Annotated in this window: 111 protein-coding genes, 1 tRNA gene, 1 rRNA gene, 3 pseudogenes, 1 riboswitch and 1 other annotated feature (1 of these 118 running past the window's edge); of the genes and pseudogenes, 32 read left to right on the forward strand and 84 right to left on the reverse strand. The window is 57.5% G+C overall.

From position 1 onward, the window contains the following. Window positions 1–118, reverse strand: a 16S ribosomal RNA gene (locus ETC00_RS07085); the annotation flags it as partial. 267 nt (window positions 119–385) lie between these two features. On the opposite strand from ETC00_RS07085, the gene ETC00_RS07090 reads away from it, so the two are divergent. Next, window positions 386–1,063, forward strand: a complete 678-nt coding sequence (locus ETC00_RS07090; RefSeq protein WP_216369343.1) for an endonuclease/exonuclease/phosphatase family protein — start codon at window positions 386–388, stop codon at window positions 1,061–1,063. On the opposite strand, the gene ETC00_RS07095 is transcribed toward ETC00_RS07090, so the two are convergent. From ETC00_RS07095 to rpsU, 29 genes are all read right to left on the reverse strand, one after another. Beyond that, window positions 1,020–2,501 (reverse strand): alkaline phosphatase family protein, encoded by a 1,482-nt coding sequence (locus ETC00_RS07095; RefSeq protein WP_171565299.1) that lies wholly within the window; start codon window positions 2,499–2,501, stop codon window positions 1,020–1,022. The two genes, ETC00_RS07090 and ETC00_RS07095, sit on opposite strands and share 44 nt — an antisense overlap. A 110-nt stretch (window positions 2,502–2,611) precedes the next feature. Beyond that, the gene (locus ETC00_RS07100) at window positions 2,612–4,123 is read right to left on the reverse strand and encodes a S41 family peptidase (protein WP_171565300.1); all 1,512 of its coding nucleotides are present in this window, start codon (window positions 4,121–4,123) and stop codon (window positions 2,612–2,614) included. Then, the gene (locus ETC00_RS07105) at window positions 4,120–6,114 is read right to left on the reverse strand and encodes an S-layer homology domain-containing protein (protein WP_171565301.1); all 1,995 of its coding nucleotides are present in this window, start codon (window positions 6,112–6,114) and stop codon (window positions 4,120–4,122) included. Before ETC00_RS07105 ends, ETC00_RS07100 begins: the two co-directional genes overlap by 4 nt. 110 nt (window positions 6,115–6,224) lie before the next feature. After that, a complete protein-coding gene (locus ETC00_RS07110) occupies window positions 6,225–7,340 on the reverse strand; it encodes a Nif3-like dinuclear metal center hexameric protein (protein WP_171565302.1) in 1,116 nt (371 codons plus the stop codon). Then, on the reverse strand, window positions 7,316–8,053 hold the full coding sequence (locus tag ETC00_RS07115) for a tRNA (adenine(22)-N(1))-methyltransferase (protein WP_171565303.1): 738 nt from the start codon (window positions 8,051–8,053) through the stop codon (window positions 7,316–7,318). The genes ETC00_RS07110 and ETC00_RS07115 overlap by 25 nt, the downstream gene beginning before the upstream one ends. Window positions 8,054–8,171: 118 nt before the next feature. Next, entirely contained in the window at window positions 8,172–9,311 is a 1,140-nt protein-coding gene (locus tag ETC00_RS07120; RefSeq protein ID WP_171565304.1) for an acyl-CoA dehydrogenase, read from the reverse strand. Between the two features lie 161 nt (window positions 9,312–9,472). After that, window positions 9,473–9,637, reverse strand: a complete 165-nt coding sequence (locus ETC00_RS07125) for a hypothetical protein (RefSeq protein ID WP_171565305.1) — start codon at window positions 9,635–9,637, stop codon at window positions 9,473–9,475. A 67-nt stretch (window positions 9,638–9,704) separates the two neighbouring features. Continuing rightward, complete coding sequence (locus ETC00_RS07130) at window positions 9,705–10,610, reverse strand: hypothetical protein (RefSeq protein WP_171565306.1); 906 nt, start codon at window positions 10,608–10,610, stop codon at window positions 9,705–9,707. A 131-nt stretch (window positions 10,611–10,741) separates the two neighbouring features. Beyond that, complete coding sequence (gene rpoD, locus ETC00_RS07135; protein ID WP_171565307.1) at window positions 10,742–11,866, reverse strand: RNA polymerase sigma factor RpoD; 1,125 nt, start codon at window positions 11,864–11,866, stop codon at window positions 10,742–10,744. A 34-nt stretch (window positions 11,867–11,900) separates the two neighbouring features. Next, complete coding sequence (gene dnaG / locus ETC00_RS07140) at window positions 11,901–13,781, reverse strand: DNA primase (protein ID WP_171565308.1); 1,881 nt, start codon at window positions 13,779–13,781, stop codon at window positions 11,901–11,903. A gap of 193 nt (window positions 13,782–13,974) precedes the next feature. Next, window positions 13,975–14,805 carry a pyruvate, water dikinase regulatory protein gene (locus ETC00_RS07145; RefSeq protein WP_216369345.1) on the reverse strand — a complete coding sequence of 277 codons (831 nt, stop codon included), beginning with the start codon at window positions 14,803–14,805 and terminating at the stop codon, window positions 13,975–13,977. Window positions 14,806–14,822: 17 nt separating this feature from the next. After that, window positions 14,823–15,470, reverse strand: coding sequence for a transcriptional regulator CcpN (gene ccpN / locus ETC00_RS07150; RefSeq protein WP_029097288.1), 648 nt, complete (start codon window positions 15,468–15,470; stop codon window positions 14,823–14,825). 120 nt (window positions 15,471–15,590) lie between these two features. Next, entirely contained in the window at window positions 15,591–17,663 is a 2,073-nt protein-coding gene (gene glyS / locus ETC00_RS07155) for a glycine--tRNA ligase subunit beta (protein WP_171565309.1), read from the reverse strand. Then, window positions 17,656–18,603, reverse strand: coding sequence for a glycine--tRNA ligase subunit alpha (glyQ, locus tag ETC00_RS07160; RefSeq protein ID WP_171565310.1), 948 nt, complete (start codon window positions 18,601–18,603; stop codon window positions 17,656–17,658). The genes glyS and glyQ overlap by 8 nt, the downstream gene beginning before the upstream one ends. A gap of 483 nt (window positions 18,604–19,086) precedes the next feature. Further along, window positions 19,087–19,839, reverse strand: a complete 753-nt coding sequence (gene recO / locus ETC00_RS07165; RefSeq protein ID WP_171565311.1) for a DNA repair protein RecO — start codon at window positions 19,837–19,839, stop codon at window positions 19,087–19,089. Further along, on the reverse strand, window positions 19,830–19,982 hold the full coding sequence (locus ETC00_RS07170; RefSeq protein ID WP_171565312.1) for a YqzL family protein: 153 nt from the start codon (window positions 19,980–19,982) through the stop codon (window positions 19,830–19,832). Before ETC00_RS07170 ends, recO begins: the two co-directional genes overlap by 10 nt. Window positions 19,983–20,073: 91 nt before the next feature. Further along, window positions 20,074–20,988 carry a GTPase Era gene (gene era, locus ETC00_RS07175; RefSeq protein ID WP_171565313.1) on the reverse strand — a complete coding sequence of 305 codons (915 nt, stop codon included), beginning with the start codon at window positions 20,986–20,988 and terminating at the stop codon, window positions 20,074–20,076. Continuing rightward, complete coding sequence (locus ETC00_RS07180) at window positions 20,981–21,379, reverse strand: cytidine deaminase (protein ID WP_171565314.1); 399 nt, start codon at window positions 21,377–21,379, stop codon at window positions 20,981–20,983. Before ETC00_RS07180 ends, era begins: the two co-directional genes overlap by 8 nt. A 124-nt stretch (window positions 21,380–21,503) precedes the next feature. After that, window positions 21,504–21,887 (reverse strand): diacylglycerol kinase, encoded by a 384-nt coding sequence (locus ETC00_RS07185; RefSeq protein ID WP_171565315.1) that lies wholly within the window; start codon window positions 21,885–21,887, stop codon window positions 21,504–21,506. 10 nt (window positions 21,888–21,897) lie between these two features. Next, window positions 21,898–22,377 (reverse strand): rRNA maturation RNase YbeY, encoded by a 480-nt coding sequence (gene ybeY, locus ETC00_RS07190; protein ID WP_171565316.1) that lies wholly within the window; start codon window positions 22,375–22,377, stop codon window positions 21,898–21,900. A 16-nt stretch (window positions 22,378–22,393) separates the two neighbouring features. Further along, window positions 22,394–23,368: a PhoH family protein gene (locus ETC00_RS07195; protein WP_171565317.1), complete on the reverse strand. Its 975-nt coding sequence runs from the start codon at window positions 23,366–23,368 to the stop codon at window positions 22,394–22,396. A gap of 38 nt (window positions 23,369–23,406) precedes the next feature. Next, entirely contained in the window at window positions 23,407–24,621 is a 1,215-nt protein-coding gene (gene yqfD / locus ETC00_RS07200; RefSeq protein ID WP_171565318.1) for a sporulation protein YqfD, read from the reverse strand. 42 nt (window positions 24,622–24,663) lie between these two features. Then, the gene (yqfC, locus tag ETC00_RS07205; protein ID WP_171565319.1) at window positions 24,664–24,948 is read right to left on the reverse strand and encodes a sporulation protein YqfC; all 285 of its coding nucleotides are present in this window, start codon (window positions 24,946–24,948) and stop codon (window positions 24,664–24,666) included. A gap of 165 nt (window positions 24,949–25,113) precedes the next feature. Then, complete coding sequence (locus ETC00_RS07210) at window positions 25,114–25,311, reverse strand: sigma-70 family RNA polymerase sigma factor (RefSeq protein ID WP_171565320.1); 198 nt, start codon at window positions 25,309–25,311, stop codon at window positions 25,114–25,116. Window positions 25,312–25,477: 166 nt separating this feature from the next. Continuing rightward, window positions 25,478–25,990 carry a hypothetical protein gene (locus ETC00_RS07215; protein WP_171565321.1) on the reverse strand — a complete coding sequence of 171 codons (513 nt, stop codon included), beginning with the start codon at window positions 25,988–25,990 and terminating at the stop codon, window positions 25,478–25,480. Between the two features lie 13 nt (window positions 25,991–26,003). Next, complete coding sequence (gene floA, locus ETC00_RS07220; RefSeq protein WP_171565322.1) at window positions 26,004–27,011, reverse strand: flotillin-like protein FloA; 1,008 nt, start codon at window positions 27,009–27,011, stop codon at window positions 26,004–26,006. A 7-nt stretch (window positions 27,012–27,018) separates the two neighbouring features. Continuing rightward, the gene (locus ETC00_RS07225; protein WP_171565323.1) at window positions 27,019–28,362 is read right to left on the reverse strand and encodes an NfeD family protein; all 1,344 of its coding nucleotides are present in this window, start codon (window positions 28,360–28,362) and stop codon (window positions 27,019–27,021) included. 171 nt (window positions 28,363–28,533) lie between these two features. Then, complete coding sequence (locus ETC00_RS07230; RefSeq protein ID WP_171565324.1) at window positions 28,534–28,980, reverse strand: GatB/YqeY domain-containing protein; 447 nt, start codon at window positions 28,978–28,980, stop codon at window positions 28,534–28,536. 17 nt (window positions 28,981–28,997) lie between these two features. Then, entirely contained in the window at window positions 28,998–29,171 is a 174-nt protein-coding gene (rpsU, locus tag ETC00_RS07235; protein ID WP_029097302.1) for a 30S ribosomal protein S21, read from the reverse strand. Window positions 29,172–29,821: 650 nt separating this feature from the next. Between rpsU and ETC00_RS07240 the strand changes: the two genes are divergently transcribed. After that, the gene (locus ETC00_RS07240; RefSeq protein ID WP_171565325.1) at window positions 29,822–31,201 is read left to right on the forward strand and encodes a UDP-N-acetylmuramoyl-tripeptide--D-alanyl-D-alanine ligase; all 1,380 of its coding nucleotides are present in this window, start codon (window positions 29,822–29,824) and stop codon (window positions 31,199–31,201) included. Window positions 31,202–31,302: 101 nt separating this feature from the next. On the opposite strand, the gene ETC00_RS07245 is transcribed toward ETC00_RS07240, so the two are convergent. Further along, window positions 31,303–32,421 (reverse strand): D-alanine--D-alanine ligase, encoded by a 1,119-nt coding sequence (locus tag ETC00_RS07245; protein ID WP_171565326.1) that lies wholly within the window; start codon window positions 32,419–32,421, stop codon window positions 31,303–31,305. Between the two features lie 232 nt (window positions 32,422–32,653). On the opposite strand from ETC00_RS07245, the gene ETC00_RS07250 reads away from it, so the two are divergent. Then, window positions 32,654–33,145 carry a hypothetical protein gene (locus tag ETC00_RS07250; RefSeq protein ID WP_171565327.1) on the forward strand — a complete coding sequence of 164 codons (492 nt, stop codon included), beginning with the start codon at window positions 32,654–32,656 and terminating at the stop codon, window positions 33,143–33,145. Window positions 33,146–33,231: 86 nt separating this feature from the next. Here ETC00_RS07250 and ETC00_RS07255 read toward each other — a convergent pair whose 3' ends face one another. Together ETC00_RS07255 and ETC00_RS07260 are read right to left on the reverse strand one after the other, a co-directional pair. Further along, window positions 33,232–34,689 carry an alpha/beta hydrolase gene (locus tag ETC00_RS07255; protein WP_171565508.1) on the reverse strand — a complete coding sequence of 486 codons (1,458 nt, stop codon included), beginning with the start codon at window positions 34,687–34,689 and terminating at the stop codon, window positions 33,232–33,234. 274 nt (window positions 34,690–34,963) lie between these two features. Further along, on the reverse strand, window positions 34,964–36,259 hold the full coding sequence (locus tag ETC00_RS07260) for a class I SAM-dependent rRNA methyltransferase (RefSeq protein ID WP_171565328.1): 1,296 nt from the start codon (window positions 36,257–36,259) through the stop codon (window positions 34,964–34,966). Between the two features lie 150 nt (window positions 36,260–36,409). Here ETC00_RS07260 and ETC00_RS07265 point away from each other — a divergent pair, with 150 nt between their 5' ends. Further along, window positions 36,410–37,351, forward strand: coding sequence for a Na/Pi cotransporter family protein (locus ETC00_RS07265; RefSeq protein WP_304414449.1), 942 nt, complete (start codon window positions 36,410–36,412; stop codon window positions 37,349–37,351). A gap of 6 nt (window positions 37,352–37,357) precedes the next feature. Here ETC00_RS07265 and ETC00_RS07270 read toward each other — a convergent pair whose 3' ends face one another. The 22 genes from ETC00_RS07270 to gpr form a co-directional block, all read right to left on the reverse strand. Further along, on the reverse strand, window positions 37,358–38,023 hold the full coding sequence (locus ETC00_RS07270) for an LrgB family protein (protein ID WP_171565330.1): 666 nt from the start codon (window positions 38,021–38,023) through the stop codon (window positions 37,358–37,360). After that, window positions 38,016–38,408, reverse strand: coding sequence for a CidA/LrgA family protein (locus tag ETC00_RS07275; RefSeq protein ID WP_171565331.1), 393 nt, complete (start codon window positions 38,406–38,408; stop codon window positions 38,016–38,018). Before ETC00_RS07275 ends, ETC00_RS07270 begins: the two co-directional genes overlap by 8 nt. 174 nt (window positions 38,409–38,582) lie before the next feature. Then, window positions 38,583–39,248 carry a deoxyribose-phosphate aldolase gene (deoC, locus tag ETC00_RS07280; RefSeq protein WP_171565332.1) on the reverse strand — a complete coding sequence of 222 codons (666 nt, stop codon included), beginning with the start codon at window positions 39,246–39,248 and terminating at the stop codon, window positions 38,583–38,585. A 5-nt stretch (window positions 39,249–39,253) separates the two neighbouring features. After that, the gene (locus tag ETC00_RS07285; RefSeq protein WP_171565333.1) at window positions 39,254–39,682 is read right to left on the reverse strand and encodes an NUDIX hydrolase; all 429 of its coding nucleotides are present in this window, start codon (window positions 39,680–39,682) and stop codon (window positions 39,254–39,256) included. Continuing rightward, a complete protein-coding gene (gene mtaB / locus ETC00_RS07290) occupies window positions 39,679–41,037 on the reverse strand; it encodes a tRNA (N(6)-L-threonylcarbamoyladenosine(37)-C(2))-methylthiotransferase MtaB (RefSeq protein WP_171565334.1) in 1,359 nt (452 codons plus the stop codon). The genes ETC00_RS07285 and mtaB overlap by 4 nt, the downstream gene beginning before the upstream one ends. A gap of 46 nt (window positions 41,038–41,083) precedes the next feature. Further along, on the reverse strand, window positions 41,084–41,827 hold the full coding sequence (locus tag ETC00_RS07295; protein ID WP_171565335.1) for a 16S rRNA (uracil(1498)-N(3))-methyltransferase: 744 nt from the start codon (window positions 41,825–41,827) through the stop codon (window positions 41,084–41,086). A gap of 18 nt (window positions 41,828–41,845) precedes the next feature. After that, window positions 41,846–42,787, reverse strand: coding sequence for a 50S ribosomal protein L11 methyltransferase (prmA, locus tag ETC00_RS07300; RefSeq protein ID WP_171565336.1), 942 nt, complete (start codon window positions 42,785–42,787; stop codon window positions 41,846–41,848). Window positions 42,788–42,852: 65 nt separating this feature from the next. Continuing rightward, complete coding sequence (dnaJ, locus tag ETC00_RS07305; RefSeq protein ID WP_171565337.1) at window positions 42,853–43,983, reverse strand: molecular chaperone DnaJ; 1,131 nt, start codon at window positions 43,981–43,983, stop codon at window positions 42,853–42,855. Between the two features lie 109 nt (window positions 43,984–44,092). Next, on the reverse strand, window positions 44,093–45,931 hold the full coding sequence (dnaK, locus tag ETC00_RS07310) for a molecular chaperone DnaK (RefSeq protein WP_171565338.1): 1,839 nt from the start codon (window positions 45,929–45,931) through the stop codon (window positions 44,093–44,095). Between the two features lie 51 nt (window positions 45,932–45,982). After that, window positions 45,983–46,567, reverse strand: a complete 585-nt coding sequence (gene grpE / locus ETC00_RS07315; RefSeq protein WP_230076757.1) for a nucleotide exchange factor GrpE — start codon at window positions 46,565–46,567, stop codon at window positions 45,983–45,985. 71 nt (window positions 46,568–46,638) lie between these two features. Next, window positions 46,639–47,667, reverse strand: a complete 1,029-nt coding sequence (hrcA, locus tag ETC00_RS07320; RefSeq protein WP_171565339.1) for a heat-inducible transcriptional repressor HrcA — start codon at window positions 47,665–47,667, stop codon at window positions 46,639–46,641. 122 nt (window positions 47,668–47,789) lie between these two features. Then, window positions 47,790–48,932 carry a radical SAM family heme chaperone HemW gene (gene hemW, locus ETC00_RS07325; protein WP_171565340.1) on the reverse strand — a complete coding sequence of 381 codons (1,143 nt, stop codon included), beginning with the start codon at window positions 48,930–48,932 and terminating at the stop codon, window positions 47,790–47,792. A gap of 58 nt (window positions 48,933–48,990) precedes the next feature. Beyond that, on the reverse strand, window positions 48,991–50,808 hold the full coding sequence (gene lepA, locus ETC00_RS07330) for a translation elongation factor 4 (protein ID WP_171565341.1): 1,818 nt from the start codon (window positions 50,806–50,808) through the stop codon (window positions 48,991–48,993). Between the two features lie 145 nt (window positions 50,809–50,953). Next, window positions 50,954–51,103: riboswitch (cobalamin riboswitch) on the reverse strand. 14 nt (window positions 51,104–51,117) lie between these two features. Beyond that, a complete protein-coding gene (locus ETC00_RS07335) occupies window positions 51,118–52,212 on the reverse strand; it encodes a M24 family metallopeptidase (RefSeq protein ID WP_230077883.1) in 1,095 nt (364 codons plus the stop codon). A 156-nt stretch (window positions 52,213–52,368) separates the two neighbouring features. Further along, window positions 52,369–53,262: a nickel transporter permease gene (gene nikC / locus ETC00_RS07340; protein ID WP_171565342.1), complete on the reverse strand. Its 894-nt coding sequence runs from the start codon at window positions 53,260–53,262 to the stop codon at window positions 52,369–52,371. Between the two features lie 12 nt (window positions 53,263–53,274). Further along, a complete protein-coding gene (locus tag ETC00_RS07345; RefSeq protein ID WP_171565343.1) occupies window positions 53,275–54,285 on the reverse strand; it encodes an ABC transporter permease in 1,011 nt (336 codons plus the stop codon). 78 nt (window positions 54,286–54,363) lie between these two features. Continuing rightward, window positions 54,364–56,013 carry an ABC transporter substrate-binding protein gene (locus tag ETC00_RS07350; protein ID WP_171565344.1) on the reverse strand — a complete coding sequence of 550 codons (1,650 nt, stop codon included), beginning with the start codon at window positions 56,011–56,013 and terminating at the stop codon, window positions 54,364–54,366. Window positions 56,014–56,168: 155 nt separating this feature from the next. Beyond that, window positions 56,169–57,140 carry an ABC transporter ATP-binding protein gene (locus ETC00_RS07355; protein WP_304414454.1) on the reverse strand — a complete coding sequence of 324 codons (972 nt, stop codon included), beginning with the start codon at window positions 57,138–57,140 and terminating at the stop codon, window positions 56,169–56,171. Window positions 57,141–57,158: 18 nt separating this feature from the next. Further along, complete coding sequence (locus ETC00_RS07360; protein WP_171565346.1) at window positions 57,159–58,127, reverse strand: ABC transporter ATP-binding protein; 969 nt, start codon at window positions 58,125–58,127, stop codon at window positions 57,159–57,161. 236 nt (window positions 58,128–58,363) lie between these two features. Further along, window positions 58,364–58,672: a DUF3679 domain-containing protein gene (locus tag ETC00_RS07370; RefSeq protein WP_171565347.1), complete on the reverse strand. Its 309-nt coding sequence runs from the start codon at window positions 58,670–58,672 to the stop codon at window positions 58,364–58,366. 6 nt (window positions 58,673–58,678) lie between these two features. Beyond that, window positions 58,679–59,860: a stage II sporulation protein P gene (gene spoIIP, locus ETC00_RS07375; protein ID WP_171565348.1), complete on the reverse strand. Its 1,182-nt coding sequence runs from the start codon at window positions 59,858–59,860 to the stop codon at window positions 58,679–58,681. A gap of 187 nt (window positions 59,861–60,047) precedes the next feature. Continuing rightward, entirely contained in the window at window positions 60,048–61,148 is a 1,101-nt protein-coding gene (gene gpr / locus ETC00_RS07380) for a GPR endopeptidase (protein WP_171565349.1), read from the reverse strand. A 157-nt stretch (window positions 61,149–61,305) separates the two neighbouring features. On the opposite strand from gpr, the gene rpsT reads away from it, so the two are divergent. Further along, the gene (rpsT, locus tag ETC00_RS07385; protein WP_171565350.1) at window positions 61,306–61,581 is read left to right on the forward strand and encodes a 30S ribosomal protein S20; all 276 of its coding nucleotides are present in this window, start codon (window positions 61,306–61,308) and stop codon (window positions 61,579–61,581) included. A 39-nt stretch (window positions 61,582–61,620) separates the two neighbouring features. Here the strand turns inward: rpsT and holA are convergent, their stop codons facing one another. The 4 genes from holA to ETC00_RS07405 form a co-directional block, all read right to left on the reverse strand. Further along, window positions 61,621–62,667 carry a DNA polymerase III subunit delta gene (holA, locus tag ETC00_RS07390; protein WP_171565351.1) on the reverse strand — a complete coding sequence of 349 codons (1,047 nt, stop codon included), beginning with the start codon at window positions 62,665–62,667 and terminating at the stop codon, window positions 61,621–61,623. A gap of 349 nt (window positions 62,668–63,016) precedes the next feature. Then, window positions 63,017–63,871, reverse strand: coding sequence for a hypothetical protein (locus ETC00_RS07395; protein ID WP_171565352.1), 855 nt, complete (start codon window positions 63,869–63,871; stop codon window positions 63,017–63,019). Further along, on the reverse strand, window positions 63,868–64,416 hold the full coding sequence (locus ETC00_RS07400; protein WP_171565353.1) for an RNA polymerase sigma factor: 549 nt from the start codon (window positions 64,414–64,416) through the stop codon (window positions 63,868–63,870). Before ETC00_RS07400 ends, ETC00_RS07395 begins: the two co-directional genes overlap by 4 nt. A gap of 52 nt (window positions 64,417–64,468) precedes the next feature. After that, window positions 64,469–66,853: a DNA internalization-related competence protein ComEC/Rec2 gene (locus ETC00_RS07405; RefSeq protein WP_371808877.1), complete on the reverse strand. Its 2,385-nt coding sequence runs from the start codon at window positions 66,851–66,853 to the stop codon at window positions 64,469–64,471. 128 nt (window positions 66,854–66,981) lie between these two features. Between ETC00_RS07405 and ETC00_RS07410 the strand changes: the two genes are divergently transcribed. The 4 genes from ETC00_RS07410 to comER all read left to right on the forward strand — a co-directional run bounded on the left by ETC00_RS07410 (window position 66,982) and on the right by comER (window position 71,453). Beyond that, window positions 66,982–67,413, forward strand: coding sequence for a deoxycytidylate deaminase (locus ETC00_RS07410; RefSeq protein ID WP_171565355.1), 432 nt, complete (start codon window positions 66,982–66,984; stop codon window positions 67,411–67,413). A 224-nt stretch (window positions 67,414–67,637) separates the two neighbouring features. Beyond that, complete coding sequence (asnB, locus tag ETC00_RS07415) at window positions 67,638–69,563, forward strand: asparagine synthase (glutamine-hydrolyzing) (RefSeq protein ID WP_171565356.1); 1,926 nt, start codon at window positions 67,638–67,640, stop codon at window positions 69,561–69,563. A 166-nt stretch (window positions 69,564–69,729) separates the two neighbouring features. Beyond that, the gene (locus tag ETC00_RS07420) at window positions 69,730–70,554 is read left to right on the forward strand and encodes a helix-hairpin-helix domain-containing protein (protein WP_171565357.1); all 825 of its coding nucleotides are present in this window, start codon (window positions 69,730–69,732) and stop codon (window positions 70,552–70,554) included. A gap of 65 nt (window positions 70,555–70,619) precedes the next feature. Then, a complete protein-coding gene (gene comER, locus ETC00_RS07425) occupies window positions 70,620–71,453 on the forward strand; it encodes a late competence protein ComER (protein ID WP_171565358.1) in 834 nt (277 codons plus the stop codon). 109 nt (window positions 71,454–71,562) lie between these two features. Here the strand turns inward: comER and leuS are convergent, their stop codons facing one another. The 12 genes from leuS to ETC00_RS07485 form a co-directional block, all read right to left on the reverse strand. After that, window positions 71,563–73,980, reverse strand: coding sequence for a leucine--tRNA ligase (gene leuS / locus ETC00_RS07430; RefSeq protein ID WP_171565359.1), 2,418 nt, complete (start codon window positions 73,978–73,980; stop codon window positions 71,563–71,565). Between the two features lie 66 nt (window positions 73,981–74,046). Continuing rightward, window positions 74,047–74,286, reverse strand: a binding site (T-box leader). A gap of 46 nt (window positions 74,287–74,332) precedes the next feature. Then, the gene (locus ETC00_RS07435; protein WP_171565360.1) at window positions 74,333–75,076 is read right to left on the reverse strand and encodes a class I SAM-dependent DNA methyltransferase; all 744 of its coding nucleotides are present in this window, start codon (window positions 75,074–75,076) and stop codon (window positions 74,333–74,335) included. Window positions 75,077–75,081: 5 nt separating this feature from the next. Then, the gene (gene rsfS, locus ETC00_RS07440) at window positions 75,082–75,438 is read right to left on the reverse strand and encodes a ribosome silencing factor (protein WP_171565361.1); all 357 of its coding nucleotides are present in this window, start codon (window positions 75,436–75,438) and stop codon (window positions 75,082–75,084) included. Continuing rightward, window positions 75,438–76,028, reverse strand: a complete 591-nt coding sequence (yqeK, locus tag ETC00_RS07445) for a bis(5'-nucleosyl)-tetraphosphatase (symmetrical) YqeK (RefSeq protein WP_171565362.1) — start codon at window positions 76,026–76,028, stop codon at window positions 75,438–75,440. The genes rsfS and yqeK overlap by 1 nt, the downstream gene beginning before the upstream one ends. Then, the gene (locus ETC00_RS07450; protein ID WP_171565363.1) at window positions 76,012–76,608 is read right to left on the reverse strand and encodes a nicotinate-nucleotide adenylyltransferase; all 597 of its coding nucleotides are present in this window, start codon (window positions 76,606–76,608) and stop codon (window positions 76,012–76,014) included. Before ETC00_RS07450 ends, yqeK begins: the two co-directional genes overlap by 17 nt. A gap of 3 nt (window positions 76,609–76,611) precedes the next feature. Then, window positions 76,612–76,902: a ribosome assembly RNA-binding protein YhbY gene (gene yhbY, locus ETC00_RS07455; protein WP_171565512.1), complete on the reverse strand. Its 291-nt coding sequence runs from the start codon at window positions 76,900–76,902 to the stop codon at window positions 76,612–76,614. A 29-nt stretch (window positions 76,903–76,931) separates the two neighbouring features. Beyond that, on the reverse strand, window positions 76,932–77,786 hold the full coding sequence (locus ETC00_RS07460) for a shikimate dehydrogenase (RefSeq protein ID WP_171565364.1): 855 nt from the start codon (window positions 77,784–77,786) through the stop codon (window positions 76,932–76,934). A gap of 76 nt (window positions 77,787–77,862) precedes the next feature. Next, entirely contained in the window at window positions 77,863–78,981 is a 1,119-nt protein-coding gene (gene yqeH, locus ETC00_RS07465) for a ribosome biogenesis GTPase YqeH (protein WP_171565365.1), read from the reverse strand. Further along, window positions 78,978–79,502, reverse strand: coding sequence for a YqeG family HAD IIIA-type phosphatase (locus tag ETC00_RS07470; RefSeq protein WP_171565366.1), 525 nt, complete (start codon window positions 79,500–79,502; stop codon window positions 78,978–78,980). Before ETC00_RS07470 ends, yqeH begins: the two co-directional genes overlap by 4 nt. Window positions 79,503–79,623: 121 nt before the next feature. Then, complete coding sequence (locus ETC00_RS07475; protein WP_171565367.1) at window positions 79,624–80,706, reverse strand: DNA polymerase IV; 1,083 nt, start codon at window positions 80,704–80,706, stop codon at window positions 79,624–79,626. Window positions 80,707–81,279: 573 nt separating this feature from the next. Next, window positions 81,280–82,014 (reverse strand): gamma-glutamyl-gamma-aminobutyrate hydrolase family protein, encoded by a 735-nt coding sequence (locus ETC00_RS07480; RefSeq protein ID WP_171565368.1) that lies wholly within the window; start codon window positions 82,012–82,014, stop codon window positions 81,280–81,282. A gap of 26 nt (window positions 82,015–82,040) precedes the next feature. Continuing rightward, complete coding sequence (locus tag ETC00_RS07485) at window positions 82,041–83,672, reverse strand: peptide ABC transporter substrate-binding protein (RefSeq protein WP_171565369.1); 1,632 nt, start codon at window positions 83,670–83,672, stop codon at window positions 82,041–82,043. Window positions 83,673–83,796: 124 nt separating this feature from the next. On the opposite strand from ETC00_RS07485, the gene ETC00_RS07490 reads away from it, so the two are divergent. Continuing rightward, a complete protein-coding gene (locus ETC00_RS07490; protein WP_171565370.1) occupies window positions 83,797–84,609 on the forward strand; it encodes a serine hydrolase in 813 nt (270 codons plus the stop codon). Between the two features lie 80 nt (window positions 84,610–84,689). Here ETC00_RS07490 and ETC00_RS07495 read toward each other — a convergent pair whose 3' ends face one another. Together ETC00_RS07495 and ETC00_RS07500 are read right to left on the reverse strand one after the other, a co-directional pair. Then, a complete protein-coding gene (locus ETC00_RS07495) occupies window positions 84,690–85,982 on the reverse strand; it encodes a phytoene desaturase family protein (RefSeq protein ID WP_171565371.1) in 1,293 nt (430 codons plus the stop codon). 268 nt (window positions 85,983–86,250) lie between these two features. Further along, window positions 86,251–87,393, reverse strand: coding sequence for a virulence factor (locus ETC00_RS07500; RefSeq protein WP_171565372.1), 1,143 nt, complete (start codon window positions 87,391–87,393; stop codon window positions 86,251–86,253). Window positions 87,394–87,706: 313 nt separating this feature from the next. Here ETC00_RS07500 and ETC00_RS07505 point away from each other — a divergent pair, with 313 nt between their 5' ends. Both ETC00_RS07505 and ETC00_RS07510 read left to right on the forward strand, forming a co-directional pair. Next, window positions 87,707–87,931, forward strand: a complete 225-nt coding sequence (locus ETC00_RS07505; protein WP_171565373.1) for a hypothetical protein — start codon at window positions 87,707–87,709, stop codon at window positions 87,929–87,931. 175 nt (window positions 87,932–88,106) lie between these two features. Then, window positions 88,107–89,093 (forward strand): P1 family peptidase, encoded by a 987-nt coding sequence (locus ETC00_RS07510; RefSeq protein ID WP_171565374.1) that lies wholly within the window; start codon window positions 88,107–88,109, stop codon window positions 89,091–89,093. 155 nt (window positions 89,094–89,248) lie between these two features. Here the strand turns inward: ETC00_RS07510 and ETC00_RS07515 are convergent, their stop codons facing one another. From ETC00_RS07515 to ETC00_RS07530, 4 genes are all read right to left on the reverse strand, one after another. Continuing rightward, window positions 89,249–90,319: a branched-chain amino acid aminotransferase gene (locus tag ETC00_RS07515; RefSeq protein WP_171565375.1), complete on the reverse strand. Its 1,071-nt coding sequence runs from the start codon at window positions 90,317–90,319 to the stop codon at window positions 89,249–89,251. Between the two features lie 245 nt (window positions 90,320–90,564). Next, on the reverse strand, window positions 90,565–92,499 hold the full coding sequence (locus ETC00_RS07520; RefSeq protein WP_171565376.1) for an ABC-F family ATP-binding cassette domain-containing protein: 1,935 nt from the start codon (window positions 92,497–92,499) through the stop codon (window positions 90,565–90,567). 271 nt (window positions 92,500–92,770) lie between these two features. Beyond that, on the reverse strand, window positions 92,771–93,253 hold the full coding sequence (locus tag ETC00_RS07525; protein WP_171565377.1) for a hypothetical protein: 483 nt from the start codon (window positions 93,251–93,253) through the stop codon (window positions 92,771–92,773). Between the two features lie 271 nt (window positions 93,254–93,524). Next, on the reverse strand, window positions 93,525–94,277 hold the full coding sequence (locus ETC00_RS07530) for an arginase family protein (protein WP_311837204.1): 753 nt from the start codon (window positions 94,275–94,277) through the stop codon (window positions 93,525–93,527). 63 nt (window positions 94,278–94,340) lie between these two features. Here ETC00_RS07530 and ETC00_RS07535 point away from each other — a divergent pair, with 63 nt between their 5' ends. After that, on the forward strand, window positions 94,341–94,478 hold the full coding sequence (locus tag ETC00_RS07535; protein WP_171565378.1) for a hypothetical protein: 138 nt from the start codon (window positions 94,341–94,343) through the stop codon (window positions 94,476–94,478). Between the two features lie 71 nt (window positions 94,479–94,549). Here the strand turns inward: ETC00_RS07535 and ETC00_RS07540 are convergent. Beyond that, window positions 94,550–94,624, reverse strand: a tRNA-Thr gene (locus ETC00_RS07540). A 127-nt stretch (window positions 94,625–94,751) separates the two neighbouring features. Then, window positions 94,752–95,480 carry an NAD-dependent deacylase gene (locus ETC00_RS07545; protein WP_230076747.1) on the reverse strand — a complete coding sequence of 243 codons (729 nt, stop codon included), beginning with the start codon at window positions 95,478–95,480 and terminating at the stop codon, window positions 94,752–94,754. Between the two features lie 85 nt (window positions 95,481–95,565). Here ETC00_RS07545 and ETC00_RS07550 point away from each other — a divergent pair, with 85 nt between their 5' ends. From ETC00_RS07550 to ETC00_RS07570, 5 genes are all read left to right on the forward strand, one after another. After that, window positions 95,566–96,354 carry a metallophosphoesterase family protein gene (locus ETC00_RS07550; RefSeq protein WP_171565379.1) on the forward strand — a complete coding sequence of 263 codons (789 nt, stop codon included), beginning with the start codon at window positions 95,566–95,568 and terminating at the stop codon, window positions 96,352–96,354. Window positions 96,355–96,559: 205 nt separating this feature from the next. Continuing rightward, complete coding sequence (locus ETC00_RS07555) at window positions 96,560–96,988, forward strand: disulfide oxidoreductase (RefSeq protein ID WP_171565380.1); 429 nt, start codon at window positions 96,560–96,562, stop codon at window positions 96,986–96,988. Between the two features lie 3 nt (window positions 96,989–96,991). Beyond that, window positions 96,992–97,459, forward strand: coding sequence for a thioredoxin family protein (locus ETC00_RS07560; protein WP_171565381.1), 468 nt, complete (start codon window positions 96,992–96,994; stop codon window positions 97,457–97,459). A gap of 239 nt (window positions 97,460–97,698) precedes the next feature. Further along, a complete protein-coding gene (locus ETC00_RS07565) occupies window positions 97,699–98,502 on the forward strand; it encodes a FixH family protein (RefSeq protein WP_171565382.1) in 804 nt (267 codons plus the stop codon). Window positions 98,503–98,749: 247 nt separating this feature from the next. Continuing rightward, window positions 98,750–99,187: a GreA/GreB family elongation factor gene (locus ETC00_RS07570; protein ID WP_171565383.1), complete on the forward strand. Its 438-nt coding sequence runs from the start codon at window positions 98,750–98,752 to the stop codon at window positions 99,185–99,187. Window positions 99,188–99,284: 97 nt separating this feature from the next. Here the strand turns inward: ETC00_RS07570 and ETC00_RS07575 are convergent, their stop codons facing one another. Both ETC00_RS07575 and ETC00_RS07580 read right to left on the reverse strand, forming a co-directional pair. Continuing rightward, a complete protein-coding gene (locus ETC00_RS07575; protein ID WP_171565384.1) occupies window positions 99,285–100,907 on the reverse strand; it encodes an alkaline phosphatase family protein in 1,623 nt (540 codons plus the stop codon). Window positions 100,908–101,094: 187 nt separating this feature from the next. Further along, window positions 101,095–101,279, reverse strand: a pseudogene (locus tag ETC00_RS07580) (MazG nucleotide pyrophosphohydrolase domain-containing protein); the annotation flags it as partial. 87 nt (window positions 101,280–101,366) lie between these two features. Between ETC00_RS07580 and ETC00_RS07585 the strand changes: the two are divergent. Beyond that, entirely contained in the window at window positions 101,367–101,948 is a 582-nt protein-coding gene (locus ETC00_RS07585; protein ID WP_171565385.1) for an LOG family protein, read from the forward strand. Between the two features lie 116 nt (window positions 101,949–102,064). Here ETC00_RS07585 and ETC00_RS07590 read toward each other — a convergent pair whose 3' ends face one another. After that, on the reverse strand, window positions 102,065–102,739 hold the full coding sequence (locus ETC00_RS07590; RefSeq protein WP_171565386.1) for an NUDIX hydrolase: 675 nt from the start codon (window positions 102,737–102,739) through the stop codon (window positions 102,065–102,067). Window positions 102,740–102,938: 199 nt separating this feature from the next. Between ETC00_RS07590 and ETC00_RS07595 the strand changes: the two genes are divergently transcribed. The 10 genes and pseudogenes from ETC00_RS07595 to ETC00_RS07635 all read left to right on the forward strand — a co-directional run. Beyond that, window positions 102,939–103,121: a hypothetical protein gene (locus ETC00_RS07595; protein ID WP_171565387.1), complete on the forward strand. Its 183-nt coding sequence runs from the start codon at window positions 102,939–102,941 to the stop codon at window positions 103,119–103,121. A 193-nt stretch (window positions 103,122–103,314) separates the two neighbouring features. Then, window positions 103,315–103,524 carry a hypothetical protein gene (locus ETC00_RS07600; protein WP_230076744.1) on the forward strand — a complete coding sequence of 70 codons (210 nt, stop codon included), beginning with the start codon at window positions 103,315–103,317 and terminating at the stop codon, window positions 103,522–103,524. Between the two features lie 435 nt (window positions 103,525–103,959). Further along, window positions 103,960–104,358 (forward strand): GntR family transcriptional regulator, encoded by a 399-nt coding sequence (locus ETC00_RS07605; RefSeq protein ID WP_171565388.1) that lies wholly within the window; start codon window positions 103,960–103,962, stop codon window positions 104,356–104,358. Further along, the gene (locus ETC00_RS07610; protein WP_230076743.1) at window positions 104,348–105,049 is read left to right on the forward strand and encodes an ABC transporter ATP-binding protein; all 702 of its coding nucleotides are present in this window, start codon (window positions 104,348–104,350) and stop codon (window positions 105,047–105,049) included. The genes ETC00_RS07605 and ETC00_RS07610 overlap by 11 nt, the downstream gene beginning before the upstream one ends. 13 nt (window positions 105,050–105,062) lie before the next feature. Beyond that, complete coding sequence (locus tag ETC00_RS07615) at window positions 105,063–105,797, forward strand: ABC transporter permease subunit (protein WP_171565390.1); 735 nt, start codon at window positions 105,063–105,065, stop codon at window positions 105,795–105,797. Between the two features lie 12 nt (window positions 105,798–105,809). Next, window positions 105,810–106,733, forward strand: a complete 924-nt coding sequence (locus ETC00_RS07620) for an ABC transporter ATP-binding protein (RefSeq protein WP_171565391.1) — start codon at window positions 105,810–105,812, stop codon at window positions 106,731–106,733. Window positions 106,734–106,758: 25 nt separating this feature from the next. Further along, window positions 106,759–107,910 carry an ABC transporter permease gene (locus ETC00_RS07625; protein ID WP_171565392.1) on the forward strand — a complete coding sequence of 384 codons (1,152 nt, stop codon included), beginning with the start codon at window positions 106,759–106,761 and terminating at the stop codon, window positions 107,908–107,910. A 416-nt stretch (window positions 107,911–108,326) separates the two neighbouring features. Then, on the forward strand, window positions 108,327–108,461 hold the full coding sequence (locus ETC00_RS20840; protein WP_256379863.1) for a hypothetical protein: 135 nt from the start codon (window positions 108,327–108,329) through the stop codon (window positions 108,459–108,461). 72 nt (window positions 108,462–108,533) lie between these two features. After that, window positions 108,534–110,174 (forward strand): recombinase family protein, encoded by a 1,641-nt coding sequence (locus ETC00_RS07630; RefSeq protein ID WP_171565393.1) that lies wholly within the window; start codon window positions 108,534–108,536, stop codon window positions 110,172–110,174. Further along, window positions 110,155–110,319: pseudogene (locus ETC00_RS07635) on the forward strand (sigma factor); the annotation flags it as partial. The gene ETC00_RS07630 and the pseudogene ETC00_RS07635, both read left to right, overlap by 20 nt. A gap of 14 nt (window positions 110,320–110,333) precedes the next feature. On the opposite strand, the gene ETC00_RS07640 reads toward ETC00_RS07635, so the two are convergent. Next, on the reverse strand, window positions 110,334–111,833 hold the full coding sequence (locus ETC00_RS07640) for a recombinase family protein (protein ID WP_171565395.1): 1,500 nt from the start codon (window positions 111,831–111,833) through the stop codon (window positions 110,334–110,336). Between the two features lie 367 nt (window positions 111,834–112,200). Here ETC00_RS07640 and ETC00_RS07645 point away from each other — a divergent pair, with 367 nt between their 5' ends. The 3 genes and pseudogenes from ETC00_RS07645 to ETC00_RS07655 all read left to right on the forward strand — a co-directional run bounded on the left by ETC00_RS07645 (window position 112,201) and on the right by ETC00_RS07655 (window position 113,789). Then, window positions 112,201–112,977 carry an IclR family transcriptional regulator gene (locus ETC00_RS07645; RefSeq protein WP_171565396.1) on the forward strand — a complete coding sequence of 259 codons (777 nt, stop codon included), beginning with the start codon at window positions 112,201–112,203 and terminating at the stop codon, window positions 112,975–112,977. Between the two features lie 95 nt (window positions 112,978–113,072). Then, window positions 113,073–113,447: pseudogene (locus ETC00_RS07650) on the forward strand (sigma-70 family RNA polymerase sigma factor); the annotation flags it as partial. Between the two features lie 12 nt (window positions 113,448–113,459). Further along, entirely contained in the window at window positions 113,460–113,789 is a 330-nt protein-coding gene (locus ETC00_RS07655) for an adenine nucleotide alpha hydrolase family protein (protein ID WP_171565397.1), read from the forward strand. 313 nt (window positions 113,790–114,102) lie between these two features. Here ETC00_RS07655 and ETC00_RS07660 read toward each other — a convergent pair whose 3' ends face one another. Next, on the reverse strand, window positions 114,103–114,824 hold the 3' portion of the coding sequence (locus ETC00_RS07660) for an autoinducer 2 ABC transporter substrate-binding protein (protein ID WP_171565398.1). It continues 322 nt past the right edge of the window; the window shows 722 of its 1,044 coding nt (coding positions 323–1,044); the start codon falls outside the window, past its right edge — the gene reads right to left on this strand; its stop codon occupies window positions 114,103–114,105.

The raw sequence follows: 114,824 nt of genomic DNA on the forward strand, positions 1-114,824 counted from the left end.
TTACTCACCCGTCCGCCGCTAACCTGTCTGGAGCAAGCTCCATACAGGTCCGCTCGACTTGCATGTATTAGGCACGCCGCCAGCGTTCGTCCTGAGCCAGGATCAAACTCTCCAATAAAGTTGAGTTAAAAATTACTGGCTGCTGCATCAACAGCGATTGTACAGGCTGATTCTATCCGGTTTTCAAGGAACATCATGTCGCAAGTAGTTTCTTCCTTTACGCTTCAAGCGACGCTTTTTAATATAGCATAGGCTAAAAATAAATGCAACAGGAAATTCTAAGTAAGTTGGGTCGCATTTTTCGAGGTTCGACAAAGACAAACAATTGGGCAATATGACCATACTACAAGCAGAGATGTCCATTACAAAGAAAAGGAGAACAGACATGATACGGGTCGTCAGTTATAACATTCACAGCGGACGGGACTTGTTTTGGCGCAAACGGCTGAACGAAATGGCTGCGACGCTGCGCGAAATGCAGGCAGACGTGATCGGCCTGCAGGAAGTCCATCAGAACGGCAAATACGGCTTTCAAGCTGCCTATCTGGCGGACGCGCTGGAGTACGAATTCGCCTTTGCCCCGTCAATCACCATCGCGGACGGCCATTACGGAAACGCCTTGTTGACGCGTTTGCCCGTCGAGCATGTCGGACGGTTGGATTTGCCGGCCAAAAAGGAGAAACGCTGCGCCCTGCAAGCAACCCTCTCCTGCGCTGGCATCCACATATCGTGCTGGGTGACCCACTGCAGCCTCAATCAAGCAAGCCGACTGGCGCAGATAAAGCTGCTCACGGACAAGGCCGCGAAAATGAACACTCCCCTGCTGCTGATGGGGGATTTCAACGCTGTTAACGTCTCGTTTGCCCCGATGCTTACTGACTGCGCACTTGCCACCGGACAGGACCGCCTCGCGACGCTGCCGACTTTTCGCCGCCGCATTGACTATCTGTTTGCATCCAGCCATTGGCGAATCATACACTACGACGTTGCGCCCGTAAAATGGTCCGATCACCTCCCAATCATCGCCGATCTCGAACTGCAACCCCAAGTTCCTGCAAAATGAAGTCCTTTACGTCGACCAACCGGGCGGGGACCGGAAACGGCCGGGACGCTCCCGCCACCAAAAGCGGGATCAGGGAGTCCTGCTTGTGCAGGGAACCGTGACTGCCGCCGCCCAGGTGCGTCGGCGACGCTTCTGACAAGAATTCAAAACCCTCGGCCGCCGTCAGCACAAGTACTGGCCCCCGCTGCGAAAACAAGGAACCGTACAGGCGGGAAAACGCATCCGGATACGTCCCGAAACAGATGTCCCGCCCCTCCTGTTCCACTTCCAGCACACCGCTATCTCCTTCCATCCCCCATTCGTTGCCGTACGGATCGCGAAGCGGCCCGCCCTTCCAAAACTGCAGAAATCGGTCGGACCCGCCGCGCCGCACCACCACGCGCTCCCCTTCCCGCCAGGCGATCAAATCAATCCGCGGGTCTTGCGAAACGGCAGCGCTCAAGGGAAGCAGATTCTCTTCCTTCAGCGGATAGAGGTACGTCATCCGCTCGTTGTTGCAGATGACGACGTCATACTCATCGGTCACGTCCGTCCCCAACCGGTGAATGGAAAAGCCGGCAAGCATCGCTTCCAGGTCGATGTTGTGCTCGTCGCTTTCACCGATCAGCGTCTGGCCGTGATCGCTGATAAAGATGCAGACGTTACGCTCCAGCACCTGTTCCCAGGAACTGTAGCTGTCCAAAAAACGCACCAACTGCTCATCCACTTCGGCCAGGTGCTCAACCGCCTCATGCGGCGAGACGTGCAGCTTGTGGTCGTTCTCCGGGAGATAGATCAGGGTAAAATCCGGCTGTTGGCCGCTGTTGATCACTTCGATCAGGACGTCAATGGCGTACGTATCGTTGATGCCGTACCCCTTGGCGGCAGACTGGGCCCAATTCCACACAATCGGGCGAAACAGGGCAGGGCGGACCAGCGTGCCCAGGCTCATGATCGTGGGGCCGCTAGCTTTTTCGCGCAGGTTGAAGCGGGTAACGGCATCCAGCACGGGCGGCATGTGCACCTTGTGGCGTTTGTGCCCGCGGTGGGCAATCACGTTGATCGAGCCAGAGACAAGCCCGTTTTCCTCCAGCACCTCGTGTATCGTCTTTACGTCCCGACTGAGGTGGCGTTCGTTCAAGTCGAACAGCACGTTTTTTGCGCAGTGTTCAAAGCCGAGTTTTCCAACCGAAGCGGTTCCGTTTATGTAGTTGATCATCTCGTTCGTCTCGGGATCGTACCAGACCAGTCCCGGCACCTTGTGCTGATCGGGGTATACACCCGTGATAAGCGAACAGTCGACGGAAGCGGTCATGGTCGGAAACACGGTCACGCAGTCCGAAATGTACTGCCCCCGCTCCATGAAAAACTGCAAACCGGGCGCTTTCCCCATCGCCACGCATCGCTCCAGCACATCCGACATCATGGAGTCGATGAGGAAGAGGAGAACTTTTTTCATCCGTCTGTCTTCCTTGTCCGTTAGTAGTTGTCGCACATGTTAGTGTTTGTCTTTTCATGTGCTCTATACAAAAAGGAAAAGCCCTGCCGAAGAAGGCAGGGGCTTCAAATTCATCGGGACGCGGCCGGTATTGGCGCCGTGTAGACGAGCACCGGCTCGTCGTTGATTTGTTGCAGTTTAAGCGTTTGGTGCCGCTGCAGGTACGGAGCGATCGGCACGTACTCCTGCTCCCCGACAGCGGCCTCGCCGAGCAGCGTGGAGAGAACGGCCGTCCTCACCAGCCACTGGCCGTTTTCCCGTTTGAACAAGGGATCGACCGCAGGAAACGCGATGCCGTTTATCACCGTGTCGCCGTTTTCTTCCGTCAGGCGATACGTCTGTACATGAAGCGATCGCAGGGCTTCCACAACCTGTGCCGCGTAGTCCTCCACCGCAAGGTCCGGCTCCAGACCGACGTGATTGACCACGGTGTGCTTGGGAGTAAAGTACTCGTGCAGCGTCAGCTTCAGCGCATCCCCGTTGGACAGCGGAATGATCTGTTGTGCGCTGCCTTTCCCGTAGGTTTTGCTGCCCACCAGCACGGCAATGCCGTGTTCGCGCAGGGCCCCCGCCACCAGTTCGGATGCAGAGGCAGTCCCTTCATTGACGAGTATGCGGACAGGATACCCGACGTTTCGGCCGTTGCGAACCCAGGTCTCTACTTCCACGCCGTTGCGGTTGGTCGTGTACATCAACAGACCTTCTTCCATGAACAAGCTGGCCACGTCACGAGCAGTGGACAGGTAACCGCCGCTGTTGTCGCGCAAATCCAGGATCAGCCCTTTCAAGGGGCGAACGCGGGAAAGCTGCTCCAGCTTGTCACGAAGCTGTACGGCCGCTGCCGATCCGAAGGTGGACAGGCTGACGTAGCCAATCGCGCTGCCTTCAAACAGGTCTCCTTCCACCTCGGGCATCGTCACGGCAGCCCGTTTCAGGCGGACCTGTTTTTCCCGTTTTTCCGAAGGGCGGTAGATGGTCAAAACGGCTTCGCTGTCTTCTTCTCCTTGCAGCAAGGCGAATGCTTCCTCAAAACTTTTGCCCTTGAGGGACTTGCCGTCTACTGCCAGCAATTGATCTCCTTTCCGCAGTTCGGAAGCGGCAGCCGGCGATCCCGGCACGATGTCACGGATCACCAGCAGTCCATCCAGCATCCGCAGACGGAAACCAAAGCCGACAAACTGGTTTTCGACGTCCGCCGCAAACACCCGTAACTCGTCCCGGGTGAAATACATCGTGTGCGGGTCGTCCAGCGTGGCAAGCATCCCGTCAATCGCCCAGCGGTTCAGCAGCGATTGATCCAGTCGTGCGGTACGCTGCCATTCCGCCAACCGCTGCACCATCTCCGGCAGCGTGTCGTCATCCTCCGAAGGTTTCAGCGTCAGGTGGGCTTGTTTGCCTGCCTCCTCGCTGACGTGACTGAGCGCTCCCTGTACCAACTGCTTGGCAGTGGGCTTGGTCAAATGATTGTCCAGTACATATTGAAATACTTCTGCTGTCACCGCAAACGGCTGTTCCTCCGCCTGCACGGGGACGGAAACGGCCGTCAGAACTGCGGCGAGCAGGCCCATGATCAAGCGCTTCATCGTGTCGCCCCCTTCACCGCTTCGTCCGGAATGCGCACATGCACCTCATAGGGGAAGGAATACGTTTCCTTGCCCGCAAAAGCCACGTACTCCTCGGTATCGTAAATCTCTTCATAGCGCCAGACCCGCTGCACCAGCAAATCCGTGTCGCGGTCGATGTAGTACTTGTTCATAAACACCGGGATCTGCTTCACCTTGCCGGCCTTAAACGAGCGGTTCTTCACCTGCTCCACCAAAGCGGGCCCGGGAATCCACTCGGTGATGACGTCGTAACGGCCGAGTGACTGCTTGAAATAGCGGGCGTGCAGGAGTTTCGCCCGTTCCGCGACGCTGAGTTCGGGTACCCATTCGTAGAGGAAATCAGCCTCGCCAATGCTGCTTTTTTCCCAAACTCCGCGTTCAACGTCTCGTTCGTAATGCAGTTTCTTACGGAGGTCCGTATAGCTCTCCCACTTGTCCAGCACGAGCTGCTGCGGGGACTGGAAGATACCGGACGTGTGGCCGATCCGTTCGCGTTGGTCCACTTCCTGTGTGTACTTCAACAAAAAGCCGCGCAGAACGGCCTCCCCGCGAGCGATGTAGCCGTCCTTGTTGTCCATCCGTTTGAATGTATGCGCAAGGTCCGTAATCAGCGAAGGCTGCTGCCGCAGCACAGCCAACTCCTGGGACAGCAGCTGCGCCAACTGCTGGACTGCGTCTGCCGCATCGGAGATGTCCGGACTGGCCAGCAACTTCTCCGCTTCATCCAGTCGGTTGGTTTCCACCAGATAGTACACCGCGTTGAGCAGTGCCTCCGTCTTTTTGTCGGCAAACGAGCGGTAGCGGGCCAGGGCTGCTTCCGTTTTGCCGCTTTTCACTTCCAACGCGGCCAGGTAAACGGCCAGCGATTGCCATTCTTCGGAACCTTGCCGCACTTTCGGTTCGTAGCTGCCCAGACGCTCCAGGATCTGCCCGTACACCGCAGGGTCTTCTGCCCCCATTTGCACCGCGATGTCGTAGACGTTGGCACAGAGCAGGCGAAGCGTGTCGGGCAGAATGATCTTGTCGGCGAAATACGCGTCGATGGCCAAAAATGCCTGGTCCAGATTGTCCGCAAGCGTGGTCCCCGAATTCCAGCTCAGGTAGTAGTGCACACCGACCTGGTTGTCAAACGTGGACCCGGCCAGACGCTCCAGGTCTGCAAACGTCTCCTCGCTGTCTTCGTGGTTGCGGATCGCTTCCACCGCTTGGACAAATGTCTCTTCGTCCTTGGTCAGCTGATTGGTGTAAGCCGCGAACATCGGAAACAGTTCCTGAATCTCCGGAATCGCAGGAAACTTTTGGCCGTTGTAATCAAGCAACGGCAGCAGCAAGTCCCCCTGCATGGAGGCGAGCAGCCGGTCGGCCACGACGGCAGCCTCACCCCGCTTCAGCTTCTGCTCCGGCCGACCGTCCATCCAACCAGTTTTGGAAATATTCTGCCAGGCCTGCTCCCCGTCTGTGCCCATCGTGTACATCTGCAGCAGTTTGGCCGCTTCCTCGCGGGTGATAGGCTGGTTGGGATGCAGTTCCTTGCCGGGAAACACCTGTTGAATCGCCCCGGGGCCGTACAGGCGCTCCAGCAAAACAGAGACGCGCAGGATCGGATCGTACATCCAGGTCAGCCGGTCCACATCCGCGTATGGCAGATACGGCTCGTCAAACCCTTCTCCAAAGCCGTACGCCTCGTGTTCGGACAAAAAGGTGAGCGGGTACAGATGAAGCTGTCCCAGTTCGTACAACCGATCCATCAAAGCGAGAAACTCGGCCCGGCTCATCTCCCGTTCCGGATAGAAGCGGTCAATGCCGGCGCCTGCCGCAAACAGGCCGGCCTTCACCCCGCGAACAATCGCTGCTTTGGCCCAGTGCTTCCCAATGTCCTCGTACGGGACTTCGCTGGCACGGGCGGTCACTGGGGCAAACAGCACCGAGGCGAGCAGCCCGCACGCCATGATTTGGATAGTTTTTCGCACAAAAATCCCCCTATCGTTTTACTCACACGCACCTTCCGCAAGCCGTATCGGCGCTCCGCCTGCGGTCAAACAGCCGGCTTTCCGCCTGTCGGCGGGCGCGCGCGGCCTGCCTATACAAATTGGAACGGATCCGTGTGTACGGAGGAAGGAAATACTTCCGTCTGGTAGCCGTTTGCTTTTAATTTTTCCGCCAGATAGGAAGCCAGCTTCTCTTTCATGATTTTTTCAATGTTGTGGCCGGCGTCGATGATAAACAGCCCCTCCGCCTGCGCGTCGTGAGCAGTATGATAGCCGATATCGCCCGTCACGAACACGTCGGCTCCGCGAAAAATGGCTTTGGACACAAACGAGCTGCCATCCCCGCCAACCACGGCCACTTTGCGCACAGGGGCGTCCAGATCGCCGACGACACGAACGCCGGTAAGCGAGAAACGCTCCTTGATCTGCTCCGCCAGCTCACGCAGTGTCACGGGCTGCGTCAGCTTGCCGATTCGGCCAATACCCAACCGGGTGCCGGACGCCTCCAGCGGAATTACGTCGTAGGCAACCTCTTCGTACGGATGGGCGGCCAGCATCGCCTTGATCACGGCGGCCTGACGGGAAGCCGGCATTACTGTCTCCAGCCGGACTTCTTCCACCCGCTCCAGCGTACCCTGCTGGCCGATGTGGGGATTGGTTCCCTCCCGAGGCAAAAACGTTCCCGTTCCTTCCACCTGAAACGAACAGTGACTGTAGTTGCCGACCCAACCGGCTCCTGCCACGGATACGGCTTGAAACACCGCGTCCCGATGGGAAAGCGGGACGTAGACGACCAGCTTTTTCAACGGCTCCTGATAGCTGACGTCCAGCACCTCCACATCGCTCAGACCGATCGCTTCGGCCAGCCAGTCGTTCAATCCGCCGGCGGCAGCGTCCAGGTTGGTGTGTGCCGTATAGACGGCGATGTCGTGTTTCAAGAGTTTTTCAAAGACCCGCCCGGCGGCCAGATCCGTGCGCAAGTGCTTGAGCGGCCGGTAAATCACCGCGTGGTGGGCAACGATCAGATCCACTTTTTCGGAGATGGCTTCGTCGACGACCTCCTCCAGCACGTCAAGGGCCACCATCACTTTTTTTACCTGCTTGTTCAACGTCCCGACGTGCAGGCCAATCTTGTCCCCTTCCAGCGCCAGCGCTTTGGGGGCCAACTGCTCCACGTATTGGATTACGGTTTGTCCGTGTGCAAACATGCGATCACCTCGTCTAACCATTCCAGTTCTGCTTCGATCTGCCGGGTCCGTTCCGCCGCCTCCGGCTTGCGCGACCGCTGCAGTTGGGACAGCACCCGCTGCCACTTGTCCCGCTCCTGCTGCCACTTTTTCAGGAGGATCGGCGACTTTTCCTCCCACAGGAACGGACCGATGCGCAGCAGTTCGTCCCGGCTGCGCTCCTTCCCTTCGTACGGCTTGACCGGCTCGCCCCGCTCCGCCACAAGGATTTCGTAGATGATGCCGTCTTCTTCCAAAATGGATTCCGCCACCAGCTGCCAACCGTTTTCCAGCAGCCAGCGGCGGACGAGTTCTTCTCCCACATTGGGCTGCAGGATCAGGCGCTGGACTCCCTCCAGCTTGTCAGTCCCGGCTGTGAGTATCGAGACAATCAATTGACCGCCCATGCCGGCGATGCAGACTGCGTCCACTTCGCCCGGGCGAAGGACCGACAGCCCGTCACCCTTGCGCACCGACGCACGGTCCCGCAACGCCAGCGTCTGGATTTGCCGGAGAGCCGCTTGATACGGACCTTCGTTCAGCTCTCCGGCGATCACGAACGAAGCGATGCCCCGCACAAGCAAATAAGAAGCCAGTAACGCGTGGTCCGAACCGATGTCGGCAACGCGGGCTCCCTGCGGACAATAGCGGGCAATCGTCTCAAGCCGCTTGGAAATGATTAATGATGATGTCATACCTGTTCTTCACCTTCCATGTCCTTTATTCTACCCTATTTCTCCAAGATTGCCCAATGCAAAAAAGCACGAAAAAACCCCGCCTTTTGACAAGGCAGGGAACACGTTCGCCACTCCATTAACAGCCGATTTCTCGGGCGATCACATTTCGCAGGATTTCCGAAGTGCCTTCGCCGATTTCCAGCAGACGGGCGTCGCGGAAGAAACGCTCCACCTGGTATTCCCGCATATACCCGTAGCCGCCGTGGATCTGGATTGCCTGATGGGTGACGGCCATCGCCACTTCCGACGCGTACAGCTTTGCCATCGCCGCTTCCTTGGTGAACTTTCGGCCGCTGTCTTTCAGCCAGGCAGCCTTGTACACCATATTGCGGGCCAATTCGATCTGCATCGCCATGTCCGCCAGCTTGTGCTGGATGGCTTGGAACTTGGAAATGGACTGACCGAATGCCGTCCGCTGCCGGGCGTACTCCAACGCCTTGTCGTACGCCGCCTGGGCGATACCGACAGCCATCGCGCCGATCCCGATGCGCCCGCCGTCCAGCGTGATCAGGAACTGCTTGAAGCCCTCGCCCTGCTTGCCGAGGATGTTTTCGTCCGGCACGCGAACGTTTTCCAAAATCAGCTCCGTCGTGTTGGAGCTATGCAGACCCAGTTTTTCGTAGTTGGCCAGCACCGTGAAGCCGGGCGAACCCGTCGGTACAATAAACGCGGTGATACCCCGCGAGCCTTTTTCTTTGTCTGTGACGGCCGTCAGCGCGACAAATTGGGCGTACGAGGCATTGGTAATGAAGCACTTCGACCCGTTGATCAGCCACCCGTCGCCGTCCCGCACGGCAGTCGTTTTCGTGCCGCCCGCGTCCGAACCGGCGTTCGGCTCCGTCAGGCCAAAGGCGCCCAAGCTCTCGCCGGAGCAGATTTTCGTCAGGTACTTCTGCTTTTGCGCTTCCGTGCCAAACAGGGCGAGCGGCGCCCCGCCCAGCGAGATGTGGGCCGAATAGGTGATCCCGGTCGAACCGCACGCACGGCTCAGTTCTTCGACGACAATGGCAAAGCTGACCGTATCCGCCCCCGCACCGCCGTACTCCTCTGGAAGCGGCAGCCCGAGCAGATTCAGCTCGGCCAGCTGCTTGAAAATCTCAACGGGAAACGTCTTGGTGCGATCCCGCTCATCCGCTCCCGGTGCCACTACTTCATCGGCGAACGAACGGATCATGCTTTTTAGCATCCGCTGTTCTTCCGTCAGGTCAAAGTGCATGGTTGTCCGCCTCCTTGCAAGCGATTTTTACTCGATCATCAAGATGTCACCCATTCTGACTGAGCGTTTGTTCAGATGGTATCTCCATTATACATCAGCAAACTGTCGGATGTGTATGTTTTTTCTGAAAAGTATTGATCGAGAAAACAAAAAAAGCGCGCTCACCGCCTGCGCGCCCCGATAACAATTCCCGCCATGAACGAGAGAATGCCCAGAATGTATCCAATATTATAGGTCGGAACGTTGACCACTTTGGCAAACGTCTCGACGCCGAAGAACACAGCGGCCAACACGATGAATAGCAATACCCGCCATTTGGTATCCACACACTTCACCTCGCACGTTGCATGTAGCCCAATCGTACACCTTTTTTGTCCACCGGCCAAGCAGGCTCTACAGTCTGAGCCACTGAAACCAGTAGGACCGCGTCAGAAAAAACAGCACGGAACTTGCGAATACTTTGACAAACAGCAGGAGCTGGATGACGTCCTGCCGAGCCTGTGGGATGTAGAGGGACTGAATCTCCGCGCCAAACCAGATGATCATGCCGCAGACGGCGAGAACGCCTGCCCACTTCGGATGACGGCCGTGCAGCAAAAATCCGAACCCGGTCATCAGGCAGGCAATCGGCACCCAGTACAGTTCCGCCCGCCACCAGGCATACCCTGTCCCCACCCGCTCAAGCGTGGCCACTCCATACACCAGGCTAAGTCCGATCAGCCCGCAGTACAGCAGATACTCATAACCGAACAGAAACGCGCTGGCGCACCACAGCAGACAGACGACGGCGAGGTACGCGAGCAGGAGCGAAAGTGACCCTTCCCACTGATTCAGGATGTAGACCCCGCCGAAAATCAGCAACAGGGACGACAGCCCCAGCAACAGATGGGGCAAAGGTGTGGCAGACCGGCGGAAAATGAATGCCAGTATATAGAAGAGAACCACAAAAAAGGTAAAGATGGCAATTTGCATTAAGGGGGTGAAACGGTTAAAATGGAAAGCAAGTAAGATCATTCCTGCAAGCAGGCAGGCGCCCAACAGCCAGGCCAGGATCATCTTCCCCGATACGGGATGGTTGCTCCCGGACACGTACGGCCGCGTTGTTTTCGTCCCTCCCGCAGACGCCGAAGCAGATCCTGTTCCCTTCTCTCCTTCTTTGCCAACGGCAGCAGGAGTTGGCGGACAATCTCCTTCGGTGTACAGATTCAACAAGAAGATGCAGTAATGTTCAGGCAGCAGGTTGTTGCGCCGCCAGTTTTCGATCTCGGCGATGATGATGCGTTTGCGCCGATCGTCCAACGCGAGCCCCTCCTCACGACAGGTACTATGGTGGAGGGCAAACTGCAGCAGCCGTGGGCGCGTATCGTTTGCCCGTTGGAAAAAGAAAAGCCTACGCCGGCTTCACGTAGGCCACTTACTACCTATATCGGTTATTCGAGGAAATCTTTTAAGCGTTTGCTGCGGCTCGGATGGCGAAGTTTGCGCAGGGCTTTCGCTTCGATCTGGCGAATCCGCTCACGGGTCACGCCAAACACCTTTCCTACTTCTTCCAGCGTGCGGGTGCGACCGTCATCCAAGCCAAAACGCAGACGAAGCACGTTTTCTTCGCGATCGGTCAGCGTATCCAGCACGTCTTCCAATTGCTCTTTCAAGAGTTCGTAAGCGGCTGCGTCAGACGGTTCCAGCGCATCCTGGTCTTCGATAAAGTCGCCCAGATGGGAGTCGTCTTCCTCGCCGATCGGCGTTTCCAGCGACACCGGTTCTTGTGCGATCTTCATGATCTCCCGCACTTTTTCCGGCGTCAGATCCATTTTTTCCGCGATCTCTTCCGGCAGCGGCTCTCGTCCCAGTTCCTGCAGCAGTTGGCGGGATACGCGAATCAGCTTGTTGATGGTCTCCACCATGTGAACCGGAATGCGGATCGTGCGCGCCTGGTCGGCAATGGCGCGGGTGATGGCTTGGCGAATCCACCAGGTCGCGTAGGTGCTGAACTTGTATCCCTTGCGGTAGTCGAATTTCTCAACGGCTTTGATCAAGCCCATGTTACCTTCCTGGATCAGGTCGAGGAACAACATGCCGCGACCGACGTAACGCTTGGCGATGGATACCACCAGGCGCAGGTTGGCTTCCGCCAGACGCCGCTTGGCCTCCTCATCCCCCTGCTCGATTCGCTGTGCCAGTTTGATCTCCTCTTCGGCGGAAAGCAGAGGAACACGACCGATTTCCTTCAGATACATGCGTACAGGGTCGTTGATCTTAATTCCGGGTGGTACGGAGAGATCGTCGAAGTCGAACTCTTCGGTGTCCTCGTCTTTCATGATCAAATCGTCCACATCGTCGTCGTCATCGCTGTCGTTGTTCAGCTCGATTCCCTGATCGCTCAGATATTCAAAGAACTCATCCATTTGGTCCGAGTCCTGCTCAAATCCGGAGAGGCGTTCCATGATTTCCTTGTATGACAGCGCACCGCGTTTTTTACCCAACTCGACCAACTGTTCCTTCACTTGTTCAATGGACGCTGCTTCCAAGTCTGACGTGATGTTTTGTTTGTTCATCTACTATCCCTCCTTCCCCGGGAATGATCGGATGCTACCCTTCCTTTAAAGCATTTTCCAATTCAAGAATCTTCATCCCTATGACGGCTGCTTGAATTTCCAGTTCTCTGCGCGCTTCCTCGCTGTCTGCGGAGGAGGCTTGGAGGTGCAGGCTGCGTTGTTCTTCCCGCAGTCGCTCCAGCTCGGCGCGCTTCGGGTAGTGATTCACTTGCTTGATGTAGTCCCCGATCTCTTGATCAGATACCTCTTCTTTACACTCCATCATCGCCAATCCCGAGGCTAATTGCTTTAACGATTCATCTTGCAGGTAATGGATAAACTGTCCAGGGTCTTCCGGATGTCCTTCTGCGAAGTAAGCGTACAGATAGGCAGCCAGCGCGTCGTGTTCATCCACCTGAAAAGAGGCATTGCACTCTGTCTGGACGCGTTCTGCAATGTGCCGGTTTCGCATCATGTAGTACAGCAGCATGCGCTCGGCCGTATGGTAAGCGGGCGGCAGTGTTTTTGCGCGCGTAACTTTTCCATTATTTATACTATTATTCCATGCTGGCGATACTTTATCCCTGTGGCTGTTATTTTTTTGCTGTTTGTACAGCCGACGGGCCTCCCACTTGAGCGTGTCAAGCGAGATTGAGTATTCTTCCGCCAACTGCCGCAAATACAAGTCCCGCTCTACCGGGCTGTTCAGTTCGATGACGATGGCAAGCGCCTTTTCGATGAACCGCGCCTGGTCTGTCTCATCCTGTATTACGTGGCTGGCGCGCAAATGTTTCAAGCGAAACGCGGTCACCGGCATCGCCTGCAGCAGCACCTGCTGCGAAAACGCCTCCGGGCCGTGCTGGCGGATGTAATCGTCGGGGTCTGTTCCCTGCGGCAGCGGTGCCACCCGCACGATCAGTCCGGCCTCCTGCAGGATGTGAATCGCCTTGGCCGTCGCCTCCTGGCCGGCAGCGTCTCCATCGTAGCAGAGGACGACCTGTTCCACGTTGCGGCGGATGATCCGCGCCTGCTGCTCGGTCAGTGCGGTCCCCAGTGTGGCAATGCCCTGGTGAAAACCGGCCTGCCATGCCGAGACGACATCGACGTAGCCCTCAAACAGCAGCGCCTGCTTTCGCTTTCGCATGAAAGGACGGGCCCGGTGCAGATTGAACAAGTTGGCGCTCTTGTTGAACAGCGGACTTTCCGGGCTGTTTAGGTACTTGGGCTGTTTGGCCTGCTGCCTGGATGCAGAAGCGGTTTCCAGCAGCCGGCCGCCAAAACCGATGATGTTTCCCTGCGAATCGTGGATGGGGAACATGATCCGTCCGCGAAAGCGGTCAAAGATGTTGCCTGTTTCACTCTTGACCAAGAGCCCCGCTTCCACCATCTGGTCCAGGGAAAAGCCGCGCTTTTGCAGAAACTGCGTGACGAAATCCCACGAATCGGGCGCGAATCCGATCTGAAAATCCGCAATGGTCTGCGGCGAAAGGCCGCGCTTCGACAGATAGGTCATCGCTTCCTTTCCGTAGGGCGTTTCCGTCAGGACGTAATGGTACAGTTTGCCGACCAATTGGTGGGCCGAAAGCATCGCCTGCTTGGCCCGATTCTCCGGCGGATCGTCATCCTCCTTGGCGTGCGTCATGGGCAGTTCAATCCCTGCGCGTTCCGCCAGCTTGTGCAGCGCTTCGGGGAAGGTCAACTGCTCCATCTTCATTAAAAAGGAAAAGACATCTCCGCCTGCCCCACAGCCAAAGCAATGAAAAAACTGTCGCTCCGCGTTGACGTTGAAGGAGGGTGTCTTTTCCGAGTGGAACGGACACAGACCGACGAACGACCGCCCACTTTTCCGGAGCTGAACGTATTCTCCCACCACGTCCACGATATCCACAGCGGCACGGACTCGGTTCACAAAATCAGCTGAATAGGGACCAGCCATGTCTTTCCACCTTTTTAGAGAATCGCACAATGAGGATATTTAGTTCGTCAAAATTCGTCATTTTCCTGCTGGGAAATGCACTCTTTTCTACTTTTCCACATTTCCGCAGACAATAAACGCCGCGCAGCCGCATTCAAAAAGGAAGGACGGCTATCTATTCTTCTACAAGAAACGCCAAAACCCTTTTTTTCTTCTACTTCTTTTCGCCACGCAGCTTGTTTTTGCGAATGATTTCCAGGATGATGTTGGCCGTCTCCTCCACAGCCTTGTTGGAGACGTCAATCACCGGGCAGCCAATCCGCTTCATGATCCGCTCCGAATACGCCAGTTCTTCGTTGATCCGTTCCAGATTGGCGTAGTTGGCCTGTGCGGTCAGGCCCAAGGCTTTCAGGCGCTCGGTGCGGATGCTGTTCAGCTGCTCGGGGTTGATCGTCAGCCCGACACAGCGCTCCGGCGGGAGTTGGAACAGTTCCTCCGGCGGTTCCACTTCCGGCACGAGCGGTACGTTGGCCACCTTCAGCCGTTTGTTGGCCAGGTACATCGAGAGCGGCGTCTTCGACGTGCGGGAAACGCCGATCAGCACCACGTCAGCGCGCAAAAGTCCGCGCGGGTCACGGCCGTCGTCGTACTTGACGGCAAACTCAATGGCGTCCACCTTGCGAAAATACTCCTCGTCCAGGCGGCGAACCAGACCCGGTTTGCCAATCGGCGGCTCGTTGAGCATCACCTGCAGGGAGTTCATCAGCGGCCCCATTACATCGACGATAGGAATGGCGTGCAAGGCGGCCTGTTCCAAAATGTACGCCTTCAGTTCGGGCACCACCAACGTAAAAACGATCATCGCTTTCGATTCCTTGGCCGAAGCGATGATTTCGTCGATGGATTCCTTGTCTTCTATATAGGGGTACTTGTACACGTCGATCGCGAAACGGTCGAACTGGCTGGCCGCTGCACGGACGACCAGCTCGGCGGTTTCGCCTATGGAATCAGAGACGACATAGATGAGCTGTGCTTGTTGAACCATGTGTATCGCTTCTCCTCCTAGACTTTCGATTCGCTGCCCAATTCCACAAACGCCTTGGCGATCGTCGTCTTCGTCACCCTGCCCACCAGCTCGTAATTTCGGCTGTCCTCTCCCTCGGCGGGACGGACAACGGGCAGCGAGTCGATCTGAAAGTCGATCAACTTTTTGGCGGCCGAATACAGGGTGTCCTCCGGCTGACAGGTAACAATGTTCGGCATGCGGGTCATGATGATCCCGACCGGCACGTCTTCCAGCGATTTGTTGCCGAGCGAAGCGCGCAGCAGGTCCTTGCGGGAGAGAACACCAGCCAGATAGCCTTTCTGGTTGACGACGAACAGCGTGCCTACGTCTTCCAGAAACAGTGTGACGATCGCGTCGTAGGCGGAAGCCGATTCGGAAACAACGATGGGCATCGCCTTGTAGTCATTGACGAGAAGCTTGTGAAGCCGTTCACTTATGACCGAGCCGGCAGGTCTGCCTGCATAAAAATAACCGACACGAGGTCTGGCTTCTAAATAACCGGACATCGTAAGGATTGACAGGTCGGGACGCAGCGTGGCCCTGGTCAGGTTGAGCCGCTCTGCGATCTGTTCGCCGGTAATCGGTCCTTCATCCTTAACGATCTGTAAGATCTGCTCTTGGCGTTTGGTAAGCTCGATGACCAATCCCCCCGGTTCATGTCTGGTACCTATCCCTAGTATTACTCTATTCGCACAGATTTTCCTTCTTTCCGCGGGAAAAAAGCTCGCCCCCGCCGGGCAGGCGGAGGCGTGTGCAGCCAGTCATCAGGCAAAAACCAGTTTGGAAAAATCGGCATATGCGCCAATCAGGCGGGAGATGTTGAGCAGGAGCGCCAGTCGGTTGCGGCGGACGGCTTGATCGTCAGCCATGACCATGACGGCGTCGAAGAACGATTGGATGGGCTCGCGCAGCTGGGACAGTGTCGCCAGCACCTGAGCCTGATCGTCGAGGCCCGTCACCTGCTCACGCACGGACAGATACGCCTTGTACAGGGTGCGTTCTGCGTCCTCGGTGAAGACGGCTTCGTCGATCGCGTCCCCCTCCGCTTTTTGTGCCAGATTGCCGGCCCGGTTGAACTGTTCCACGGTCAGCTTGAAGTCGTCCGATTGTACCGCTGCCATCAGCGCTTTCGCTTTGGCCAGCACGTCCGGCACCAGCGCGATGTCCGCCGACAGCACGGCGTCGATTACATCGTAACGAATCTGGTCTTCCTGCAGCGCATTTTTCAGTCGCAGCGCGAAGAAATCAGCCAGGTCTTTCTTCACCTCATCCCGGCCGCGCTTGGTTACGCCCTGAGCGGCATAGATGTCCAATGCGGCATCCCACAAGCGGTCCAGCGGCATATTCCAGCCGCGATCGAGCAGGATTGCCACGATTCCCGCCGCCATCCGGCGCAGTCCGTACGGGTCCTGCGAGCCGGTGGGGACGATGCCGATGGAGAAGCAGCCGACGATCGTGTCCAGCTTGTCCGCGATGCTGACAGCTGCACCTTCGGCAGACTGCGGCAGTTGGTCGCCGGCAAAACGGGGCAGGTAGTGTTCGAAGACACCTCGCGCCACCTCGTCGCTTTCACCTGCCTTGCGGGCGTAATCCTCGCCCATGATGCCCTGCAGTTCGGGAAATTCGCCCACCATGTTGGTCACCAGGTCAAACTTGGCAATCTCCGCGATGCGGTCCACGCGGGCGGCCTCCGCATTGCCCAGCTCCAGCTGACCGGCGATACGGCCTGCCAGATCGCGAATCCGGCGCACCTTGTCGCCGATCGTCCCCAGTTCTTCGTGGAAGACGATCGTCTCCAGCCGCTTCAGGCAGCTGTCGATCGACAGCTTTTGATCCTCCTCATAGAAGAAGCGGGCGTCGGACAGGCGAGCGCGCAGCACTTTTTCGTTTCCTTTGGCCACGTTGTCCAGCGCGCGGCTGTCGCCGTTGCGGACTGTGATAAAGTGGTTGAGCAGGTTGCCAGCCCCATCCTCTACCGGGAAGTAGCGCTGGTGCTCGCGCATCGAGGTGACCAGCACCTCGCGCGGAATGGAGAGAAATGCTTCGTCAAACGTGCCGTACAGCGCCGTCGGATACTCGACCAGATGAACCACTTCGTCCAGCAGGCCTTCATCCATCGGCACGCGCCAGCCGTTTTCCCGCTCCAATCGGTGAATCTGCTCAAGGATGGAACGGCGCCGTTCGTCCGGGTCGACGATGACGTGCTGTTCCGACAGCTTGGCCGCGTACTCGCCCGGATGGGTCAGCGCCACGTCCTGACTGCCGAGGAAGCGGTGGCCGCGCGTCACGCGTCCCGATTTAACACCGGCGATCTCCATCTCGATCACGTCTTCACCGAAGAGGGCCACCAGCCAGCGGATCGGGCGCACGTACTTCAGCTCATACGCGCCCCAGCGCATGTTTTTCGGGAACGTCATGCCGGCGATCACATCAGCCAGTGCGGGCAGCAGTTCCTTGGTTGCTTTCCCGGCTTCCGACTTGCGGGCAAACACGTACTCGACGCCGTTCACGTCCTTGAAGTAGAGCCGATCGACGTCTACGCCGTTGCTGCGGGCAAAACCCTGCGCCGCCTTGGTCCAGTTGCCGGACTCGTCCATGGCGATTTTGCGGGCCGGTCCTTTCGCTTCGTCGTTGCGGTCCGGCTGTTTCTCCGCCACTCCGCTCACCAGAACGGCAAAGCGGCGCGGTGTCTCGTAGGAAAAGACCGCGTCGTAGGGAAGGCGTTCCGCCGCCAGCCATTTTTCCACCTTTTCCTTCAACTGCGCGGCCGCTCCGGCGACGAAGCGGGCCGGCATTTCTTCCGTACCGATCTCCAGCAACAAGTCGCGCTTACTCATCTGCGTTCACTCCTTCCTCACGGCTGGACGCGCTGTTGTGCGCAGCCGCCTCCTCGCTCGATTGTCCTTTTTTCAGCAAGGGGAAGCCGAGCCGTTCGCGCTCTGCCAGATAGGTGTGAGCCACTTCGCGGGACAGGTTGCGGACGCGGGCGATGTAGCCGGTCCTCTCCGTCACGCTGATCGCCCCCCGCGCATCCAGCAGGTTGAACGTGTGGGAGCACTTTAGCACGTAGTCATAGGCCGGAAACACCAGCCGCTCTTTCATCAGGCGCTTTGCTTCCGCCTCGTAGGTGTTGTACAGATTGAACAGCATGTCCACGTCGGACAGCTCAAACGTGTATTTGGAATGCTCGTACTCCGGCTGCAGGAAGACGTCGCCATAGGTGTAGCCGTTGACCCACTCCAGCTCGAAGACATTTTCCTTTTCCTGGATGTAGGACGCGAGGCGCTCCAAGCCGTAGGTGATCTCCACCGCCACCGGCTTGCATTCCAGTCCGCCCACCTGTTGGAAATAGGTGAACTGGGTGATTTCCATGCCGTCCAGCCACACTTCCCAGCCCAGGCCCCAGGCGCCAAGCCCCGGGTGCTCCCAGTTGTCCTCGACAAAGCGGATGTCGTGTTCCAGCGGTTCAATGCCCAGTTCGCGCAGACTGTCCAGGTAGATGTCCTGAATGTTGTCCGGCGACGGTTTCATGATCACTTGGAACTGATGGTGCTGGTACAAGCGGTTGGGGTTTTCCCCGTAACGGCCGTCGGCAGGCCGGCGGGACGGCTCCACGTAAGCCACATTCCACGGCTCCGGCCCGATCGCGCGGAGAAACGTCATCGGGTTGAGCGTGCCGGCCCCTTTTTCCACGTCGTACGGCTGCACAATCAAGCAATTTTGTTTTGCCCAAAAGTTTTGCAGCGTCAAGATGATGTCTTGAAAGGTCTTTTTCATGGTTCGTTCCACCTCCTGAAGGTAACAAAAACTCCAAGCGAAGCCTGCACAGCACGATCAGGCGTGAAAGCGCCCGTGTGCCATGGCCCCTGTTGGAAAGGACGCTGGTCTGCCGAATCAGGCCGCAGCTTAAAAAAAGCCGCTCCCCCCTGATTCAGCAAAAAACCTCCCGCCGCCTACACCGTGTCTTCCACAGTGTAGGGACGAGAGGTTATCCCGCGGTTCCACCCTACTTGACGAATCGGCATACCGGCCTCATCGTCCGCTTTTGCTGTTCACCTTGCTCCGGAACGCCGTTCATCGACATGACTACCAGGCTTCCACCCTCCCCGGTTCGCTACGTGAGAAGACGCGACGCCTTCTCGATCAGCCAGCGGTCGACTACTCCTTTCCTTCACAGCAACGGTCGATATCACATTTGGTACTTATCATAGCGAAAAGCAAAACGGATGTCAATGCAGATCCACATGACATTCCGGCCGGCTACAAGCCGATGTTTTCGATCTGATCCAGAAACGCCCGACTTTTCAGCCGCAAATCGAGATGTTGGTCCAAAAAGCTGCGCAGCACGTGTTTGAGCTGGCTGCGCGTCGCAGGTTTCACTTCAATCTCGCCCAGCCGCTCCAGATCAAACACCTGAAACAGGCGAAGCAGCTTCCAGACCGACGGGGTGACGGCGATTGCATACGGGTCCTGCGGAAGGCAGACGGGACAGATGAGTCCTCCCTGCGACACGCTGATCGCATATGGCTCCCGCTCCGCCCCGCAGCTGGCACATCCCGACAGGTGCGGGGCAATGCCCGCCACCCGCAGCATTTTTGTCTCGAAGATCCGGCAGAGAATTTCCGCATCCCTGCCTTCATCCAGATATCGAAACAGCAGCAATACCATGTGAAACAAAAAAGGATTGGCTTCCCGTTCATCCGTCAACCGGTCCAACAGCTCCGCTATGTACGCGGCATAAGCCGTGGCAGCCAGGTTTTGCCGCAAGTCCCGAAACGACTCCACGATCTCTCCCTGGGACAGGTCAGGCATGCCGCTTCCAGGCCCTGCCTTGCACAGATAGTATCCATGGGTAAACAGTTGGGAGACGGCCCCCAGGCGGCTTTTCGGCTTTTTCGCGCCGCGGGCCATGATGCCCACTTTGCCGTGCTCCCGCGTAAACAACGTCACCACTTTGCTGGACTCGCCATAGTCCACGCTGCGGATGACAATGCCTTCCCACTTTACAAGCATGCGTGTGTTTCACCCGGCTCCTTTTGGGCGAATTCAAACGTGTCCTCCTCGTCGGCAGTCGTTTGAAGGTGTTCTCTGTAGAGAAGGTAAGCATGGATGTCACCGGTCGAAGCGAAATATTTCCAAGAAAAGTCACGAAGCATGAAGCATCATCCTTTCTTGTTTCGGCTGAATCCACTTCCTTCTTAGATTCACCTGCGCCCGTTTTTCTATGCCATGGAAAAATTGACACCGCTATTCTTCATCGTAAAAACCAAAATTGCGCAGCATTCGCTCCTGATTGCGCCAGTCTTTTTTCACCTTGACCCACAGTTCCAGAAACACCTTGTCCCCCATCAGCCGCTCGATGTCCAGACGGGCGCGGCGGCCGATTTCCTTGAGCATCTGCCCTCTCTCGCCGATCAGGATGCCTTTCTGCGAATCCCGCTCGACGTAAATGGCCGCGTAGATGTACAGGGTCTTTCCGTTTTCGCCCCGCTTCATTTCTTCAACCGTCACGGCGATCGAATGGGGCACCTCTTCGCGGGTCAGATGCAGCACCTTTTCCCTGATCAATTCGGCCACGATGAAGCGCTCGGGGTGGTCGGTCACCTGGTCGGGCGGGTAGTACATCGGCCCTTCTTCCATCTCGTCAAAGATGGCCTGGATCAGCGGCCCGGTGTTGTTCCCCTCCAGAGCGGAAATCGGGATGATCTGTTTGAACTCGTACAGCTTCCGGTATTCGTCGATGATCGGCAGCAGTTCCTCCGGGTGAACCTTATCAATTTTGTTGATCACCAGAAAGACGGGAGTTTTTACCTGCTTGAGCCGCTCAATGATGTAATCGTCACCCGGCCCCCGTTTTTCCGTTGCGTCGATGACAAACAGCACCAGGTCCACTTCGTTGAGCGTGTTTTCCGCGACGGCGACCATGTAGTCGCCCAGCTTGGACTTGGGCTTGTGAATCCCCGGCGTGTCCAGGAAGATGACTTGTCCCTGCTCTGTCGTGTAGACGGCGGTAATCTTGTTGCGCGTCGTCTGCGGTTTGTTGGACATGATCGCAATCTTCTGGCCGACGATGTGGTTTAACAGCGTGGATTTCCCCACGTTGGGCCTGCCCACAATGGAGACAAACCCGGATTTGAAACCTTTTTTCGTGCGATTATCCACGTAAATCCTCCTTGGCAAACGCCCCGGGAAGCAGGGCGGATACTGTTGTTTCTGTCACGTCACCGTTCATGTTGGCAAGGATGACCGGCATGTCGGGCGGGCACAGCTCCGCCATCACCTGCCGGCACGCGCCGCAGGGAGAGACCGGATTCGGCGTGTCAGCCACCACGGCGATCGCCTTGTAACGGGTATCCCCTTCGGAATACGCCTTAAACAGCGCGGTCCGCTCCGCGCAGTTGCACAGCGGGAAGGAGGCGTTCTCGATATTGCAGCCGAGATACACCTTGCCGCTGTCGGTCAAGAGTGCCGCTCCCACAGGAAAGTTGGAATACGGCACATACGCCAGCTTTCTCGCTTCTTTCGCTTGCTCCAGCAGGGCTTGTTTATCCATGTTCATCATCACCGTTCCCTCGCCAATCAATACATTTCAATACATATGTAGTGGGTAAAGCAAACGCGAGGCACCCGCCGGCCTGCAGGCGGTGCCGCAGAGCCGCACCAGGCCAGTCCTCCTGTTACACGGCCAGCCATACCGTGAGTTTCCCCCAGAGCGGTGGGCCGAAAACAGCGACGCCGATTACGACGGACAGGACAGCCGCCACCAGGACGGCACCGGCACAAGCGTCCTTGGCCGTTTTGGCCTTCGCGTGCCACTCGGGGGAGGACAAATCGACTGCTGCCTCCAGGGCGGTATTGACCAACTCGAGCGCCCACACCAGCGCGATAGAAAAAAAGACCAGCAAAACATCGCCGCGAGGAATGCGCAGCCACCACGCCGCCGCCAGCGCCAGCACGGCAAATGCGACGTGGATTTGCATGTTTCGCTGTGTCTTCACGGTTTGGACTATGCCTTGCAGGGCATAGGAAAAGCTGCTGACCAAACGGCGCCACTCTTTCAAACGCTATCGCCTACCTCGTCAAACCAATCTGCTGCAGCACTGCCTCCTGACGGGAAAACATCTCTTTCTCCTCTTCCTCCGTGCCGTGGTCGTACCCGAGCAGATGGAGAAAACCGTGAACAGCGAGAAAACCCAGTTCCCGTTCGAGCGAGTGTCCATACTCTGCCGCCTGCTCCTCCGCCTTGGGAACGGAAATGACAATGTCCCCCAGCATGTTGGGGAGCGCGTCCAACGCTTCCTCGTCCAAATAAATGTCCATTTCTCCCTCTCCCGACTCGTTCATCGCAAACGACAGCACGTCGGTGGGACGGTCAACGCCACGGTATTGGCGGTTCAGCTCATGGATGCGCTCGTTGTTCACCAGCGTCACCACCACTTCGCCGTCCACGCCTTCCCGCTCAGCAGCCGCTTCCAGGCAGCGGACGATCAGGTCCTGCAGGGATTCGTCAATCGGTTGGATTTCGTCGTGAAGAATTTCTACGGATAGCACGGGTACCCAATCTCCTTTACCGGTAGCTGTGTTCGTGTTCGTCTTTGGCGTACGCTTCGATGATCTTCTGCACCAGGCTGTGGCGCACCACGTCCGCTTCCTGGAAGCGGATAAATGCCACTTCGGGGATCGGGGCCAGAATGCGCTCTGCTTCCCGCAAACCCGATTTTTTCCCTTTGGGCAGGTCGATCTGGGTCACGTCGCCGGTAATCACCATTTTGGAACCGAAGCCCAGACGGGTGAGAAACATTTTCATTTGTTCAGGCGTGGTGTTCTGCGCTTCGTCCAGGATGACAAAGCAGTCTTCCAGCGTTCGCCCGCGCATGTATGCCAGCGGAGCCACTTCAATCAGCCCGCGCTCCATCATCTTGGCCACCTGTTCCGTGCCCAGCATGTCGTACAAGGCGTCGTAGAGCGGACGCAGATAGGGGTCCACTTTTTCCTGCAAGTCGCCGGGCAAAAAGCCGAGGCTCTCTCCTGCCTCCACGGCCGGGCGCGTCAGCACGATGCGCTTGACTCGTCCGTTTTTCAACGCGTTGACCGCCATTACCACAGCCAGGTACGTTTTGCCGGTACCGGCCGGCCCGATGCCAAACACGATGTCGTGCCGCTTGATGGCGGACAGGTAGTGGCGCTGTCCCAGCGTCTTGGCGCGAATCAGCTTGCCCTTTTGGGTGCGAGCCACTTCCTCGTCGTAGACGTCCAGCAATTGTTCCGCTTCTCCCCGTTCCACCAATTGCAGCGCGTACGAGACGTCGCGCTCGGACAGGGCGATGTCCCGCCGAATCAGCTGGAGCAGGACGGCAAACAAGCGGGAGAGCTTATCCACTTCGGCCTTTTCGCCGCTGATGACCAGCTCGCCGCTGCGTGTCATGATTTTTGCTGTGGTCGTTTCCTCGATCAATTTGAGATATGCATCGTGGGGACCGAACAGCAACAACGCTTCCGATGCGTCAACAAACGGAATTTTTACCTCTTCTTGTACGTGCAACAGGCTTCCATCTCCTTGCAGCGGTTGTCCGCAATCCATTACGAATTGCCGTTTGCCTGGGGAGCCGGCGGCAGGCCCAGAATCGGCTGCTCGACGGCAATGTCCTCAATAACGGAAAAATGAATACTCAAATAAACTTTACCATTCTCTCTCTTCACGTGCAAAACTTTTTCGTCCTGAATTACCGCATCTTTGCCCGCCTGCCGCAGCACGTCCTCGCGGGCCGCCTGCTTGGCAGCCTGCAGCGCTTCTTCCATGCTCAATTCCCGCCGTACTGGCTGCACCTCCGCCTGCGTGACCGTCTTCCAGCCGATCGGACTTGTAAAGCCCGCATACGAGGGTTGGAAGCGCTGCTCGACCGACTCGGCCTGCGCAAACGGCTGCTGTTTGAACGGCCATATCTGCACGGCGAAGGGGCCGACGAGCAGATACTGCGTCTGCTGCCGTTCACCGGTCAACTGATAGTGCACCTGGGCGAGCGGCATCGTGACGTTGCTGACGTACCACACCTCCCCTTTTACCGTGCCGCGGGCGGCGACTGCCTTTTGCCTGGTCTCATTGCCGATAATGCCGGATATCAGCGTCTGCCCTTTTTCCACAAACTGGTTGACAGACACCATGCTTTTGCCCGCTTCCGGCAGAATCGTGTGCACGACCGCCCGCTTCTTGGCAACCAGGTGGCGCGGACTGGGCGGGGCCGGCTTCTCCGGCTCTTCTTTCTCTACCACCTGGATAATCGCCTTGGTGCCTTGTATGTCAACGATGACCCTGGACGCTTCCGGCAGCAGGCTCATCAGTTCCCGCTGCAGCACGTGTGATTCTTTTAGTTTGGCCTTCCAGACCCCTTCTTTAATCCCGACCTGTGCCGCCGCATTAGTCACCGCCTCGGGGCGCATTTGCCTGACTCCCTGCACCTCCACCTGCCAGACGAACGAGGAGAGCATGTACATTCCGACCAAAAATAAAGAGGCGCCGATGACAAGACCGGCCCGCCGGCGCAGCCGGACCAGCCAGAAAGGCAGCCCGCCTCGTCGTTCCACGTGAGGGCGACAGCCTGTCTCCCGCAAAAACGGCCGCAAGCGAAAGTAATCGCGGATCAGGATGTCGCAGCGGCCCACCTCCTGCCCCACTCTGCGGATGTTCCAGATTCGGATACCTTCCCGTACCGCCATGTTCAACATTCGTTCAAACCGCTTTCCCCGGACGGTGATCGTGATATAGCCGTCCAACCATTCCTGCAATCCATTGCGCATGTGCCCGTCCCCACTTTCCCAGGTATTGTCGCGGAACGTTTCCTAAGGTTTCTCCAGAAACTTGACGCCGCCGATGCGCCCCTCCAACAGGATTTCCTCCGGCAGGATCGCCCGGATCACCAATTGTTCTCCAGTAACGAGCAGCTGTCCATTGGTCAACAGCAAGCGGAGCTCCTTTTCACTAAAGTGGAGAACTCCGCGGTGGTTTTCGATATACATTTGCAGATGGCCGATCATCGTGATGCGCGGGACTTCCAGCACCACATCTTGCGGCAAATCCAGCACTCCAACGGCCAGATGGCGCAGACGGCGGCCCCATCGTTTCATGAGCAAGCCCCCCTTTACTGGTGCTGCTGCGCCGGAATGCATCCCTCCAAGCCAGTCCGGGTGCCCGGTGCGTCCTTCTTCTATAACCGTATGCGGTGAGGGGAGAAAATCATGCAGAGAAAATCGCCCCGACACTCGCTTCCGCAAGCGTCGGGGCTCGTCCCGTCACGTCTTCTGTTCGTCGGTGGGAAAAGGCGTTCCGTACCGTTTGAGGGCCTTCCACTTCTTGATCACGCGCTTTACCTTTTCCGCCGTACACCCGCAGGCGATCGCCGTTTCATAGATCGATTTCCTTTCATAGATGACAAGCCGGATCACCTTTTGGCGAAACTTGCTCATCCTCTCCAGTTCCTGTCGATCCATTCGCCGCTCTACCCCTCACCCTTATTGTTAATAGTTCGTGCCTAGATCAAGAATAGTCAACCAAGACTTGAGGCACAAGACCAGATGTTCGATTTCTTTCGACAAAATGTTCAGTCAAAAAACAACAGGCGAACGGGAATGTTCGCCTGTCTGTTACACCCATGCGTCAAACGCTGCGGCGGTAGGGAAGGGGCCTGCTTTTGGCCCGGGGCGGACCGAAAATGATCGCCCACTTCATCCCTTCCCGAGGATCGAGCTCGGTTGGCTTTTCTGTTGCTTGCTCTGCCGGGGACGGTTGGAGCGCAGCATCATACCCAACAACTTGGGCGGCCGGTGCCGCTTCCACATTCGCCAGCGGCATATGCATCTCCTCTTCCAGCCATTCCGGTTCGGCGGCGCGTTCTTCCATGGCAGACCTGGATTCCTGCCGCACCACCATGCGCCGCTCCGGCTGCAACTCTACATCTGCAGGGAGCGGGAAATCGCCGCTGTCCACCGGGGTTAGCGGAGGACGCTGCGGTTTTCCCTGGGACATGCTGCGCCCTTGTTTGCCTTTTTTGCCAAACAGCAAGTAGCCGAAGAACCCCGCGATCAGAACCCAGAACTTGCCAAGGAGCGGTAAAACCCATTCCAACTGATCAATCAGCAGATCAATCAACAGATCAATAAGATCGTCCATTGGCTATCGCCTCTTACTCTTGGTCTTGGTCAGGCAGGTCGGACTCTTGCTTGCTGCCGGTGGCGCCGAATGCCTGGCGCATTCGCGTATCAGCGGAGATGTTTTGCAGGTTGTAGTAATCCATTACGCCCAATTTGCCGCTTCTCAGGGCTTCGGAGAGCGCGAGCGGCACCTGCGCCTCGGCTTCCACAACCTTGGCCTTCATCTCTACGACGCGCGCCTTCATTTCCTGTTCCTGGGCGACCGCCATCGCGCGGCGCTCCTCTGCTTTTGCCTGAGCGATGCGTTTGTCTGCTTCCGCCTGATCGGTTTGGAGCTGTGCCCCGATGTTTTTGCCCACATCTACATCAGCGATGTCGATGGAGAGGATTTCAAACGCTGTACCGGCGTCCAACCCTTTGTTCAACACGGTTTGCGAAATGCTGTCCGGATTTTCCAGCACGTCTTTGTGGGAGTTGGACGAACCGATCGTCGTCACGATCCCTTCGCCAACACGGGCGATAATCGTTTCTTCGCCTGCGCCCCCCACCAGTCGGTCGATGTTGGCGCGAACAGTCACCTTCGCCTTTGCCTTTACCTCGATCCCGTCCTTGGCCATGGCGGCAACGACGGGGGTTTCAATCACTTTCGGGTTTACGCTCATCTGCACCGCTTCCAGCACGTCGCGGCCCGCCAGGTCAATCGCGGCGGCCCGCTCGAAGCCGAGCGGAATGTCAGCCCGCTGTGCAGCTACCAGGGCATCGACGACACGGTCTACGTTTCCGCCTGCCAGGTAGTGGCTTTCCAACTGGTTCGTGTCAAGCTCCAGCCCCGCTTTTCTCGCCTTGATCAGCGGGTTGACGATGCGCGAAGGAATCACGCGGCGCAGCCGCATGGCCACCAGCGTGATGATGCCGACGCGCACACCGGAGGCGAGCGCGGAAATCCAGAGCATTACCGGGACGAATGAGAAAAAGATCGACAGGACAACGATCGCCACTGCCACCATAAAAATGATAGGAATCAATCCGCTATCCAACATGAATCATCTACTCCTTTTGTTCTTGTTCCTGCACGACAACGCGGCTGCCTTCCACCTGTATTACGGTGATGGGGGTGCCGGCGGCAATAAATCCGCCTCCGCTGACGGCATCAATGCGCCGCCCCTCGATCTTGACCACGCCCGCCGGTCGAAGAGGCGTCAGGGCAATCCCCTCCTTGCCCAGCAGGTGCCGCTGGTCCTTCGGCGCCACGTAGCCCGCTTCATTGCGCTGCACGTCACCCAGCACAAACCGGCTGATCAGTCCTTTGATGCCGTATTTTTTAATCAGCGCGAAGGCGACGATCACCGTGACCAGGACAGCGATCCCCAGCGATGCAAGCCCCTGTTTTGTGTCGTAGGCAGCCATGACCAATCCGGCGACAATGCTGATGAAGCCAAGCCCACCGACGATCCCGCCGGGAACGAAGATTTCCAATATCATCAGCAGGATGCCCAGAACAAACAGGCAGATATGCAGCCAATTGGCGAATCCCGCCACGTAATGGCCGAAGAAGTACAGACCAAAGGCGCACAACGCAACCGTGCCGCCCACGCCAAATCCGGGGGCAAACAGCTCGACGACGATGCCCACCAGACCAATGATCAACAGAAGGCTCATGACAACCGGACTGGTGACAAAACGGGCCACCCGCTCGCCGATTGTCGGTTCAATCGTTTCCAGCTCATCCGCATTGACGCCCAGATACGCGAGAAGCTGTGCCTTGTTGGCCACCACCTGTTCGGCGTAGCCCAACTGCTTGGCCCGCTCGGCATCCAGGGAAAGAACGGTGCCTTTCGGTTTCAACCCCGGAAACTCCCGGTCGATTTCCACCATGGCCCGGGCCACGTCCGGATTGCGGTTGTTCAGCTTGGCTGCCGCCTCCATTTTGTTAGCCCACCCGGAGATGATCTTCACGTCGGCGGCGTTGCCCGCCAGGTCAATCGGCGTCGCCGCACCGATGCTGCTGCCTGGGGTCATGACAATTTCGTTTGCGTTCAGAGCGATATAGGTGCCGGCCGAAAACGCCTGATTGTCGATGTAGGCCACCACGTGGATTGGCGATTGTCTGACCAGTTGGCCGATGGAGTCGGCCGCATTGATTTCTCCGCCGGGGGTGTTGATGTGCAGCACGATCAGATCCGCGCCCTTACTCGTTGCTTCGGCAAACGCCCGCTTCAGAAAGCTTTCCAGCCCCTGCTCGATCTGGTGCTCCACGGGAATCCAGACCGCTTTCTGATACGGTTTGGCAGCAGCCGGACTTCCGGCCAGCAGACCGGCGAGCCCTATCGCCACGCAAAGCAGCGCCAGCAACAAGCGAACGGGACGGGAAACGATGCGTGACACATTCATTACCTCCACCTCCTTTCCTTATACAGCCTCCTCGAATGGCTACTTAGGTATACGGGTCAGATTCACGCCCGTTTCATAATTTTTTATTGATTGCCTCATTCGAGCCATAAAGAAAGACCCAGCCGCATGGGACTGAGTCTTTTGTGCGTATCTAGATGAGGTTGATCCTCATTACGATGGCAATTCCTCAGATACAATCTTTTGCACGAGAGCACCGTCGGCTCTTCCTTTTACTTTCGGCATGATCGCCCCCATCACCTTGCCCATCTCCTTTTTGGAGGTGGCTCCGGTGGCGGCAATCGCGTCCCGTACAATGCCGCGCAGTTCGTCCTCGCTCAATTGAGCGGGCAGATACGCGGAGAGCACGTCGATTTCCTCTCGTGTTTTGGCGGCGAGGTCGTCACGACCCGCCTTTTCGAATTCTTGGAGGGATTCACGGCGCTGTTTTAACTCGCGAGTCAAGATGGTCAGCTCTTCGTCTTCAGACAACAGTCTACCTTTACTAATCTCTTCGTTCTTTAACGCAGCTTTCACCATGCGAATAACAGAGAGTTTCAGCGCAGCTTTGTCCTTCATCGCTTGCTTCATATCTTGATCGAGTCGCTCCATTACACTCATGATGAGCCCTCCGTCAATTAGTACTTGCGCTTGCGAGCTGCTTCGGATTTTTTCTTGCGGCGCACGCTGGGTTTTTCGAAGTGGCGGCGTTTTCTCAGTTCCGCCATAACCCCTGCTTTGGCGCTCTCACGCTTGAAGCGACGAAGTGCCTGTTCCAAAGACTCGTTTTTCTTGACTCGAACTTCTGCCATCTGTCTTCCCTCCCTCCGCTAAAACCGTGGGACGCCTGTTACCAACAGACTGTCACACTACATTATAGGACAGAAAACCAAGACAGGTCAACCTTTCTTTCCAACTTATTCTTGGAAGCCAGCCCGGAAGAGGCAGCAGTACGTTGACTCATGGCCTCCTTTCCTGCTGGGGTAAAGATCAGCTTACCGAGGCGCAATTCTGTCAGGAGACGAAAAGCTCGCTTACGCAAAACCGCTTTGCCGTAAAGAGAAATTGTTGCGACGTTTGGGACTGAACTGTTCAAACGCGCGGCATGATTGTGAGTCAGAAGGGAATATATTACAATAAGAGGCAACTGGGTAATTGTACTGGTTAAAAAAAGTTATTAAAGCCGATCCAATATCTGAATAGGTCCCGCTGCCATACATGATGTAACAGACGCCCGAATCTTCGGTTTCGGGCGTTTTTCGCCGTCTGTGGCCATTATGCTTTTTTATCGCCACCTGAACTACCAGCAACCTGTACGCATGACTGTTTCATGATCATTGACCTGTTCGGCTGTCTGCGATGGGGACCGTCATTTTTTCCTTGCCGCGGCCGAACAGGAGTGTTAGCATGACTTCGTGGTTTCCACGATCGAAAACGATTCGATGAAAAGGGGATTGGACCTATGAGAGAAATTGCACTGGGACGAGCGGCCGTTATGGCGGAAGGGCTGCTGCTGGCGGGCGATCCCGGGCTGACGGTGACATCCGTTCACTTTGACACGCGTCAGCTTTTGCCGGGTGCCTTGTTCGTGGCGATTGCCGGAACGCGGGACGGACACGACTTTCTCCTGCAGGCGGCGGAAAAAGGCGCACGGGCAGCGATCATCTCCAACGAACAAAAGGTGCCAGACAGCCTGCCGGCGGGATTCGGCCTGATTCTGGTGAACGACACGCTGCGCGCGTTTCAAAAGCTGGCAGCTGCTTACCGCACGTCCTTTTCCATACCCTTTGTGGCCATTACCGGCAGCAACGGCAAAACGACAACGAAGGACATCGTCGCCCACCTGCTGGAAAGCCGGTTTTCCATCCACAAGACCTACAAAAATCTCAACAACCACCTGGGCGTTCCCTACTCCCTGCTGCAGGTGGAAGAGCAGCATCAGGCAGCCGTGCTGGAGCTGGGCATGAACCACGCTGGCGAAATCGACCTGCTGGCCTCGCTGGTCAAGCCGCAGATCAGCGTGATTACCTATATCGGCGAAGCCCACATCGAGTTTTTTGGCTCGCGGGAGAAAATCGCGCTCGCCAAGGCAGAACTGCTTCCCCACACTGATCCGGACGGACTGGTCCTTTTGAACGGAGACAGCGAATACCTGCGCAAGGTGGCGCCACTTTATCCGGGCCGCATCATGTACTACTCCGTCAACGCCCCCGCTGACATCTGGGCGGAGAATATCCAATCCGCTGACGACGGGACGCGATTTGACGTCTGCTTCCGGGACGGGGAGCGCTTCGCGGCCTTCCTGCCGCTGTTCGGCACGCACAACGTCCTGAACGCGCTGCCGGCTGTTGCGATCGGCCGCCACTTCGGCATGACGACAGCGGAGATCATCCGCGCGCTGGCGACGGTGCGCCTGTCGGCCATGCGTTTCGAGCGGATCGAGTCCGCCCATGGCCCGCTCTATATCAACGACGCGTACAACGCCAGCCCTTCGTCGATGGAAGCGGCCATCTCCACGTTTGCGGAACTGTTCCCCGAGCGCAAAAAGGTGCTGGTGCTGGGCGACATGTTTGAGCTTGGCGAGAACAGCCCGGCCATGCACGCCCAGGTGGGGGCTTTCGCCAACCGCTACCGCGACCGAATCGAACTGCTCGTGGCCGTCGGAGAGCAAGCGCAGCACCTGTATGACGCGTACGAGGGGAATAAGCGCTACTTCCCGACCAAGGCTGATGCAGTCGAAACGCTCCTTGCGCTGCGCGACGCCCATCACGCCTTTCTGTTCAAAGCGTCGCAAGGCATGGGACTGTGGACGCTGCTTCAGGCGCTGGAAGATCACGCGTGACCACAATTGAAAACGAAAAACAGCAAGGAGCCTCGCTACAGAGGCTCCTTGTCCAAAAATGAACACGGGAGCGCCCCAGGGCACTCCCTCTACATTCCCCATTATTCCAACTCTTCTGCATCCACCACGTTTCGCTGTTTGTCGGCGTGGCGTTCCAGAGCAAGCTGGACCAGCCGGTCAATCAGCTCGCTGTAGCTGATGCCCGCTTCCTGGAACAGCAGCGGGTACATGCTGAACGGCGTAAAGCCGGGCATCGTGTTCACTTCGTTGATATACAGTTGGTCGTTTTCCTCGTCCCAGAAAAAGTCTGCCCGCGACAGGCCCGACGCATCCAGGGCGCAGTATGCAATTTTGGCCATTTCAGCGATCCGCTCTGCCACGTGGGACGGAATCCGGGCTGGAATCTGCAGTTCTGTGCCGGCGCCCTTGTACTTGGCTTCGTAATCGTAAAACTCCTTGGCCGGCACGATCTCGCCCACGACCGAGGTGATTGGATCCTCGTTGCCGAGCAGGCCGATTTCCAGCTCGCGCGCCTTGACGAACTGCTCCACGATCAACCGGCGGTCAAATTTGGCGGCCAGCATCATCGCGTCGATCAACTGCTGCCGGTCTTTTGCCTTGCTGATCCCGACACTGGACCCCATGTTGGCCGGTTTTACGAAGCATGGGTAGCCCAGTTCCTGCTCGATGCGCGCGATGATTCCCTCCTGGTCACGTTCCCACTGCGACCGGAGCACGCCCACGTATTTCACCTGCGGCAGTCCCGCCTGGGCGAACACGTTTTTCATCATCCATTTGTCCATGCCCACTGCCGATGCCATGACACCAGCTCCGACATATGGCAGGTTGGCCAGTTCCAGCAGGCCTTGAATCGTGCCGTCTTCGCCGTTTGGGCCGTGCACGACGGGAAAAATCACGTCCACTTCCTGGGCGACGCCAAAGATCGGCGAGGTGCGGCTGACAGCCACCTGTTCCATCTTCACCTCGCTGCTGACAGACACCGCCCCGTTTGTCAGGCGGAGTTCGTTGGTACCCTCCGGCAAAATGCCCCTGAGGTTCTCCCCTTTCACCCAGTTTCCATCCAGCGTCACGTAGATGGGCAAAATGTCGTATTTATCAAAATCGACCGCCTTCATAATCGACAGGGCGGTGCGCAGCGAAACCTCATGTTCCGAGGACTTCCCTCCGTAAATAATCCCCAGCCGAATTTTGTTCCCCATGAACTCCAAGCTCCTTTCGCCTTGCCTGCGCAAAAGCGCGTTCACGCGTCTCCTGCTCTCCCATGGTATGCAAACGCCCGCCTATGGTGTGCGCCGGGCGCAAATACCCCATTCAGCATACACAATCCCTTCCGCAAATACAAGGGGACAGGAGAAGCACAAGCAGCCGCCGTCCAACATATCCTGTGAAAAAACGTCACAGAAGACTTTTCTCAACGCAGGGGGAATGTCCATGAGAGACTATCTGCTCTTCTGTACGTACTGTTCGTCCTATACGCTCCTGCACCGCTACGACAAGGAGACCGGGACGTTTTTGGGCGAGTACTCCCTGTTGCACAACGCCTACACGCGCAACAGCGTCGTGCTCCACAAGTTTCTGCTCGCCCACCTCGGACACGCACTGCGCGTCATCCCCTCCCAAACGGACGAGTACCGCGAGATCATCTGCACAGCTTCCCGTTTTTTGGAAGACGATATCGACAAGTACGTGGAAGAAAGTCTGGCGCTGGTCAAGTACCAGGAACGGGATCGGCAGAGCGAACGGGAGATCGGCCAGGTGCGCCTCTACATCCTGGAACACCTGCTGACGCACGAACTGGAGGAATTGAGTAAAGTCAGGGCGGCCAGCTCGGCCGAGGGGCAGGTGCTGCTCGGCAAGGAACTGGGCATCAAACGAGCCCTGGAACTGGTTCGCGACATCCTGTCCGACAAACAGTTTGCCTGACCGCAGCGTTTTTCGACCCGCCGGACAGCGGGCCGTTTTTTTGTCGATACAAAAAAAGAAGCGGACGCATATGTCCGCTCAGCGTGTCAGTACGGGTCGATCTCTTCCCCCGTCCGGATGTCCTTCACCCGCAGGGGATCGCGCGGTGCAGAAATCGTCCCGCTTTCAGGCGGCTGCCTGCCCTCTTCCACCCAGCCGACAAGCAGGTCAAAACATTGATGGACGTACGGTAACAGCGGCTGAAGCTCCTTGTCCGGGTCCGATGCGCTCCAGACCAGGCCGTCGACATGATTGCCCTTTTCCACCAGGTAGAGCCGGTGCAGGTTTTCCCGTCCCGCCGCTTTGACCAACCGCCGGTAGGCGTTCCCATGTACCTCGGGGAAGATCAGGGCGTCCCAGGTGCCAAACACGGAGATCAGCGGCACGTCAATCCTGCCCGTATTCTCGATCGCCTCCACCGCTTCTTTCACTTTTTTCGGCCGCTTGGTGAAATCGTAGGTGCGAAAGATGCCGTCCAGCGAACGGTCGCGGGTGCCGTCGGCGTTGAACCGCAGGTAGTCCGGCCACTGCAAGCGCTTCGGCGCGTGCGGGTCAAACTCGTCCCGGTAGATGTTGAGGGTAAGGAACCAGTAGATCTGGTCGTAATAGGCCCACAGCTTCTCCGAGCCTTTGGGCACACCGGCTCGGTACAGGGCTGCGCGGGCGCGCTCCCGCTCGTTGCCCTGGCCGTAGATGGCCGCTTCCGCGTGGTTGACGACGTCGGTCAGTGTGGTGATCAGGTTGGGCCTGTCAGCGCGCCACAGCACCCCTTCCCAATCGACGCCGCCGTCGTACAGCCGCGGCTCTTTGGTCAGTTTCGGATCATCGTGTTCCAAAGCGTACCGGACCACGTACCCGCCGTTGGAAATACCGATGGCGTACGTGGGGATTGGGTGCTGTTTCGAGACCAGTCGGGCAGCGGGTGTACTGTCGGAGGGATCGATCAGCCGGTCTCGATGATGCGCCGCCAGGTAGGCTTGCGCCGCCTTGGTCAACTGCCGGAAGCGGACATGCCACTCGGCCACCGAGTCTTCCTCGGACGCGAGGGCGTTTTTTACTTTGGCCAGCGGATCGGCGGGATCGCTTTCTCCCTGCGTCCCTTTGTCAATGGCCGCAAAGGCGTAGCCTTTTTCCAGCACGTAATCGCTAAACAACAGATCGGTGGCCGTCTCGTTGCGAGTGGCCGGGATGCCGGACACGACCAGCTTGCCGTTCCACTCATCCGGCACGCGAATGACGAATTGCGCATCGTCAAACGCGCCGTTTACTTGTGTGCCCGTCACTTCGGCCGGATCGTACATCGTTTCCCAACCGCCCCACGCGGCCGGGACCAGCCCCAGATTGCCGAATTGGACAGCCGCCGCGTACTGCTGCGGGTTGCGCGTGGTCAGCCAGTTTCCCGCCTGGCCGTCAAAGCGGGTGACCGTCACGCCATGCGCGCCCGGTACGACAGGTTCCGAGATCGCTCCGGCGGATGACAGGCCGGCCGGGACCAGCGGAACCATCAGCGCCGCCGCAAGCACAAGACGCGACCATGACATGCTCATCTCTCAATCCCTCCTCTTCTTCCTTCCCCTTTCTTTCTGAGAAGCGCTTTCATTTTACCAGTGCTGATTCGTTCCAGCAACTGCCATTTCTGTATGCGGATGACCCGTTCCGCAGCAGCCAGAGAAGCATGTTTCCCCTGCTGCCCGACGGAAGAACGGCGCAAAAAGGCGGCATGCCGCGCTGCTGCGACATGCCGCTCGTTTTTTGTCCGCCGATCCTGGCAGCGGATGGTTACCGCCGATCCCTTACTTCAAAGATGGCAAACTTGAGGTAGTGGGATTCGTCCGCTCCGCTGATCTGCGGGTGGTCCTTGCCTGCTCCCCGCCACTCAATCAGCCGCAGGATTTTACGGGCATCCATCGCCGCGTCCTGGATCGTCTCCAGGAAAAGCTGGGGAGACATGTGGTACGAGCAGGAGGCCGTCACCAGATACCCTCCGGAGCGCACCAGCTTCATCCCGTTCAGATTGATGTCCTTGTAGCCGCGGCAGGCGCTCTTCACCGCCGCGCGCGATTTGGCAAACGCCGGCGGATCGAGAATGACCACGTCCCACATGCGGCCGGCATCGACGCACTCGCGCAGGTAGTCAAACGCGTTGGCGACGACGAATTCGACGCGGTGCAAAAAGCCGTTTTGCATGATGTTTCGCCTAGCCGTCTCGATGGCGTGCTCGGAGATATCGAGCGCCGTCACCTTTTTCGCGCCGTGCTTGCATGCGTTCAGCGTAAACGACCCGGTATGGGTAAAGCACTCCAGCACCTCTGCCCCGTCCCAGTAGGGGTTTTTTACCACTTTGCCGCGCCGGTCTACGGGGACGATCTTCTGTTCGCCGTCCACGTCCATCTCCTTCAGGGTGATGCCGTGCTTTTCTCCCCAGCCTTTCATCAGCGGGGCGATGGCGGCTCGGTTTTCCCGCTGGTCGTAAAAGAAGCCCGTTTTTTGCCCTTCGATGATATCCACAATGTATGTCAGGCCGTTTTCCGTAATTGTCACTTCCCGCGGACATTCCCCGTACAGCACTTCCTTGCTCTGGTTCAGCCCCTCCAGTTCACGCACGGGGACGTCGTTGCGCAGGTAGATGCCCTGCGGTTGAAACACTTCCACCAATGCGTCCCGAATCCAGTCGCGCCGCACGTCCATCCCAAGCGAGAGAATTTGCGCCACCAGCACGTCTTCGTACCGGTCCACAATCAGACCGGGCAGGAAGTCCGCCTCGCCGTAGACGACGCGGCATGCTCGCGGATTGTCGACGAACCGGGAGCGAAACGCGGCCGCTTCGCGGATGCGGCGGAGAAAAAAGTCATAGTCGATCGCTTCGTCCTGATTGTACGTCAGAACGCGAACGATGATTTGCGATGCGGGATTGATGTAGCCTTTGGCGAGGAAGTGGCCTTGGTGGTTGATTACCTCGACAATGTCGCCCGGCTTATACTCTCCTTGAATCTCCTTCACTTCCGATTGAAAAATCCACGGATGGCCCGCTTCCAGCCGCTTTTTTCGGTGCTTGTGCAGAATCACTCTTGCCAATGTTGTCGGTTCCTCCTTGTCATGCTCGTCTTGGTACAGGCATAGCGTATAGTAATTCAATCCCTCCCGACAGCCTGCACGGTGCCCGTTCAGATGGCACACGCGGGCTGCGCGAAGGGTGTTCTCATTGCTGGTAAGGAGGATCGCTCCGTGACTGCCATCCTCGCTCCCTTTACATTCGGTCTCAGTTTTTTTCTGTTGGGTATGTATGTCATGCGCACCGGTTTTCAAAACCTCGCCGGGAAGAAAATGGCGGACTGGCTGGGACGCTTCACGCGCACGCCGGTCCACAGCTTTTGGGTGGGTTTGTTGAGCACCATGGTGCTGCAGAGTTCCAGCGCCGTCACCGTCCTTACCATCGGGCTTACACATGCAGGCATGATCAGTTTTTCCCAGACCGTGGGAATCATTCTCGGCACCAATGTAGGGACGACGATCACAACCGAATTGATCGCGCTTCGGCTGGAGACGTTCGCCGTGCCCATGCTCCTGGTCGGCGTCGCCTTGTGGCTGATGCCGCGCCGTCTGACCCGCTGCATCGGACTGGTGGTGGCCGGCTTCGGCCTGATCTTTCTTGGGATCGACACCATGCAGGTGATGGCCAAACCGCTGGAACAGTCGGACGCGTTTCGCTCGCTGTTTCTGGAAAGCCGCCATTCCGTCTGGATCGGCCTGATCACCGGAATGGTGTTTACAGCGCTCATCCACAGCAGTTCGGCGACGACCGCCATCACCATGGGGTTGATGAGTCACCAGGTGCTCTCGATGGAGACGGCGCTGGCAATCGTGCTGGGTGCCAACATCGGCACCTGCTTTACCGCCATCATCGCCAGCATCGGCACCAATGCGGCTTCCCGCCAGGTCGCCTGGTGCCACACGCTGTTCAACCTGGTAGGCGCTCTCGCCTTTCTGCCGTTTCTTTCACAGCTTGCCATGGTCAGCAGCTTGTTGACAGACAGCCCGTCGATGCGAATTGCTCATGCCCAGACCCTGTTCAACGTGGTGTGCTCCCTGGCCGCCCTGCCGTTTACCAGGCAGATCGCCGCTGCCGTCCAGTGGCTGGTGCCGGACAGGAAACGACGACGCTGGTAACTCCGTCTACGTGGAAAACGGAATCAGGTACAGCGCTGTCACCACACCGGCCAAGATCATCGCCACACTGGACGCCGCCGTCTGCACCGGTGAGACGCGGTTCAGGTTGGCTGTGCCGATTGCATGAGAGCTGGTGCCGACGGCAATCCCAATTGCCCAATCATCCCTGATCCCCGCCCAGGAGAGGACCGGACGGGCAATGGTGACGCCGATGATCCCCGTCAATACGGTAAACAAGGCCCCCAGCGCCGGAATGCCGCCGATGCTGCGGGTCAGTTCCACGGCGATTGGCGTGGTCACCGATTTGGCCATCATGCTGTGCACCATCGTCTGATCCGTGCCCAGCAGCCATCCCACCAGCCGGACCGTCAGGATCGCAACGGCACAGCCCGCCGCCACACCCAGCAGGACGCCGCGCCAAATATGGACGAACTCCTTCAGCTGCTTGGCGAGCGGAACAGCCAGTGCAACCGTGGCCGGTCCCAGCCAAAACGAGATCCATTCCCCGCCGGCGCGGTACGCTTCCCAATCCTCGCCGATCAGCCACCAGGCAAACCAGACGCAGATTGTCGCCACGACCAGCGGTTGCAGACGGGGAAAGCGCTCCGCCAGCACACTCGCTGCCTTGTATCCCGCCAGTGTGACAGCAACGGCAAGCAATTGGTCAAACATCGAGCATCCTCCCTTCCAGTTGGTGATGCTCCATTTTTTGCTTGTGCCGGTTCAGATACCACTGAACGACCCGCCCCGACACCAGCATCACCGCGAGCGGACCCAGCACGAGCGACGAAACGATCGGCCACGGGTCGCCTGCAATCCACTTGAGATACGCAGTCACTCCCACCAGAATCGGTACAAAAAACAGCATCATGTGCCGAATCAACAGATTGCTGGCCGTCTCGACCCACTCCAGCTTGACCAGTCCCGTGCATAGCGCCAGCGTCAGCAGCAGCATGCCCAGCAAGTTGCCCGGCAGCGGGACGTGAAGCCATTTGTTGGCCAGCGTACCCATTCCAAAAAAGGCAAGCAGAATCAACACGCCCTTGATGGTTTTCATGTGATGCGCTCCTTCCACCCGGTTTTTGTCCATATGGTTACACCGGGATTTGTCAGGCGGTTCACTTTGCCAATATCCGCACTTCAGACACTTTGTCACATCCTGCAGAGCAGAGGTGTGACCCACCTGCAGAAAAAAGCCCGACCACTCATACGGTCAGGCTTTCCTTACGTGTCAGTAACCGCTGCCACCCGCGTTTGCGCCCGTCACGATCGCGACGCCGGAACTGGTGCCAATGCGGCTCGCTCCCGCTTCGATCATCGCAAGCGCCGTCGCGCGGTCGCGCACACCGCCGGAGGCTTTCACGCCAATATTCGGCCCCACTGTTTTGCGCATCAGGGCGATATCTTCCACGGTGGCACCGCCGTGTCCGAATCCGGTGGAGGTTTTGACGTAATCGGCGCCTGCTTCAACGCACAGCTTGCAGGCGGTCACTTTTTCTTCGTCCGTTAACAGGCCCGTTTCCAGAATCACTTTGACCAAAACGCTGCCAGCCGCTTCCTTGACGGCTTTCACATCCGCTTTTACCAGCTCCAGATCGCCGGATTTCAGCGCACCGATATTGAGGACCATGTCCACTTCCGCAGCGCCGTTTGCAATCGCGTCACGGGTTTCCGCCGCTTTCACCGCCGGAGTGCTGGCTCCCAGCGGGAACCCGATGACCGTGCACACCTTTACATCAGTGCCTTTCAGCAGCTCGGCGCAGCGCTTTACCCAAGTGGGGTTGACGCAGACGGAAGCAAAGTCGTGTTCTTTTGCTTCGGCGCACAGCTTGTCGATCATCGCTGCCGTCGTTTCCGGCTTCAGCAGGGTATGGTCAATGTACTTGTTCAGGTTCATCCTTCTCACACCTCGATCCCGAAATGTTGCAAAGCCTTGCGCAGGACGTCGTCGTTGTTGCGGTACCCTCGCTCCTGCTGGAGCGCCCACGCTTCCAGCGGCGTGTACCAGTGAACGTCGTTAATCTCCTCCACCTGCACGGTAATTTCCGTCGTGTACGCCTCCACCAGAAAATAGTGGACTTCCTTGTTGACCACTTCTCCCGTTACTGCGTGCTGGTAGTCGTAATAAATCGTGTCCAGCTTTTCTCCGAGCACCCCGCGGATTCCCGTCTCCTCCAGCACTTCCCGGAGTGCCGCTTCCTCAATAGTCTCGCCCAGTTCCTGTTTTCCCTTGGCCAGCGTCACCTTGCCGTAGCGGTCTTCAATCAGCAACAGCAGCAGTTCTTCGTCGTGAAAGCGGTAGACGACGCCTCCCGCTGATACCTCTTTCATATCGCCCGTTCCTTCAGTTGCACAGGACGCTCGTTGTCCAGTACGCGGACAAGCGTGCCGTTGCAGTATTCGGAGCCGGGTTCATCCAGCCGGACCTTGCAGATGTTGCCGATCATCGACGCATCGCCTGGGAAAACCACATTCAAATAGTTGTCGGAATACCCCATCAGCAAGCCGCTGTCCGGGTCTTCCTTGTACGGGCGTTCGGGAATCACTTCCAGCACTTCGCCGACAAACTGCTTGGCGTATGCCAGCGTCAGCTGCTGGTTCAGCTCCAGCAGTCGGGCGACCCGCTCATGCTTCACCTCTTCCGGAATCTGATCCGGCATGCGGGCAGCCGGCGTACCGGTGCGCATGGAGTACGGGAAGACGTGCAGTTCGGCAAACCCCACGGTTTTGATGAAATCGTAGGTGTTTTGGAACTGCTGTTCCGTTTCGCCCGGGAAGCCGACGATCACGTCGGTTGTCAGGGCGACGCCTGGCAGTGCTTCGCGCACTTTCACCATCTTTTCGTAGAATTCCGCCGTGGTGTACTTGCGGCGCATCCGCTTCAGCACCTCATCGTCGCCCGCTTGCAGGGGCACGTGCAGATGACGGCAGACGCGATCCGAATTGTTGATCACATCAATCACTTCGTCAGTAATCTGGCTGGCTTCGATGGAGCTGATGCGAATCCGCTTCAGTCCCTCCACCTGATGCAGATCCACGAGCAGTTTGGCCAGGTTGTAGTTCTCCAGATCCTCGCCGTAACCGCCGGTGTGGATACCGGTCAGCACGATCTCCAGATACCCGGCATCGACCAGCTTCCGGGCCTGTTCGAGAACGCTCTCCGGTTTGCGGGAGCGCATCAGGCCGCGTGCCCAGGGGATGATGCAGAAGGTGCAGAAATTGTTGCAGCCTTCCTGAATCTTCAGGGACGCGCGCGTGCGATCCGTAAACGACGGGACGTCCAGTTCTTCAAACTCGCGCGCCTTCATGATGTTGCTGACCGCGTTGATCGGTTGGCGCTCCCGGCGGATTTGCTCCACGTATTCGATCAGTTTCTCGCGGCCCTGTGTGCCGACGATGATATCTACACCCGGGATTTGCGCAATTTCCCCGGGGGAAGTTTGCGCGTAGCAACCTGTCACCGCGACAATCGCGTCAGGATTGCGGCGAATGGCACGGCGGATGACCTGACGGCTCTTCTTGTCTCCGGTATTGGTCACCGTGCACGTATTGATCACGTAGACGTCGGCGCCGTCCTGTTCAAAGTCCACCCGCTCGTAGCCGTTGGCCTTAAACAGCTGCCAGATCGCTTCCGTCTCATAACTGTTCACTTTGCAGCCCAATGTATGGAAAGCAACCGTAGACATGGCGCTTCCTCCTTTCTGTAAGTAGCCTTGACCCATCTTACGCGCTCTACGGGGCCAGGCGTTCAAACTGGTACGATGCGGCTGCCAGCACGTACTGGCTGGCCGTCTCCGTGCGCAGGATGCGCGGACCGAGTGATACGGACTGAAAGCCCATCAACTCTGCCTGCTTCACCTCGTCCAAAGAAAAGCCTCCTTCCGGCCCGATCAGCACAAAGAGCGACTCTCCCGGACTCATGCCGGCAAAGACCTGATGAAGCGTAGAGCCGCCTTCCTTTTCATAGGCGATCACACGCTGCGTGTAACCGGCGGCCGACGCGATTGCTTGTCGAAACGACGCAGGCGGCAGAATCTCCGGCAGCACCGCCCGGTGGGATTGTTCCGCCGCCTCCTTGACAATCTTGCGCCAGCGCTCCAGCTTCTTCGCCTCTTTTTTGGCGTCCAGCTTGACGATGGTGCGTTCGGAGGTAAACGGAAAAAAGGCATGCGCCCCCATTTCCGTCCCCTTTTGCAATATCCACTCCATCTTCTCGCCCTTCGGCAGTCCCTGTCCGATGGTAATGCGGATCGGCAGTTCCGTCTGCTCGTCCAGGAACTGGACGATCGATGCTGTCACTTCTTTTGCGGACAGGGAGACGAGCTGAGCGACAGCCGAACGGCCCGCCCCGTCGCACACGACGATTTTCTCGCCGGGTTTGGCCCGCATCACGTTTACGATATGATGAACGTCGTCGCCGACAATCGTTACCTCTTGTTCGGAAAAGAGGTGTGGCTCGACAAAATATCTTTGCATCTCGCCAACCTCACTATTCTACCGTTTTTTTGCCACAATTGCTACCCAGTCATCGATGAAAATGGTTTCCACGAGTTCAAGGCCGGACGCCTCCATTGCCGCTTTCACATCCGCTTCCCGCGCGGCGATGATCCCGGACGCGATGAACACCCCGCCCGGTTTCAGCACGCGATATACGTCGTCGGTAAAGCGGACGATCACTTCTGCGAGAATATTGGCCACCACCAGGTCGACCTGCTCGTCCACTCCGTCCAGCAGGTTGTTCTGCCGGACGGTGATCCGCTCGTGGACGCCGTTCAGTTCGATGTTGGCCTCCGCGGAGCGGACCGCCACCTCGTCCAGATCCATCGCCAGCACGTGGTCGGCGCCCAGTTTGACGGCGGCGATGCTGAGGATGGCCGTTCCCGTCCCTACGTCGTAGACGCGGTCGCCGGGCTGCAGGTATTTTTCCAACGCGCGCAGGCAGAGAATCGTCGTCGGATGGGTGCCGGTGCCGAAGGCCATGCCCGGGTCCATCTCGATGATGATCTCGTCTGGCCGCTTCGGCTCGTATGCCTCCCAGACCGGTTTGATCGTCATCCGCTCGGAGACGTTGACCGGTTTGTAATACTTTTTCCAGGCGTGGGCCCACTCGTCTTCGTGCACGTCATTGACGGCAATCGTGCCTTTGCCGATGTCGAGACCGTAGTCGGTCAGGTGGCTGAGCTGCTCCTTCAGCTCATCCAACACGTCGACCAGCTGACTCGAATCCATCGGCAGATACGCCTTGACGAATACGCCCTCGTCCGGAAAATCATCCGGGGAGAGCTGGTAGATTTCACCAAACGGCGTATCCCAATCGCGATGCAGCACCTCGGGGTCTTCAATGACGACACCGTTGGCCCCCATCTCGTATAGCAGGTTGGACACTGCTTCCACTGCCTCCGCTGTCGTGTGGATACTGATTTCCGACCATTTCATGAACTACCAACTCCCCAATTTTGCTCATGTTCTGCCAACGTCTCGCTGACAGACGCGATTCCCGGCTACTCGCCGCGGAACGCCCGCTTCATTTTTTCAAAAAAACCCTCATCTTCCACGCCGTACCCGCTTATCGACTCACCAGACAGGGAGGCGAATTCGCGAAGAAGTTCCTTTTGCCGCTCGTTCAGCTTGGTCGGGGTGACGACGCGCACCTTCACATGCTGGTCGCCGCGGCCGCTTCCGCGCAGGTACGGCACCCCTTTGCCGCGCAGCCGGAAAAAAGTCTCCGTCTGCGTACCGGCGGGAATCTTCAATTTAACCCGGCCGTCGACCGTCGGCACTTCAATTTCGTCCCCGAGCGCTGCCTGGGCAAAGGTGAGCGGCACTTCGCAGTAGATGTCGTTGCCTTCCCTTTCAAAAAACTCGTGCGGCTTCACCCGCAGCACGACGTACAAGTCGCCGGGAGGGCCGCCGTTTATGCCCGGTTCGCCTTCGCCCGCGACGCGGAGCTGTGCTCCGTCGTCGACGCCTGCCGGAATGTTGAGGTGAATTTTGCGGCGCACCTTCACCCGGCCCGTACCGCGGCAGGATGTACACTTCTCCTTGACCACCTTGCCCTTGCCTTCGCAAGTCGGGCACACGCGACGGTTCACGATGCGGCCAAACGGGGTATTTGCCACCACTTCCTGCTGACCGGTGCCGCCGCACGTCTTGCATGTCTCTATGCCGGAACCCGGCTTCGCTCCCGTGCCACGGCAGGTGTCGCACTCCGCCTCTTTGGGAATCTCCACGTCCGTTTCCTTGCCGAAGACGGCATCCGTGAAGTCAATCGACAACCCAAACTGCAGATCCGCCCCTTTTCTCGGCGCATTCGGGTTGGACCGTCTGCCGCCGCCAAAAAACATGTCAAAAATGTCCCCAAAGCCGCCCATGCCGGACGTGTCAAATCCGCCGAACCCGCCGCCAAAGCCCTGGCTGGGGTCTTGATGGCCGAACCGGTCGTACTGGGCACGCTTTTGCGGGTCAGAGAGGACATCGTACGCTTCTTTTACTTCCTTGAACTTCTCTTCCGCATCCGGCGCCTTGTTGACGTCGGGGTGGTACTGGCGCGCCAACTTGCGGTACGCCTTCTTGATCTCGTCGGCATCCGCTCCCTTGGAGACACCCAGCACCTCATAGTAATCCCGTTTCATCTGCTCGATCACTCCCATGACAGTCAACTGTTATCATAGCATGTGACTGACTTGAAAAAAAGTCAAAGTCAGCATTCCGTGACTTTGACTTTTTTTCGTTCACACTCGGTTACTTCTTGTCGTCGACGACCTCGTAGTCAGCATCGACGACGTTGTCTTTTTTCGGTTCGCCGGATGCGCCTTGGCCAGCCGCGTTTTGTGCTGCCTGAGCGGCTTGAGCGGCCTGTTCGTACAGTTTCACGGAGATTTGTTGAATGACCTGGGACAGTTCGTCCTTGGCGGTCTTGATCTCGTCGATCTTGCCGCCTTCCAACGCCTTTTTCAGTTTGTCCTTGGCTTCGTTGGCCTTGTCGATCTCCGCCTGATCCACCTTGCCTTCCACTTCTTTCAGGGTCTTTTCGGTTGTGAAGACCAGCTGATCCGCTTCGTTGCGGAGCTCTACTTCCTCCTTGCGCTTTCTGTCCGCCTCTGCGTTCAGCTCAGCCTCTTTCACCATGCGCTCGATCTCTTCGTCCGTCAGGCCGGAGTTGGACGTGATGGTGATGCGCTGCTCCTTGCCGGTGCCGAGGTCTTTGGCGCGCACGTTCACGATCCCGTTGGCGTCGATGTCAAACGTTACCTCGATTTGCGGAACGCCGCGCGGAGCCGGCGGAATGTCGGACAGGGTGAAGCGGCCCAGCGTCTTGTTGTCGGCTGCCATCGGACGTTCGCCCTGCAGCACGTGGATTTCCACGGAGGTTTGGTTGTCGGCAGCCGTGGAGAAAATCTGCGATTTGCTGGTCGGGATCGTCGTGTTGCGCTCAATCAGCTTGGTAAACACGCCGCCCAGCGTTTCGATACCCAGAGACAGCGGTGTTACGTCAAGCAGCACGACATCCTTCACATCACCGGTCAGCACGCCTGCCTGAACGGCTGCGCCCAGCGCCACCACTTCGTCCGGGTTAACCCCTTTGTGCGGCTCTTTGCCGATAAATTTCTTGATGGCCTCCTGTACGGCCGGAATCCGCGTGGAACCGCCGACGAGGATGACGCGGTCGATGTCGCTCGGGGTCAGTCCCGCATCTTGCAGCGCCTGGCGAGTCGGTCCCATGGTGCGCTCTACCAGGTGCGCGGACAGTTCTTCAAACTTGGCGCGGGTCAGGTTTACCTCCAGGTGCTTCGGACCGGTCGCGTCCGCGGTGATGAACGGCAGCGAGATGGTTGTGGTCAGCACGCCGGAAAGGTCTTTTTTCGCTTTTTCCGCGGCGTCTTTCAAACGCTGCATCGCCATGCGATCCTGGGACAGATCGATGCCGTGTTCCTTTTTGAACTCGCTTACCAGGTAGTCGATGATCACCTGGTCAAAGTCGTCACCGCCCAGGAGGTTGTCGCCGGAGGTGGCTTTTACTTCAAAGAAGCCGTCAGACAGCTCCAGAATGGAAACGTCGAAGGTACCGCCGCCCAGGTCGTAGACGAGCACGGTTTGGTCTTCCGTTTTTTCGATGCCGTACGCCAGTGCAGCCGCTGTCGGTTCGTTGACGATGCGGAGCACTTCCAAACCGGCGATCCTGCCGGCGTCCTTGGTCGCTTGACGCTGGCTGTCGTTAAAGTAAGCCGGAACGGTAATTACCGCTTTGGTGACCGGTTCGCCCAGGTATGCTTCCGCGTCGGCTTTCAGTTTTTGCAGAATCATCGCCGAAATTTCCTGCGGCGTGTACTCCTTGCCCTCCAGGGTTACCTTGTGGTTGGTTCCCATGTGGCGTTTAATGGAGATCACCGTGTTGTCCGGGTTGGTGATGGCTTGACGTTTGGCCGCTTCTCCCACGATCCGCTCGCCGTTTTTAAACGCGACGACGGACGGCGTAGTGCGGCTGCCCTCCGCATTGGCGATGACGACCGGTTCGCCGCCTTCCATCACGGCTACGCAAGAGTTTGTGGTTCCAAGGTCAATACCGATAACGCGACTCATACTGGATATCCTCCTTACACTTCTGTCCAACTGGAATTATCTTAAGTACAATCAGGCGTTTACCTTGACCATCGCAGGACGGATGACGCGATCCTTGAAGAGGTAGCCTTTTTGGAATTCCTCCACGACCACGCCCGATTCGTATGCCGGGTCTTGGGCCTGCATTACCGCCTGATGGACGTTGGGATCAAAGGGCTGGCCTGTCGCCTGGATCGCCGTCAAGCCTTCCCGTTCAAAGATCTGCAACATCTGGCGGTACACCATGTTGACCCCTTCGAGCAGGGATTCGACCGTCATCGAATCCTTGTCAGCACTCAGCGCGCGTTCAAAGTTGTCAATCACGGGCAGAAGCTCCGAGATAACCTTGAGCGAGGCGTATTTGGCCAGATCCTCCTGCTCCTTGCGCGTCCGCCGCCTGAGGTTTTCCATGTCGGCCAAGGCGCGCAGCATGCGGTTATGATTTTCTTCCGCCTGTGCCTTCCAGCGTTCCGCTTCCTGCTGCCAGTCGATCTCTGCCGCCGGCTCCTGCTCTTGTGCGGCGGCTTCCTGCTGCTCCTGGTCAGCGGTTTCCTGCTGCTCGGCTGCTGCCGCTTCCGCTTCCTGTTCGTGGTCTCGCGTCAGTTTGTCCTCGTTCAACGTTCCGATACCTCCCCAGGCTGTCCGCTGCCGCTGCACCGGGTCAGCCTTTCACTCCATTACGATTTCTACTATTTCTCAAACTGCGATGTCAGCATACGCGACAGACCTTCCGCCAGATAGTTGAGCACGGTGATCACCCGGCTGTACTCCATCCGCGTCGGCCCCAGGATTCCCACCGTCCCGACCGGCTTGCCGCCGATGTAATAGGCGGTGGTGATGATGCTGCATTCCTTCATCGCGTCAAGCTGGTTTTCCTGTCCGATGCGAACGGTGATGCCCTCACTCGGAGGTCCGAACAAGTGGACCAGTTGATCGTTTTGTTCCAGCAGTTCCAAGATGTCCTTCACTTTGTCCACGTCGCGGAACTCCGGCTGATCCATGATCTTGGTCGCACCACGGAGATAGACGCGTTCGCCTTCCTTCCGCTGGAGAGACTCTTCCAGAATCCGCAGCATCTCTTCGTACTGCTCCACATGACGCCGCATCTCGCCCGCCACTTCCAGATACATGCGCTGGCGAAGCTGCCACAGCGGCACGTCGCTCAGCTTGCTGTTCAGCAGGTTGACCAGCTTCTCGATCTCCTGCGGTCGAACGCCCTGCGGCATGTCAATCAGCTTGTTTTCCACGCGGCCGGTGTTTGTGACCACGATGGCCACTGCCTGTGTTTCATTCAGGGGAACGATCTGAATGTGTTTCAGCCGATGCTCGAAAATCTCCGGACCCAACACGATGGCCGTGTAGTTGGTCACGTGCGAGAGAATTTGAGCAGTGTAGTCGATCACCTTCTCAAAGTGATGAATCCGTTCGGCAAACAGCTGTTTCAGTTTGCTCAACTCTAACTCACTCAACATGTGCGGTTTGATCAAGTTGTCGACGTAAAAGCGGTACCCTTTCGTGGAGGGAACGCGGCCAGCTGATGTATGCGGCTGTTCCAGGTACCCGAGTTCTTCCAGATCAGCCATCTCGTTGCGGATGGTCGCGGAGCTGAAACCGATGTCCTCCCGTTTGGAGATGGTGCGTGAGCCTACGGGTTCGGCGGAATGAATGTAATTATCGACAATCGCATTGAGAATCAGTCGTTGGCGTTCCGATAACATGCTGTCTTCGCCCCCTGTTGTTAGCACTCAACAGCATCGAGTGCTAAATCTATTTACTAAGGTATCAATACGCGAAGGTTTTGTCAATGTTTTCCCAGCACGCTGTCCACCCGATCCTGCCGCTAATCGCGCAGGAAGCGGGCGAACACTTCGTTTCCCAACGGCAAGGCCTGTTTGGTCAACCGCAGGTGGCCGTCCACACGTTCCAACATCCCTTTTGCCATCTCTTCGTCAATCACCGGTCCGAACACCTGCTCCGCCGTGACGCCGAAGCGCTCCGCGAACCGGGCGAGGTTCACCCCGTCGCGCAGCCGCAGCCCCAGGATCATCTGTTCCTCCATGGCATCTTCGCGGGAGACGGCAAACTGCTCCACTCGGGGAAGCCCTTCCTGGCCCATGCGCATGTAGACGGCCAGCGGTCCTGCGTTGACGTGCCGTTCGCCGTTTACATAGCCGTGGGCTCCCGCGCCCAACCCATAGTATTCATCATTGAGCCAGTAGGTGCAGTTGTGACGGCTTTCATAGCCAGGCTTGGCAAAGTTGCTGATCTCGTACTGGCGATAACCGTGCGCTTCCATCTCCTCGATCAACATCAGATACATTGCCAGCTCAGCCTCTTCCGAAGGGAGCGGAAGCTGGTCTTTTTGGTACAGCGTGTGGAACAGCGTGTTTTCTTCCACCTTCAGACTGTACGCGGAAAAATGCGTGGTCGGCAGCTCAAACGCCAGTTCCAGCGTGCGGCGGAAAATCTCTTCCGTCTGGTCCGGCAGCCCGAACATCAGGTCGATGGTCAGGTTGGTAAAGCCGACGGTCACGGCGTTGTCGATGCTGCGGTAGACGTCGTCCACGTCGTGAATCCGGCCCAGCCGCTTCAAAAGCGCATTGTCGAACGACTGCACGCCAAAACTGAGCCGGTTGACGCCCAGCTCGCGCATCAGCCGGAGCTTTTCCACGTCGGTGGTGCCGGGATTGGCTTCCATCGTGAATTCCAGATCGTCGGCCCAGAACCGTTCTGTATGCTTCCGCACCGCCCCCAGAAAGACCTGCATCTGGCGGCGGTCGAGAAACGTCGGCGTCCCCCCGCCGACGAAAATGGTTTTGATCTTCTCCGGCGGCCACAGGGCAAACGTCCGCTCCATCTCCTTGTCCAATGTGTCCAGATAGTCTTCGATCACCTGCGGGTTGCTGGTGACGAACGAATTGAAGTCACAGTAGTAGCACTTGTTGGTGCAAAAGGGAATGTGGATGTACACCGACTGCGGCATATCCGCTCCCCTCCTTTTTGCGATAGTGGAATGGAAAAGACCTGACGCGCGGTCAGGCCTACTTTTTGTCGTCCATGCGCAGCACAGCCATAAACGCTTCTTGCGGCACCTCGACGGAGCCGACGGCTTTCATGCGCTTTTTCCCTTCTTTTTGTTTTTCCAACAGCTTGCGCTTCCTGGTGATGTCGCCGCCGTAACACTTGGCCAACACGTTTTTCCTGAGCGCGCTGATCGTCTCGCGCGCGATCACCTTGTTGCCGATGGCGGCCTGGATCGGCACTTCAAACTGCTGGCGCGGAATCAGTTCTTTCAGCTTTTCGCAAATGACGCGTCCGCGCTGGTAGGCGCTGTCGCGGTGGACGATGAACGACAATGCGTCAACCACTTCGCCGTTGAGGAGGATGTCCATTTTCACCAGCTTGGAGGGCTTGTAGCCGGCCAGTTCATAGTCAAAGGACGCGTATCCCTTGGTGCCCGACTTCAACAGGTCAAAGAAGTCGTAGACGATCTCGGAGAGGGGCATGTCGTACTTGAGCTGAACGCGGTTTTCCCCCATGTACTGCATGTCGAGGAATTCCCCGCGCTTGCCCTGGCAGAGCTGCATGACGTCGCCAACGTAATCGTTGGGCACCATGATTGTCGCCGTGACGTACGGCTCCTCGATCTGTTCGATTTTTTGCGCCTCCGGCATTTTCGAGGGGTTGTCGATCTCAACCACTTCGCCGCTCGTCTTGGTGATGCGGTAGATAACGCTCGGCGCGGTGGTAATCAGGTTGATGTTAAACTCCCGCTCGATCCGCTCCTGGATGATCTCCATGTGCAAAAGTCCGAGGAAGCCACAGCGGAAGCCAAATCCGAGCGCCTGTGAGGTCTCCGGTTCGAACTGCAGCGACGCGTCGTTCAACTGCAGCTTTTCCAGCGCCTCGCGCAGATCGTTGTACTCGCTGGTGTCGATCGGGTAGAGACCGCAAAACACCATCGGATTGATTTTGCGGTAACCTGGCAGCGGTTCGGCGGCCGGACGATTGGCATCCGTGATCGTATCCCCGACACGGGTGTCGCCCACCGTCTTGATCGAGGCAGCCACGTAGCCCACGTCACCGACGGTCAGCTCGTCTACCGGCGTCTGACGGGGGGTGGAGGTGCCCACTTCCGTCACTTCGAATGTTTTGCCGGTGGCCATCATCTTGATTTTCATACCTTTTTTCAGCGTACCGTTGACGATCCGCACGGATGCGATCACGCCCCGGTACGGATCAAAGTAGGAGTCGAAGATCAGCGCCTGCAGCGGCGCATCCGGGTCTCCCTCGGGTGCCGGCACCTTTTTCACCACTGCCTCCAGCACGTCCTTGATGCCGATCCCTGCTTTGGCCGAGGTGAGGCAGGCGTCGCTGGCGTCCAGCCCGATGACGTCCTCCACTTCCTGCTTGATGCGCTCCGGCTCCGCGCTGGGCAGGTCGATCTTGTTGATGACCGGGATAATCTCGAGATTGTTGTCCAGCGCCAAATAGACGTTGGCCAATGTCTGCGCCTCAATCCCCTGGGCGGCGTCCACCACCAGGAGCGCCCCTTCACAGGCGGCAAGGCTGCGGGATACTTCGTACGTAAAGTCGACGTGTCCGGGGGTGTCGATCAGGTGCAGGATGTACTCCTCTCCGTCATCGGCTTTATAGTTCAACCGCACGGCGTTCAGCTTGATCGTAATGCCGCGCTCCTTTTCCAGCTCCATCGTGTCCAGAAACTGGTCTTCCATCTCGCGGGCCGACAGTGCTCCGGTCAGCTCCAAAATGCGGTCCGCCAGGGTTGACTTTCCGTGGTCAATATGGGCGATAATGGAAAAATTGCGAATTCGTTTCTGTCTTTCACGGCGATCCATCTGTGTCTGTTCCCTCCCACGCCATCCGAAAGTCGCTTTCAGATAGCGTTCCGAAAAAATACACTAAGGTCAATTATAACAAAGGCCGGATAGCGGAGCAATAAGCAGGAACGAGGCGGACTTTGCGAGATGACGGGCGAAACACGCGCACCTATGCCAGACGGCTGTCTGTCTGACTGCCGCGCGGGCGCTCCCCGTTACAGTGGCGGGACCGCGTCGGACTTTCACCGAACTTCCCTTTTAAGCCCCCCGGGCGGACCTGCACCCGGACGGCACCGTGAAACACCATATTCGTTTTTCGTCTGAGCCTTACCTGATGACGGTCAGCTGTTTCGGGAACTGCGTCAATACATCGCAGCCGCTGTCGGTCACCAGCACGTCGTCCTCGATTCGCACGCCCCCCACGCCGGGGAGGTAGATCCCCGGTTCGATCGTGAAGACCATGCCGGGACGAAGCACGTCCTGGTTTTGTCCGTGTACCGACGGATATTCGTGGACGTCCATGCCCAATCCGTGCCCCAGACGGTGCATGAAATACGGACCATACCCTTTTTCCTCGATTACGCGGCGAGCCGTTTGGTCGAGGTGAGCCAGCGTGACACCCGGACGCACCTCAGCGATGGCCGCTTCGTTGGCCGCAAGCACCGTCTCGTAGATTTCCCGAAGCTGTGCACTGATCTCGCCGATCGCAAAGGTGCGGGTGATGTCGGACACGTAGCCGTCAGCCGCCACGCCCAGGTCAAACAACAGCAGGTCTCCCTCGCGCACCTGCCGGCTGCCCGGGGTTCCGTGCGGCAGCGCCGATTTTTCGCCGGCCAGCACCATCGTGTCAAACGACGGCCCGTCAGCCCCCAACCGCTTCATCTGGTATTCCAGTTCGGCGACGATCTCCATCTCGGTGACACCCGGTTTCACTTTTTTCAGACTCTCGCTCAGTGCCTGTTCCACCAGCCGCACGGCGTGCCTGATGCGGGCCACTTCCTCCGCCGACTTGATCAACCGCATTTCGCGGAGCGGTTCCTCCACGTCGGCGTACCGCTTGGCCGACACGACCGCGCTCATCGCTTCAAAGCGCTCCACAGTCATGTGGCTCTTCTCGATGCCCAACCGCGTCACTCCGGCGGGCAGCGCCTGCTTCAACACGTCATACGGATTATCCGTATCGGTATGCGTCAGGATTTGCTTGACCCCGGAAGCCGCCGCTGCCGCCGCTTCACGATCCAGCGCCGGGACGATCAACGACGGTTCGCCCTGCGCCGGGATGATGAGGCCCATGAAGCGTTCGTGGGGTTCCGTAAAAAAGCCGGTCAGATAGTAAACGTGTTTGGGCGAGGTGATCAACACCGCGTCCAACTCTTCCTTTTCCATATACGTGTGCAACTGCTGCATGCGCTCCTGGTACAACTTGCTCACCCTGCTTTCTCTTGGTATCTACTAGCGAGGATACCATGTCCTCGGAAAAAAAAGAAGCGAACGGGCCCTATCACCCATGCTCCACGGACTTTGTCTATATACGGGAAGGCTGCCGAGCAGCCTCGACAGCCGGACGGAATGGCGTTTTCAATGTTTCATCCGCGGGTCAAGCGCGTCGCGCAGACCGTCGCCGATCAGGTTGAAGCCGAGCACCGTCAGCATGATGGACAAGCCGGGGAAGATGACGGTCCACGGCGCTTTTTGAATGTACTGGCGTGAGTCGGACAGCATCAGCCCCCACTCCGGCTGCGGCGGCTGCGCCCCCAGTCCGAGGAACCCCAGGGCAGCCGCTTCAAGAATTGCCGTCGCAATGCCCAGCGTGCCGGTGACGATGATCGGCGCCAGGCTGTTCGGCAGGATGTGATGCAGGATAATCCGAGAGTTTTTCGATCCGATCGCCTTCGCTGCCATGACAAACTCTTCCTCTTTCAGGCTTAACACGCGCGAACGGACCAGCCGTCCGTAGGTAGGAATGTTGACGATGGCGATCGCCAGCAGGGCGTTCTCCAGCGATGGTCCGAGCATCGCCACAATCGCGATGGCGAGCAGAATACTGGGGAAGGCCAGCATGATGTCAAACAGCCGGGAGATGATCATGTCCACCCAGCGGCCGTAATAGCCGGCAAGCAGGCCGAGAAACGTGCCGACGATTACCGATCCGATGACGGAGAACAGCCCGACGCGCAGGGAGATTTGCGCCCCGTAAATCACCCGGGTGAACACGTCGCGCCCGTTGTAGTCAGTTCCAAACCAGTGCTCGGCCGACGGCGGCTTGTTCTTGTTGATCAACTCTCCCTTGTCGTATTCGTAGGGGGTAATGTATGGAGCCAACAGGGCCAGCAGGACAAACACGAAAATGATGATGAAGCCGACGATGGCCAGCTTGTTTTTGCGGAGCGTCCGCCAGGCGTCGCGCCAAGGGGACGAGACCGGCTCGTCGGTTTGCTGCACGCGTACCGTTTCCACATGGGTTTCTGCCATAAGACGTCCTCCTTAGCGGTATTTAATGCGCGGATCGACATAGGCGTAGAGGAGGTCGACCAACAGGTTGATCAGGACAAAAATCGTAGCGATGACGAGAATGCTTGATTGAATGACGGGATAATCGCGGTTTCCAATCGCCGTAAAAATGTATCGGCCAACGCCGGGCCAGCCAAAAATCGTCTCGGTCAGGACGGCTCCGCCGATCAACAGCCCTGTCTGCAGCCCGACGATGGTCAGGACGGGAATCAGCGCATTTTTCAAGGCGTGCTTGTACACCACGAAAAACTGTCCCAGCCCCTTGGCACGTGCCGTCCGAATATAGTCGGAGCGCATCACTTCCAGCATGCTGGAACGGGTGATGCGGGCGATGATCGCCATCGGGATGGTCCCCAGCGCGATGCTCGGCAAAATCAGGTGCTCGATCACGTCGCGGAGATGGTCCCAACGACCGGCCAGCATCGCATCAATGATATAGAAATGCGTAATCGCCGTTACGGGATCACGCGGATTGTCGCGTCCAATGGAAGGCAGCCACTTCAACTCCTGGGCAAACAGCCACTGCTCCATCAACCCCAGCCAGAATACGGGCATGGATACGCCGATCAACGCAACCAGCATGCAGATGTAGTCAAACCACGAGTTTTGCTTCCAGGCCGAAATGATTCCGGCATTTACGCCGATGAAAACGGCAAATATCATGCTGACCAGCGTCAATTCAATGGTGGCAGCCAGGTACGGCCCCAATTCCTTCGCGATGGGAGCCTTGGTGTGCAAGGATACGCCCAGGTCTCCCCTGAGAACGTCCCACAGGTAGTGGAAGTACTGCACGTACCAGGGATTGTTCAGCCCGAGCTGCTGCCGCAGATCCTCCAGAGCTTTGGCACTTGCCTTTTCTCCCAAAATGGTCAGCGCCGGATCGCCGGGGATGGCGCGAATGATGGCAAATACAATCAGCGACATGCCAAGGAGCACGGGAATCAGCATCAACAATCTACGAATCGTGTATGACAGCAAGGCCATCTCCTCGCTTTCCTCGCGTTTTGCACATGAGAGAAGGGTAAGAAGAAGGGTTCCTCTTACCCTTTGTTGCCGTCTTCCTTATTGGATGTCTACCTTTTCTACGCTTTCGCTGCCTTTGGGATGAGGCTGATAGCCCGTGACGCTCTTCTTCGCGGCGAGCGGCGGAGTGGAGTGCACCAGCGGGATCAGCGGCGCGTCGTTGAAAATGATCTCCTGGGCTTTCTTGTACAGGGCTTCCCGCTCCGCTTGATCGGGCAAGGACTGCGCTTTCAGCAGCAGTTGGTGGACTTCCTCATTGCTGTAGCGGGAAATGTTGTTGCCGTTGATCGTGTTTTTGTCAAGCAGTGTATACAGGAAGTTGTCCGGGTCGCCGTTGTCGCCAGTCCACCCGAGCAGGCACATGTCGTGCTCGCCTTTCCGCGTTTTTTCCAGATAGGTGGCCCACTCCATCGTGACAATTTCCGTCTCGATGCCGATCTTTTTCAGATCCTGCTGAATGGCCTCGGCAATCTTCTTGCCGTCGGGGATGTACGGACGCGGCACCGGCATCGCCCAGAACTTGACCTTGAAGCCATTGGGATAGCCTGCCTCCGCCAGCAGCTGCTTGGCCTTTTCCAGGTTGTACTCGCGGTCCTTGATCTGGTCGTTGTAACCCCAGAGGCTGGGCGGCATCGGGTTGGTTGCCGGTTCACCCAGGCCGCTGTAGAACGCTTGGACCAGTTCCGGCTTGTTGATGGCGTAGCCGATGGCTTGACGCACTTTCGGATTGTCAAACGGCTTCTTCTCCGTGTTGAACGCCAAATAGCCGACGTTCATCGACGGGCGCAGGATCAACTGCAGGTCCTCGTTCTCCTTCACGCTCTCTGCATCGTCCGGATTGAGACCGTCCATCAGGTCGATTTCGCCGGAGGCAAGCGCGGTCAGGCGCGCCGTGTTTTCCGGAATGACTTTAAAGACGACCTTGTCCAGCTTGGGCAGCCCCTTGTTCCAGTAGTCGGGGTTTTTCTCCAGCGTGATGGTGTCGTTGCGAACCCATTCCACGAACTTGAACGGTCCCGTACCGACCGGCTTCTCCCCGAGCGTTCCGCTTTCGATCGCTTTCGGAGACGCAATCGCAAACGGCGACATGCCCAGGTTGGCCAGGAACGGCGCCATTGTCCGGTTCAGCACGAACTGCACGGTGTACGGATCGACCACCTTGACTTCCTTGATTACGTGATCCTTGTCGCCTTTGTAGCCGCCGAACATGTCGTTGTAGTACGGGTAGCCCTCGGGGTTGTGGTACTTGTTGCTCTTGTCCATCCAGCGGTCAAAGTTGAACTTGACCGCTTCGGCGTTGAAATCGGTGCCGTCGTGGAATTTCACGCCCTGGCGGAGCTTGAAGGTGTAGGTCAAGCCGTCCGGTGAAATCTCCCAGCTCTCCGCCAATCCGGGAATGACCTTGGTGCTGGTGTCTTCATAGCTGACCAGCGTTTCGTATATGTTTTCCGTCACCTTAAAGGTTTCACCGTCGGTCTCCCGGATGGGATCGAGGCTTTTCGTATCAGCGCCGCGGCCGATGATCAACTGCTTGGGACCGTTGTTGGCCGGTTCCGTCGCCGTCTGCGCCGGTTGTTGCCCCGATTGGTCAGCCGGCTGCTGAGCCGTTTGCGAGCCGCTGCATCCTGCCAGCGCCATGGAGAGCGCCAACAGGCTGGCCATTGCAGCAGTAAGCACGTTCTTCTTCATGGATGAGTGCCCCCTTTTCCTCCGTTTTTCTTCACGCCATTATTCGAAAGATTTGGACCGTCACCGTTTTTCCGCATCCCCCCTTTGCCTGGGAACAGGCAGCGTTGCTCCCGACCGTGCGGGTGCTTTTCGCTCCTCCCCGGTCCCCTCGTGACTCACGTCTTGTACAAATGACAGGCGATGAAATGGCCGCCGCCAACGTCCTGAAATGCGGGACGCACGCTGCGGCATTCTTCGGTCACATGGGGACAGCGGGTGTGAAATGTGCATCCGCCGGGCGGATTGGCCGGGCTGGGCACATCTCCCTGCAGGATGATCCGTTCCCGCACGGCATCCGGATCAGGCGACGGCACGGCTGACAGCAGCGCGCGCGTGTACGGGTGCAACGGCTGGTCGTACAGCGTTTCGCTGTCGGCCAGTTCCACCAGTCGCCCCAGGTACATCACGCCGACGCGGTCGCTGATGTGGCGTACGACGCTCAGATCGTGGGCGATGAACAGGTAGGTGAGCCCCAATTCCTGCTGCAGATCCTGCATCAGGTTGAGCACCTGCGACTGGATGGATACGTCCAGCGCCGACACCGGTTCGTCTGCCACGATCAGTTTGGGGTTGAGCATCAGGGCCCGGGCGATGCCGATCCGCTGCCGCTGGCCGCCGCTGAACTGGTGCGGATAGCGCTGTGCGTGGGCGCTGCTCAAACCGACCACTTCCAGCATCTCCCGCACCCGCTTTTTCCGTTCGTCTGGCGTGCCGATGCCGTGCACCACGAGCGGTTCTTCCAAAATCTTTTCAATATTGTGACGAGGATTGAGAGAGGCGAACGGATCCTGAAAGACAATCTGCATGTGGCGGCGCATCCTGCGCATCTCGTCCGCTGTGAGCGCGGTGACATTGACGCCGTCAAATATCACTTCTCCGGCGGTCGGTTCGATCAGCCGCAGCAGAGAGCGTCCGGTCGTCGACTTGCCGCAGCCGCTCTCGCCCACCAGGCCGAGCGTCTCCCCCCGCTTGACCGTGAACGATACGTCGTCCACCGCCTTGACTACGCCAACCTCTTTCCCGAAAACGCCGCCTGTGATGGAGTAGTATTTTTTCAGATTCTTGACAATCAGCAGATCTTCAGCCACCTGCATGCTCCTTTCGGGTTAATCGTACAGCCAACAGCGAGTGCGTCGATTCGGTCCTGCCGCTTTCAGTTCCGGCATCTCTGCCCTGCACCTGTCGGTCGCGTGCTCGCAGCGCGGGGCGAATCGGCAGCCTACGGTGAGCGATCCGGGGATGGGCACGTTGCCGGGGATGGAGTACAGCCGCTTCCGCTCCCCCGCCAGTTTGGGCAGGGAATTAAGCAGCCCGACCGTGTACGGGTGTTTTGGCTCTTTCAGGATGGAACGGACGTCGCCTTCCTCCACCACGTTGCCCGCGTACATCACGACAACGCGGTCACACATCTCCGCAACCACCCCGAGGTCGTGGGTGATCATCATGATCGCCGTTTCCGATTCGCGATTGAGCTGCCGCATCAAATCGAGAATCTGCGCCTGAATCGTCACGTCCAGCGCCGTCGTCGGTTCGTCCGCAATCAACAGCTGGGGATTGCAGGCCATCGCCATGGCAATCATGACCCGCTGCCTCATGCCGCCGGACAATTGGTGCGGGTATTCGTCCACGATCGCTTCCGCGCGCGGGATGCCCACTTTTTTCAACATGTCAATCGAGCGCTGCCTGGCCTCTTTTTTCGTCACGTTGGTATGTATTCGAATCACTTCCCCAATCTGGTTGCCGATCGTGAAAACGGGATTGAGCGAGGTCATCGGCTCCTGAAAGATCATCGCAATCTCATTGCCGCGCAGCTCCCTCATGCGCTTTTCGCTGGCTGTGACCAGCTCTTCCCCCTTAAACCGGATGGAGCCGCCGACAATCTTGCCAGGAGGATTGGGGACCAGTCTCATCACGGAAAGCGAGGTCACACTTTTCCCGCACCCGGATTCGCCGACAATGCCGACCACTTCTCCTTTGTTTACCTTGATGGAAACGCCGTCGACGGCCGGGATTTGTCCGCGGTCCGTGAAAAAGTGCGTCTGCAGGTTTTCGATCTCAAGCAAAGGCTGTGACACGCCGTGCACCTCTCTTACCGATATATTCCATAGGACAAGACGCCTAACTGTGATCAATTATGCCATTAATCCAATTTTTTGGCAACGTATTAAATTCACATAATTATAACTTGACTAAACAAACAAAATATTCTCCTGTGCGAACCAATACGAACGAACGAGAAAGACCCGCATGTGCAGCGGGCCTGATTAATACCTGACTGTTTGCCTGCATTGATTTGTCTATAAACGACCGCTCATGGGGCAAAAATCCTGGCCAGCCACTCAACGGCCGACTTCGTCCCTTCTTTCACCAGCCGCCCCAGCGTTTGGCCCGCGCTGCTCACGTAGTTGACCATCTCGCGCGGCGCCGCCGCCTGCACCTGTGTACCCATCACCGCGATCTCCATCTGCCCCTTGTCCAACTTTTTGATGTAAAACGTCTGCGGCTGCTGCTCCGGCGTTCCGCTCACCTTGTGGATGCCGCGCTCTGCTGTCTGCAGCCCCAACGCCACACCGATCAACAGGATCACTACCATCCCCGCCAGCTTCACCGTCACGTTCATGCCTCTTCACCTCTTGGCAGGCTCGCTGGTCAGCGGTTTTCCCACCTTTTCCGCCTGCCAGTAGTATTCGGCGAACACGTCTGCCAGCGCTTCCGCCGTGTTCAACGACTCCTGCAGCGTATTGCTGGTTCCGCCGATTTCCATTAAAAGGCTTCCCGGTGAGATGGACTGGTTATACTCGCCATGGTCGGTTTTCGCCCCTTTTTCCATGACGCCGCGGGACAGGCCGGGATACATCTTTTCCATCAGGTGGTGCAGTTCGGTGGCAAACTGCTCGTTTTTCTCGTAGTTTTTGTTTCGCTTCCCGATGATCATCAAGACGCGGGCATAGGTCTTGCCGTTGATGGTGACGGTGGTTTTGCTGCGCGGCGCAGTGTCGCGGTGCAGGTCAAAGAAGTAATACAGCTCCCGGTTCCGCTGCGTCGCCGCCTTGACCGCCCGCAGCGATTCGGCGTAGGAGAGGGCGTAGTCCAATTTTTTGTCCAACAGCTTTTGGTAGATGTCTTCCTCATTGTACTCCGTGCCGATGCCTCGTTCGTTCAGCGCTTCCGCCAGCCGCTTGCTGACCAGCGAGATGTTGCGCTTAGGGTGGTCCACCGATGTCCCGACGGGCTTTGTTTCACTGTACCAGGACTCGCGGTTGTGGGTGCTGTAGACGTAGACAATTTTCCTGCCGCCGGTGGTCGGGTTGGGCTGCGGTGCCGCCTTGTTCTCCTCCGGCTTCGGCTGTGCATCGTTTGCTGCCGTTTCACCGGTATTGCCAGACGGCGCCGCATCGTTCACCTGATGCGGATAGGCGGGGTATTCCACGTACAGGTCGGCCAGCGTGGAGTCCCTGCCGGCGACGACAAAGCGGGCGTCATCCGCTGTCAGCATGCCGGGCAGCTCCCTTCCCAGCAGGCTGCGCAGGTCACCAGGCTGGATGCCGGTGGCCACCTGAAACAAAAAACCGGATATGCTGTTGACGCCTCGCTCTGTAGAGGCCTGTACCGTCTGTGTCAGCGTGGGAATCTCCTGTCCCATCCATGTGAGCAAAGCCAGGCTGGACACGCGGGTCGCCGCCTGCTGCACAGCCGACGAGGCGATCATGACGCGGTTGCCGTGCATCGCCATCACACTGGTGACGATGAACAGGAAGGCCGTGATAATGGAAAGCGCGACAAATTGGCGCTGAATCAGGGTTGCCATCTGTCTCCCTCCTCATGCTGTTTGCATTGACAGCGGACTTAGCAATCGCCGAACGCTTGTCTATGCTTTAGCCTATGAGCGTCATAGAGACGATAGAACCCTTTTCTACCTTTTCTCTCACCGCTAGTTTTTCCGTCTGCGGTGTCAGTGAGGAGCGCTCACCGGCAGACGGCCAGGACGGCAGCCATCAGTGGGTGTAGGCCGCGCTGTTCTTACTGTTGACGGCACGGTGGAGCGCCTGGTTCAACCCGGTAGCGAGCACGTTGGCCACCCCTTCGATAAAGTCGTCCACTTCCTTGGGTGTCACCACCAGGTCTTGTCCCAGCGGCCGCAGCACCTCGTGAATGAGCTGCCGTTTTTCCTCCTCGGGCAGCGACCCCACCAGGCCCAGAAACGTCTTGCGCGCCTCCATGTCGGGCAGATCATCTTCCGTATACGGCTCTTTCCGCTCCGGCAGACTGCTCATCGCCAGCTTGTTGGCGGGCCGGTTGCTCTCCTTCATTGACTGGCCGAAGTGGCCGAGCAGATAGGTGATGGCGTCGTTGACAATCGTGGAGGCAAACACGACCGTCGGCACGCCGATCGCGATCACCGGAATGCCCAACGTCTTTTCGTCAATTGCCTTCCGCTTGTTGCCGACGCCGGAGCCGGGATGAATTCCCGTATCAGAAATCTGGATCGTGGTGTTGACACGGTGCAGCGCACGGGAGGCCAGCGCGTCGACGCAGATGACGAAGTCGGGTTTGCTCTTTTCCACCACCCCAAAGATAATCTCGCTCGTCTCGATGCCGGTGATCCCCAGCACCCCCGGCGAGAGGGCGCTCACTTCGCGGTACCCGTCTTCCACAGTCTCGGGAGCGAGCGTAAACAAATGACGGGTGACGAGCAGGTTTTCCACCACCATCGGTCCCAGCGCGTCCGGCGTCACATTCCAGTTGCCGAGGCCGACGACGAGCGCCTTCTTTTCTTCCGTAATTCCCAGTTCGCTGAGAAACCGGGCAAATTCACGGGCGAACCGCTGGGCTACCCGTTCTTCGACGGCCGTGTCGTTGTTGCGCAGCTTCGGCACTTCGATGGTGATGTAGTGGCCAGGCAGCTTGCCAATCTGCCTGCCCGCTTCCTCGTTTTCCACAGCCAGGCGCGTTACCTTGATCCCCTCTTCCGAATCGTCCGTCTCGATCCTGACACCGGGGATCTGGCCGCCTTGCTGCTGCTGGGCCAGTTCATGTGCTTCGAGGGCCAGGTCGGTCCGGATGGAATAACCGGACAAATCGAGATTGTGCTCCATCTGTACTTGCTCCCTTCTCCATTTTGTTCCTGCTGTTAGGTTGCTTGAAACCCCGTTTTTTATTCCGAATCCTTTCTTGCAAATGGCAAGTCTGCGTGCTAGAATAAGTTTTGTTGTATTTCCTGCATGCCTATGGTCGTCTAAGGAGGTGACACACATGCCAAACATTAAATCCGCGATCAAGCGCACCAAACAAATCGAAAAGCGCCGCGCACAACGCGCTTCTCAAAAGTCCGACCTGCGTACTGCAATGAAGAACTTTGAGAAAGCGGTCGCTGCTTCCGATGTCGAACTGGCGAAATCCACTCTTCTGGTGGCTGTGAAAAAGCTGGACAAGGCCGCTACGAAAGGTCTCATTCATAAAAACGCAGCAAACCGTCAAAAGTCCCGCTTGATGAAAAAGTTCAACGCTCTGACCGCTCCGGTAGCGTAAGAGTAATCGGTACATCAGAAAAACCCGCGAACACCTGGTTCACGGGTTTTTTGCTTTGGTCCGTTCCTCGTAGACGCGCGTCATGAACAGTTCCAGGGCCAGCCGCTTGTCCACCTGTCCGGACTTCATCCGGTAGTCTTCCTCGGCCAATACGGCCAACAGCCTTCGCAGCGCCGCTTCGGAAAAGTGACGCGCTTGTTCCATCGCTTTTTTTACCGCGTACGGATGCACTTTCAGCATGCCGGCCAACTGCTGCTGCGAATACCCCCGCGGCGCCCACTGCCGCACGTGCAGCAGCAAGCGGAACTGCCTGGCCAGCAGCGCCACGAGGCGAATTGGTTCTTCGCCCGTTTTCAGACAGTCGTACAGCATCCGCAGGCCTTTGTCCAGCCTGCCTGCGGCGGTATGCTCAATCAGGGCAAACACGTCTTGTTCCAGCGTGCGCGAGGCCAGCGTTTCGATCACCTCATCCGTGATGACCGCTCCGCTCCCCCCCACAAACAACGCCATCTTTTCCAGCTCTTTGTCCAGCAGGCGCAGGTCGCCTCCTGCGCGCTCCACCAGCTTCACTGCCTGCGGCCGCTCAATGACAGCGTGGTACTTCTCCGCCTGACGCTCCACCCACGCGTACAGATCGGCGTCTCGCAGCGGCTGAAACGGTATCACTTTGGCCTTTTGGTGAAGGATCTTGACCAGTTTTTTTCGCTCGTCCAGCTTGTCCGCCTCCGTATGCAGCACGAGCGAAGTGTAGGTCGGCGGCTGCTCCAGATAGGCAAGCAGCGCGTCGGGATCGCTCTCTACCTTCGTCGCCGGCTTGCTGCCGGTCAAAAAGTACGCCTGCCGGGCAATCACCAGGCGATGTTCCCCCAGAAACGGCAGCGTCTCCGCATCCTGGACGATCTCGGCGAGCGGTGTTTCCGTGCAGTCGTACACGCTCAGGTTCAAATCGGCGAAGGCCGGGTCAATCATCTCCCGGCGGGCCGCCGCGAGAAACTCTTCGGCGAGAAAGGACTCCGGGCCGTACAGAACATACACCGGCGCAAACTGCTTCTGTCTGATCTCCCGGATGGCCGAAAGCAGCGGCATGGCTTCTCCTCCTCCTTCGTATTCCTGGGTTATTATAGCACAGATGCGCGCAACGGGCACCGCGGATGTCTCGATCACCGGCATGGGCGGACAAAGGCCCGTTTTTTCTCAAGGCGACGCGCTCCTGCAGAGCGAAACGAAAAACCGCAGCCTGGATCGCTGCGGTTTTTCATATGGGCACCTCTATGTAAACGTTCTGGGAGAAGTCCCGGGATGCCTTCTCCTGAAACGGTAAGCAGGGGGTGCTGGATACTGCAATATACGCAGTTCCTTCCCTGCCGGTGCCGGTCCAATTGCAAAAAGCGCGTTTGTCACGAACGCACGAACACTGCACACGCAAAGGGGGGCGTCAGTCTCTGTCGCGCGATTTCCCTCTGTTGCCGCCGGACTTGTCGTCATCATCTTCGTCGCGGTCGTCGTCATCACGCACTTTTTTTTCGTTTCTGTCCGACTTGCTGTCGTCCTTTTCTTCCAGGCCAATCGGAAACACCGGCTTTTCTTCCTGCGGATCGATGACTGGCCTTACGGGCGGTTTGGGTTCCACCTGCTTTTTCGGTTGGACGGTTTGCTTTGCAGGTGGCGTTTTAGTTTCTGTCTTGGTCTTTTGCTCTTTTTTCTCTGTCGTCTGCGATTTTACCTTCTTCGCCGGTTTCGTCTGCTGCTCCCCCGTTGTTGTTACTGATGATGAATGAGTGCTCTTTGGGGGCACAGGCGGACCAAACACGGCAGGCGCCACCTCAGGCGTTTCTTCGCCAGCCGTCGAACCTTGCTGGTAATCGTCCGAGTTCTGCTGCTGATCGCTGCTGCCCATAAAGAGCAGAAATACGAGCAGACAGGCGGCAACTGCACCGCTTCCGATCCGGGCCATCCAGACGTACGCCCGCCGCCACTTCGACGATTTCTCGGTGGCAGACGCCGCCTGCTTCACCTCCAGCTTGGGCAGAGATTCCCGCTTAGGGGATGATGCTTCTGCCGGCCGGACCGATTCTGACTCCAACTGCGGTAGGATCGCGTCCACCAGGCTGTATGGTGGTGTGACAGGGGGAAGTTGTTCCAACTGCTCAGAGACTCGTTTCAAACGGTCGTACGCAAGCTGCAGATCGGGATTGTTCCGGAGCATGGCAAACAGCTTTTCCCGCTCTTCCGGTGAGAGGTCCCCATCCATATCCCGCTGCATCCACTCCCAGACTTCTTCATCTATCATCTACCGATCCCCCCTTTCTGATAGTCGTGCAACAACTCCTGCAGTTGTTGTCTGGCCCGAAACAAATACGACTTGACCGTATTCAGCGGCAGATCCAATGTCTCGGCAATCTCTTGGTAGGACAAATCCTCAAGATAGCGGAGCACCACCACCATGCGGTACTGATTGGGCAGTTTTTTGATCGCCTGCTGAATATCGCTCGACAAACTGGTGAGAAGGATTTCATCTTCTACGTTGTTTCGATCAGGGATGATGAGCTCATGCTCGTCAATCGAGACCGTTTCCTTCATGGCGCGAAATTTATCCATGCAAACGTTGTTGACGATCCGTTGCACCCATGTGGAAAACCTTGCCTTTTCCTGGTACGTGTCCAGCTTTCGATAAATCCGGATCAACGCTTCCTGGGAGGCATCGAGAGCGTCCTGTTCATTTCCTAGGATATAATAAGCGCTGCGGTAAACAGAGGCCTCAATCGATCGGAGCAGCTCGACAAGCGCGTCGTGATCCCCGGCTTGCGCCATCCTGATCAGCTCTGCCTCTCGCATAATCTCCTCTCCCTCCTACAGACGGGGCGCTGCTGAAAAAGGTTGCAAGCATTTATGTATCGGTAATTTGCGTTTGCCAGTGCACCGCTCCCCTGCGTATGACCAGGGTGACTGCCCCATGCAGATCCGTTCGGTAAACATTTGCCCCTGTATCCATCAAACGCTTGACCACGACGGGCGAGGGATGCCCGTAGCGGTTGTTTCGGCCGGCCGAAATGACGGCGGCTCGCGGTTTTGCTGCGGCCAGAAAAGCGGGAGAGCTGGATGTGCTGCTGCCGTGATGCGCCACTTTCAATACATCGACGGGCGACAGCAGGCTGCGGGCAAGCAGCCGCTCTTCCCCTGACCGTTCAATATCGCCAGTAAACAAAACAGTCGTGCCATAAGCGGTAAGACGAAGCACGACAGAAGCATCGTTGCCCGTATGTGTCAAATCTCCGTCCGGGTGAAGCCAGGCCCACTCCACACCGGGTACATCCGTCCATGTCTGCCCAGGCCTTCCGGTCAGGACAGGTACGCGTTTTGCGCGGAAACGTTCGAGAATCGCGGCTTCCTCGTCACGGGGAGGTGAACCGTTGACAAGCACCGAGCCAAATGTAAAGTGCGGCACCAGCGCTGCCATCCCTCCGATGTGGTCGTGATCCCCGTGCGTCATTACCACATGGTCGATCCGTTCGATCCCCCGCGCTCGCAAAAAAGGCAACACGACGTCTTTCCCCACATCAAACGGATCACGTCGCTCCCGCCAGGATTCCCTGGCTGGGTACCGGGGTGTTCCACCCGCATCTATTAAGTATACCTTCTTTTTACCAACTTCGACAACGATAGAATCTCCTTGATCGACGTCAAGAAACGTGATCCGCACTTCGTCCCCGCCGGCGAACGGCTGTCTCGCGGCCACGAGCAGCAACAGAAAAAGGCCCGCATACAGCCAGCGGTCCCTCGGACGATGGTAGCCTCGCCACCACAATACAGGCAGTGCCGCGAGAAAAAGCCCGTACAGCACGATCCACCACCACTGGGGATGCGGCCAATGGGAAAACGGCACGGTCTGCGCCTCCAGCCAAAACAGCGGCCCGTGCAGCCAGTCCAGCAGCGCGGAAGCCAGCCGGGCGGGCAGCACGGCCAGCGCCGGGTGAATCAGTCCGAGCAATAGCGCGAGGTAGCCTGCAGGCAGCACCACCATTGAAAGCAGCGGCACGGCCAGCAGGTTGACCAGCCAGGAGAGCGGTGAAAACTGATGAAAATGGTAAATGAGAAACGGGAACGAGACAGCCTGCGCGGCAAAGGTGACGGCCAACGACGTGCGCAGCCACTCGGGCCCCCGCGTGAAAAACTGGCGGCCGACGGGCACGAGCACAATCAGCCCCAGTGTCACGCCAAACGAGAGCTGGAACCCCAGGTGCCACAAGTAGTACGGATTGAACGCCAGCATCAACAGCAGCGCCCACCCCCACACCTGCCTTCCCTCCGTCTGCCGGGCTCCAGCCTGACAGAGCAGGCCGATCGCTCCCATGATGCCGGCGCGCACCGCGGAGGCACTGGCCCCCACGATTAGGACATAGCCGACAAGCAGCACTGTCGTCAGCACCAGGGCCGTCCGGCGCGGCATCCCCGCCCGCTCTGCGATCCACACGAACATCCCGCTCACCAGCGTCACGTGCAGCCCGGAAATGGCCAGCACGTGACTCAAGCCAAGGTTGTCGTACATCTCTTCCGTTGCCGGCGACACCCCGTCCGTGATGCCCAACAGCAGCGATTGCATGTAACCGGCTGCTTCCTGGTCTGGAAACAGCAGGGCAATGCGGTCGGCAGCTGTCGTCTGCCACCGCCGAAACAGCATCATTACACCCGACTCGGCCGGCTCCATCCGGACGTCGCCGTACTCCGCTTCCGCCACGATACGCACGCCCTGCCACCGCAGATAGCGGGCGTAGTCAAACGCATGGGGGTTGCGGGCCGACGACGGCAGCGACAGCCGGACCGTAGCCGACAGGCGGCTGCCCTGCATCCACCGTTCCACCTCATGCGCTTCCGGCTCTCGGGACAAGCGGACCCGCAGGGCGATCCTCTCCGCTGTCGCCATGTCGGTCATCTGCCGCCCGGTTTTCCCCCATGTTTCGACCGACAGAAAAAACCGGGCCGTATCGCCGTCGCGCTTCACTGGCGAATCAATGACACCGGCGACCGCGATCGACTCGCCGTCCTCCGCCAACGGCAGCAGCGTCGAACGCTGGAGATAGTCGTACCCTTGAAAGTAAAGTCCTGCTAGAATACAAATGAGAGAATGATAAAGCATCCGCGTGCGATGCGGGCGGTGCAGAAAGAGGCACACTGCCGACGCAGCGGCGGCTAATAGTGCCAGCCAGGCGGTTTGCAGGCAGGCCCCCGCCAGCAGCCCGCAGACTGCCGCAAGGCTCACGGTAAAAACACTCACCAACGACACCCCCGTGTCACGTGTCTGAGACATCGAGTGTACACAAGGGGGATGGGACAAAAAAACAGTGCAAAAAAAGCGTGCCAGCAATAACAGACCCGCATGGTTCGCTCAGAGGGAGGACAGTCATGACGAGGAAAAGTTGGGATGAATACTTCCTGGACATTGCCGAGCAGGTGTCAGCCCGTTCCACGTGCAACAGACTTCACGTCGGCTGCGTTATCGTGAAGGACAAGCACATCATCGCCACCGGCTACAACGGTTCCATCCACGGACACGATCACTGCGAAGACGCAGGCTGTCTTCTGGGAGACGACAACCGCTGCCATCGGACGATCCATGCTGAGACAAACGCCTGCCTGCACGCAGACCGGGACAGCCTCAAGGGTGCCACCGCCTACGTGACGCATGAACCGTGCGAAAACTGCTCCAAAATCCTGGCCCAGGTTGGCATCAAGCGAATTGTCTACCGCCATGCCTACCCAAACAAATGGAACCGGTACTTTCTCAAGGATCTGGAAGTCGTCCACATGCCGCCGCAACCGGTGCAGAGTAATTGACGCTCGTGGATGAAGCGAGGCATTTCCCGCCCCAAGCTCCCGTCCGAAAAACCGGGCGGCGTACACGACCTGCCCGTTTTCAATCACGCGTGGTGTCTGAGTCACGGTACCCTCGGGGACTGCACTTGCTACGGAGTCAGCTTGGGCATTCGGAGCGATTGCGTTGACCGTCAATCCATGATAGAGTTAGCTAGAGCAATCAGTGAGAGGAAGAGTCATTTCATATGTGTGGAATCGTATCAATCTACAACAAGCGCCAAGCGCCCGTCGCCCAAGAGACGATCGGCGCGATGACGCGTGTCATCCTGCACCGCGGTCCAGACGATGATGGCTTTCACCTGGAAGACAACATCGCCCTGGGCTTTCGTCGTTTGAGCATCATTGACGTGGAAGGCGGCCATCAACCGCTGTTCAACGAGACGCGTGACATCTGGATTATCGGCAACGGCGAAATCTACAACTACAAGGAACTGCAGCACTGGTTGAAGGGGTGCGGACACGTTTTCCATACCGATTCCGATATCGAAACCATTCTGCACCTGTACGAAGAGGTGGGAATGGATGCACCGAAACACCTGCGCGGGATGTTTGGTTTCACCATCTGGGACTCCCGTAACAAGCGGCTTTTCGGCGCACGCGACCACTTCGGCATTAAGCCGCTCTACTACGTGGAGACGAATGACGCGATCGCCGTGGGCAGCGAGATCAAGAGCCTCCTGGAACTGCCCGGAGTCAGCAGGGAAGTAAACCACACCGCGTTTTATCATTACTTGACGTTTCAATACGTGCCCGATCCGGAAACGATGTACCAGGGCATCTACCGCATCCCGCCCGCCCACTCGTTCGTGATTGAGAACGACCAGATTCGACTGCAGCGCTACTGGGATGTCGAGTTCAAGCCGGACGAAAGCAAGCCGTTCTCCTACTTTGTGGAAGGCACGCGCAGCATTCTGCTCGAATCCGTCGACAAACACCGCGTCAGCGAGGTACCGCGCGGCGCATTTCTGTCCAGCGGCGTCGACTCCAGCAGCATTGTCGGCATGCTGCGTACGTTTGAACCGGTGAAGACGTTCTCCGTCGGCTCTGACATCCCCGGTTACAGCGAGCTGGATTACGCCCGCCGTACCGCCCAATATCTCGGCACCGAACACCACGAACTGGTCGTCAACGCGCAGCGCTACATGGACGAACTTCCCCGTCTCGTCTGGCACCAGGACGAACCGGTGGCCGACCCGTCCGCCATCCTTCTCTATTTCGTCGCGCAGATGGCCAGCGAACACGTCACTGTGGTGCTCTCCGGAGAAGGCGCCGACGAATTTTTCGGCGGCTACAACATCTACCGCGAACCGCACTCGCTGCGCATGTTCTCCCGGATGCCCGGCTGGATGCGCCATTCCATCCGCTATCTTGCAGAAAAGCTGCCGGAACAGGTCAAGGGCAAAAACTTCCTGATCCGCGGTTCGAAGACGGTGGAAGAACGCTTCTTTGGCAACGCCCTGATCTTTACCGAAGAGATGAAGGAACGAGTCGTCATGGCCGACATTCGCCGCTCCGAGGAGTACCGTTCCCCGTGGACGGTCACGGAAGAGATCTACAAACGGGCGAGTGCGTACGACGACGTCACCAAAATGCAGTACCTGGACATTCACACCTGGCTGCGCGGCAACATCCTGATGAAAGCGGACAAGATGACGATGGCCAACTCGCTGGAGCTGCGCGTTCCGTTCATCGATGTCAAGGTGTTCGAATTTGCCGCAACCATCCCGACCAAGTACAAGATCGCCAACGGCACCACCAAGCACGTGCTTCGTGAAGCGATGAAAGATTTTCTCCCGCCGGAAATCAAGACGCGCAAAAAGCTGGGCTTTCCTGTGCCGACGCGCCACTGGCTGAAAAACCACTTTTACAAGTGGGCCAAGGAGATCATCTTCGAATCCAAGGTGGACGATTTGATCAACAAGGCGTACGTTCTGTACATGCTGGATGAGCATCGCGAAGGCAACGCCGACTACAGCCGCAAAATCTGGACGATTTTGATCTTCATGCTGTGGCATCAGATCTTTATCGAGCAGAAATACAACTTTGGACCGTATGTCAGCCCCAGCGTGGAAATTCGCCGCAAAAAAGAATCGCTGCAAAACTTGGGATAACACCAACACCTGACCAAACGGCTTCGCCCAAAGATGCTTCGGGCGGGGCCGTTTTTCAATGGTTTGCATATCATTTGCACACCCCTGCTGTCTTTTTGTAGCATCCGGATAGAGAGCCTTATGACGCCTTCACGGCATGCCGGACGAGACGCAAGGGGGTTTTTTTATGCTTTACGAATGGTGGGAACGATACCGGCGCATCGCGATCGCCGCAGCCGTCATCCTGTTTGTGGGCATCAGCATCTGGCTGTACCATGCGCAGCAGGCTGGGACGACAGCGGACCTGCCGCTGCAGGAAGCGTTTGCCTCTGTCGGGGACGGCCAATCTGCATCGGGCGAAACGTCCGCTTCGGTCGAGCCGCCTTCTACTGCCGGTACACAACAACACTTGTCCGATCCACCAGGCGCGGTCGGGGCCGTTCCTGCTCCTCGGCAGGACGTGGCACATCAGGGGCAGCCGCGCGATACAGGCGCTCCTCCCCTGTTCGTGGACGTCAAAGGTAAGGTAAAGCAGCCCGGGCTGTACCAGTTTGAGGCCGGGGCTCGGGTCGCCGACGCCATTGCCCGGGCAGGAGGACCCGCGCCGGATGCCGACGTGGAGCAGATCAATCTGGCCGAACCGCTGACGGACGGCAGCGCTGTCCTGGTGCCGGCCAAAGGCAGTCCGGCCTCTCCCTGCGGCCAGGCGGCGGCCCACTCCGCAATCGTGGAAACAGTGGGAACGGGCAGTTCGCTCGGCAGCGCAGCCGCGGGGAGTTCGACCGGCGCTTCCGGGGGCGGAAAAGCTGGCGGCGCACAGCCCGTCAATCTCAATACTGCCAGTCTGGAAGAATTAATGACGCTGCCCGGAATTGGCGAAGCGCGGGCCAAGGCAATCCTGGCCTACCGGACAGAACACGGAGCGTTCCGTTCGCCGGAGGAATTGAAACGAATCAGCGGCATCGGCGACAAGATGTACCAGCGCCTGAAGGATCACATCCGCGTCCGCTAGTGATGGTCATGTTCCGTCTCCTGTACACATACAATGGGGAGAGAACCAGCGAGGGAGGAATGGACATGGACAGGATCGGGTTTATCGGCACGGGCAACATGGGCAGCATGCTGATCGAAGCCCTGCTCGCGGCCAAAGCCCTGTCTCCCGGCCAGATCATTGCGAGCAATCGCACCCCCGCCAAAGCGGAATGGTTGGCCGAACGTCACCCCGGACTGACCGTAGCTGCCAGCAACGCCGACGTTGCCCGCGGTGCCCGTGTGCTGCTGCTGTGCGTCAAACCGTTCGAATACAGGCAAGTATTGGAACAGACTCTTCCGGCACTTACGCCGGAACACACCCTGCTGACGATCACCAGCCCCGTCAGTTTGAAACAGCTGGAATCGCTCGTCCCCTGCGCCGTTGCCCGTATGGTGCCCAGCATTACGAATGCAGCCGGCAGCGGCGTCAGCCTGTTTGAATTTGGGTCAAGAATCGACAGTGACACGCGGGAAGGCATACTGGACCTCTTCTCCCAGATCAGCAATCCGGTGGAAGTGGCGGAGCCGTTTTTGCGCATCGCGTCCGACATCGCCAGCTGCGGCCCAGCCTTTGTCAGCTATATCCTGCGCGAGATGATCAATGCCGCCGTCGAAAAAACCGGCATCTCCGAAGAAGCCGCCGCTTATCTGACGTCTCAGATGCTCATTGGCATGGCCGACCTGTTGAAACAGGAGATGTTTACCCTGTCCGCGCTGCAGGAGCGGGTCTGCGTACCGGGCGGCATCACCGGCGAAGGGCTGATCCCCCTGCGCGAAGCCGTGCCTGGCATGTTTCGGCAGGTGTTTGAACGCACGCACGCCAAATTTGCCGAAGATCGCGAGCACATGGCCCGCCATCTTGAGACGCCGCCCGACTGACACCAAATAAAAGGCGCGTTCCCTGCCGGAACGCGCCTCATTTGGTTGATGCAATTGTCTCCTGTATCTTTTACTGCCGATTAAAACGTGCTCAATCGATGCGGATTTGTTACTTGACCACGATGTTGACCAGTTTGCCAGGGACAGCAATCACTTTTACGATCGTTTTGCCGCTGGTCAGCTCCTTGATCGTCTCGTTGCTGACGGCCAATTCTTCCATCTGCTCTTTGGTCGCGTCGGCCGGGATGCGCAGTTTTTCCCTGTTTTTGCCGTTGATCTGCAGCACGATTTCCACTTCGTCTTCCACCAGTTTGGATTCATCGTACTCCGGCCACGGTTCGTACGCAATCGTATCGGTGTGGCCCAGTTTTTCCCACAGTTCTTCGCCGATGTGCGGGCAAATGGGCGACAGCAGCTTGACGAAGCCTTCCATGTATTTCTTCGGCAGCACGTCCGCCCGGTAGGCTTCGTTGATGAAGATCATCAACTGGGAGATGCCCGTGTTGAAGCGGAGCGCCTCGTAATCTTCCGTCACCTTTTTCACGGTTTGGTGGTATACGCGCTCCAGTGCGGCCGACTCGCAGTTATCCTTGATTTTTTCATTCAAGCGGCCGTTGTCGTCAACGAACAAGCGCCATACGCGGTCGAGGAAACGGCGCGCTCCGTCAAGCCCTTTGGTGGACCAGGCGATGGAGGCGTCCAGCGGCCCCATGAACATTTCGTAAAGGCGGAGCGTGTCGGCGCCGTGGCTTTGCACGATCTCGTCCGGATTGACCACGTTTCCTTTGGACTTGCTCATCTTTTCGTTGTTCTCGCCGAGGATCATGCCCTGGTTGAACAGCTTCTGGAACGGTTCTTTCGTCGGCACGACACCGATGTCGTACAGGAACTTGTGCCAGAAGCGGGCGTAGAGCAGGTGGAGAACGGCGTGTTCCGCACCGCCGATGTAAATGTCAACGGGCAGCCATTCCTTCAGCTTTTCCGGGTCGGCCAACTGCTGGTCGTTGTGCGGATCGATATAGCGCAGGTAGTACCAGCAGCTTCCCGCCCACTGCGGCATCGTATTGGTCTCGCGGCGTCCCTTCAATCCTGTTTCCTTGTCGACGACGTTGACCCATTCCGTGATGTTGGCAAGCGGCGATTCGCCCGTGCCGGACGGTTTGATCTCCTTGGTCTTTGGCAGGACGACGGGGAGTTCTTCTTCCGGCACCACTTTCATCGTACCGTCTTCCAGGTGGATAATCGGAATCGGCTCACCCCAGTAGCGCTGACGGCTGAATAGCCAATCGCGCAGGCGATAGGAGACTTTGCGCGCTCCCTTGCCGTTTTCCTCCAGCCATTCGATCATCTTGTTGATCGCCTGCTCCTTGTTCAACCCGTTCAGGAATCCGGAATTGACGTGCTCGCCGTCGCCGGTATAGGGCGCTTTGGTCACGTCTCCGCCGACGATCACTTCCTTGATCGGCAGGCCAAACGCCTGGGCAAACTCGTAGTCGCGCTCATCGTGTGCCGGTACTGCCATGATGGCACCTGTACCGTAGCTGACCAGCACGTAATCGGCGATCCAGATCGGCAGCCGCTCCCCGTTTACCGGATTGATCGCGTACGCGCCGGTAAACACCCCGGTTTTTTCCTTGGCCAGGTCGGTGCGCTCCAGATCGCTCTTCCGTTTGGTCTGCTCCAGGTACGCATCCACCGCCTGCTTCTGTTCCGGCGTCGTGATGGTGTTCACCAGCTTGTGCTCCGGCGCGAGCACCACATAGGTGGCACCAAACAGCGTATCCGGGCGGGTGGTGAAGACGGTGATGGTCTCGTCGTGACCCTCGATTCCAAAGACGACTTCCGCCCCTTCCGAACGGCCGATCCAGTTGCGCTGCATCTCCTTGATGCTTTCCGGCCAATCCAGTTCTTCCAGGTCTTCCAGCAGGCGGTCAGCGTAAGCCGTAATCTTCAGCACCCACTGCTTCATCGGGCGGCGTTCCACCGGGTGGCCGCCGCGCTCGCTCTTCCCGTCGATGACTTCCTCGTTGGCCAGCACAGTTCCCAACGCAGGGCACCAGTTTACCGGCACTTCATCAATGTAGGCCAGTCCATGCTCGTAGAGCTTCGTAAAGATCCACTGGGTCCATTTGTAGTAGGCCGGGTCGGTCGTGTTTACCTCGCGATCCCAGTCGTAGGAAAAGCCCAGGGATTTGATCTGCCGGCGGAAGTTGTCGATGTTGCGCTGCGTAAACTCCGCCGGATCGTTTCCGGTGTCGAGCGCATACTGTTCGGCCGGCAGGCCAAAAGCGTCCCATCCCATCGGATGGAGAACGTTGTAGCCCTGCATCCGTTTCATCCGGGACAGGATGTCAGTAGCCGTATAGCCCTCTGGATGGCCGACGTGCAGTCCTGCGCCGGACGGATACGGAAACATGTCGAGCGCGTAAAACTTCTTCTTGTTCTTGTCTTCCAGGGTTTTAAACGTTTTGTTCTTCTCCCAGTAGTCCTGCCACTTTTTTTCGATCTCCTGATGATTGAAAACCATTGTGTCGCACTCCCATCGTAAAAAGATGACAAAAATAAGAAAACCTCCCGCCCCTGGCGCACTGCCGAAAGGGACGAGAGGATTATGCACTCCCGCGGTACCACCCTACTTGATGAACGTATCGTTCACCCGCTTGTTGTCCCTATCGCGGACGAGACGCTCCTCCTTACGCAGCCGGCGAAACCAGCCTGCCTTCGGGCGGAGTGCTTCGAGGCGAGTTCGGAAAGTCCCAGGTTGACTCGCACCTGCCGTCAACTCTCTGATGCCATGGGAGCCTTTCGTACTACTCCTCTTCAACGCATACTCATGTTTGCGGTTGTATTCCGATTATAGACAATCCGTACCAACCGTGTCAACGCTCGGGTCGACGCGCGGCAAAAAACAGCCGTTCGCTGGTTTCGTGCGGCGGAAGACCGGTAAAATCGGCCGTGATCTCCACGTCGACAAACCCCGCGTCCGCCAGCCAGCGCAACAGCTGAACCGGCTGGTACGCACGCTGCCAGTGCTCCTCCTCCACACGCTGGTACAGCCCGTCCGGTTGGCGCAGGAAAAAGGTGAGCTGGTGCTCCACCTCCAGCCGAATCGGGTCGCAGAAACATTGCCAAATGTACGAAACTTCGTCATCCACCAGCGTAAACGTCTGATTGCCGAACACGTGCAGCATCTTGTAGGGGCTGTGAACGTCAAACAAAAACGTGCCGCCGGGATTCAGATGCTGATAGACACGTTCAAACGTCAGCTTGACGTCTTCCTCTTCCGTCAGATAGCTGAGCGAATCGCACAGGGAAATGACGGCGTCGGCAGCGGGCAGATCCAACTCCCGCATGTCCTGCTCCACCCAGGTGATTTGAACCTGCTCCCGCCTCATTTTGTCATAAGCCACCGCCAGCATCTCCGCCGAGAGATCCACCCCCGTCACCCGGTAACCGCGTTTGGCGAGCGGAATGGCGATGCTGCCCGTTCCGCAGCCAAGGTCGATTACCTGCCGGGGTTTTTCCCGCTTTTCCCAGACCCGCTCCAGCCAATCCAGCCACTGATCGTAGGGGGAATCGGCCATCAGCTTATCGTAGACGGACGCCAAATGCGCGTACGCCATCGCCGTCAGCCCTGCTCTCCAAAGGAGACTGCCGGTGCGTCTCCCCAGAGCCGCTCCAGATTGTAAAACTCCCGTTCTTCGCGGTGAAACACGTGAATGACCACGTCTTCCAGGTCAATCAGCACCCAGCGTCCCTCGTCCGCCCCCTCGATGCCGCGGACGTTGTAGCCGTGTTTGTGCGCCTGGTCGCGAATCTCGTTGACGATTGCCTGAACCTGGCGCTCGTTGTTGCCGTGGCAGATCACGAAATAGTCGGCGATCACGGACTGTTTGCTGATGTCCAAAACGATCAGGTTTTCCGCCTTTTTCTCTTCCGCAGCTTTTACCACCAGGCGTGCCAGATCTTCCACCGTTTTAACCATCAAACTCCTCCTTGTGCATCCCTGCGGGATACGAGATCGTTGTATGCCAAGAGCGTCAACGGATACACCGTTTTCCGCTTTTCGATCAAATGCTGGATCGTGCCCCCGAGCGCGCACGCCAGCGCTTCGTCCAAATCCTGCTCGGCCAGGGCGCGAATCATCTCCACCCCGGGGAAATCCCGGTTTGGTTCTATATAGTCTGCCACACAGACCACCTTTTCTAACAGACTCATCCCCGGACGACCGGTCGTGTGGTACCGGACGGCCTGCAAAATCTCCGGATCGCTCACGCCGAGCTCCGTCTGGATGACGATGGCACCGGCAAATGCGTGCCACAGCTCTTTTTCCCCTTCCAGAAGCTCGCGCGGCATGTCGTGGCGGACGAGGATGTCGCGCATTTTCTCCACCGGCCAGCATTTGCAGTAGTCGTGCAGGTAGCCGGCCAGCTCCGCCTTGTCCGGATCGGCGCCAAAGCGCTCCGCGAGCCGCCTCGCCGACTCCGCCACGCCCAGGGTGTGGCGGTACCGCTTGTCATGCATTTGGGCGCGCACCTTCGCGAGCAGCGCCTCCCGATCAACCAGTCCGTACATATAACCCGTGCTCCTTTATATAACGCTCTACTGCCGGCGGGACGAGGTAGCGGATACTTCTGCCCGCCGCCACTTTTTCCCGAATCAGCGAGGACGAGATGTCCCAGGACGGCATCTCGACGAAGCTGACATACGCTTCGTGCGCCTGTCGGTCCAGCCGTGTCCCCGGCCGCGCCAGCCCGATAAACCGGACCAGCCGGATCAGCTCGGCAAAACGATGCCACTTGGGCAAAAGCTCCACCATGTCGGCCCCGACGATAAACGAAAAGCGGCAGTCTGGATACGCGGTGACCAATTGACGCATCGTGTCGTAGGTGTAGGATGGCCCGTCTCGCCGCAGTTCCACGTCGGTCACGCGAAAGGCCGGATGGTCCGCGACAGCCAGTTCCACCATGCGCAGACGGTGTTCCGCCGGCGTGATGCCCGCCCTCGCCTTGTGCGGCGGGATGCGGGCCGGCATGAACCAGACTTCGTCCAGCCTCATCTGGTCTCTGGCCTGCTCCGCGGCAAGGAGATGACCGCAGTGAATCGGATCAAACGTGCCGCCCATTATCCCGATCTGCTTGTCGCGCTGTTCCATGGCTTACGGCAGCTCGATCGTCTTGTTTTCCCGGGACTCCTTGTACAGCACGACGGTATGGCCGATGAGCTGCACCAGTTCGGCCTCCGCTCCTTCCGCCAGGGCGTTTGCCACCTCGTGTTTGTCATCCAGATTGTTCTGCAGGATGGACACCTTGATCAGTTCCCGCGCTTCCAGCGCCTCTTTGATCTGTGCAATCATGTTGTCGTTGACGCCGCCTTTTCCCACTTGAAAAATCGGAGTGAGATGATGGGCCTGCGCCCGCAAAAAACGCTTCTGCTTGCCGGTGAGCATCGGCATGCCTCCTTCTTTTACGTCTATGGTCATGAACTTGTCTTCGTAAGCTGCTGCAAAACAATGTCCCGCATCGTCCCTGCGGGAGCCGTCTGCCCCGTCCACAGTTCAAATGCGAGCGCGCCCTGGTTGACGAACATGCCTACGCCGGAATGAACGCGCGCACCGCACGCCCGCGCCTCTTTCAGCAGACGGGTCTCGAGCGGGTTGTAAATCAGATCACTGACGATCAGACCGGGGTGCAGCCAGTCCGCCTGCACCGGCATTTCGTCCACCTGCGGGTGCATGCCGATCGACGTGGTGTTGATCAGCAGCGTGGCATCGGCGATCGCCGCTTTCCCGTCCGCCGGATCGATCACCGCAGTGGGCACGATCGTTCCCACGTGTTCTGCCAGGAGCGCGGCGCGTTCACGCGAGCGGTTGATGATTCGGATTTCCCGCACGCCCTGTTCAGCCAGGGTGAACGCGACAGCGCGCGCCGCTCCCCCGGCCCCCATCATCGTGACAACATGCTCGCGCAAGTCGATCCCCGTCTCCTCCACCAGGGAACGGACGTAGCCCGTCCCGTCGGTGTTGTAACCGATCAGGCGGCCGTTCCGGTTGACGACCGTGTTCACCGCGCCGATCCGCTGGGCCAGGGGATCGATTTCGTCCAGCATCGGCATGATCGCCACCTTGTGGGGAATCGTCACGTTGACCCCTTTGATCCCCAGCGCGCGAATGCCGGCCACTGCTTCCCCCAAGCGCTCCGGTTCCACATCAAAAGCGGCATAGGCAAAATCCAGCCCCAATTCGGCAAAGGCGGCGTTGTGCATCAACGGCGATTGGGAATGCGAAACCGGATGGCCCAACAGACCAACCAACTGTGTTTTGCTCGTGATCATGCGGATCTCCTTCCCCTCTGCTGCTCTTTGTGTAGCATATGACAGGGCAGGCGGCAGGCGAAGCAGCACTGCCGCTTTAAATCAGACCTTTTCTTATCCCGACGCTGACGCCCTTGGGCGCGTGCACGACGACGTGCGCCTCTTCCTTGCCCCGCAGGCTGACCCATCCCAATCCGGAGATGACGATGTCCGTCGTGCCGGCAGGCGGGATCTTGAACGTATGCTTGACAAAGGGGGGCAGCGCCTGAGCCGCCTCTGCTCCCGTGGGCGGGCTAAGCAGTTCCCCATGGTGCTTGGCCATGACCTCGTCGGCATTCTCCAGCTTGGTGCGGTGAATGTACAGGTTGTTGGCCACGTAGACGACAAATGGCTGGTGCTGGCCGCGTACAAAATCGATGCGAGCCAGTCCGCCCAAAAACAGCGTCTGTTTGTCGTTTAACTGGTATACCTTGGGATTAATGCGCGCCGTGGGCGTGATCCTGCGCAGATCCTGCGGCGACACCATGTGGCCGATCTGGTCGCGGTTGATGATCCCGGGCGTGTCGTAAATGGAGCGGCCGTCTTCCAGCGGAATTTCGATCTTGTCCAGCGTCGTGCCAGGGAATGGAGACGTGGTGATTTCCAAGTCGGCCGAACCGTAGTCGTGCAAAATCCGGTTGATCAAGGTCGACTTGCCGACGTTGGTAACCCCGACGATGTAAACGTCCCGTCCGCGCCGCAATTGGCCAATGCGCGCCAGAAGCTCGTCGATGTTGACGCCTTTTTGCGCGCTGACCAGGATGACGTCCTCCGGGCGCAGTCCACGCTCTTTGGCTTCGTGCTGCATCCAGTTGCGAACGCGGTTCAGGTTGATGTTTTTGGGCAGCAGATCCACCTTGTTGCCGACCAACAAAATGGGGTTCTTGCCGACAAAACGGGGCAAGCCCTTCAGCCACGACCCCTGGAAGTCGAAGATGTCGACCACCATCACCACGAGGCTGTCGGTCGCTCCAATGCCGTGCAGAATCCGCAAGAAGTCGTCGTCCTCCATGCTGACCGGCGCCACTTCATTGTAGTGTTTGATCCGGAAACAGCGCTGGCAGATGACGGTTTCCCGGGCGAGGGCCGACGCCGGCGCGTACCCCGGCCGTTTCGGGTCCTCCGTCTGAATGGCCACGCCGCAGCCTGCGCACGTCTCCGGTGTTTGTTCGTTCACGATTCTGTCTTCCACGAAATCATTCCTTTCTTGCGCATCCAGTATAACGCCACCCGTTCCATCCGGCGGTTGAACCGCGTCCAAAACCCGTCCGTCTGGGCAACGGGGACGACGAGGATGGTATGAAACCCGAGCCGGTTGCCTCCCAGCACGTCGGTAAACAACTGGTCGCCGATCACAACCGTCTCCGCGATTGTCACGTTCATCTCTCGGACCGCCTGCAAAAAGGCGCGGCTGGACGGCTTTCGCGCTGCGCAGATGAACCGGACCCCCAACGGGGCGCAAAAGCGGTTCACCCGCTCCTGATTGTTGTTGGACACGACCGTCACCTGGATGCCTGCCTCGTTCAGCCGTTTCAGCCAGGCTTCCACCTCGGGAGTGGCGTGTGGCCTGTCCCACTCCACCAGGGTGTTGTCCAGGTCGGTAATGACCGCGCGTATGTTTCTTTTTCGCAGTTGATCTATATCAATATGATGGATAGATTCCACAAATTGATCCGGCATCAGCTTCTCCAGAAACACGGGGCACCTCCAACACGGCCTGAAAAGAACCGCGATTTCGGCACTTACTATACCACACTCCGCCACCGGCTTGCAAAAGTTTCAATCCGCATTCAAATACAATCCGCGAGGCAGCACGGCATCACTGCCCGAGACGATATCCCGTGTCCGCTTCATGAAAACCCTCCCACGAAAACAGCGTCAACTGCTCGTACCGCTGTTCCGTCGGCGGCGCAAAGTTGGAGAAACCAACACCGACGAGGCGCACCCCCGGGGAGTAGTCAAACGCGTCCAACAGCTCTTCCAGCAGGTCAGCCCAGTTTTCGCCGGGGGCGGCCTTGCGCTGTTTGGTCCTGAGGGTGAAGTCGGCGTATTTGATTTTCAGCGTCAGCGTTTGCGGGATGACACCCTCCTGCCTCACATCCTGCTCCGCCTCCTCCAGCAGGGCGGCAGCGATGGGGCTGACCGCCTCACGGTCGTATAGGTCAAACGGCAGCGTCGTCTCGCGGCTGAGCGATTTGGGAGCCCGCTCCGTCACGATTTCCCGGTCGTCCACGCCCCGGGCCCGATGGTAGAGCGCTCGTCCGAACTTGCCGAACAACTGCACCACTTCGTCCAGGGAAAGCTGCCAAAAGTCTTCCACGGTGTGAATGCCCTTTCGCGCCAGCAATTCCTGCGATTTTTTGCCCACGCCATGCAGCGTTCCGACAGGCAGCGGCCGCAGCACCTCCAGCGCCTGTTCCGGTCGGATGACGACGAAGGCGTCCGGCTTTTTCAAATCGCTGGCGATCTTGGCGAGGGACATGTTGTAGGAGAGGCCGATGCTGCAGGTCAGGCCGGTCTCACGCTTTATCCGCCGCTTGATCTCCCGGGCGACGGGAACGGCGTTGTCGTATCCGGAGACATCCAGGTACGCCTCATCCAGTCCCACGGTTTGATAGCGATCCGTATAGGCGGCAAACACCTCGCGGATCTCCGCCGATTTTTCCGCGTAGCGCTCGTAACGAACCGGCAGAAACACGCCGTGCGGACATTTTTTGCGGGCCAACGCCATCGGCATCGCGGACCGCACCCCGTATTTTCGCGCTTCATAGCTGCAGGTGGATACCACGCCGCGGTTTCCCGTGCCGCCGACGATCACCGGCCGGCCGCGCAGTTCCGGGTGATCCAACTGTTCAACACTGGCAAAAAACGCGTCAATATCCAGATGCAGGATCTTCTTCACAGGAGATACCACCAAACATACATTCTCATATGGCTATTATCGTTCTTTTTTTAAACGGATGCAAGATACAGCCGCCTGCTGCGTACGGTCGCCGCCTGCTGCGTACGGTCGCCGCCTGCATCGTGTCAGCCGCCTGGTAACGTCCTCATGGTGACAAAAAACCGCCCTTCCCGAGCGAAGGGCGGCCAGACTAAAACAATCTTAACCATCGTTTCCAGGCCGGAGGCCTGCACATCGATCAAATAACGTTGTAGAAAAGTACGAGGTATGGAGTGATGGGCCAAGCGAGCTCCTTTGACGACCCGCTCAGCGAAAAAACGAAGACGCGGGAAAAACAGGGGGCACAAGTCTCACATCCTCGAAACACCCAGATGTGTGCCCCCTGCCCGCGTCGCGTTTTGAAGCGGACGCATTCCGCTTCTTTGCTGGTCGTCAAGAGAGCGAGCGGGCCCGATCACCCATGCGCTACGGACTTTGACTACAAACTGACCGCCCTTCCTTAAGAGAAGAGCGGCCTGTGCTGTTTTTTCTTTTGCATGACTGTCTTCCTTATTGCATGCTGTGGCCGACGCCTTACCGGGCCAGCGCCTTTACCTGACGCGCCTTGTTGACGAACGCTTCCGCCAGCTTCAGCATCGTGTCGTCGTGCGCCCACATGCGCTCCGGATGCCACTGCACGCCCACGTGCAGCCCGTCGAGGCTTTCGATCGCCTCAATCACCCCGTCTGCAGCCACCCCTGTTACCTTGAAGCCAGGGGCCACGTCTTTTACCGCCTGATGATGCGACGTATTGACGAGGATTTCCGTCTTGCCCAATGCCTCCGCCACAAACCCCGGCTGTAGCGTGACCTTGTGCGCCCCGTATTGTCGCGAACCTTTTTGCTCGTGTTGAAAGGCACCTGGCACCTGGCTTGGGATGTCCTGGATCAGCGTGCCGCCGCAGGCTATATTCAGGATTTGCATGCCGCGGCAGATGCCGAGAATCGGTTTCTTCAGCTCCAGAGCCAGCCGAATCACCGCCAGTTCCGCCAGGTCCCGTTCGTGCTCCACGTCCCCCAGCCCCTGCAGCGGCTCTTCTCCGTACAGATGGGGGGCGGGATCGTCTCCGCCGGTGAGAATCAGGCCGTCCAGCGATTCCACCATCGCGCGGAACGGCGCATCCGGGACGGACATCAGCGGCAGGATGAACGGAATCCCGCCGGTGCGGGCCACCCCGTCCACATAGCTGGTACCCACGTAGTAGAACTGGTCGAGATTGTTGTTGGGAAAGTACATTTTGGTACACGCTACACCAATGATCGGACGCACATGCGGTCACTCCTTGTAATCTGTAATTACTTTTCGTTGGATGCGTATTTGAAGTCGATGAAACCGAGCGGATCCACCACGACGTCTTTTACCGTGTCCTGCTTCACCCACGCGTAGGTGAAGTAGTAAATCGGCATCGCCGGCATTTCGTCCATGACGATGGCGTCCGCCTTTTTGAGGATTTCGTTGCGCTTCGTCGGGTCTGCTTCTTTTGCCGACTGTTCCAGCAGGGCGAGGAATTCCTTGTTCTCCCACTTGGACGTGTTCAGCCCGCCCTTGAAGACCTCGAAGAAGTTGATCGGATCGTTGAAGTCGCCGATCCAGCTTGCCCTGCCGATTTGGAAGTTGCCCAACTTCATCTGCTCGCGGTGAACCTTGTTTTCCTTGTTGACCAGTTTGACTTCGATGCCGAACGCCTTTCTCCACTGGTCTTGGATAACGGTTGCGATGCGCTGGTTCACTTCCGTCGTGTTGTAGGACAACGTGATCTCCGGCAGTTTGGAGATGCCCAGCTCCTTCATGCCTTCTGCCAGCAGCTTTTTCGCGGTCTCCACGTCGCCGTCCTTGAAGTAGCCGTCCGGATTGAAGGCCATCGTCGGCGGCAGGATGCCGAGCGCCGGCGTGCTCTTGTACGGCACGACATTCTCGGCGATATCCTTGCGGTTCACCGCGTATGCGAAAGCTTGGCGAATTTTCTTGTTGGAGAACGGAGGCTGTGACGTATTAAACACGTACCAGTACGTACCGGCGGTCGCCTGGGTTTGCATCTTGCCCGAGTCCTTCAGCGCATTGAGCGCATCAAGCGGCAAGTCGCCCAGCGGCGAACCCGCCCAGTCCAGTTCCCCTCTTTCGAACATGGACAGCTCGGTATTGGCGTCTTCGATCATGTTGATCGTCAGTTTGGACAGCTTGACTGCATCCTTGTCCCAGTAGGACTCGTTTTTCTCCAGTTCGATGACCGACTTGTGTTCCCACTTCTTCAGTACAAACGGACCGTTCCCCACGTACGTCTCGGGGCTGCCCGCCCAGTTTTCGTTGGCCTCCACCACATTCTTGTTGACAGGGAAGTAGGTGACGGAAGCGACCAACTGCGGGAAGAACGGAGCCGGGTTTTCCAGCGTGACGACCAGCGTCTTGTCGTCCGTTGCCTTTACCCCCACGTCTTCCGCCTTGGCCTTGCCCGCATTGTACGCCTGCCCGTTTTTCAGATAGTAGAGCTGGTACGCGTAACCCGATGCCGTCTCCGGGTTGAGCACCCGTTTCCAGGCGTATTCAAAGTCGTGCGCCGTGACCGGATCGCCGTTGGACCACTTGCTGTCGCGCAGATGGAACGTGTAGGTCAGCCCGTCCGCAGACACTTCGTACTTCTCGGCGACTGCTTCCTTGAGCTGGCCGTTTACGTCGAGGCGCAGCAGACCGTCAAACGCCGCGCGGGCCACTGACATGGACGGAATGTCTTCCGCCAGTCCCGGGTCGATCGTGCTGGGGTCACCCGTATTCAGGTTGACACGCAATTCTTGCGCGGCTGCCTGCTGACCCTGCGCGGTTGGCGTATCCGCAGGTTTCGCCGCGTCCTGCGCACCATTCCCTCCACAGCCGGCAAACGCAAGGCTGGACAGAAGAACCGCGCATAGAGACAGTCTCTGTAATGTTTTCATAACATCCCCCTCATGAAACATTTTTTCTTGATTATGCCAAGTACGAGTACATATTATTATCTTATCTTATGAATATTTTGTCTATTGCCTATATTAATAATGTACGCGAAAGGAGTTGGCTGCGGTGCTCTCTGCCCTCGGGCCTTCACTTGAAAGATTAACGGAAGAAACCGGCGGTCAATGGGGAATTTACCTGGAGGATGTGCGGACAGGGGAACGGCTCGGCATCGCCGAACATCAGCGCTTCTACGCTGCCAGTCTGATCAAGGTGCCGATCATGACGGCAGTGTTTGCCGAGGCGTACGCCGGCAGACTGGCCCTATCGGACAAGCTCCGGCTGCGTCGGGAGGATCAGGTGGGCGGAGCCGGCGTGCTTCAGCACTTCACCCCGGGCACCGAACTGACCGTCTACGACGCCGTGACGCTGATGATCATTCAAAGCGACAATACAGCGACCAACATGCTGATCGATCTGATCGGCACGGACGCCATTCGCACCGCGATGAGCCGTACGGAAATGGTCAACAGTTCGTTTTACAACAAACTGATGATTGTGCCCGCGGAGCCGGAGGGCTACAACGAAGTGACGGCCGCCGACATGGGCAGCCATTTCCGTTTTTTGGCGACGGGAAAAGCGATCTCGTACAACAGCTGTCTGCAGATGATCAACATCCTCAAGCGGCAGCAGCACCGCGACCGGCTGCCGTGTCGCCTGCCCGATCCGGAAGGCGATGTCATCGGCATGCTGCCCAAGTGGGAGCTGGCGAACAAGACCGGAACGGTGACCAACATCACGCACGACGCCGGCATTTTGTACGTGGGCGGCCACGCCGTGATCATCTGCGCCCTGTCGAAGAACGTGGATGCCAAGGCTGCCGGTGAGGTGATGGGACAAATCGGACGGATGGTGTACGACCTGTACGCGGGCCGCTCCTGACCCATGCCGTGCAGGCAGGTGCCGCACAATGAAACGGCGTCCTCCCCGATTGGGAAGGACGCCTCTGTTGTATCGCGTGTCTACTTTTCGAGAATCAGCTTGCTTGCCTCATACGCGCTGGAGAAAGAGAGCTCGGACAGCTGTCCCTGTCCTTCACACCAGTCGCCGGCAAAGAAGAGGTTACGGTAGTCCGGCAGGAAGATCGGCATGGGCTTCTGGTTCATGGTCCACTTGATCTCCTGCACCACGGCGCGCGTCGAAACGCGCGGGACGACCAGATGTTCGCGCCAGCCCGGGAAGTGCTTGTCGTACAGCTGTTCAATTTCCTGTTTGCGCTGTTCGACCGCTTCCTTGTTGCCAACTTCCGATTGGCGCAGGTAGGCTGTCGCCTGCAGCAGTTGGCCTCCCTCCGGCACGCAGGTGGTGTCGTAGTAAGAGATGTCGGTGATGAAAATGTTGTTCTGCTTGTCGTATACATAGGTGTAGGGCACGTCGATCCGCTCTTTCAAGCCGATGTCGTACACCACCACGACCGTCGGTTCGTACAACGCGTACTGTTCGATGGCGTGCTCCAGCTTGGTATCCTTGAACACCTTGACCATTTCCTTGGGCGGAATGCAGCAGACGAACTCGTCGGCCGTATACTCCGCATCCGGGGTGACGGCGGCGATCACGCGGTCGTTTTCCCAGCGGAACGCCTCCACTCTGGTCTTGGTGAGAATCGTGCCGTTGTTGGCCTCGATGACGCGGACAAACTCGTTGATCAACGCCTGCCAACCGCCTCCGATGTAGGCCACCGGCTTGTTGGTCGTAAACAGGCGGCGATAGTAGGTAAAAAACACGTCGGACGGGATTTTTTCCGGCTCCCGGGTAAAGAAGTTGGAAGACGCCAGCGTCAGCATCATTTCTCGCACGTCCTCGCTGACGTTTTTCTTCTCCATCCATTTTTGGATCGACAGGTGCGGATGGCCCGTCTCCATCTTCAGCATCGTTTTCAAGATTTCAAAGGTAAACAGGACCTTGTCAATCCCTTTCAACAACTTGGTGCGGAACAGCCCCTGCACGTTAGCCGGAACGGCGGTCAGGTCGTCTCCCAAGTCGTATTTGGCTTTGTTGGGGTTGAAATCCTGCCAGTCGATCTGCAGGCCCAACTCTTTTTCAAACGTTTTCAAAATGGACGTGTCGCGTCCGTAGATGGCGTGAGCGCCAAAGTTGAAATTAAAGCCCTTGAGTTTCAGCGTGACAGCTCGCCCGCCCAAGGTACCCCGTTCCAAGAGCGCCACTTTCTTGCCCTTGGTCGAAAGATAGGCAGCAGCCGACAATCCGGCCAGTCCGCCGCCGACAATGACGACGTCATAGTGATTGGTAGTCATACAACAAACTCCCTTACGCACTCTCGAAGTTGATTCCTAATCCTCATAGAATAATAAGGGATGGACAAGGTGGAAGTCAACTAAAAATGAACTGTGTCTAATATTATACTCGATATACCATTTATTGGCTGATATCGCCAGTTTTTTACAACCGCACATACCTTTCGCCGACGGGTGATATATCTGGAAGTGATTCACCTAAGCGGGAGCAGCACCTGAACATCGGGCCGTACATCGGAAACGGAAATTGGATGCGTCGACAAGCATCTCAGCCCTGCTCGTTTCGCCGCGTCATCTGCTGCCAGACCGTGCCGCTGGCCGCTTCTCCGCTTTCGATCCGCTCCAGCGCCATCTTGATTTGCAGGCGCACCTCGAATTCCGGTTCGTCCTGGGCCGCTCGCAGCGCCTCCAACGCGGACTCGTCGCCCACTTCGTAAAGGAAGCGGGCCGCCCGCCAGCGGACCAGCTTGTTGGGGTCTTTCAACGCTTCTGCCATCGGGCCGATGGCGCGCGGGTCCCCCAGGTCGGACAGGGTGTCGCCCGCCGTACGCCGGACGGATACGGATTCGTCCCGCAGCGCTTCGAACAGATGAGGCAGCACCGCGTCCCCGCCGACCATCCCCAGGTAGACAACCGCCAGCCGACGGATGGAGGCTTTGGGATCGTGCAGGGCCTTGATCAGCACCGGCAAATCCGCTTCGGTCGGCTCCAGCCCATCCAGGGCGGCATACCGCTTTTGCCAGTCGGGATCGTCCAACATCTCCAGCGTAACCACTTTTGTTTCCCGGCGTTCCGGCTGCAGCGGCGCCTCTCCCGGCTCCTGCTGCATCGCCAGCTTCACCAGCTCGTCCACCCGCTCCTGCGGATATGCGGCGTCGATCTCCTGCGCCACCACCTCGCCGATTTCGCGCAAATCACCGTAGCGGACGCCATGTTCCACCCACTTCCGCTCCATAATCAGGTTGGGCGAAGCTGACCCCGCATGAACGGCTGCCTTGCCGAACCGCTCCGGCAGTGCGGTGCGTACCTGCTCCGTTCCCATCGTCACCTTCACCTGCATCGGAATGCCGCGGAACATCTGAATGTATACCTGCGCTTCCCCCCAGCAGGTATCGCCTGCTTCCTGCGCCACAGCCGGCAGTGCAACTTCTCCATCAGGACCAAACGCTTCCCTGGCCTGCGTCAGAATCCGCTGCCAGTCAGCGGTTGACTTTCGCTCCAAGGCGAAAAAATCGGCCGTGTGGAAAATGGACGTCACACCCTCAATCGCCAGCAACTTGCGGATCAGGTCCGGAAGGGACGCTGTCGTTTCTTTTGTATATACGCGCTGTACACCGTCAGGCAAACGCTCGTCCACGTTCAGCTTCATCACGTTGGGACTGGGCGTCGGCTCGATGGACAACAGTTTCATATGAATCACTCCTCCAGCCACAATCACTCCTGTTTATCGTAGCACGACTGTCCCTTGCTTTCCATGTCAGCGGCCCGCGAAACTGCACCTGGCTGCCTCGACGTGCGTCTCCGTCAGCCGCTTGCGAGACTGCCGACGGCCCGGCCGGCCGCTCGCATCAGCGCAGAAATCTTCCCGTATCGTACGCAAGTTTGCGTCATTCCATTCGTTTGGCGGCCCAAAACAAAAGGCCCCGGACGGCGGCCTTTTTTTATCTCACGATTGTGGCATAGAATGGTAATCAGGAATCCCCGGAAAGGTGTGTTGAGTTCAGATGGAAAAATCGTTTTACTACCCGGTAAGCTGGCGCGACGCCCAGCGGTACAAGACGCTGTTGAACGCCAAGGGGGTCCCCTACCGAATCCAGTCTCCCGTGGACCTGCCTGTGCTGGAAGACGGCGAACTGGCCATCGTCTTTCCGTCCATCCCGCTTCGCCTCTACGCCTGGGTGCGAACGCTGTTTGTCCGGGACGGACTGCGGTATCCTGATTTTCTGTAAATCAAGCGCCCTGCCACCCCTTGATCGGGCAATGGCCATCGTATATGATGAAGACACATCAGACGGAATTTTCGGGCAATAAAATGGCGAGAGCGGCGACGGTTCGCACATTCCGGCAGGGACCGGAGAGCCGCCAGTTGGCTTAGCGAAAACCACCAGGAAAGACGGTGAGAATGTGACGCGGGAACAACACGAGGCATACGGCAGCATCGTGGACGTGCCGGGCGTCAAGGTGGGACAGGTGCAGGACGCGGAGGCGCTGACGGGCTGTACGGTGTTGGTCATGGAAAACGGGGCGGTCTGCGGCGTCGATGTGCGCGGCTCTGCCCCGGGCACACGGGAAACCGATCTGCTCCATCCGACCTGCCTGATCGAACGGGTACACGCCATCTGCCTGTCGGGGGGCAGCGCATACGGATTGGATGCGGCAAGCGGTGTGATGCGCTGGTTGGAGGAGCGGAACATCGGGTTTGACGTCGGCGTGGGTGTCGTACCGATCGTGCCCGCTGCCGTGCTGTTTGACCTGTCCGTCGGCAGCGCCAAGGTGCGGCCCGATCAGCAAATGGGGTACACAGCGGCCCAGCAGGCAAACACCCATCCGGTCAAGCAAGGCAACGTTGGAGCGGGAACCGGTGCGACAGTCGGGAAGCTGGCCGGCGTGCGCCACGCGATGAAAGGCGGCCTCGGCTCCGCCTCCCGCCGCCTGCCGAACGGTTTGGTCGTCGGGGCAATCGTTGCCGTCAATGCCGTAGGCGAAGTGCGTGATCCGGCAACCGGCAAGGTATTGGCCGGAGTGCGGGACGAGCACGGACAGATTCGCGACATCCGCTCCCTGATGATCGAACAGGGCACTTCATCCATCCTGCCCGGAACAAACACGACGATCGCCGTCGTGGCGAGCAACGCCAATTTTACCAAGGCCCAGGCCAACAAGGTGGCGCAGATGGCTCACAACGGCCTGGCCCGGACGATTTTTCCCGTTCACACGATGCACGACGGCGACACCATTTTCGCAGCCGCCACCGGCGGAGTGGACGCCTCCGTCGATCTGGTCGGCACGCTGTCGGCAGACGTGCTTGCCGAAGCGGTCGTCAACGCGATCATTGCCGCCGAGACCGCCGGGGGAATCCCGGCCTATCGCGATCTGCGCCCCCAGGCTTGAAGTCGGTGCAGTTCGCTTGCCGTTTGTGGCAAACCTGCCATGCAGCACGACAAACGCCCTCCGGCTGGACAAACCGCCGGAGGGCGTTTTTTACAGGTTCCGAACAGGGGCTTCTCCATTCCCGTGCCTTTTTTGTTATGAGCCGATACCCGTTTTCACTCGACTTCCACAATCCAGCCGTACGGGTCGGCGATCTCTCCGTACTGAATGCCGGTCAAGGTGCCGTAGAGCTTTGCCGTCAGTTCACCGATCTGTTCGTGGTTGATGACCATGTGGTGATCGTTCCAGCCCAGCACTCCGATCGGGGATACGACCGCCGCCGTCCCAGTGCCGAACGCTTCCTCCAGTTCGCCCCTGGTGTACGCGACGTACAAGTCTTCCATCGACAGCTTCTCCTCGCGCACGGGGATGCCCCAATCGCGCAGAAGGTGGATGACGGAGTCCCGCGTAATGCCGCCCAGGATGCTGCCGTGCAGCGGAGGCGTCCACACTTCCCCGTTTATTTTGAAAAACACGTTCATGCTGCCTACTTCTTCAATGTATTTGTTCTCGATGGCATCCAGCCACAGCACCTGTTCATAGCCTTTTGCATGCGCGTCTTCCTGCGCCTTCAGGCTGGCCGCGTAATTGCCGGATACCTTGGCAAAGCCGGTCCCTCCCCTGACGGCACGGACGTAGCGGCTCTCCACATGGATTTTGACCGGCTTCATTCCCCCTGCGTAGTAGGCGCCGACAGGTGACAGGACGATGACCAGTTTGTACGACTCGGACGCCCGGACCCCCAGGTAAGGCTCTGTGGCGAACATGAACGGACGTATGTAGAGCGACGTTCCCCGTTCCCGCGGCACCCAGTCTTTTTCCAGGCTGATCAGGGTTCGCAGCGCCTCCAGGAACAGTTCTTCGTCAATCGACGGCATGCTGAGTCTGGCGGCAGACAGGTTCAACCGCTGCGCGTTTTTCTCGGGACGAAACAGCAGGATGCGATCGTCACTGGTCCGATACGCTTTCATGCCTTCAAAAATGGCCTGTCCGTAGTGAAGCACCAAGGCCGCCGGGTCGAGTGCGAGCGGCGCGTACGGAACGATTCGCGGATCGTGCCAGCCTATTTCTGCGGAGTAGTCCATGACAAACATATGGTCGGTAAAATACCGGCCAAAGCCCAGACAGCTGCTGTCGGGCTTCTCTTTTTTGCGGTCGGTTTGCGTGATGGTGATCGGGTACGGCATTTCTTTTCATCTCCCTGTCTTTGATACAAATCCTGATTACTCGTAACTATAGCACAACCGTTCCGAAGTGAAAAACTATTCTGAACATTAATATGACGATCATGCTGTTACGGCTGTGTTCAATGGCGGGTGTGAGGTCACTCCCGCAAAAAAGAAGCCCTCCGCAAAATGAAGCCCCTCCCGGAAGCCGAAACATCCGGGAGGTCTCCTGCCATACGAACTAAAGCTGTGCCTAAAGCTGCCGACTATTTGCTGCGTTCAATCTCCTCGATCAACGCGGACAGTTCCGCCCAGCGATCAATTGCCGCTTCCAGCTCGGCTGACACCTGCTGTTCTTCCGCAAACAGCTTCTCCACCTTGGCGTAATCGCTGCCCGCTTCGGCAATGGCTTGTTTCAACGCTGCGCTCCGCTCCTCCAGCGCCGCGATCCGGGACTCGATCTGCTCCCATTCTTTCTGTTCCTTGTAGGAAAGTCGACGCGGACGGTTGGTTCCCCTGCCCGCTCCGCTTCCGTCACGGGAGTCGGCCGCCGCAGACTGCGCCTTGTCCGCGCGCCGTTTGGACAGGGCTTCCGCTTCCTGTTCCCGGCGTCGCGTGTCCAGGTACTCCGAGTAATTGCCCATGAAGTGGCGAATTTTCCCATCCCCTTCGAAGGCAAACAGGTGGTCAACGGTCCGATCAAGAAAGTAGCGGTCGTGAGACACCGTAATGACAGTGCCGGGGAAGTGTTCCAGATAGTCCTCCAGGATGCTCAGTGTCTGAATGTCCAGATCGTTTGTCGGCTCGTCCAGGAAAAGGACGTTCGGCTCGCCCATCAGCGTGCGCAGCAGGTAGAGCCGCCGTTTTTCCCCGCCCGACAGCCGGGAGATGGGGGTCCACTGCAGATGCGGCGGAAACAAAAACCGCTCCAGCATCTGGGATGCGGTGATCGTCTGGCCATCGCTGGTGCGAATCACTTCGGCCGCTTCCTTGACGTATTCGATCACGCGCATGCCTTCGTCCATCTCCACGTTCTCCTGCGTGTAGTAAGCCAGTTTGACCGTCTGCCCCACCACGATGGTGCCCGCGTCCGGCTGGATACGGCCCGCGAGCATGTTCAACAGGGTTGACTTGCCGCTGCCGTTGGAGCCGATGATGCCGACGCGGTCCCCGGGCTGGACGATGTAGCTGAAATCGTCAATCAGCTTGCGCTCCCCATACCCTTTACTGATGTGCTGGATCTCCATCACGGTTTTGCCCAATCGGCTGGCCCCAAGCGACATCTCGATAGTTTGCACCGGTCCATCCACTTTACGGTCGCGCAGTTCCTCCACGCGTTGGACGCGGGCCTTCTGTTTGGTCGTCCGCGCTTTTGCCCCTCGGCGCAGCCAGGCCAGCTCCCGCCTCAGCAGATTTTGCAGTTTGCTTTCCGCAGCTGCTTCGCGCTCTTCCCGTTCCGCTTTCTTTTCCAGGAAGACGGCGTAGTTGCCCTCATAGCTGTACAGCTTGCCGCGATCCAGCTCACAGATGCGGGTGGTGACGCGGTTTAGAAAATAGCGGTCGTGCGTGACGAACAAGAGCGCCCCTTTGTAGCGGGACAGGTAATCTTCCAGCCACTCCACCGTCTCATTGTCCAGGTGGTTGGTCGGCTCATCCAGGATGAGCAGGTCTGCCGGTTGAATCAGGGCGCGGGCCAGCGCCACCCGTTTGCGCTGCCCGCCGGACAGTTCGTGCACCTGTTGGGTAAAATTGTGGATGCCCAGCTTCGTCAAGATCGTTTTCGCCTGAGTGCTGGCCTCCCAGGCATCGGCCGCGTCCATCCTGCTCTGCAGCGAGTACAGCCGTGCCTGTTTTTTCTCGTCATGCGGGTCGGTCTGCAGGTCAGCCACGGCCTGCTCGTACTGGCGCAGCAACTGGATGAGCGGCGTGTCGCCGTAAAACACCTGTTCCAGCACGGTGGAGCGTTCCACGAAAACCGGATGCTGCGGCAAATACTCCACGCGAAAGGATTTGGCGTGAACGATCTGTCCGCTGTCTGCCGTCTCCTGTCCGGCCAGGATTTTCAACAGCGTGGATTTGCCCGTGCCGTTGACGCCGATCAGCCCGATCCGCTGTTGTTCGGCGATATGAAAGGATATGTCGTCAAACAGGACTTTCTCCCCATAGCTCTTGGAGAGATGTTCAACTGATAGGATGTGCATTGTCGTCACCCAAACTTGTGAAAGATGGTTCAACCCGTGCTCCGGAAGACAGATAGCAAAAAACCAGGGGACTTCTCCCCTGGCACCCGTTTTCTTCCGGTGGGGTTGGTTCTGCTAGACGTCACGAAGAGGAAACCTCGCCGTTTCATCGTAGCAAACCCCAGCTTCTTTCGTCAAAGGGGACGGCCTGTCGGGAGCAGTCAGCTGCACCGGACGATGGCGATATCTTAGAAACAGACCGCAGCTCCCCCCGCGCGCCAGGCTCCAGGAATTACTGCAGGGAAAACAGCAGTTTTCTGCCTTCCTTCGATACCCGAACGCGATCGGTATGCTTCAATGCCTTTTGCACAATTATGTATGGACTTGGCCATTCAACGCCCTTTTTCTGCTGCAGTTTGTCATACAACTCTGCAAGCGTCAGCGGTCCTGCCGCTTCCTCCAGAATCGCTTCAATATCCTTGGCGATTCCCGGATAATCGTGGTGCTGATACGCCTTTCTGGGTCTCCCTACGTGTTTGTCCAACACTTCTCGCGGCATCGCCTGCCAGCTCGCAAGGTCCTCTTCCTGCTCTTGTGTCTCGGCAGGAAGGCCGTACTGCTCGTCCAGCTCACGGATTCGGTGCAAAACCTGTTTGATCTCGCTCCCCAATTCTTTGTCACGATCAACGTACTCGCGTCTCAAGGATACCCGCAGTTCCAGCAATGACTGCAAGGTCATCTGTAACGCCTTCCGTTCATGAAACGCTGCTGACATATTTTCCTCCTCTGTTTTTGTTTGTTACCATGATAAACCATTTCCTGGAGGCCGAGGAGTAACTGCAGTCCTGAAAGAAAAGCGCGGATTGGAACGATAGTAGGAATCCAGGCAAGTGAACGCGCATTTGCGCAGGGGAAGTCGAGACAAAAGCCCTAGGGAGGCATGGACAGAAATGGTGCAGCGGAAAAAAGCGGTTGCGCGAAAACTCGCCGGGATGCGTCGCTTAAACGCCGGCTGTCCCCCGCCCGCGTTTTGTTTGTCTAACCGGCTAGGCGCACATGACTGATTGCAGGATGGCCAGGTTGGTCCGTTCGTTCAACCGAAGCTGGTCGGCGTGCAGCCAGACGTCGGCTGGCGTCACCGGCAGTTCGCCGCAGACGTCGATGCCGAGTACGTTTTTCTGCCGAACGAGCGCCTTGAGTGATGCGAGCAGTTCCCGCAGATGCATGTTTCCATGATCCCAGTTGGTTACGGCGAAGGCGCGATTCAGCACGTCCTTGTCGATACTGATGTACACATCTTCGGTCGCGATGGCGGAAAGCAGCTCCTGCGGATCGCCTGCGTTCGGGCGAAGTACAACTTTTCCCTGCGCATCGGACAGGCAGAGCGTTTGCTCCGCAGAAACGCCGACAATCAGCACGCGCCTGAGGTGAGGAAGACGTGCTGCCGCTTCGGCCACCCACGAACCGCACGTCAACACCCCGGCCATGTCGTCCGAACGCTTCGCATCAGTGTGATTGTCAAACAGGACGAGGCTGAACGGCCGATTGATTTCGCTCAGCAGAAGATAGGTGACATAGTGATAATTGCCGTTTCCGATAAACGTGATGCCGCGACCGGTCCGGGCCGACAACCTGCGGCTGATTTCTGTCAGCGCCCTTTCTGCGCAAAACAGGTTGGCTTCCGCAATGTCCGCCAGGTCGATCCATTCGTCGGCAACATCGGACAGCTTGTGCTGCCAGGGGTATGCATCGTCAAAGTTCAGCAACGTCACGTCATGATGAAGGAGTCCCATGATCATCAAATCCTTTCCTTGCGAAAACGAGATTGTGCTCAACGGTGTTCCTTTCATGAGGTGTCGGGTATGAACTTTGTTGATGGCTTTATTATACAACACAAACGCCAGGGAGGGAAAAACGGGAGGCAGATAAAAAAAGAGCCGACCACCATGCAAGTGATCGGAGGAGTAGTACGTGAATACGTTCATTATACAAATGAATGATGCCAATCTCCTTAGGGGAGTGATGGAAAGACAGGAAAAAAGCAGGGGACTGCTCTCCCCTGCCTTGTGTATGGTGCTGGTGAAGGGACTCGAACCCCCGACCTGCTGATTACGAATCAGCTGCACTACCACTGTGCTACACCAGCATTATGTTCTTTTGTGAGTCAGGTCGACCGACCAGTTTTTGTATCGATCGCGCTCACAGGTTTTATTCTAGTAAACATTCCACAAAAAATCAAGAGGAAAATGAAAAAAATCCTCCACTTTTTTCTGTCAGTATCCCGACAGCTCCGCTTCCACTGTTTTCAGCACCGTGCCGATCAATGCGTCGCCGATCACCAGGTCGGCCAGATCGTCCAAAGGGGTGGGCTCTCGGTTGATGATCACCAGTCTGGCCCCGGCTGCTTTTGCCTGCTGCGGAAACCAGTTGGCCGGGCTGACCACGAGCGACGATCCCAACACGAGAAACAGATCGGCTTGTTCCGTCCACTCCGATGCCTTCGCCAGCGCTGCTTGCGGCAGCGCTTCTCCAAACAGCACGACCGTCGGACGCAGAAAACCGCCACAGTCGCATACCGTCCCGTCCGGCTGCAGGTAACGCGCTGCCGGGTAGGTACGCTCGCACGCCAGACAGCACAGCGTGCCCAGGTTTCCGTGCAATTCAGCCACGTTCCGGCTGCCCGCCTGCTGATGGAAGCCGTCCACGTTTTGGGTGATGATTCCGCGAATCCGCCCGCGACGTTCCCATTCGGCCAAAATGGCGTGCCCCTCGTGCGGACGGCAGGCCAGAAGCCCTTCGATGCGCATCCGGTAAAAAGCTGCAAACCCCTCGCGATTGTGCCGCAGCGCCTGAGTGCTGGCCAGTTGGGTCGGGTCCTTGCCCTGCCATATTCCTGACTGCGCCGAACGAAAATCGGGCAGCCCGCTTTCCGTCGACATGCCCGCTCCCGTAAACACGACGGCCTGTCTGGCATCCCGGAGCCATTCCGCTAGCATCTTCATCTGCGTCTCTCCCCTTTTCACGCAAACGTCTCCTCCACATATTGTATAGGAAGAGCGTTGTGTTTGTATACGAGGGGGTGTCGGCATGGCCATTTATTTGGTGTCGGATATTCACGGTCACTATGAGGTGCTGCGGACAGCGTTGGATCGCGTCAGCTTTTCTCCGCAGCAGGGCGATCGCCTGTACGTCCTGGGGGACGTGGTGGACCGTGGACCGCAGTCGAGGGAGGCACTGCAGTACCTGCTGAATTTGAGACAAACCTATCCGGACCGAATCGTTCTCATCAAGGGCAATCACGAGCAGATGCTGCAGGATTGGTTGGAAGGAAAGGGGGACGCCAACCTTTACTTGCGGATCAACGGCGGTGACGCCACCATCCGCTCCTATCTCGGCCGACAGTCCCTGCGGCGCGCCTTCCTGGGCGGCCTTCCCGCTTTGAACGATCAGGAATCGGCACGCAGATACATTCTCTCCCGCTATTCCTATCTGCTGCCTTCGCTCGCCTCCCTGCCGCTGTACGTGGAAATGCCAGCCGATCCGGCATCCGGGGCTCCGGCCGCCCTCTTCGTTCACGCCGGCATCCGTCCCGGCATCCCGCTCGACCAGCAGCGGCCCGAAGACCTCCTCTGGATCCGCCAGCCGTTTTACCAGTCATACAGGGGAGAAACGGTGATCGTATTTGGCCACACGCCTGTTTCCATGCTCCCCGGCTATACCGGGAACGGGGTGTGGCGGCGCGGCAACCTGATCGGCATCGACGGCGGCGCGGCCTCATGGCAGGGCGGTATTTTGCTGGTGGAGTGGCCGTCGCTTCGCTACGTGTACGTACCGGTGCGTGAGGTGTATCCCTCGCCGCGCATCCATCTTCGCTAGCGGCCGCCGTATGATTTCGGCGGCTTTTTTGCGCGTGTCTTTGGAATTTTGATCCGCTGCACAGGGCAGCAACCGGGACAAGCCATCCCGCCGCCGACAACTGCCGGCGTCGCTTTTTTGGGCAATCAATGTCTTTCAAAAAAATTACTTTAAATAAGTTACTTCCCATTCGTAATGTGTGATAAGATGAGGACGAGGTGTTGATATGCGACGAGAACAAATAAAAGAATACGCGCTGTTCGGTTCATGGGTGGTATCACTCATCGCTACAGCTGGAAGCCTGTTTTTTTCGGAGGTGATGAAATACATTCCCTGTGAACTGTGCTGGTTCCAGCGGATTTTCATGTACCCGCTGGTCATTCTGTTGGGAGTCGCCGCCGTAAAAAAAGATTACCGCATGTCATCATACGCCTTGATCCTTTCTGTCATCGGCGGGTGCATCTCCCTGTACCACTATCTGATTCAAAAAGTGCCCGCTCTGAACGATCTGGGTAATGCTTGCGGCATCATTCCCTGCAACACGGACTATATCAACTGGTTTGGCTTTATCACCATACCTTTTCTCGCCCTGGTCGCCTTCATCATGATTGCTGTGCTGCAAATCTACATTCGCAGATACGAAAAGGAGTGCTAAGTCATGAAAAAGGTCATTGTTCTTTCAGTCATTGTGGCCGCCCTGTTGATCGCCGCAATTGTCTACTCCGACATCGCGAACAAAAAGGCAGCGGAAGGCAATCCCTTCGGCAAAGCCAACCTGCATCCGGCCACGATCGAACAACTAAACGATCCGCTTTACGACAACCAGATTCTCCCGGATCAACTGAAAGCAAAGCTGGACGAAAAAGAGGAACTGTTCGTCTACTTTTACAGCCCCACCTGCGAGCACTGCCGGGCTACCACGCCCGTCCTGGTGCCGGTGGCCAAAGAGCTGAACGTGGACGTCAAAAAGCACAACCTGCTGGAATTCAGCGCCAGTTGGGACGCGTACGGCATCGAGTATACCCCTACCCTGGTCCACTACAAGGACGGCAAGGAAGTCTCCCGCCTCGTCGGCGGACAAACCGGCGAGCAGCTGAAATCCTGGTTCCAGGAGCAAACGAAATGACATGAGCCTCCCCCCGCGGGAGGTTTTTCCGTGTTGTTGGCCATAAAAATGGCAGTTGTGTGAACGATCCATCCATCTGTCCGGAAATAGCCCGTTCGAGCCATTAGGCTTTTCCCTGTTCTTGCCTATAATTGAGGGAGGTGGGTCATCCTCAATCGAGCCTCGTCTCTGAGTAAAAGCGATCATCCGACGGCGTCTGACAACCCGTCGGGAACAGGAAGAAAGAGGGGTCATTCAGCATGAAGCGATACATAGCCGCGTTGATCGGGGCACTGGCTCTGATGGCCGCTGGCTGCGGCGGCCAGGAAGAAGCCGTGCCGTCCGCCAGTCCGGTGGAGGTGGTGCTGGCGCTCACGCCGAAGGAACCGGTCGCCGGAGAAGCGATCACCTTTGCGGTCACGGTGACTCAGGACGGCGCTCCCGTCAACGACGCCAGCAGCGTGGAGTTTGAACTGTGGAAAGACGGGCAGGAACAGCACGCAACGATCCCCGGGACGCTGGCAAAAGACGGCGTCTACACGGCGCAAACATCATTTGCCGAACCCGGCTCCTACTACGTGATGTACCACGTGACCGCGCGTGACTTCCACAACATGCAGAAGCATCCTTTTACGGTCAAGGCAGCCGGCAGCGACCAACCCACGTCTCAACCGGAGAACCATGACGCAGCCGTCCATAACGATCACGGCAGCGGACAAGCCGTCAATCACGGACACGGCGGTGAACACGGCGCGGACCACCAGCACACCAGTGGCATCAACTATCACTTTCAAGCAGCTGACACGCTCACAGCCAACGAAACGGCCGCTTTGACCGTCAGCCTGACAAAAGACAACCAGCCGCTTAGCAAAGCCGCGGTACGTTTTGAATACTGGCACGCAGGCGAAGAACGCCATCAGTTTGTCGACGCCGCGGAAACGCAGCCGGGCGTATACAGCGCATCCGTCACCCTGCCCGCTTCCGGTGACTACACGGTCAACGTCCACGTGGAAAAAGACGAAACGATCCACGACCATAAGGAGTACACCCTCCACGTCCGATAATCGCAGCGAAAACCCTTGCAGGTGCAAGGGTTTTCGTGTTGCAGGCAAAGTCCTAAGTGTCACTGGAAAGCATGTTGTATTTTTCCTCAAATAAGGTAAAATGGAAGCAAGGTCCCATGCGTTTGAGCAGGGGGCCACATTCTTTTATTCGGAGGAGATTGCAGTATGAAGATGAGGCGAACGCCCTGGCGACTCACAACCTTTGCTGAACGGTGGTCCATTCCAATACGAATAGGAGATGATTACGGTGAACCATAGCACCCTCACCCCCCTGCACCGCCGACTGGTGGAGCAGCTTGTCTATTTTGACGAACAGCGCACTCCATTCCTGGATTTGCATTTTGCCGGAAAACCGGCCGAACGCCAAAAAGCCAGCCAGTGGCTGGATCTGTACGTATCGACAGTGGAATCCCTGCTGCAAGAGACAGCCGGGAACACAACGTCCGATCTGCCCAAAGTGGTGATCGGATCACAAGTAACGCTGCACTATGTTGAAGATGGATACGAGGAGCAGTTGACGATCTGCTTCCCGGAACAGACCGATCCGGATGCGGGACGCATCTCGTTCCTGTCGCCCCTCGGTCGACAGTTGCTGATGCAGGCCGTAGACGACACACTGCGCCTGGAAATGCCCATGGGCACGACAGAGGTGATCGTGCGCGCCGTCCGCTTCGTCGACTGGTAACGTGGAAAACAACGGCACTTCCGCCGTGTATATACAGTTCATAGACTGCGGCCATCGGCAAAGGATGGCCGCTTTTCTTTTCCGTGTGCATTCCGTGTCAACGGCCTGTTTTGATCTGCCCGCGGTTCGCCTTAATGAGCGACAGCAGGTACGCCTTCACGTCCACGATGCGGGCGGGCGGTGCGGGCAGCCTCCCTTTCCCCGCTGCGATGAAGGGAACCAGGGAGTCCTCGCGATGCAGTCCCCCGTGGTTGCCTCCGCCCGGATGGTTGGGCGATCCGTTGGCGTGAAATTCGGCACCGGGAACGGCCGTCACGACCAGGTACTTGCCGGGATGCGAATGCAGCGCGCCATGCAGGCGGCTCAAGCCATCAGGGTATGCCCGTGAATGGATGCGCCCGGTGACGCCATCGCGGGCCAGGCCCAGCACCGCCCAGTCCCCCTCGACGTCCCATGTGCGCCCGTACGGGTCCCGGTGCGTTCCGCCAAGCCGGAAGCGCAGACGGTTGCCGCTGCCGCCGCGTTGGACCTGTACCCACTCTCCTTCCTTCCAAGCGATCAGATCGATCCGCGGTTCGTTGCCCAAGGCGTTGGCCAACCCGGACAGCGTCGCTTGCGGCGACAAGGCGTATACATAACACATCCGGCCGTTGACGGCAATTGCGACATCGTCTTGGGTGTCTGCCTGCCTTCCCAACGGCAGGACGCGATACCCGGCTGCGGTCAACTTCTTGTCCAGCTCGATGACGGCAGCCGTCCTGTCCGCTGCCGTCGCTGCCACACCGCTGTCGCCGATGACGACAAACACATGGTGTTCCAGCGCCCGCCGCCAATCGCCGAACGCATTGAGGATGATCTGCAGCTGCCGGTCCAAGGTTTCTACGCCGGACGTATCATCGGGGCCGTTTTTGTGCAGCCGGCCGTCCATGTCGGGAAAATAGGCAACGGTCACATCCGGAAGCCGGCCCTCACCCACCAGGCTGACGAGGCTCTGCGCGGTGTAGGCATCGTTAAAGCCGAACGCCTGCAGCGGCCCCTCCGGCAGCGGCTGACGCGTTACACTGGACAGCGTCCCGAAGCCGAGCAGATGCGGCCCCCTGACGGAAATCTTCTGTGTGTTCAGGACGAGCTTGGCCAGATTGGCCGGCAGGATCAGTTCGTGCGGAACGTTGCCCCGATAGATCAGACCGTTGATGGAGGCGGAGGTGAGTCCCGCCTGATCCAGCTCTTCATGCAGCGTCTCAACCCGCTTGGAGAGATGCTGCTGATTCAGGTTGTACAAGCTGTCCGTCAGCAGTTGCCGGGGACCGTACTGCCACGCAACACGCGAGCCGTCGCCGTAGTTGACGATCCGCTTTTCCGCGGAATGATACCAGAGCAGTCCGGGAATTCCGTGCCCGTCGGCATAGGTTCCGGTCAACAGCGAACTGTCGACGGTGAGTGACATGGTGGGAAAGGAACTGATGACATCCCGCTTGTAGACGCCGTTTTCGATGAGAAACCGGAGCGCCGGCAGCTTGTTGGCGGCGAGCAGCCGGTCGATTGACGAGGACAGCAGGGAATCGACCAGCAGGACGATGACCTTTGGGCGATCGCCAGTCGCTTGGAGACGGGCTGTCCGGGGCTGGGGCGTCTCGTCCGCATGCGGACCGCCGCAGGAGACAATTGCGAGGGACATCAGGGCAGTGACAAGCAGTGCGGCACATGTTTTTCGCAACACCATTGATCCTCCATACCGAACTGAAATAGTCTTGTCGATATGGTTACATTTCCCGCACACCCGCATGATTATCCCCGCAAGGCACCCATCCGACTGAGGTAATGTAACATCGTTCCACACCAAGCTCCACCGATGCGGCGGCATCTGCTTCTGCTATGAGCCTGCTTTGTCAGACTGGCTGTTAAACCTGTTCAGCAGTTTGTTTCGGCGACTCGTCCGGACGATCCCGGCGGATTTCCGCGGCGCGGACGGCTCGTGCCAGCTCGCCCACTCTTCCATTAAAAAACCGGTCCGGATAAACGGTCCGTACTCCGTCCAGCAGCGACTGCTGTGAAACCGGGAAACCCATTGCTGAAGCTCGACAATGGTCATGCTCCTCTTCCTTCCTTTTTCTGCAATCGCTGGTATACTATACGGTGGTGAAAAGAGAGTCAATCAGAGAGACAGGAGGGAGAAATCATGAACAATGTATGTGTCTACGCCGGCTCCAATCCGGGCGTCGATGCAGTGTACGCCGAGACGGCCCGAAAACTTGGCCAAGAGATTGCCCGGCGGAGACTGGGGTTGGTCTACGGCGGCTCCAACATGGGGCTGATGGGCTGCACCGCAAATGCCGTGCTGGAATCTGGAGGCACAGCGATCGGAGTGATGCCGCGCGGATTGTTTCGCGGCGAAATGGCCCACACGGGATTGAGCCAGTTCTACGAAGTGGCTGACATGCACGGGCGGAAAGCGAAAATGGCGGAGCTGTCGGATGCCTTTATCGCCCTCCCCGGCGGCTACGGTACGTGGGAAGAACTGTTTGAAGCCGTCAGTTGGTGCCAGTTGGGCATCCACCAAAAACCGGTGGGCATTCTCAACGTCAACGGGTACTACACGCCGCTCCTGCAGATGATTGGGAACGCCGTAAGCGCCGGGTTCATGCCCTCCTCCCACGCCGACCTGCTCGTCAGCGACAGCGACCCGGCCCGCCTGCTGGACAAACTGGCCGCCTATCAACGGCCGGAACTGTCGAACAAGTGGGGGCAAAAAGACGAATAGGGAAATGAAAGAATAGAAGGAGTCGAGCCATTTTCACGATTCGGACATGGCTCGACTCACGCTCTTGTTCATATGTGGAAGGTATGGTGGAAGTCCTTAAAGTACACAAACGGTCATCAACGTTGATTGCTTTCCATGTAATTCAAGTAGTATGACAATGCCTCAGCCGTTCCGATCGGATAGACAATCACATCAGGCTGGATGTGGGGACTGCTTGCGATCAGGCGAGCCCCTTCGTCCACAAGCGTTTGCAGGGTGGCTCTGCGGAAAACCCCTTTCTTTACCTGCTCTTTCTTCATGGCAATGACCCCGGATACTTCATCTGTTTTCAAGTGTGTGAGTGACGATCTCAATGTTGCCTGATAGATGACCAGGTAATAGATCTCCCCTTCCCTGGGACTACCGCTCGGATGTATCATTTCATAAATGGCCAGCGGTTTGCATTCATCTGTCATGGTAATGGTCCGGATTTCCTTGTCTTTGGAGATGTACACCGGATTTACGGGTGAACACTGTATGTGCACCTCCGCTCCGATTTCTTCCATCGCTTCTCTTTTTCCGCACGACAGCAAATCTTCTCCTGGTTCCAGATGACCGCCAATTCCAGCGTAAAATAATTCATTTGAAGTGAACTTGTGTCTTGTTCCAGCTAGAAAGAACACATAGTTTTCCTGTTCATCCAGCAGCGCAAGTCCAACGCCAATCTCCGCATGATTGGGCACGTAACGGAATACATCACTCATACGAACCTCTCCCTGCATGATTTTCATAAACAAGCCATCCAATTCCATTCTATCGTCTCCGGCATCCTGGCAAATGCGACGCGAACACATAAACCAACGAAATCCTTCTCAACCGGCACTTTCAGAATTTCGTGATTTTACCGATACATGAGGTGTAGGGAAGGAGGCGCGCGGCACCTGAACCGAAGTCCTCGTTCCCGTGAACACCCTGCCTCAGTGGCAAGCTGCGAAAAGGAGACTGGTACAGATGAAGGCGGTAAAAAACATCACCTTTTATTTTTCCGGAGGCGAATCCGTTACCATCCGGTCGAGCGAACCGGAAGAGATCGTCCAGATGATTGCCAACCTCAGCGACGGGTGGCTTCAATACGATGACATCGTGATCAACGTACAAAACATTTCCTATCTGCGCATTACCGACGCCCAATGATCGGCATGCACCTTTTCCAGCCCCGGCGACGCGTTCCGGGGCGTCACTTTGGCTTAAAGGCTTCAGATCACCCCCTGGCCGATCACGGTTCCCCAGCCGTTCCGTTCGCGCCGTCCTTTTTCCCGTACAGGCACGCATGGGCAGCCGCCCACATATGGATAGGAGTAAGCATCCAGACGTGGAGGTGGCAGACGTGTCCAGCATCTTAGCGGCGCTTTCCCTGTTGTTCAAGGAACTCATGCTGTTTGTGGCCTACGTCAAGAACAACGCGTTTCCCCAGCCACTGCCCGATACAGAAGAGGAAAAATACCTGAAGCTGATGGCAGAAGGGGACCCGTACGCGCGCAACAAACTGATCGAGCACAATCTGCGGCTTGTGGCCCACATTGTCAACACGTTGTAAACACGATCCTCGGAAACGAGCATTAGGTCGCCAGCCGGCTGCTTCAACCGTTTGCAATCTGCTCCTGTATTCGGTATATGCGTACATATTCCTCCCTGGTCAGCGAAAAGGTCGAGGGCGGCGGCGTTATCACGTGAATGCTGCTTTTTTTTGCTCCCGGCATCTTGATGAATTCGGCCCCTGCGGCAGCATTCATCCGCGGCTGCTTCAGGCTCTCCCACCGGATTTCCTCAGCTGTCTTGTCTGCGTTGTTCTCCCTCTCTCCCCTTTCCCCTCCCCACGGTTAAGTCACATTCATTCGAATGATCAGTTCCTTTGTTACACGCTTGTCCCAGAAATCTCTTTATTGACTCAAGTGTCTTAAGTGATATAATACACTCAGAACGATTGCTTAGAGTAGCTGCAGCCGTTTCGACCGGAAAGGGGGGGAGACGTTTGAATGAATTTCGGTACGGTCCGATTCGGTTTGTGCTGGACTACAGCCAGCCTTTATATGAGCAAGTGCTGGAACAGTTCCGCAATTCCATTGCAAGGGGAGAAATCGCTTTGGGAGAAAAAATACCTTCCGTTCGGGAACTGGCGCAGGCGCTGAAAATCAACCCGAATACAGTGTTGCGCGCTTACCAGGAACTGGAGCGTGACGGGTTGACGGAGACGCGGCGGGGACAGGGAACGTTTATAACAAACAATGCGAATCGGGTCGCGGAAGTTCGCCAAATGTTGGCGGAGCAGGCAACGACGGATTTTTTGAACAAAATGAAAAGTCTCGGACTGACAAAGGATGAAATACTGCGTTTGTTGCACGAGAAGGAGGACGATGGGCTTGACAGCTAACGCGATTGTCTTCGACAGATTGACGAAGTACTACGGCAAACGCCGCGGGCTGAACGAACTGACTCTTGCGATTCCTGAAGGAAGCATCACGGCGATTCTTGGGCCGAACGGGGCCGGGAAGTCGACAATGATGCGCATCATCGCGGGAATGACGGTTCCCGATCAGGGGACAGTGAACGTGTTTGGCCGGCAGCCCGGGTGGGAGCGTAACCATTTGATCGCCTACCTGCCCGACCGGGCGCGATGGTACGGCGGCCACACGGTGGCAGACGCCTTGGAGTGGGGAGAACGGCTGCTTCCGGGATTCAACCGGGATCGCGCTCACCAACTGGCGAGTGATTTCAAACTGGACGTGGAACTGGAAGTCGAAGGCATGTCCAGAGGCCAGGAGGCTCGGCTGATGCTCGTGCTGTGTCTGGCTCGCGACGTGCCGCTGCTTGTGCTGGACGAACCGTTCTCGGGCATCGACATGATCTCGCGGGAGCAGATCGTGCTGTCCCTGATCGATGCCTTCAGCGAACGGAAGCAGACAGTGCTGATCAGCACGCACGAAATCGGAGAAACGGAAAGTCTGTTCGACTATGCGGTGTTCATTCAGGACGGTCGGGCCGTATTGTGCGGCGAAGTGGAGGAGCTTCGGGCGCAGCGGGGCTCGATGCGGGACATTTATCGCCAACTGTTCGGTGATTAAGGGGGACGGATATATGAGCGAAAACACGTTTCGTTATTTGCTTCGGCACGAATTCCGCCTGGAATTGCGGAAGTTTTTCCAGAAGAAATGGATGGCGAAGTATGGCGGAGTCATCGTCCTGCTGTTGGCGGCGGCATTGACTGTCTGGAAAGAACGGGGAGGTTTTCGGACGGAGTATTTGTTGTATTTGGCCTATATGCTTCCTTACCTGACCTTCATGATTTCGTTCCGGGTGCTGCTGCGGGAGTGGAAAAACGGGACTGTCGGCTGGTGGATTACGCTGCCCTATTCCCGCTCCACACTGCTGCTGGCCAAATTTGGCGCCGCATTCCTGCACATGCTGCTCGTCTACGTGCTGTTTTTCGGAAGCCTGACGCTTCTTGTCCTTTACAACGCAGCGGTTCACGGGCTTGGAACCGCGCCGCTGCACAACTTGTTCGCTGGTGAAGCAGTCTTCGCGACCGTTCTGTTGGGCTTGGCCCCGTTCATGCTGGCGCTTGGCCTGCTGACGGCGGCAGTCGCCCATTCACGCTGGGTAGTGTTGACGCCGCTTCTGTGGATCCTGTTCGGTCTGTCAGCCAACACGCTGACATGGGTGGCCGGAAACGTGCTCTCCAAGCAACCGGATGCTTGGGTGTCAGCAGTTTTGCCCGGATGGATCTACCCGGCGATTCCGCTCGTCTGGGCGTTGGCAGGGCTGACTTTAACGGGTGCAATTCGCATCGTTTCCCGACATTTACGATTTTAAGGAGGAATTCCTTTGAAACCTGCAATTGAAATACACGGTCTCGGTAAATCATACGGCAGCAAAATGGCGCTCAAAGACATTTCGTTCACCGTCCGGGAAGGAAGCTGCTTCGGTCTCCTCGGTCCAAACGGCGCCGGCAAATCGACGACGATGAAAATTTTGGCTGGTTTGCTCGAATTCGACGCGGGAGGTGTGAAGGTGCTCGGCGAAGACATTCGCCGTTCCGGCGACCGGATCAAGGCAAAGCTCGGATATGTGCCGCAATCGATTACGCTGTACGAGAAGTTGAACTCGCTGGACAACCTGACCTATTTCGGGGAAATGTACGGAGTACGGGGCGGCGAACTGAAGAAACGGATTCGTGAGGTGCTGGAGCAAGTCGGCCTGGCAGACCGGGCAAAAGATCCGATCGCTTCCTTCTCCGGCGGGATGAAACGCCGGATCAACATCGCCGCCGCACTGCTGCACAAACCGAAGCTGATCATTATGGACGAACCGACCGTAGGCATCGACCCGCAATCACGGAACCACATTTTTGAAATGATTCGCTCTTTGAAGCGGGAGGGCGTAACGGTGCTGTACTCCACTCACTATATGGAAGAAGTTGAAGCATTGTGCGATCGCTTGGCCATCATCGACCACGGCAGCGTCATCGCCCAAGGTGAATTGAACGAGGTGCTCGACCGATTTGGATCACAGGCCGTCTACCTGGAACTGGCGGAAGGCGAACGGCCGCCGGCGCTTCCGGGCTTCGACGAACCGGCGGCGCAAGGGCGCGGCTGGCTGCTGGAAACGGCGGCGCCGCTCGATGCGCTCGCCTGCTGGGCTTCCGCATGCAAAGAGCGATCGCTCAACGTCAAACGGCTGGAAGTCGTCCGTCCATCGTTGGAGACCGTGTTTCTGGCGTTGACCGGAACGACGCTGCGCGATTCCTGAGTGGAACCTGAAAGGAGATCTTACAATGTGGAATGTAGCACGCAAAGAATGGAAGCTGCTGCTTAAAGAGAAAGGGTTGTTTTTCTGGCTGATCGTACTGCCGATTGCCTTTATCGTATTGTTTGGCACCATCTTCAACGGCGCCGGCAATACGTCCCTCAAGATATCCTACATTGACCTTGATCAGACAACCGCCTCCAGGGCGTTCATTCAGGCAATCGAAGACGCCGGCGGCTACAAGATGGTTGAGGCGGTCGAGAGCGAGATGGCGGACAAAATTCAACAAATCCGCGACGGCAAGGAAACGGTGCTGCTCGTCATTCCAAGAAAATTCGGGCAAGGGATCGAGTCCCAAGAAGGAAAGCAGACATCGGTAACGGTCTATCGCGACGCCGCGGCCGAAGCTGCTGCCGGCCCCCTGCTCGCCATTCTTGAAAACCTGGCGAACGGTTATCGGGACAACAAGGTGAAAGCCGCTCTCCAGGCGACGGGGCGGTCCAAGTCGTGGCAGGAGCAGGTCATGGCCGCGCCGTTCCGCATCGACGACAGACCGGAAAACGCTTTGACCAACAGCAGTATTTCGCAATATGTACCCGGCTATACCGTCATGTTCGTCTTCTTCGTCATCATTTCGATGATTCGGCGGTTTATGAGCGACAAGGAATCGGGCATGATCGCGCGTATGCGCAGCACGACGATCAAGCCGATCAGCTACCTGGCGGGCATGTGGCTGGCCTATCTCGCGGTGGCGCTGATCCAATGCACGGTGCTGCTGTTGTTCGGACACTGGGTTTACGGCTTGCAGCTCGGCGACATCACTGCAATCGCCTTGCTGGTGTTCGCGCTTGCGCTGTGCGGAACGGGGCTTGGCCTCGCACTGTCAATGCTGGTCAGGAGCGAAAACCAGGGAATGGCACTCACGCAGTTGTTGACGATGGGCGGGGCTGTGCTCGGCGGTCTCTGGTTCCCGATCGACCTTATGCCGTCCACGATGCGCGCGATCGGTCATTTCACGCCGCAATTCTGGGCGCAGAAGGCGTTCCAGGACATCATCGTTCGCGGCATGCACACCGCAGACATATGGCAATCGCTGCTCGTACTGGCGGCTGTCGCGTTGGCGGGACTTGCGGTAGCGCTGCTGCGATTTAAAGCTTTCCTGAAAACGGCGCTCGGATAATCGGTGCCTTGAAAAAACCGGTGACAACTCGCGAAAAACGAGTGTTACCGGTTTTTTATACCATGAGCGGAGCCAGTCCAATAACGTTGCCCACCTGCCGTTCACCTCTGCCACACTGGCATGTCGTTTGCGCTCTTCTCAAAAAAACCGGCAGCAAACTTCATCCACCAGGCGGATCAGATACGCTTCCGTGATCTTCTCCTGGCGGATGAGATTCTCAACGCGCAGCTTTTTTCCGGCTATCACAACACAGGCACAGGTTTGTGACATTCCGTCCGATAGCGCCATCCGCGGCAACTCCGCTCCCCTGACCTATTGAGGAAAGAGAAATGCACCTTTGTCGAAAACATCGATCGGTTGTGTTAGGACAATCGACCGGCGGAATAAGGTGTATTGAGGTGAGGAGCATGGGACGAATGTCGACCATCAAAATCGTATATGTGCCGCAGCCTTTTGCGGTTCCCCCCCCCTCGAGCGCCTTATCCGCCAACGAGGCCAAATACGCAGTTATCGACTATATCTTAAAACGATTGATTTTTAAAACCGACTGAATAAGCCGGTTTTTTTGTTGCTTCGGGTGTCATTGGTTGTATTAGCAAAGATTGAAGGGAGCCTGTTTCATCATGTACACCGCAATCTACTCAAGGGTTTCAACGGGCATGCAGGCGTCTGAGGGAACCAGTCTTGATGCGCAAGTTGAGATTTGCATTCGAAAAGCGAGAGACATGGGGCTTTCCGAAAAGATGCTAAAGGTATATCGCGAAGAAGGTTTTACGGGCGAGGACATCGACCGACCGGCGATGAATGACTTAAGGCAGGATGTCGCGCAGGGAATCATCAATCGATTGATTGTTACACATCCCGACCGATTGACCAGAGATTTGACCGATAAATTAATCCTCTGCCGAGAATTGGAGAGAAGCGATGTTGAGATCATCTTCGTGGATACGGAGTACCGAAACACTCCGGAGGGACAGCTCTTTTTCAATCTCATGAGCTCCATTGCCCAGTACGAGTTGTCGTTGATTAAAAAACGGACGGTGCGCGGCCGACTCAAAGCGGTGGAGAAAGAGAAAAAAATTATGCCGATGCGGACGGCTCCGTACGGTTATGACCTGAGCGGGCATACGTTGGTGATCAATGAGGAGGAAGCAGAATTTGTCCGCAAAATGTATCACTGGTATGTCTATGATCATTATACGCTGCGGGAGATCGGGGAACGTCTGTATTCGCTCGGAGCCGTGCCGAAACGCGGTGAAAGCCGGAACTGGAGTGCCAGTTCCATTCGGCGCGTGTTAACGTCGGAAGTGTATATCGGCAGGTTTTATTACAATCGGCGGGAAACACGCAAAATCCGCGGAGAAAAAACGAAGAACGGGAACCCCAAAAAAACGGTTACGTTCCGCGATGAAAATGACTGGATTCTGGTCGAGGTTCCTCCCATCATTGACCCGCAGGTTTTCGCCCTGGCGCAGTCGCGGAGAGAGAAAAACAAAAAGAAATCGGGAAACGTCAAATATGATTACTTGTTAAAATCCATGATCCGTTGCGGACATTGCGGCCGGATGTGGCAGGCAACGACGTATAGCGGGCGAACTCATAAAGAGACAGGGGAAAAGATCCGTTACACGTGTTATCGTTGTCCAAACAAAACTCCAAAGCGGTATGGCGAAGGCGTCGAAAAGTGTCCAACCCGAACGCTGCGCGCCGATATGCTCGACGATTTCGTATGGCGGTTAGTCCTGGAAACGCTGTCCAATCCCGCTGATTACATCGAACGGTTGCAAAACCGATCGACAGAGCTTCATATGGAGCTGCAGTCTGCTGCGGAGAATATCAAACGGCAAATCGAGCAGAAAGAAAAGGAAAAAGAAAAGATTAAACTCATGTTCAAGCGAGAAGTCATCGACGAACAAGAGATGCTCAACGAAATGCGGCACATCAACGCCGGGTTAACGTCGCTAAAGCAAGAACTCTCCGGCTATGAAAAGCAACTGTCCGAAGTGTTGGAAAGAAAGCTTTCCGCCACCCAAGCGGCTCAGCTGACGCAAACGATTCGAACGTTTGTAGAGAGCGGCGGCGATCAACTCAGCTTTGCGGATAAGCGCCATATCGTGGAAACGTTGGTTGATGAGATCCTGATCCGCTTTGATGGCGACGAAGTGCAAGTCACGGCCGTCGGCGCCCTTGACGAGTTGAAGCGGCAGCAGTTCCTTTCATCTGGAAATGGCATCGAATTGTGTTCACATCCTCAAAAAGTTTGAAAACACCGGCGAAGACAGCGAAGACCTGATTTCCATCGGGACGATCGGACTGATCAAAGCCATCGAGAGCTACCAGGTAGAAAAAGGGACCAAACTGGCGACGTATGCCGCCCGCTGCATTGAAAATGATCTCCTACTGTCAATCGGGATGCATCTGAATCAGAAGGTGTAGACGGCGATGTGATCCTGAAAGACCTTGACCTCGCGTACGACATGGCGAATCAGTTCCCGTTTATCTTCAAACGTAAGCTCCTCAGGCGCCTTGGACAAGTAGTAGTTGGCCGCTTCCCAAAGGACATTCCGGTTCTCCCCCGTTTCCTCCATGCGTTTCACCCGCTCCTGCCATTCTGCAAGCTGCTGCACCAATCGCTCTTCTTTGTTCTTCAGCTCTTGCAGTTCCTGGCGAAGCTCCTCTTCTCCCAGTGCATCTTCCCCTGACGCAAACAGCTTCAGCAACCGCTTGCGGCCGACTCTGGTTTTGTTCAACTCTTTCGTCAGCCGGTCCATTTCAGCTTGCTCAAACGAGGGTTCGTCGCGCTGCTCAACGGCTGCCGCCATTTCCTCCGGCTGATTCAGCCAGGTTCGGATGGTTTCCCACACTTCCCGGTCCAGCTCGTCGCACTTCACGCGCCGCCCGCAGCCGCGGTGTTTGGCTCCCGCCGTGTTTTTGATGTCCGTGTACTCGTAGACGTCCCTCCCCCAATGCTTTGTCTTTCGCCCGGTCATCGTATTGCCGCAGTCGCCGCAGCGGACCAACCCGCTTAACAAATAGGAATGAAGCCGTCTGCCGGCCCATCGCCTCCGTGCTTCCTTCAGCATTTTTTGTGCCAGCGCAAAGGTGGATTCATCGACAATCGCAGGGCACGGGAGTAAAATCCACTCTTCTTTTGGCCGCTGTCTCATCCGGACTTTCTCCTCGGGCGAACGAAACCTGTTTCCCAGCATCCCCTCCGTATTCCAGCGATTTTGATAAAATTTCCCGATGTACGCTTCGTTCATCAGAATCTGCCGAACCACTTGCCGGTGCCACACTTTCGCTCCCCGTTTTGTCGGCACTCCCTTGTCCGTCAGGTACTTTGCAATTCCATTGATGCCCTGCACCAGGCCGTTGGGCTGTGTGAAAAGATCAAAGATGAGCCGGATCACCACGGCCTCGTCCTCTTTCACCACCAATTGCTCGGTGGCGGGATCATAGCCGTATCCGTAGATTTTAAAATCCCGCAGCACTCGACCTTGCCGCGCCTTTTCCCTCCGTCCCCGGCTCATCCGCTCATTGATCTTGGCTTTTTCAAATTCCGCGATGGCCCCGCGCATGCTGTAAAACAGCTGCCCTTCCGGCGTTTTGGCGTACTCTCCATTGACAAACACCAGCTCAACCCCGCGTTTGTCAAATTCATCCGTGATGATCAGCTGGTTCATCAGCTTGCGCGAAAGCCGGTCCGGGTCCAGGCAGATTACTTTTGTAATCAAGCCTTCTTTTACATCATGCCGCAGTTTGGTGAGGGCAGGCCGGTCGAGAAACTCACCCGATACGTCATCGACGTATTCGACCACCTCGCAGGTCCCCGCTTTCTTCCGGCACTCCCTGATTTGGTCGTTGAGGCTGAATCCGCTTTTCGCTTGTTCCTCCGTACTCACCCTGGCGTAAATCCCGACCATTCAGCTTCTCCCTCCTGTATTTTCCTGACAAGTACTGATAACAGGCGGATCGGAGACTGTGAGCAGAATCTCCAGGTATGAGCTGTACACGCACCGCACATCCCTCCCTGTCAGAAGTTATGCGGCTTGGGCTTGTCAAAAGTAGCGGATTGGCAAACAAAGCGAAATTGGACTGCCAGCCCTCGTCCATTTTCAAAATGTACATGTTGATTTTCTCATTTACGAAATACTATCATAATAGTAACAATTTTGAAATGAATGTTCTGAAATACGGAACACCACTCTGCGGCGGTCTGTGCATGACCAAATCTTCACCCGTAGTCGTTGGGGTCCATCTTTTGATTGGCTGGGGAGGATCAAGGGGCTCATGGTACAACACAAGAACAAGACACTTGTCAAATCGATGGAAGTGCTGAATCTGTTTCTCCAACACGCGAAACTAAGCCTCAATGAGATGGTAGAACTGTCGGGCATGCCCAAAACGTCCATTCACCGCATGACAGGGTCGCTGGAAGAGATGGGATTCTTACAGAAAAACGAAGACGGCAGCTACTCGCTGGGGTTGACATTCCTGCAGTTCGGCCAATTGGTGGCCGAGCGATTGGATATCCGCCAAATCGCGTTGCCATTGATGAAAACCTTGCGGGATCAGGTGGACGAGGCTGTCAATCTGATCGTTCGCGACGGGGACCAGGCCATGTATATTGAGAAGTTGGACACACTGCATCCGGTCCGGCTTTATACGAAAATTGGCAGAAGATCCCCACTCTACGCGGGAGCCTGTTCCCGCATCATCCTCGCCTTTCTGGACGAACAGGAACGTGAACAGTATATAAACGCGACCACGCTGGTTCCATACGCTTCCGGAACCATTACGGACAAGCAGCGGCTCCGGGACGTACTCGCCGAAGCGCGGAAAAACGGCTATACCGTCAGCTATTCGGAACTGGAGGAAAACACCGCGGCGGTGGCGGCGCCCATTTTTGACCATCTCGGCCGCATCTGTGCCGGATTAAGCATTGCCGGTCCGGATGTTCGATTCGGCGACGAGCGGCTGCCTGAATTAATCCAGGTGCTTAAGGAGACTGTCAGACGGATTTCGTACGAGCTCGGCTGGCGAGAGAATGTGACGTTGAGGAGATAAGCACAACACAGACACACCAGTCACGGATTGCACGCCAACAAGCGGCACCCGCCGCTGCCACATACGACGGTCCGCATACGTTTGACAGTAAACTCGAGATTCTGATGCATCTGCGCAGTTTGAAAAAAACCAAAAAGGACGTGTCGCTGCACGACCCCATCGGAACCGACAAGGAAGGGAATGAAATCACCCTGATCGACGTGCTGGGCACGGAGATTGACGAGGTCGTGGACACCGTGCAGCTCAAGCTGGAGTCAAACAAGATCTACCAGCACATCCACATCCTCGATGAGAGGGAAAAAGAAGTGATCATTGGCCGGTTCGGTCTGGACCAGGACAAAGAGAAGACACAGCGGGAAATCGCCCGCGAGCTGGGCATTTCCCGTTCGTACGTGTCGCGGATCGAGAAGCGGGCATTGATGAAGTTGTTTAATGAGTTTTATCGGACGAAGCAGACGCAGGGCAGGTAGGAGAAAAAGGATGTGATTGACAGAAAATCAATCACATCCTTTTTCTGCATTGTAGCAGGTTTCCCGGCTGGCGCCGCAGGATTGGCGCAAGCGGTTCTTGCAGGGGCTGCAACTGTGACTACGCTAGCGGGTATCACTGGAGATGCGTATGCAACCTACTCTCGTCTGCAAGCGAGTGCAGAAGTTGCTGCCAACCTTGCCTCAGCCCAGAAAGTGATGAATTACAAAAATTGGACGAACCCGATGTTTATTTTAGTAAGTGTATATTCAATAATGAGAATAGAGACATTAGTCTGTAATGGACAATGGCTTTTTCGCCTATGGATCGAGGTGCGAAAATGAATAAGAAAATCTTTTTGCAAATCACTTACTTAATCTTGTTTGTCGCGATGCTGATCGAGACGCTTTATTTGGATGTTCCTCCTGCCGTGCGGGGCTTTCTTGGCATAGGGACTCTTTGTAATTTGGTTTGTTTTTATATGATTACAAAACATACTCAATAATGCCTGTATGACTATCGATACCAAATTACCAGCCATGGCTTGAAGAAGTTCTACATAGAGTTTGGAGAGCGGCTTGCCTTTGAACCTCTCTAACGAAAGGCTGCCTGAATACAGGCAGCCTCCGTTTGTTGACAGCGTCTGTGCGGCTCTGATTAAAAATCGTAGTTGCCGGCGTTTTCCTTGGTGAAGTCGCTCGGCGGTCCCATGATGACGGTTTTGCCGTCTTCCTTCACTTCGATCTTGCCGACGTTCGCCACCTCCTGGCCGTCGGTCGGCTTCTTGCCTTCCGCCAGGTCTTTGGCCAGGGTGACGGTCAAATAGCCCAGTTTCACCGGGTCCCACAGCGTCGCCGTATCGAGCGATCCGTCTTCCAGGAACGGTTTCGAGTCCTTGGGCAGCGCCACGCCTACGAGCGACACCTTGTCCTGCAGGCCTTTTTCCTGGATCGCCTGAGCTGCACCGAGCGGCGCCACCGTGGAGTAGGCCAGGATGCCGTTCAGGTCGGGGTTGGCCTTCAGCAGGTCAAGCGTCTTTTGGTACGCCACCTGCTGTTTCTCGTCCGTGCCGATCTTGTCCCCGATGATCTGCAGGTTGGGGTACTTCTCGGCAATCTGCTTTTTCGACCAGTCGATCCAGGTGTTCAGGTTTTGCGCCGACAAGCCGCCCGTCACGATCGCCACTTTACCGCTGTCGGTGCCCATCGCCTGGACAAGAAGGTCAACCATGTGGCGTCCGTACACTTCGTCGTCGATTTGATGGACGGACAGTTCAACCACCGAAGGATCGGCTGGCGTGTCCCAGTCCATCACCTTGATGCCTTGATCCTTCGCCTTTTTCAGCACCGGCGTCAGCGCGGCGGCGTCGTTCGGCGCGA

Origin of the sequence: Brevibacillus sp. MCWH, from assembly GCF_013096935.1 — a bacterium.
In the GTDB taxonomy this organism is placed as follows: Bacteria; Bacillota; Bacilli; order Brevibacillales; family Brevibacillaceae; genus Brevibacillus; species Brevibacillus aydinogluensis.

Coding starts and splice junctions, on each gene's coding strand:
- ETC00_RS07090 (WP_216369343.1), top strand. CDS start 386: ATGATACGGGTCGTCAGTTATAACATTCACAGCGGACGGGACTTGTTT.
- ETC00_RS07095 (WP_171565299.1), bottom strand. CDS start 2,501: ATGAAAAAAGTTCTCCTCTTCCTCATCGACTCCATGATGTCGGATGTG.
- ETC00_RS07100 (WP_171565300.1), bottom strand. CDS start 4,123: ATGAAGCGCTTGATCATGGGCCTGCTCGCCGCAGTTCTGACGGCCGTT.
- ETC00_RS07110 (WP_171565302.1), bottom strand. CDS start 7,340: ATGTTTGCACACGGACAAACCGTAATCCAATACGTGGAGCAGTTGGCC.
- ETC00_RS07115 (WP_171565303.1), bottom strand. CDS start 8,053: ATGACATCATCATTAATCATTTCCAAGCGGCTTGAGACGATTGCCCGC.
- ETC00_RS07120 (WP_171565304.1), bottom strand. CDS start 9,311: ATGCACTTTGACCTGACGGAAGAACAGCGGATGCTAAAAAGCATGATC.
- rpoD (WP_171565307.1), bottom strand. CDS start 11,866: ATGAACAAACAAAACATCACGTCAGACTTGGAAGCAGCGTCCATTGAA.
- dnaG (WP_171565308.1), bottom strand. CDS start 13,781: ATGGCTGGTCCCTATTCAGCTGATTTTGTGAACCGAGTCCGTGCCGCT.
- ETC00_RS07145 (WP_216369345.1), bottom strand. CDS start 14,805: ATGGTTCAACAAGCACAGCTCATCTATGTCGTCTCTGATTCCATAGGC.
- glyS (WP_171565309.1), bottom strand. CDS start 17,663: ATGAGTAAGCGCGACTTGTTGCTGGAGATCGGTACGGAAGAAATGCCG.
- glyQ (WP_171565310.1), bottom strand. CDS start 18,603: ATGAAAAAGACCTTTCAAGACATCATCTTGACGCTGCAAAACTTTTGG.
- recO (WP_171565311.1), bottom strand. CDS start 19,839: ATGCTTGTAAAGTGGGAAGGCATTGTCATCCGCAGCGTGGACTATGGC.
- ETC00_RS07170 (WP_171565312.1), bottom strand. CDS start 19,982: ATGCTTCGTGACTTTTCTTGGAAATATTTCGCTTCGACCGGTGACATC.
- ETC00_RS07180 (WP_171565314.1), bottom strand. CDS start 21,379: ATGGATAAACAAGCCCTGCTGGAGCAAGCGAAAGAAGCGAGAAAGCTG.
- yqfD (WP_171565318.1), bottom strand. CDS start 24,621: ATGCGCAATGGATTGCAGGAATGGTTGGACGGCTATATCACGATCACC.
- yqfC (WP_171565319.1), bottom strand. CDS start 24,948: ATGAAACGATGGGGCCGCCGTCTGCGCCATCTGGCCGTTGGAGTGCTG.
- ETC00_RS07210 (WP_171565320.1), bottom strand. CDS start 25,311: ATGGATCGACAGGAACTGGAGAGGATGAGCAAGTTTCGCCAAAAGGTG.
- ETC00_RS07215 (WP_171565321.1), bottom strand. CDS start 25,990: ATGGACGATCTTATTGATCTGTTGATTGATCTGCTGATTGATCAGTTG.
- floA (WP_171565322.1), bottom strand. CDS start 27,011: ATGTTGGATAGCGGATTGATTCCTATCATTTTTATGGTGGCAGTGGCG.
- ETC00_RS07225 (WP_171565323.1), bottom strand. CDS start 28,362: ATGAATGTGTCACGCATCGTTTCCCGTCCCGTTCGCTTGTTGCTGGCG.
- ETC00_RS07230 (WP_171565324.1), bottom strand. CDS start 28,980: ATGAGTGTAATGGAGCGACTCGATCAAGATATGAAGCAAGCGATGAAG.
- rpsU (WP_029097302.1), bottom strand. CDS start 29,171: ATGGCAGAAGTTCGAGTCAAGAAAAACGAGTCTTTGGAACAGGCACTT.
- ETC00_RS07240 (WP_171565325.1), top strand. CDS start 29,822: ATGAGAGAAATTGCACTGGGACGAGCGGCCGTTATGGCGGAAGGGCTG.
- ETC00_RS07245 (WP_171565326.1), bottom strand. CDS start 32,421: ATGGGGAACAAAATTCGGCTGGGGATTATTTACGGAGGGAAGTCCTCG.
- ETC00_RS07250 (WP_171565327.1), top strand. CDS start 32,654: ATGAGAGACTATCTGCTCTTCTGTACGTACTGTTCGTCCTATACGCTC.
- ETC00_RS07255 (WP_171565508.1), bottom strand. CDS start 34,689: ATGGTTCCGCTGGTCCCGGCCGGCCTGTCATCCGCCGGAGCGATCTCG.
- ETC00_RS07270 (WP_171565330.1), bottom strand. CDS start 38,023: ATGTTTGACCAATTGCTTGCCGTTGCTGTCACACTGGCGGGATACAAG.
- ETC00_RS07275 (WP_171565331.1), bottom strand. CDS start 38,408: ATGAAAACCATCAAGGGCGTGTTGATTCTGCTTGCCTTTTTTGGAATG.
- deoC (WP_171565332.1), bottom strand. CDS start 39,248: ATGAACCTGAACAAGTACATTGACCATACCCTGCTGAAGCCGGAAACG.
- ETC00_RS07285 (WP_171565333.1), bottom strand. CDS start 39,682: ATGAAAGAGGTATCAGCGGGAGGCGTCGTCTACCGCTTTCACGACGAA.
- mtaB (WP_171565334.1), bottom strand. CDS start 41,037: ATGTCTACGGTTGCTTTCCATACATTGGGCTGCAAAGTGAACAGTTAT.
- ETC00_RS07295 (WP_171565335.1), bottom strand. CDS start 41,827: ATGCAAAGATATTTTGTCGAGCCACACCTCTTTTCCGAACAAGAGGTA.
- prmA (WP_171565336.1), bottom strand. CDS start 42,787: ATGAAATGGTCGGAAATCAGTATCCACACGACAGCGGAGGCAGTGGAA.
- dnaJ (WP_171565337.1), bottom strand. CDS start 43,983: ATGAAACGGGATTACTATGAGGTGCTGGGTGTCTCCAAGGGAGCGGAT.
- dnaK (WP_171565338.1), bottom strand. CDS start 45,931: ATGAGTCGCGTTATCGGTATTGACCTTGGAACCACAAACTCTTGCGTA.
- hrcA (WP_171565339.1), bottom strand. CDS start 47,667: ATGTTATCGGAACGCCAACGACTGATTCTCAATGCGATTGTCGATAAT.
- hemW (WP_171565340.1), bottom strand. CDS start 48,932: ATGCCGCAGTCGGTGTACATCCACATTCCCTTTTGCACCAACAAGTGC.
- lepA (WP_171565341.1), bottom strand. CDS start 50,808: ATGGATCGCCGTGAAAGACAGAAACGAATTCGCAATTTTTCCATTATC.
- nikC (WP_171565342.1), bottom strand. CDS start 53,262: ATGGCAGAAACCCATGTGGAAACGGTACGCGTGCAGCAAACCGACGAG.
- ETC00_RS07345 (WP_171565343.1), bottom strand. CDS start 54,285: ATGGCCTTGCTGTCATACACGATTCGTAGATTGTTGATGCTGATTCCC.
- ETC00_RS07350 (WP_171565344.1), bottom strand. CDS start 56,013: ATGAAGAAGAACGTGCTTACTGCTGCAATGGCCAGCCTGTTGGCGCTC.
- ETC00_RS07370 (WP_171565347.1), bottom strand. CDS start 58,672: ATGAACGTGACGGTGAAGCTGGCGGGGATGGTAGTGATCCTGTTGATC.
- spoIIP (WP_171565348.1), bottom strand. CDS start 59,860: ATGGCAACCCTGATTCAGCGCCAATTTGTCGCGCTTTCCATTATCACG.
- gpr (WP_171565349.1), bottom strand. CDS start 61,148: ATGGAGCACAATCTCGATTTGTCCGGTTATTCCATCCGGACCGACCTG.
- rpsT (WP_171565350.1), top strand. CDS start 61,306: ATGCCAAACATTAAATCCGCGATCAAGCGCACCAAACAAATCGAAAAG.
- holA (WP_171565351.1), bottom strand. CDS start 62,667: ATGCCGCTGCTTTCGGCCATCCGGGAGATCAGACAGAAGCAGTTTGCG.
- ETC00_RS07395 (WP_171565352.1), bottom strand. CDS start 63,871: ATGATAGATGAAGAAGTCTGGGAGTGGATGCAGCGGGATATGGATGGG.
- ETC00_RS07400 (WP_171565353.1), bottom strand. CDS start 64,416: ATGCGAGAGGCAGAGCTGATCAGGATGGCGCAAGCCGGGGATCACGAC.
- ETC00_RS07410 (WP_171565355.1), top strand. CDS start 66,982: ATGACGAGGAAAAGTTGGGATGAATACTTCCTGGACATTGCCGAGCAG.
- asnB (WP_171565356.1), top strand. CDS start 67,638: ATGTGTGGAATCGTATCAATCTACAACAAGCGCCAAGCGCCCGTCGCC.
- ETC00_RS07420 (WP_171565357.1), top strand. CDS start 69,730: ATGCTTTACGAATGGTGGGAACGATACCGGCGCATCGCGATCGCCGCA.
- comER (WP_171565358.1), top strand. CDS start 70,620: ATGGACAGGATCGGGTTTATCGGCACGGGCAACATGGGCAGCATGCTG.
- leuS (WP_171565359.1), bottom strand. CDS start 73,980: ATGGTTTTCAATCATCAGGAGATCGAAAAAAAGTGGCAGGACTACTGG.
- ETC00_RS07435 (WP_171565360.1), bottom strand. CDS start 75,076: ATGGCGTACGCGCATTTGGCGTCCGTCTACGATAAGCTGATGGCCGAT.
- rsfS (WP_171565361.1), bottom strand. CDS start 75,438: ATGGTTAAAACGGTGGAAGATCTGGCACGCCTGGTGGTAAAAGCTGCG.
- yqeK (WP_171565362.1), bottom strand. CDS start 76,028: ATGTACGGACTGGTTGATCGGGAGGCGCTGCTCGCGAAGGTGCGCGCC.
- ETC00_RS07450 (WP_171565363.1), bottom strand. CDS start 76,608: ATGGAACAGCGCGACAAGCAGATCGGGATAATGGGCGGCACGTTTGAT.
- yhbY (WP_171565512.1), bottom strand. CDS start 76,902: ATGCTCACCGGCAAGCAGAAGCGTTTTTTGCGGGCGCAGGCCCATCAT.
- ETC00_RS07460 (WP_171565364.1), bottom strand. CDS start 77,786: ATGATCACGAGCAAAACACAGTTGGTTGGTCTGTTGGGCCATCCGGTT.
- ETC00_RS07485 (WP_171565369.1), bottom strand. CDS start 83,672: ATGAAAACATTACAGAGACTGTCTCTATGCGCGGTTCTTCTGTCCAGC.
- ETC00_RS07495 (WP_171565371.1), bottom strand. CDS start 85,982: ATGACTACCAATCACTATGACGTCGTCATTGTCGGCGGCGGACTGGCC.
- ETC00_RS07500 (WP_171565372.1), bottom strand. CDS start 87,393: ATGAAACTGTTGTCCATCGAGCCGACGCCCAGTCCCAACGTGATGAAG.
- ETC00_RS07505 (WP_171565373.1), top strand. CDS start 87,707: ATGGAAAAATCGTTTTACTACCCGGTAAGCTGGCGCGACGCCCAGCGG.
- ETC00_RS07515 (WP_171565375.1), bottom strand. CDS start 90,319: ATGCCGTACCCGATCACCATCACGCAAACCGACCGCAAAAAAGAGAAG.
- ETC00_RS07520 (WP_171565376.1), bottom strand. CDS start 92,499: ATGCACATCCTATCAGTTGAACATCTCTCCAAGAGCTATGGGGAGAAA.
- ETC00_RS07525 (WP_171565377.1), bottom strand. CDS start 93,253: ATGTCAGCAGCGTTTCATGAACGGAAGGCGTTACAGATGACCTTGCAG.
- ETC00_RS07530 (WP_311837204.1), bottom strand. CDS start 94,277: ATGATCATGGGACTCCTTCATCATGACGTGACGTTGCTGAACTTTGAC.
- ETC00_RS07535 (WP_171565378.1), top strand. CDS start 94,341: ATGAACTTTGTTGATGGCTTTATTATACAACACAAACGCCAGGGAGGG.
- ETC00_RS07545 (WP_230076747.1), bottom strand. CDS start 95,480: ATGAAGATGCTAGCGGAATGGCTCCGGGATGCCAGACAGGCCGTCGTG.
- ETC00_RS07550 (WP_171565379.1), top strand. CDS start 95,566: ATGGCCATTTATTTGGTGTCGGATATTCACGGTCACTATGAGGTGCTG.
- ETC00_RS07555 (WP_171565380.1), top strand. CDS start 96,560: ATGCGACGAGAACAAATAAAAGAATACGCGCTGTTCGGTTCATGGGTG.
- ETC00_RS07560 (WP_171565381.1), top strand. CDS start 96,992: ATGAAAAAGGTCATTGTTCTTTCAGTCATTGTGGCCGCCCTGTTGATC.
- ETC00_RS07565 (WP_171565382.1), top strand. CDS start 97,699: ATGAAGCGATACATAGCCGCGTTGATCGGGGCACTGGCTCTGATGGCC.
- ETC00_RS07585 (WP_171565385.1), top strand. CDS start 101,367: ATGAACAATGTATGTGTCTACGCCGGCTCCAATCCGGGCGTCGATGCA.
- ETC00_RS07590 (WP_171565386.1), bottom strand. CDS start 102,739: ATGGAATTGGATGGCTTGTTTATGAAAATCATGCAGGGAGAGGTTCGT.
- ETC00_RS07595 (WP_171565387.1), top strand. CDS start 102,939: ATGAAGGCGGTAAAAAACATCACCTTTTATTTTTCCGGAGGCGAATCC.
- ETC00_RS07615 (WP_171565390.1), top strand. CDS start 105,063: ATGAGCGAAAACACGTTTCGTTATTTGCTTCGGCACGAATTCCGCCTG.
- ETC00_RS07625 (WP_171565392.1), top strand. CDS start 106,759: ATGTGGAATGTAGCACGCAAAGAATGGAAGCTGCTGCTTAAAGAGAAA.
- ETC00_RS20840 (WP_256379863.1), top strand. CDS start 108,327: ATGTCGACCATCAAAATCGTATATGTGCCGCAGCCTTTTGCGGTTCCC.
- ETC00_RS07630 (WP_171565393.1), top strand. CDS start 108,534: ATGTACACCGCAATCTACTCAAGGGTTTCAACGGGCATGCAGGCGTCT.
- ETC00_RS07640 (WP_171565395.1), bottom strand. CDS start 111,833: ATGGTCGGGATTTACGCCAGGGTGAGTACGGAGGAACAAGCGAAAAGC.
- ETC00_RS07645 (WP_171565396.1), top strand. CDS start 112,201: ATGGTACAACACAAGAACAAGACACTTGTCAAATCGATGGAAGTGCTG.